This is a genomic window from Hymenobacter sp. BT18, assembly GCF_012273015.1.
In the GTDB taxonomy this organism is placed as follows: Bacteria; Bacteroidota; Bacteroidia; order Cytophagales; family Hymenobacteraceae; genus Hymenobacter; species Hymenobacter lutimineralis.
On the sequence record NZ_CP050954.1, the window covers coordinates 460072 to 575414 of the forward strand.

Here is a 115343-nt window from a genome sequence, read left to right on the forward strand (position 1 = left end):
ACCCCGTTGGCACGCCTACCAGCACGGCCCGAAAGGCGGCCGACTCGGGCAAGTGGGGCAGCGCCGACGCTATGAAAGGCCCCCTGAAACCCGCCCTGGAGGCCGTAGCCGGCGAGCTAACCGAGGTATTTCAGGAGCTGGAGCAGCGCCGCGACCAGTACCTGAGCCAATACCTGCTGATTGAGGGCATGCTGCCGCAGCTGTTCCACGTGTCCTTGCTAAGTGAGCTGAGCAAGGCCGTGCAGCAGGTAAGCCAGGATCGCAACGTGGTGCTGATTGGCGAGTTCAACCGACGGCTGGCCCAGATTGTGCTGCGGGAGCCGGTGCCGTTTCTGTACGAGCGGCTGGGCGAGAAATACCAGCACCTGCTCATCGACGAGTTTCAGGACACCTCGGAGCTGCAGTGGAACAACCTGCTGCCGCTGGTGGAAAATGCCGTGGCGGGCGGCAACCTAAGCCTGGCCGTGGGCGACGCCAAGCAAGCCATTTACCGCTGGCGCGGGGGCGAGATGGAGCAAATCCTGCGCCTTTACCAGGGCCATACGCTGCCGCTCATCAACCGCGCCCAGGACGAGGAAACCCGCGACATTCTGGAAGCGCGCTATATCGGGCTGGAAGGTGCGCTGGAACCCGCCTCTCTGCAAACCAACTACCGCTCGGGTCCGCAGATCATCCAGTTCAACAACGACTTTTTCACGCACGTTTCGCAGAGCCACCCGCAGCTGGAGCTGGTGCAACAGATCTACGACGCGGAGTTTGTGCAGAATGCACCGAAGGCCTCACCCCCCAGCCCCCTCTCCCGTGGAGAGGGGGAGCCTGACGATTCCGGTCAACTTCCCGGGGCTGCTTCGCCTGCGCTCAGCAGCCCCGACTCAGACGAATACTCGTCAGCAACCAGCACCGTAGGCCAGTTTGTGCTGACAGCTGATGCGCGCGCCTGGGAGAAGACATCGGATTTCGCCAAGGAAATGCGGCGGCACCCTACTCCGGCGGAGGAAGTACTCTGGCAGGAGCTTCGGGACGGCAAGCTGGGCTCGAAGTTTCGGCGCCAGCACGTCATCGGCACGTTTATCGTGGATTTCGTGTGCATTCCGGGCCTGCTGGTCGTAGAAATTGACGGCGAAGTCCACGGCGACCATGAACAGGCTGAATATGACGCAGGCCGCACCCACGAACTAGAAGGACTCGGCTACCGGATCGTCCGCTTTACCAACCACCAAGTACTGCACCAACTTCCGAACGTACTTGACACCCTTCACCAGGCGCTAAACCAACCAAACCCAACAGAATCTGACGTGCACGGCGGGGCTGCGCAGCGCGAGCGAAGCAGCTCCGCCCCGTCAGCACGACCGTCGTCAGACTCCCCCCTCTCCGCGGGAGAGGGGGGCCGGGGGGGTGAGGCCCACGTCGAAATCCTGCTTACTCAGCCCGATGCGCCCGCCCGCCGGTACCTCCCCGCCGAAGGCCGCTACACCGACGAGCCCCTGCCCGGTCACACCGGCGCGGAATCCCTCGACTACGACGAAAGCACGCTCTACCTCACCCTGGCCCTGGTAGAGCAGGCCTTGGCCGACGGCTTTCGGCTGGAAGACGTGGCCGTGCTGTGCCGCCGCCGCGACCAAAGCCGGCGGGTGGCCAAGTTTTTGAAAGAGCGCGGCTACGATATTATCTCGGCGGATTCGCTGTCGTTGGAGTTTGCCGAGGTGGTAAATTTGCTGGTCGCTATTCTGCGGGTGCTGCACCAGCCTGCCAACTCCCTGGCCCGGGTGGAAGCCCTGCTGCTAGTCGACAAAGTGGTGCGTGGGGTGCCGCCCACTCCTACCCGCGCCCGGCGCATCGGCGAAATTGCCAAGGAGGAGCGCAGCAAGCCGTTTTTTGACGAGTTGCGCCGCCTGGGATACGACGTGCAGGAAAAGCAAACCGGCAACCTGGACCTCTACGAGCTCAGTGAGAAGCTGATGGGGTTGTTTGGCCTGCTGCACCGCCGCGAGGAAAGCGAGTACCTGTTCCGCTTTCTGGATCTGACCCTGGAGTACTCCCTACGCTTCGGCAACAACCTGGGTAACTTCCTGGCTTACTGGGACCAGCGCAAAAGCAACCTGAGCATCAATGCCCCGGCCGGACGCGGCGGGGCCGTTACCATCACCACGGTGCACAAGGCCAAGGGCTTGGCCTACGGCGTGGTCATTGTGCCCTGGGCCGACTGGAGCCTAGAGCCCAGCTCGGCTTTCGGGGGCTCCTACCTCTGGGGCCGGCTGGAGGCTGACGACAAGCCCGTGGCCGAAATGCCGCCGGTGGCCGTGGTCAAGCAGCGCAAGGAACTGGCCCAGACCGTGCTGGCAGACCAGTACGCCGAGGAGCGCGAAAAAACCTTCGTGGAGGCCTTGAACCTGCTCTACGTAGCCTTCACCCGTCCCCGTCACCGCCTCTACATCATCACCCGCCGCCCCGACGCGGGTAAATCCGGGAAGGACGAAACCGCTCCGGCCACCAACATTGCCCAACTGCTGCAACGCTACCTCTTAAACCTGGGCCAGTGGAACGAGGAACAGCTTACGTACGTGCTCAGCCAGGGTGCCTCAGCCGCCGCTCAAACCAACCCGCCGCAGCCAGCAGCCAGCAACCAATTCGCCCTCACCAACCTGAACACGGCCGACTGGGAGCAGCGCCTGCGGCTGCGGCGGCACGCCAGCACCGTGTTCGACTTCTCGGAACAGCAGCAGCAGCGCGAGTGGAGCCGCAAGCTGCACTTTGCCCTGCGCCGCGTTATTATGACCCCGGATGTGGAGCGCGTGGCGGGGCAGCTCACGGCTGAGGGGCTGGTAAGCCGCCGCGAGCAGCCCGAGCTGCTCCAGCGTCTGCGCCAAGTGGTGCAGCACCCGCAGCTGACTCCCTACTTTCAGCCCGGCGTTATTGCCGAGACGGAGCGGGAAATTCTGGTGGGTGGCGCCCCCCGCGAAGATTACAAGCCCGACCGGGTAGTATTTGAACCCAGGCTGGGTGAGGGCCGGGGCCGCGTCACGCTTCTTGATTTCCGGGTACCGCCGCCCGAAGACCGGCACCAACAGCTGGTCCGCCAGTACGGGCAGCTGTTCAAGCGCCTGGGCTTTGCCGACGTGCGCGGGCTGCTGTACTACTTCGAGACGGAGGAAGTAGTGGAGTTTAGCTGCTGAGTTGGTAGCGGATGCGGCCCGTGCGGGTGTCCACATACAATAGGTGAGCCTGGCCGGAGCTGCCGTATAGCTTGATAGCCCGCTCCAAAGGCCGGCGGGGCGCTTGGAACTTCTCCAGCTGGCTCAGCTTGAGTTCCTGGGGATTTTCGGGATGTTGCTGGCTGATAAGATGCACGCTATTCCGGGCTTCATCCAGCAAGTAATAGGTGCTCGTCTGCCATACATACCGGCGCGGCACAAGATATCCCAGCTCGTTGGAGAAACCGTCGTAGCGGAATGCAGCCAGGGGCTTGCCGGTGAGGTCAAGTACCTGGGCATTAGCAGTGCGCTGCAGACGCGGTTCGCGCACCTCCTCTATTCCTTGACCTCCTTCCTCCAGCTTAACCAACTGGTGCGTTACGTAGTCGTAGGCCACGAACAGGGTACTGTCGCTCAGAAAAAAAGCCGCAACGAGCTCCGCGTTCTTCTTTTGCAAGTTCATACGGCGCCCGTTCGGCAGAATCAACTCCTGGCAAGTTAGGATAGTGGCCCCGTTGACGGCCTGGGCCACGCCGCAGTCGGCCTCATTCCCACCCGCCCAGTTTCCTTCGGTCAGCTTTTGAATCCGCCCATCCAGGCCCAACATCAGGAAGCACTGCGTGCCGACGTCAGTGCCGTCAGGTACAAAGCTTTGGCTGAACAGCAAGGCCTTACGGGGGCATTATACCCCACAAAGTCAGGTCCGATAAGCACGCTGTTGATGGTCAGGTCGTGGCCGGCCGCTTTGTAGAAATTAGGCTTGCGCAATACACGTTGAAACAGACGTTTGCCCTGGCCGTCGTACAGCTCATAGGTAAAGCTGGCGTCGACGCCGCGGATGGTATCTATCATCTGTCGGGATTCTCCGGCCACAGGCTTCTGGATATGCTGAAGCTGCGTACTGCTGTCGGATCGGGCACGCATTCGCAGGCGGTACGATTTCCCATCTATGCGCAAAAGAGTATCTAGCTGTTCGGCGTGGGCACCCATTACCCAACTACTTTCCTCACTATAATCGGTGGTATCCTGCCTGGGCTGAACGGCGGGCTGCACTACTGTGGACTGCTTTACAGTAGCCGGAGGTGTCACCCGAGCTTCGGTGGTAGCTGTTTGGCGGGTCTCACAACCCACCAGGCCCAACAATAACAAGCCGTAGAATGTGTTACGCATAGAAAACCCCGGCCTGCCAGGTAACAGTAGCGCCGGGGCCACAAGATGCGCAAAACCTTACACCTGCGCTAGCCGGTTGGGGCCGCTACCAAAGGCCTGTTTAGCGGCGCGCACTACTTCGGGCACGGCCAGGGCCAGCGAGGCTACCGACAGCACGTTGGCCATCTGGCAGTAGAAGCACAGGGCCTTGTTTTCCTGCCATTCTTCGCGGGCCAGCGTCAGGTTCGTGAGGACGTCGCTCAGGATTTTGCCGCCCATAGCCAGGGGCACCCAGGGCTTGAGCAGGGCGCGGTCTTTGCCGCCGGCTGAGGCCAGGGCCGTAGTGAAGGCGTAGGTGATGAGCATGCCGGCCGCATCGGGCGTGTCAAGGCGCTTGTAACCGTAGTCGGAGGCGTCCACCTTATCGGAATCGAACGGGCCGATGGGCGGGTCGGGCAGGTGGCGGATGATGCCGGTCTGGTACAAGGTCACGATCTGGCCCATGGCGGCCCCCAGCAGGGAAAGGCCGATAATCCAGCGGCGGCGCTTGAGGTCAGGAGTTTGGGCGGTGCGCAGTTCGCGGCTGAGTCGCGTCGGGTTCATGGCAGCGGACGTTTCGAATGAAAATGGGTACGTCTTCGGTACGGCGCACCGGCTGAGAAGGGAGGTATAGGATTTGGCTATGCCCCCGTCAGCTGCACAGTCAGCTCGTCGCCGTTGATTCGAAAACCCTTCACCTGATCTGGCAGCGGCGGTTGGGCTTCGCGCAGCGCGTACAGGCCTATTTCCCGCAGCTTCTGCCAAGTAAGTGTATGGCCATCCACGTAAATCAGCCAGGACGTTACGCCCGCTTCGGCGCCGGGCGCGGCTTCCAGCAGCTGGAGCAACACTCCATCGGCCCAGGGATGCACAAACTCCGATACGGCCACCTCATGCAGACCGGCTATAGGCGGCTGGGTAAAGAGCTGCCGGGTAAAATTCTCTTCGTATGATATCTCGTATAACCAACCATCCAGCAAGGTTTCGTGCTGCTGATAAAAGCCATCATCTAAGTCTATTTCCTGCATCAGAACAGTTAGCTGCTCGTTCTGCCAGACGACTGCCGGTTCGCTAGGCAACTCTGGTTGTAGAACAGGCTTCGGCGCGGTGCCGCGCAGCTTATCCCACAGGTGTTGAAAGCCGAAAACCAGCACAAGGCCCAGCAGATACAGCAGCCACATAGGTAGCAGTAACATTACTCCTGCCTTCCATACCCCTAGCTTAAGCTGATTTTCGGGCTCGGCGGGCTGCTCCTGAAGTGTAACATGGATAGGCATAAACAATTAATAACAAAGCCTCTACAAATCAAACCGTTTAATGCATACACCCTATATACAGCTGGGTTTTGATCAGAAATGCCTTGGGCACGACGCTGTGCAGTGCCACCAAGGCGCTGTCGGCTCGGGCGGGGTCTTCGTAGATGCCTGTTACCAGCGCCATGCTTTTTGCGCTTGCGCTCCGATAAAGCGTGGTGTATTCGATGCTTAAGCTGGCGGAAGGGTCTCGGCGCGGGTAATATTCCCCCGCGTACATTTCATCTTCGTCGTCTTCCGGCACCTTTATCAGGTTCTTACGGGCATCGTATATTCTCCCCAACGTATCAATAGGCAGGCGGGTCGCTTTTTGAATGGCGGTCATGCTGGCCCGGAGCGGGTAATAGTGCAGGCTGGTATCCGCCACTACCACATACCGGGTAGCATATTCACTTGTCGAGTCAGGCGCAGGCACGTCGGCTATTTCCTCGACGGCTGCCGTCGTCGGAGTCGGCTCCGTCGGTTCAGCCTTTGGAGGAGCGTCCTCCAGCGTCGTGGGGGCCGACGGCTGCGGCGGGTTCAAGGCTTTGGTTGGCTCATTCGGTGACGACGAGCACGCCGCCAGAAAACTAGCGGCCAGTAGCGAAGCAATGACAAAGGTATGCATAGCGAAAGGTAAGACGCCGCGTGCTAAAAGCCGTGAATTGCTGGTTGCACTGTAACGGCCGCCGTATCTTTACTCAGTATGACGCCCCGCCCCGCCCCCGCTGCCCTACCCGCTGACCCTACCGCTGCCCTGCAACCCTTTCTGCGCCAGGCCGCCCAGGATTTGCTGAGCCGCTTTTCGGGCGCAGAGCTGTCGGATCTGGTGGTGGTGGTGCCTACGCGCCGGGCCGTGGTGTACCTGAAAAACGAGCTGGCCCTGGCCGCACCCAAGGGCGAGGCGCTGTGGAGCCCGCGCGTGGCGGCCATGGAAGACTACATGGTGGAGCTGGCCGGCGTGCAGGTGGAAGAGCCCATTGCCCTGCAGCTGCTGCTGTTCGACATTCTGCGGGAAATTGACCCCAAGCTGGATTTTGACCTGTTTACGGGCTGGTCGCGCCTGCTCCTCGACGACTTCTCAGCCCTTGACCAGAACCTGGCCGACGCCAGCAACCTGTTTGAGTACCTGTCCGAAGCCAAAGCCCTGGAACGCTGGGACCTCAGCGACTCGCCGGCCCCGGCCTCGGCTACGGCCGCCTGGTTTCGCTTCTGGGACGACCTGGAGAAAGTGTACCGCCGCCTGCGCCGCCGCTTGAAAGAGCAGCATCTCGCCTACCCCGGCCTGGCCTACCGCCTGGCCGTGGATGCCCTGCAGAAGCTCCTGCAGGCCACCCCCGAGCAGGTGCCCCAGCACGTCTTCCTGGGTTTGGGCGTGCTGTCGAAGGCGGAGCGCCGCCTGCTCAAGCTGTTGCTAAAGGAGCGCAAGGCCGAAGTACGCTTCGACACCGACCGGTTTTACCTCGACGGCGACTCGCCCAACCGCGCCGGGCAGCCCTTCCGCCAGCTGGCCGACTCCCTCGACTTGCCGCCCACGGCGTTTGGGTTCGGGGATATGGGCGCCGAGGAGCTGCTGCGCACTCTGCCCCGCCGCGTGCGGTTTATTGGGGTAGCCAACAACTCCATGCAGGGCAAAGTAGCCGGGCAGCTGGTGATGGAAGGCCTGCAAACTGCGCCCCGGGCCTCGGTGGCCGTGGTGCTGCCCGACGAAACCCTGCTCTTGCCGGTGCTGCACGGCCTGCCGCCCGAGCAGGTGCCCCAGTTCAACGTGACGATGGGTTTGAGCTTCCGCAGCACGCCCTTGTTCAACCTGATTGATTTGCTGTTTGAGGTGCACCTGACCGGCATCCGGGAGGGCGAAACCAGCTCCGACTACGGCATCCGGCGCTACCACCACCTCACCGTCACGAAGCTGCTGGCTCACCCCTTCCTGCGCCGCTACGAAAACTGGCTCGACACCCAGCCCGAGCAGGCAGCTTTTCACGGCGTGCTCGACGACATCTGCCGGCAAATTGTGAAGCGCAACGCCGTACTGCTCACCGAAGCCGAGCTGCGCGAGCTGGGCCGCCACCACCCGCTGGTAGAAGCCCTGTTCCGCCCCTGGCGCAACTGCGACGACGTGGTGCAAGCCTGCTACGAGGTAATTGAGCTGCTGCGCGACGTGTACCAGCAGGAGCACACGGCCATCGAAGCCGAGTACCTCTACCTGTTCTACACCCTGGTGCGCCAGCTCGATTCGGCCTTCGACTGCCGCACCCAACGCCCTTCAGTGCGCTCCTTCCGGCGGTTCTTGTACGAGCAGATGACGCGCACCCGCCTGCCTTTCGCCGGGGAGCCGATTGCCCAGGTGCAGGTGATGGGCCTGCTCGAAACCCGCGCCCTCGACTTTGACCACATCATCATCCTGAGCTGCAACGAGCAGATTTTGCCCGCACCCAAGCGCAACACCTCCCTGTTTCCTTACGACGTGCTCACCAAGTACGGCATGCCCACCTACGCCGAGCACGAGGCCGCTACCAGTCACCAGTTCTGGCGCCTGCTCCAGCGGGCCCAGCGGGTTGATTTGGTGTACATTCTGCCCGGAGCCGAGGGCGTGCAAGCCGGGGAAAGAAGCCGTTTTCTGCTCCAGATTGAGCACGACTTAGCTGCTCAGAATCCCGGCCTGGAGTTGCTTGATCTGACAGCTTCCGCCACGGTGCTACCCAGCGGGCAGCAGGTGGGCGGCGAAATTGCGCGGGGCTCGGAAGGCAACCAGAAGTACGAGGGCGACCTGGTGCTGGAAAAGGACTACGAGATGCGCGGGGCCATCCGCGGGCTGCTGGAGCGGGGCTTATCGGCCTCTGCCCTCAATGAGTTTCTGACCTGCTCGTTGCGGTTTTACTTCTCGCGCATTGCCAAGTTTCAGGAGCAGGAAGGCGTAGCCGAGGACCTGGGCGCCGACGTGTTTGGTACGGCCGTGCACTTCGTGCTGGAGCACCTGATGACGCCTTTCGTGGCGGAAAGCAAGCCGATAACGGCGGAAGACATTGCCAGCTGGAAGCCCCAGGTTGCCGAGCTGCTGGAGCGTGGGCTGGCCCTAGAAGATGGAGAGGAAGCCGCGGCCCCGCGCCAGCAGCTGCCCGACGAAGGCCTCAACCACGTGCTGCGCGGCGTGGGCGTGCACCTAGTAGACCGCTACCTCGACTCCCTGGCCCAGCAGATTGCCGAGGAAGGCCCCCTGCGGGTGGTGGGCCTGGAGCAGCAGCTTTTCGGGACAGTGTTCGTCGAAACCAGTGCCGGGGAGCAGGTAGCCGTGCGCCTGGTAGGGTACGCCGACCGGGTAGACGAGCTGCCCAACGGCCAGCGCCGCATCATCGACTACAAAACCGGGGCAGTGCACGGCGGAGGCCTCAACCTGCTGGGCAGCGCCCGCAAAAAGTACACGCCCCAGGAAGCCCTGGAGCGGCTGGTAACCGAGGCCGGGGGCGGCGCCGAGAAAGTGCGGCAGCTCTGGCTTTACCGCCTCATGCTGGCCCAGCTGGGCTACCCCGCCGCCCAGGCCGCCATTGTGCCCCTGCGCAGCCCCGACCCCACCCCACTGGAAGCCGACCTTTCCTTTCTCACCACTGATGAGCTATCCTTCGAACAGTCCAGCAACGAGGCCATGCGCCGCCTGGTAGACCGCATGCTGGACCCCAAGGAGCATATCCGCAAGACCGACGACCTGGACGTGTGCCAGTGGTGCCCCTACAAGGGAATTTGCGCCCGGTAACCTGCTGCTATGTTTGCCGGAATCACCATTCCTTTAGCTGTACTGTTTTTCGACAGCGTTTTTCTGCTATTGTTTAAGGGTATCTACCTGCTGCTCATTCGTTCTGCCCAGCGGTCTGAGCCTTTTAGCATCCAGCATTATCTGTTCATAACTGCTGGGGTGCAGCTAGGGCTGCTACTTTTGCTCTTAGCCCTCGAAATCGTGCTGAACCCACACGGCAAAGGCTGGGAGGATTTCGTGTTGGGCCTTGCCTTCACCAGCACCTTTGCCGTGCCGCTTTTCCTTTTAATTCGTCATCATTGGCGAACTTCTGTCTAACCTTCAAATTCCCTTTTCTCATGGACGAATTCATGCAAGCTGCCATCGACGAAGCCCGGCTGGGCCGGTCCCAGGGCGGCATCCCTATTGGCTCGGTGCTGGTGCGCGACGGTAAACTGGTGGCCCGGGGCCACAACAAGCGCGTGCAGGAGCTGAACCCCATTCTGCACGGCGAAATGGACTGCCTAAACAACGCTGGCCGCCAGGCCGAGGGCTACCGCAACACCGTCATCTACAGCACCCTGATGCCTTGCTTTATGTGCGCCGGCACCATCGTGCAGTTCAAGATTCCGAAAGTAGTGGTGGGCGAGTCGCGCACCTTCGACGGCGCCCGCGAGTTCATGGAAAGCCACGGCGTGGAAGTAGTAGACCTGGATTTGCCCGAGTGCGTGCAGATGATGGAGGAATTCATTGCCGCCGAGCCCGCCCTCTGGAACGAGGACATCATGGAAGAATAACTGCCTAGGCAGCGGCGGCTCACATCATTATGTAAGACGATAAGCCCGGGGAGCCGGTAATTGCGGCGTACTTTTGAGCCATGGATACCTCCTTGCTTTCTTCCTCCAAAAAATGCCCGCACTGTAGTCACTGGTCGGCTTGGCAACAGCAAAGCGACGACCGGTGTGAGCGGTGCGGGCAGCTGCTGGACCCGCAACTGCGGCGCAACGAGCAGCAGCGGGAAGAGCTGGTTAATGCGAAAATGTCCTCGGTGATGCTCATTGAGATAAAACCCGAAGACAGCGCCTTCGTTCGGTTCTTTAAATACATCATCCGGGGCGGCCAATTAGCATTTGCCGGCCTGCTTGCTTTCATCATATGGGTGGTAACGGCATTGGCTGGTTAAGACTTCCGCAGGAACTACGGCACCCGCTGTTTCTGGTGGGTGCCGTGCTTTACCTCTTTTCCAGCGTCAACCGCTACTGGGCGCCGTGGCCGCCGCTGCCCGCCTTTATCAACTCCCACCTGGGCGACCTGTTAACGCTGCCCCTGGAGCTTACCCTTCTGCTGTGGGTGATGCGGCGCTACTACTTTCGCTGCCCAAGCTTCGTGCTGCCCGGAGCCTGGATTATCAGCACTTGGGTAGTCATTGCCGTTTGGTTTGAACTGCTGCTGCCCCATTTCAATCCCAAAGTTATTGCCGACCCCCTCGACGTAGTCGCCTACACCGTGGGTGGGCTTATTTTCTGGCGCTGGATGAACCAACCCGCCCAGGAATGAGCCTGGCTCCTCGCTGAACCTAGAACAAAGCTCCTGCCGTACAACGGCTCGTCTGCCTCGGCGCCAATGGGTGGCCGGGGCATCTAAGCTTTATCTCCTTTGTACTTCTGCTATGCTGCTTCACGACCTCTACGAGGTGCTCACGACCTACTGGGCCCACTTTCTGTTTTTGCTGCCCAAGCTGGCCGTAGCCCTGGTGTTGCTGGTTATTGCTGTGTTTGTGGCCGGGCGGCTGAGCCGCCTGCTGGGCGGGCGCCTGCAGGCCCGCTCCCACGACCCGCTCCTGGCCGAGTTTCTGACCCGGCTGAGCAAGTGGGCGTTTATTGGCCTGGGGCTGCTGCTGGCCATGCAGGTGATAGGCGCAGCCGGCGTGGTGACGGGCGTGCTGGGCGCAGCGGGGCTTACGGCGTTTGTGGTGGGCTTTGCCCTCAAGGACATTGCTGAGAACTTCCTGGCCGGCGTGGTGCTGGCCTTCAACCGTCCCTTCCGCATCCACGACACCATTCAGATTCGCGACAACCAAGCCCTGATGGGCCGCGTGGAGGCCCTCAACCTGCGCACCACCCTCATCAAGACCTTCGACGGCAAGCACATCTACCTGCCCAATGCCCTGGTGCTGCGCGAGCCGCTCATCAACTACACCCGCGACGGGCATATTCGGCAGGATTTTCTGGTAGCCATTGACATTGAGCAGGATAAAGGACCGGGCCGGGTGCAGCAGCTTGTGCTGGACTTTGTGCGCCAGTACCGGGATGTGGAAAATGAAGAACCCCACACCCCCTACCTGATTCTGGAAAAAACCGAGGGCAACGTTGCCACCCTGCACGTGTACTTCTGGACGTACTCCGAAGATTACCGACGCGGCACCCAGCGCCTGAAAAGTGAGCTGATGCAGGGAATCCGGGAATTGCTGGCCGAGCAGGGCTACCCCCACCCGGCAACAGTGCAGTAATTCCACTTTTTTCTGTGGAAAGCAGCCCAACTTTCCCATCTTACCCGTTAGTGCAGATGCGCGGCCAGCTCCGAGGCAGAGTGTGGACTTTTCCGCGGCCCTGTTTCCGTGGCTGTGCCGCCTGAGTACCCGTTCCTACCTTGCTGCCGGCAGCGCCCACCCACTGCTGGCTTTTCCCGTTACTATGCCCAAAAACGTTATCCACCGGCTGCTGGGCCCCTTGTTGCTGTGGCGGCTGCGCCACGTCAACGACCGGGTGTACCTGATTGTGCTCAGCATTGTGGTGGGGCTGCTGGCGGGCTTGGCGGCCGTACTGCTCAAGAACTCCGTGCACATCAGCCAGGAGCTGATTTTTGCCTGGGTGCCCGAGCAGTACCGGGTGTTTGCCCTGTCGCTCTACCCCATCATTGGCATTTCCCTGTCGGTGCTGTTTACGCGCTACGTGCTGGGGGGCAAGCTCAGCCGCGGCGTCGGGCCTATTGTGTACAACATTGCCCGCCAGGGCAGTATTGTGCCACGCAGCAAGCTGTACTCGCAGATGGTTACCTCATTTCTGACCGTCACTTTTGGGGGGTCAGCAGGTCTGGAGGCCCCTATTTCCGTGACGGGCTCGGCCATTGGCTCCAACGTGGGCCGCATCCTGCGGGTGGGGCGGCGGGAGCGGCGCCTGCTGGTGGGCTGCGGGGCGGCGGCGGGCGTGGCGGCCATCTTCAACTCGCCCATTGCAGGCGTGCTGTTCGCGGTAGAGGCCATTCTTTCCGAGCTGTCGGCCCCGTTTTTCATTCCCCTGCTTATTTCTTCGGCCACGGCTACGGTGGTATCCAAGCTGCTGTACGCCGGGCAGCCCTTCGTGCTCATCACCACGGCCTGGCCCGTAGAAGCTATACCGTTCTACCTCATGCTGGCCTTGTTCACGGCCCTGCTGTCGGTATACATGATTCGCGTATACTTCCTGGCGGAGCGCCTGTATGAGCGGTGGCCTAACCCCTTTCGCAAGATTGTGGTGGGCGGCGTAGCGCTGGGGCTGCTGGTGTTCATCTTTCCACCCCTCTACGGTGAAGGGTACAACATCGTGCAGCTGCTGCTCAGCGGGCAGTCGGAGCGGCTGGTGGATGGCTCTTTGTTTGCCGTGTACCGCGACGACAGCGTGCTGCTGGTGCTGCTGGTAGCCATTGGCAGTATGCTGCTGAAAGTGGTGGCTACCACCATCACCGTGGGCTCGGGCGGCAACGGGGGCATGTTCGGCTCGTCCTTGTTTGTGGGGGCGCTGGCGGGGTTTGTGTATGCGCGCGTCATCAACCTAAGTGGCATGGCCCCGGTACCGGAAGTGCACTTCATTGTGCTGGGCATGGCCGGCATGCTGGCCGGCGTGGTGCACGCCCCGCTCACGGCCATCTTCCTGATTGCCGAAATTACGGGCGGCTATGCCCTGTTTGTGCCGCTGATGGCCGTTACGTCCTGCTCCTACCTGGTGACCAAATACTTCGAGCCGTATTCGGTGTACACCCGCAAGCTGGCCAAGCAAGGCATCTACATGCACCAGGACCGCGACCGGGGCCTGCTCTCCCAGCTGGATTTGCACCACCTGATTCAGAACGACTTTGTGCCGGTGCGGCCCGAAAACACCCTGGGTGAGCTGGTCGACATTTTCCGCCACGCTACCCGCAACCTGTTTCCGGTGGTGAATGAGCAGGGGGAGCTGCTGGGCATCGTGAGCCTGGACACCGTGCGCGACGCCCTCTTCGACGACGACCACTACACCACCACCCTTGTGGCTGACCTGATGACCCAGCCCCCCGCCATCGTCAACCCCGACGACATGATGCTGGATACGCTGCGCTGCATGGAGCAGGTAGGCGCCTGGGCCCTGCCCGTGGTCGAAAACGGCCGCTATGCCGGCTTCCTGCTCAAGTCCGCCATCCTGGCGGCCTACCGCCGCCAGCTCCTCAAGGAATCAGACTAGCGGTGGATGACGCACGAATTGAGCATTCACCTATTAACCCATTGCTAATACTCGCCTAGCTGGGGTTGTTTCGGGGCCAGCATCAGGCCAACCATCATCATGATGCCGGTGAGCAGGATGACGACGAACAGGATGTTTTCGCTGATTTCGCCGATGAGGTGCTCCCGCGGGATGCTGTAGAACAGCAGCACGCTGATCAGGCCTTTGGGCGCAATAAACAGCTCGGGCACCAGGTCGGTGCGGGCCACGTAGCGCAGATAGAAAAACCGGATGAGCGTAAGGACCGCCACAATCAGCAGGCCTTGCAGCAGCAGGCCGCCGTTGAGCACGTTGCCGATGGTGATAGAAAAGCCGAACAGCAAAAAGAAAAACGTGCGAATCAGGAAGGCCGACTCGGCGGTGATGCTCTTGAGCTGGTGCAGCTCCTCACTAAGGCGCTCGGGCCGGAACCAGCGCGCCAGCGGCCCCTGTAGAAACAGCTTGGCGTTGTTGACCACCAGCCCAAACACCAGCACCACAATCAGCGAGGACAGGTGCAGCTTCTTGGACAGCGAATACACGAGCACCAGAAAGGCGATAATCAGGAAGAACTTGACGTGCAGCCGGATCCGGTCGAGCAGGAACGCCAGCGCGGCGGTGCTGAGTACGGCCACCACCAGCACGGCCACCACGTCGCGCGCAAAGGTGACCACCGATACACCTTGGGCAAAGTTGTCCTGCACTGCGAAGTTGAAGAGCATAATGCCCAGGATGTCGGAAAACGTGCTTTCGTACACGATAAACTCCTGCTTTTCGCCGCCCAGATTGGCCACGCTGGGAATGGCAATGGCCGAGCTGATGACGGCCAGCGGCACGGCATTGATCAGGCAGCTTTGAAACGAAGCCCCCACGTACAGGTGCAGCAGCCAGGCAATGGCCCCCGCCTGCACCACCAGAATCAGCAGGGCCGCCACGAAGGAGCGCCGGATGAGCGGAGCCTTTTCGCGGCGCAGCTCCAGGTCCAGGGCCCCTTCCAGCACAATCATGATCAGCCCGATGATGCCGAACAGCTCCAGCATGAGTTGGGGTACGCGTACGGCCACGTCGAAGTAATCGGCCGTTTGGCGCAGGGCAATACCCGTGGCCAGCAGCATCAGTACGGAGGGAATGCGGGTGGCACGGGCCGCCAAATCAAACAGATATGAGAGAATAATGGCCAGGCTCAGCCCGATCAGGATAGAGTAAGGACCCATACGCAAGTCAGCAAAGAGGAGCTTCGGATACGCAGGAAAACGGCGCATGGTCGATTTTTTGCGGCTCCCTCCTGCGGCCATCTGCTTGTTCACTTATCCGCAACTGCCGCGCGGCTGCGTACTTTTGCCGAGTGCAGCCTGCGTTTTCATTTCCCGAAATAGCCATTATTGGCGGTGGCCCGGCGGCGTTGCTGGCGGCTCAGCGCCTGGCCGAGGCGGGCCGGCGCGTGGCCGTTGTTGAGGCGCAGAATACCGTGGGCCGCAAGTTTCTGGTTGCCGGGCACGGGGGCTTCAACCTGACCAATGCCGAACCAGCTGAAGCATTTGCGGACCGCTACGGGCCTCACGCAGCCGAATTCCGCCGGTTTCTGGCGCACTTCTCCCCCACCGACCTGCGTGCCTGGGCCCTGGACCTGGGCATCGACACCTTCGTAGGTACCAGTGGGCGGGTGTTTCCGCGGCCCGAGCACAAACCCGCCGACCTGCTGCGCGCTTGGCTGCGGCGCCTGCACGAGCTGGGCGTGCAGCTCCACACGCGTCACCGCTGGCTGGGCTTTGCCGGCGCAACCGGGCTACGCCTGCTGAACGAAGTGACCGGCGAGGAAACCGAGTGGCACCCCACCGCTACCCTGCTGGCTTTGGGCGGCGCGAGCTGGTCTAAAACTGGCTCCGACGGCCGCTGGGTGCCCCTGCTGGAGCAGTTGGGCGTGCAATGCGTACCGTTTGCCCCCAGCAACTGCGGGGCTGAGGTGGCCTGGTCGGCCTTCTTCCGGGAAAAAGTAGGCAGGACTCCGCTCAAGAACGTGGCCCTGAGCTGCCAGGGCCGCCTTGTGCGCGGGGAAATCCTGCTCACCGATTACGGCCTGGAGGGTACGCCCGTGTACGCCCTGACCCCGCAGCTGCGCGCGGCCCTAGCTGCCGGCACCCCGGCGTACCTACACCTCAACCTCAAACCCGATGTGCCGCTGCCCCAGCTGGCGGAGAAGCTGCGGCAGCGGCGGGCAAGTCAGTCGTGGCCGAAGTTTCTGGCCGAGGTCCTGCGCCTGAAGCCGCCGGTGTCCACGCTGCTGAGGGAGCTGGTGCCCGAGCTGCCGGTCGCCCCTGACACTCTGGCCCGGCTGCTGACCCAGCTGCCCATCCCCGTAGCCGGACTCCGCCCACTCGAAGAGGCCATCAGCTCGGCGGGGGGCGTGGCGTGGTCGGAGGTAACGGAAGGGCTGATGCTGCGCCAGCGGCCCGGCACCTTCGTAGCGGGCGAAATGCTGGACTGGGAAGCGCCTACCGGCGGGTATCTGCTGCAGGGCTGCTTTAGCACCGGCGCCTGGGCGGCCCAAGCCATACGGAGGTACCTGGAAATGAAGAATGAGAAGGCGGGGTGGTGAGTGGAGCCGAATATTCCGGGCAGTCCTTAGGGTACTGCAACGTAAAAGCCCCTGCGGGCCGTGGTGGCGTCAGGGGCTTTCTGGTAGAAGAGCGTCTGGCTTTGTTCAGGACGAATGGCTTCGCGCCACTACCCAAATCCTTTTTCACTCCTCATTCTTCATTAACTCCTTCTCCACCGCTTCGGCCAGAATGGCCCTGGCTTCTTCTACCAGGCGCTGGCCCGGGTCGGCGTGCTGGCGGTAAACCAAAGCACACAGCACGAAAAACGAGACAATCGGGAGAAAGCAGCCCAGGAAAAACCACAGCCAGAAAGACCGCCCGTGGCTATAGGCGCAATAGCCCGTCGTCAGCGGTAGAATTACCACCGAAAACAGCATAGCTAGCAGTAGATCGACGAACATAAGGCAAGGGGGGCTGGCTCGTATTCTAAGATACGGGAGTACGCTGAGAAAACCGCAAGGCGAGCAATGACTACTTTGCAGACTGCAAACCGGCAGGGGCCCTACTTGTTAAGGCAAATACGCAGCGGGGGCCACCTTTTGCCCCCATTTCTGCGTACACGACCCACCTGCCCCCTAAGTGCCGCCCGGCGGCTGCTCCTTGTTGCCCATGTGGGATTCCCAGAAAAGCCTCTTCCGCGTCTCCGCCCAACTCTTTGCCGAAGGAATTTTTAACCTGCTCGACCGCAACCTGCGCCCGGAGGTATTCCTGCTAGGCTTGGCCTCCGCCAAGGAACCCAACGAGCCCGCCGCGGTAGTCATCGAGCCGCCTACTCACCGCTACCGGCCTTCCCAGTTTCAGGAAGTGAAAAACCGGGCATCCCAGCTGGAGCCCGAAGGTCCGCGCGAAGTGGTGTACCACCTGCACCCTACCGACCACGACCGGTTTGAAAAGATGCGCTGGTACAACCTGCTGCGGCGGGCCACCGAAGCCACCATTGCCGACTTGGAGGCGGCTTCCCCAACCGAGGCACGGGTATCGTTCTGCTCGCAGCCGGTGAGCGTGAGCAACTACCAGATTCTGGTGGTGCTGCAAATGAGTGCCGAGGCTTACCACAGCCACTACGCCCTGCCGGCCGCCCCCAATGGCCGCGCCGGCTCCCTGCTGCAGGCCACGGTGCAGGAGTTTCTGCACGACTGCCTGCGGGCCCTGCGCGAATCGGACCTGGATGAGGACCGCCCCATTCTCGACCGCGACTACAACGAGCTGCTGCGCGCCGCCGGCCGCCGCTTTATGCTGGCCGTTGGCAACGGCAACCACGGCCTTTACGACGCCTGTAACGGCATTGCGGCCCTGCGCCACGAGGGCGACGAGGGCGTGGGCCTGATGGCTCTTTCGCGCCGCCACCACCCGGCCGTGCGCCCCGTGCTACTGCTGGAAACGCCCATTGCCCTGCGCGACCATCGGTCGATGCGCAAGCTCCTGGAGCTCAGCGAGGAAAACGTGGCCCTGATGAGCGACGCGGCCAATCTGTTTGGCCTGGGCGAGGTCGTAGCACTCGACGACCCTAACTATGAGCCCCTGTTTATGGTGCATTTCACCAAGCACTACAGCTGGGACCTCAGCCACGCCGGGGAAGTGATGATGCGCGTCGTGTCGAACACGCCGCGCCTGCCCCGCTCCCGGGTAGATGAGCGCAACTTTGAGCGGGCCATCCGCCGCAACTGGCCCGACATGGATGCAGCAGGCGTGGAGTACCTGTGGTCGTTGGCGCTCAGTGCTACTTCCCAGCCGACGGGCACCATCCTGCTTATTTCGGATGGGGCCGCCCAAGAGGCTCGCCGCCTGGCTACGCAGTGCTACCGCGTCACGCCCACGCGCATTACCCCGGCCATGGTGCGCCTGGTCACCAACATCGACGGGGCCGTGCTCATCGACCCGCAGGGTACCTGCTTCGGCATTGGCGCCATCCTCGACGGGCTGGCTACGGCCAAAGGTGACTCCTCGCGCGGGTCGCGCTTCAACTCCGCCGTGCGTTACGTGGAAACCAGCCGCTACCCCTGCCTGGCCATCGTGGTAAGCGAAGATGGGTGGATTGATCTGCTCCCGCCCCTGGGGAAATAAGGCGCCGGTTTCCGGCAATACGTCATGCTGAGCTTGTCGAAGCATCTCTATCGAACGGTCCAAGGAAGCGGTAGAGATGCTTCGACAAGCTCAGCATGACGTTGATTTTCCTGCCGTAATCCGGAATAGTTACCCGTTCACCGATTTCATCATTTCGGCGGGGTAGCGCAAGCCGGCTGCCTGAGGCGCGAGTTCGTCGAGCCGCTGCAGCTCTTCGGCGGTGAGTGACACGCCCAGGGCACCTACGTTTTCTTCCAGATACTTCACGCGCTTGGTCCCGGGGATGGGCGCTAAATCGGTGCCTTGGGCCAGTACCCAGGCCAGTGCCAGCTGCCCGGGCGTGCAGCTCTTGTGCTCGGCCATTTCACGGATGTGGGCTACCAGGTCCAGGTTTTTCTGAAAATTCTCTCCCTGGAAGCGCGGCGTGAAGCGGCGGTAGTCGTCGGCGGCCAGATCTTCGAACCGCTGAATGTGCCCTGTGAGGAAGCCCCGGCCCAGGGGCGAGTAGGGCACAAACCCAATACCCAGCTCGCGGCAGGTTTGCAGCACGCCGTCTTCGGGGTCGCGGCTCCAGAGGGAGTATTCGCTTTGCAGGGCCGTGATGGGGTGCACGGCGTGGGCCCGCCGGATGGTTTCGGCCGAGGCTTCGGAAAGACCCAGGTAGCGCACTTTGCCCGCCTGCACCAGCTCGGCCATGGCGCCCACGGTTTCTTCAATGGGCGTATTGGGGTCAACGCGGTGCTGGTAGTACAGGTCGATGTAGTCGGTACCAAGGCGGCGCAGGCTGCCTTCGCAGGCTTCGCGCACGTATTCCGGCCGCCCGCTGATACCGCGCCGGGTAGGATCATTAGGGTCGCGCTGAATGCCAAATTTGGTAGCCAGCACCACCTGCTGGCGCTGCTCGCGCAGGGCGCGGCCTACCAGCTCCTCATTGGTAAAGGGCCCATACATGTCGGCCGTGTCGAAAAACGTGATGCCCAGCTCCAGGGCGCGGTGCAGGGTGCGCGTGCTTTCGGCATCGTCGCGGCCGGCGTAGAAGTCCGACATGCCCATGCAGCCCAGGCCCAGGGCCGATACCGTGAGGCCCTGCCGGCCCAGCGTGCGTTGTTCCATCGTAGTAAGTTGGTAAGTGAGTAGAATGCGTAGGCTATTAAGCTATAACTGCCGCTCGGCGCAATAGGTTGGTTTATCATTTTCCGCGGAGTTGCGTTAGAAGGCGCATAACCTCTCCCTGTATGGCCTCCTCTTCTGTTTCTCCGGCTTCTCCCACTTCCTTCGACCAGGATGAGCGCCTGCGCTGGGTGTCGCACATTTCCCGGCTCATGGACAGTCAGTTCCGCGTGCCCGGCACCACCTGGCGCTTTGGCCTCGACCCCATCATGGGCCTGCTTCCGGTAGTGGGTAACCTGCCGTCGATGGCCATTTCCGGGGTGCTCATCATGACCATGTTCCGCCACGGAGCCAGCGGCAGCCTCATTATGCGCATGGTTATCAACGTGGTCCTGGATTCGCTCATTGGCTCCATTCCCATCCTGGGCAATATTTTTGATTTTGCCTATAAAGCCAACGACCGGAACGTGCAGCTGCTGCGCCGCCACTACCAGGAAGGCCGCTACCAGGGCAGCGGCAAAGGGCTGATGGTTGTGGTAGCCATTGTATTGCTGCTGGGCTTTGGGCTCCTGCTCTGGGGCACCTGGACGCTGGCTTCCTGGCTCTGGCACTACGCCGAGCTGCATGCCAGCTGGTAACCCGGCCAATGGTTGAGCATGGTTGCCAATCGTGCTGTACCTTTGCCGCGTGCGTACTTTTTCGATTGTTGTTGCCCTCCTGATTGGCCTGAGCGGTCTGCTCCCCGCCTGCACTTCCTCGCCCAACCCTGCCGAGCAGGTAGCGGCCGCCGAGCAGCGCGTGCTGGCCTCCCACGACTCCCTGATGGCGCGGATGGACCAGCTCTACTCCCGCCGCCAGCAGCTCCAGGCCCTACCCGCCGCCGACTCCGCGGGCGCGGCTGCCCGTAGGCGCGCCCTGCTGGCCGCCGAAAGCGCCATGATGGGCTGGATGCACCAGTACCGCAAGCCCGCCGACACGGTAGCGCCGGCCCGGCAGCTGGCTTACTTTGCCCGGCAGCAGCAGCGCATCGATTCCGTGGGCCTTCTCATGAACAGCAGCCTCGACTCCGCGCAGGCGCTATTGCCCGCGGCCCCGGCGGCCGCTACTCCTTCTTCTCTATGATGCGTTTTCTCCTCCGCCAGGCTTTGCGCAGCAGCGCACTGGCCTGGTCGGCCGGCCTGCTGCTGGCTTCCTGCTCGCTCGATTCTAACCCCGATAAAGCGGCTACCCTACCTTACATTGGGGAGCGGGAAGTGAAGCCCCGCGCCGATGGTGGCCCGGCCGATACGGTGTTTGCCGTGGTGCCGACGTTCCACCTGACCAACCAGCAAGGTCAGCCGGTTACCAAGGCTACGTTTGCCGGCAAGGTGTATGTCACGGATTTCTTTTTTGCCACCTGCCCCAGCATCTGCCCCAAAATGCAGAGTGAGCTGCTGCGGGTGTATGAGCAGTACAAAGGCAACCCGCGCGTGGCCTTTCTCTCCCACACCATCGACCCGGACCACGACTCTATTCCGGTGCTGCGCGACTACGCCGAGCGGCTGGGTGTGAAAGACGCCAGCCAGTGGCACTTCGCCACGGCCCCGCGCGACACCATTTTTGGATTGGCACATGCCTACTTCACCGCGGCCCAGCCCGACAAGGAAGCCCCGGGCGGCGTAGCCCACAACGGCACCTTTGCGTTGGTTGACAGCAAAGGCCATGTGCGCGGCCTTTACGATGGCATGGTGAAAGCCGAGGTAGACCGCCTCATCCGCGAGCTGCCCGTGCTACTGAAAGAGGAAGAACAAACCGCGGCCACCGCAGCCAACTGATGCGCTGGCTGCGCACTTGCCTGCAGGCGGCCGCGGTACTGGCGGCAGCTCTGAGCATAGGCGGCTGTTTTTCCAACCGCCAGAACGAAGGCGCCAAGCTCTACCAGACGCACTGCGCCAGCTGCCACGGCGAGCAGGGCGAAGGCCTGCGCCGCCTGATTCCGCCCGTAGCCGCCTCCGACTACGTAACGCGCAACCGGGCTAGTCTGCCCTGCCTGGTGCGCAAGGGCCAGCGCGGGCCGGTGGTCGTCAATGGCGTGGAGTACAACCAAGTGATGCCCGGCCATACTGACCTGACTGACTCGCAGATTGCCAACCTGCTGAACTTCGTGCAGCAGAACTGGGGCAATAAGAACGAGCCCTATACCATCCGGGAAGTGTCGGAATTGCTGGGCCGCTGCAATGGCTCTGACGGTCAATGAAAAGTGAGAGCTGTGAAGTAGGGGTTGTATGACACCTACTTCACAGCTCTCACTTCCTCTATTTTAGCTACTTGCCGCTTGTGTGAGTTTTTAACCAGGACCCTACGGCCTCCAAGGCTGCCGGGGCAAAGGTTTCTTCCAAGCCTACGTATTCCTGCGGGGCGCCTGTATTGGCTGTTTGGAAGAGGTGGTTGAGGCCCGGTAAGATCCGAAATGTAACGTCGCGGTTGTGGGCCGCTTTTAGCCCCTGCTCAATGGCTTGCAGATTCTCTGCGGCGGCCACCTGGGTATCTTTGGCGCCGTTGAGCGCCAGCACGGGCACTTTTACTTTCTGCAGATAAGTGGCCACGTCCGTGGTGAGGAAATAGCGCATCCACGGTCCCGTGAGCGGGGCTACTCCCTTCAGGGCTTCCTCCGCGCTTACCTGCGGCTGCAGCTGCTGTACGCGTGACGCCAATAGCTTAGTTAGCGCCTCGGTGCTGGTGCTGGCCGGCTGGCGGCGTAGCTCCGCGAACAATGCCCCATTTACGCGCCGCATCTCGCCCAGCGAGGCCGTATCCATACCTTGGGCCCGCCCAATGTCTTGCTGCTGACGTAGCAGCACGGCGTCGCCGGCCAGGCCGGGGCCGGCTAGGGTCACCACCAGGTTGGGCCCGCCGGGTTGGGCGGCCGTTTGCCAGGCTATCAGGCCGCCTTCGCTGTGCCCAATCAGGGCTACCTGGTCGGGCTTGATGTCGGGGCGGGTACGCAGGTAAGCCAGGGCCGCCTGCGCATCGGTGGTGAAGTCAGCAGTGGTGGCACCGGCAAACGTACCCCCGGACTGAGCCGTGCCCCGGTCGTCGTAGCGCAGCACGGCAAAGCCCTGGCGGGTAAGGTAGTCGGCCAGCACGAGGAAGGGCTGGTGGCCGAGAATGGACTCGTTGCGGTCCTGGGGGCCGGAGCCGCTCACCAGCACCACCGCCGGGAAGCGGCCTTTGCCCTTGGGCAGGGTGAGCGTACCCGCCAGGTTTAGCTTCGCCTTTGCATTCGTGAAGCTGACATCCTGGCTTTGGTAAGGAAACGGTGCCTGGGGTGTTTGCGGGCGGCGCAGGGCTGCCTTGGCCGGGGCCGCGCCGTGCGTCAGGGTCAGGGGCATTTCGGCGCCGCCCTGCTGCCACAAGCCTGACACCTGCTGTTGATCGGGCGAGAACCGACCGATAAACCGGGCTTCCAGGGGCGTGAGCGTCAGGTACAAACTATCGGCGCGCAGCTGGACGCGCGTGATGTTCATGTCTTTCAGCCCTTGCTGAGGTACCGATAGGGTTCCGCTGAGCGCGGCCGGGGTGCCGGCCAGGGTGAACACGGTTTGCAGGTCTCCGGAAGGCAGCTTTAAGCTACCCTGCCAGGTGCCGGCCGGGCCGCTGGGCGTTTGCGCCAGCGCGGCAGTAGCCGTGAGCAGACCACCGAAAGTGAGGGCAAGTAGAGAGGTAGTTTTCATAGGGTAAGGTTGGAAAAGTAAGACACGTTGCACGAAGTCCGCGAAAAGCCGCGCCCTTTCGATGCCCAAAACTGCCGGGCCGATGGCTGGAATAAAAACCGGCCGGACCAACCCGCCCAAAAAAGGGACCAACACCTTACCGGTCCGGATAACCCGCGTTCATCATGCGCAGTTGGTGGCCGCAGCCCTATCGCCTACTTTCGTTCTGAGCCTGGCCGGGTTGGTAAGGACTCGACTACGTATGGCTACTTCTGCTTTTCCGACTCCTCGCGTGGGGCTGCCTTCCTGGCTTCGGCTGACGCTCCGCGACGCGCTGGTGTGGTCGTCCATGCTCGCGCTGTCGGTGGTGGCCGACCGCCGCTTTCTGACGGGTGATTTTCCCTGGGCGGTCTTTCGCGAGTTTCTGGTGTACCTGCTGCTGCCTACTGTGGGCGCCGTGTACGTGAACCACCTGGTGCTGGTGCCCCGCCTGCTGGACCAGGGCCGCTACTTTCAGTACCTGGCTGCGCTGCTGGCCTGGTCGCTGCTGCTGGGCGGGGTACTCAAGCTCGTATTTACCCGCTTCTACGCCCAGGATTCGTGGGGGCATAGCAGCTTCAACGTGCTGTTTGTGCAGCTGCTGGCCATGGGCGTGCTCATGGTGTGGCGCTCCATCACGCAGCGTCGCACCCGCCTGCGCACCCAGCTGCTGGAGCGCGACCAGCAACTGCGCCTTTTGGAAGCCCAGGTAAACCCCCACTTTCTCTTTAATACCCTCAACAGCCTCTACGCCCTCAGCCTCACCCAGAGCCCCCAAACGCCTGACATGCTCCTGGCGCTTTCCGGGCTGATGCGCTACCAGCTGGACAGCACCCAGCGCCCCCGCGTGCCCTTACAGGAAGAGCTGGATTACCTGCGCAGCTACACGGCCCTGCAGGCCCTGCGCCTGGGTGCGCGCTGCCCGCTGGTGGTAGAGCTGCCCGAGCCCGAACAGGCGGCGGGCTTCACGGTGCCGCCCCTGCTGTTTCTGGCCCTCATCGAAAATGCCTTCACTTACGGTACGCGCCGCGCCCAGGGCTCTTTTGTGACGATAAAACTGACGCTGGAAGCCGGAAAACTGCACCTGAGCTTGCGCAACGCCCTGCCCCCGGCCACCGATGCCGGCGGTGGAGCAGGCACTGGCCTCGCCAATACCCGCCAGCGCCTGGCCCTTCTATACCCCGACCGGCATACCTTGCACGCCGAAGCCTCGGCCACCGAGTTCTGCACCGACCTCTACCTTGCCCTATGAACCCTGCTCCCCTGCGCGTGCTGATTGTGGACGATGAGCCCCTGGCCCACGAGGTGTTGCGCACCTACATTGGGCGGGTGGCTCACCTCACCGTGGCCGGCCACTGCTACACCGCCGCCGAGGCCCTGGCGTTTCTGCACCAGCACCCGGTAGATGCCGTGCTGCTGGATATTCAGATGCCCGAAATGAGCGGACTGGAGCTGCTGCAGGCCCTGCCTCAGCGCCCCCCCGTCATCCTCACCACGGCCCACAGCGAGTTTGCCCTCGAAAGCTACGAGCACGGCGTGATTGACTACCTGATGAAGCCCGTGCCTTTTCCCCGGTTTCTGAAAGCCATAGGTCGCCTGGGTGCCGGAACGATGGCCCCGTCAGCTCCCACGCCGGCTTCCGCTGCCGAGCCCCCGGCCGCCCTGCTCCTGCGCGATGGGGCCACCACCCACCGAGTAGCGCTGGCCGATATTCAGCTGCTGGAAGCCTACGGCAACTACGTGAAGGTGCACACCGTGGCCGGCCGCCTAGTAGTGACGGATACATTGCGCCGCCTGCTCACGGAGCTGCCGGAAGCGGAGTTTGTGCGGGTGCATAAGTCCTACGTGGTGCCGCTGCGGCGGGTGGAGCGGCTGGAAAGCCAGCAGCTGACGGTGGCCGGCCAGATACTGCCCCTGGGCGCCGCCTTCCGCCAGGATTTCTTGCGGCGCTGGCAGCAAACGGCCCAGTAGGCGCGCGGTTTTAGCGGCGGCAACGGGGTGCATCTTCCCCAAAACCTCCTTAGCTTGCAGCTTCACCCCGAATCTGACTCTGCAATGGGACTATTTGACTTCCTGAAAAAGAAAAACGACGAAGCTACCCCCGCGCCGACTACCCCGCCGGCCGCACCCGGTAAGCCTGAAGCTGGTACGCCTGAGACACCGGCAGCGGCTGAGCGCAAAGGCCCGCGCTACTCGCGCCCGCAATACACTTCGCCTACCGCTACGCCCGCCCCGGTAATGCCGCCCATGCCGGTTTCGCCCGTGCCGCCCATGCCACCGCAGCCTGCCTTCGAGCCGCAGAATGCCCTGGAAGAAGCCCTGATGCGCGCGGCCAACGAGCCGCAGTTCCGGCCTATCTTCTACCAGGAGCTGCTGGGCCACGAGCTGATTATCCTGCCTTTGCCCTCCGAAGGCCGCGACTCCGGCGAAATCACCATTGAGCCCGGCTCGGAAGTGAAGCTGCAAATGCTCAACGACAACAAGCTGCCCGTGTTCAGCTCCCTGGAGCGGGTGTTTGAGGGCGGCATCGTGCCCGAGGGCGTGCCCTACCTGCGCATGCGTGGGTTCGACTTCTTCAACATGGTGCGCGGGGCCGAGTGTGTGCTCAACCCCTTCTCCCCGGTGGGCAAGCTGCTCACCAACCAGGAGCTGGAAGATCTGCTGTCGGGCACCCTGAACGAGGAAGGCCCGCAGGGTCTGGCTCCCGATACGCGCGTGCAGCTCAGCCAGCCTGCCGAATACCCCACGGCCCTGGCCGAGTCGATCCGGAAGTTCAGTATGGCCCAGCCCCTGGTGCAGGCCGTTTATCTGGCGCAAATGCAGGTAGAAGGCACCCCAGAGCCTTCGCGCCTGCTGCTGGGCTTTCAGATTGAGGGCGAAGATGCCAGCTTCCTCCAGGAAATGGGCCCCTTCGTGCAGCCCTACCTGCAGGAAGGCCAGCTGGTAGACATGATGGTCCTCAACCCCGACCCCAACGACCCGCTGGCAGGCTACTTCCGCCAGACCGAGCCGGTTTATCAGAAGGCCTAAGCCACCGACCTTTCTTATGTTGATGGCTCCCGCGGCGCGCCGCGGGAGCCATCTTTTTTATTCTGGCCTAATTTCTTCTTCTGCCTGCTGCGCGTTGCTTACGGCCGCCGGCTGCCGGGCAGCCAGGCGCTTGAACACCGGCTGCAGCCCCAGGTAGAGCAAGAGGCCCAGAGGTACCGAAAGCCCGGCCCACAGCAGCAGTGCCCCCAGCTCGGCCCGCCAAAGCAGCTGCAGCCCGCCGGCCCAGTCGTGGGCGAAGTAGTACTGCAGTCGGCTCAGCGTGAGTTGGGGGGCATGGCCTCCGCTGAGCAGGCGCCCACCCCATTGCAGCAGCGGAATCATCACCAGCAGCTGCAGGGGGCTCATTAAGTGGCTGACGAGCAGCATGGCCGCCACGTTCAGGCGCAGGCGCAGGGCCACGAAGGAAGCCAGTAGGGTAGTCACGCCCAGCAGGGGCACCAGCCCAAAGGATACGCCCAGCGCCACGGTGAGGGCCAGCTGCTTGGGTGAAAGTCCCTGCCGCAGGATGGCCAGAGCGGGCTGAATTACTTTACGCCGCAGCCAGCCATCCGGCGGGGCGGGAGGCCCGGAGGCATCGGGAGGGGGAAGCGGCTGTAACACAAAATCGGGCGAAAGTAGCGGGAGAAGATGCAGGGGCGCTGCGTATCTTCGCGCAATGCACCCGCGGCCATTCGCCCACAGGATGGGTGAGTAACCAATGGCAAAAGTACGAGCCCCCGGCCAGCCCCGGCCTAAAGTCTGGACGGATTTCTTTTGGCTGCTGCGCAAGGCCGCCCAGGAGCTGGCAGCCAACGACCCGTTGCGCCTGGGCGCGGCTACCGCGTTTTTTACGTCATTTGCCCTGCCCCCTATTCTGATCATTCTGGTGCAGCTGCTGGGCTCCTTGTACTCCACTAGCTTGGTGCGGGGGCTGCTGCTCACCAAGCTGGCCAACCTGCTGGGCTCCTCGGCGGCGGAGCTGGTGCAGCAGATTCTGAAGAACGTGACCAACGTGGAGCGCAGCCGGCTGGTGTCGTGGCTGGGGTTTGGGTTTCTGCTTTTCATTGCCACCACGCTGTTCGTGGTCATCCAGAACTCGCTCAATCAGCTCTGGAACATGCGGCCCCGGCGTACCACGAAGCAGCTGGCGAAGATGCTGAAGGAGCGGGCCCGCTCCCTGGGCGCCCTGCTGGCCACGGCGTTGCTTTCGGTGCTGGCCTTCACCTCCGATACTATTCTGGCTTTGTTCGCCGACTATATCAAGGACTTTGATGCCACCTTCGGCTATTATCTGGTGCAGATACTCAACCAGGTAATTTCTCTGCTGATACTGGCGGCCTGGTTTGCGGCCACGTTTCGCAACCTGAGTTTGGCCAAAGTACCCTGGCGGGCTGTGCTGCGCGGGGCCGTGCTCACCGCCGTGTTCATCGATATCGGCGAGTTTATTCTGGGGCACTTGCTGGTGCAGCGCAACCTGGGGCCCATTTACGGGCCGGCGTCCAGCCTGGTGCTGGTGCTGCTGTTCGTGTTTTACTCCGCCATGATTTTCTACTTCGGGGCCTGCTTCACCAAGGTCTACGCCCATTACATTGGCATTGATATCCGCCCCAAGAAGTCGGCCGTGCGCTACCGCCTGGTGGATGTGACGGAGGAGTAACGGGCTGAATGGCCAGCTGACCACCCAGGCAGTCAACAATAGTTACCTTTGCCCCATGAGTACCCTTACCTTCGCCGACCTCGGCCTCGCGCCCACCTTGCTGCAAGCTCTCGAAGAGCTGACTTTCGCGGCCCCTACCCCCGTCCAAGAACAAGTTATTCCGATGGCGCTGGCCGGGCAGGACGTGGTAGGGCAGGCGCCTACCGGCTCCGGCAAAACCGCCGCCTACGGCCTGTCGGTGCTGCAGCAGCTGGATGTGCAGGTAGATGCCGTGCAGGTGATTGTGCTGGTGCCGGCCCGGGAGCTGGCCCTGCAGGTGCGCGACGCCCTCAAAAAGCTCGGCAAGTACTTGCCCAACCTGCGCGTAGCGGCCTTCTACGGAGGGCACGCGTTCCGCGAGGAAACAGCCTCACTCAAGCAGGCGCCGCACGTGGTAGTGGCCACGCCCGGCCGTCTGCTCGACCACTTCGAGCGGCGCAGCATCATTCCCAATCAGCTGAAGGTGCTGGTGCTGGATGAAGCCGATAAGCTGCTGGAGCTGGGCTTCCAGGACGAGCTGGTGGAGATAATCAAGCGCCTGCCGCGCCGCCGCCAGACCCTGCTGTTCTCGGCTACCATGTCGGACAAAGTACTGGATCTGATTCGCAAGAATCTGACGCGGCCCCGCGTGGTAAATGCCGGCGAAGACACCGACGAGCTACCCGAAAACCTTACGCTGCTGGGCCACGTGGGTACCCTGGAGCAAAAGCCCGCCGCCCTGCTGCACCTGCTCAACCAGCCCGAAACCGGCCGCGCCCTCATTTTCTGCAACACCCGGGAGCGGTGCGCCGAGCTGGCCCGCTTCCTGCACGGGCGCGGGGTGGCGGCCGAAATGCTGCACGGTAAAATGCCCCAGCCCGAGCGGGACAAAGCCCTGATGAAGCTGCGCAACAACTCGGCCCAGGTGCTGGTAGCCACCGACGTAGCCGCCCGCGGCCTCGACGTGACCCTGCTCGACACCGTGGTGCAGTACGACGCCCCCGACAAAGCCGACGGTTTCCAGCACCGTGCCGGCCGCACCGCCCGCGCCGGCGCTGCGGGCACGGCCCACCTGCTGGCCACGCCCAAAGAGCAAGCCCACGTGCAGAAGTGGCCCATTGCCGAAGGCATCAAGTGGAAGCCCATGCATGCGCCCAAGCTACCACCCGCTGCGCCCAAAGCGCCCCGCCCCGAAAACGTAACCCTGCACGTTTCGGCCGGCAAGAAGGATAAGGTAAGTGCCCACGACCTGGTAGGTGCCTTCGTAAACGTGGGCGGCGTGGGCCGCGACCAGGTGGGTCATATCGAAGTCTTCGATTACTACAGCTACGTGGCCGTGCCCCGCCAGATGGCCCCGGAAGTGGCCGAGCGCCTGATGGGAGCTAAGGTGAAAGGCAAGAAAGTGCGCGTGTCGGTAGTGGAGTAAACGCTCCGGCTGCTTGGAATAGCTGCTAAAGCTAGCTTGCGGCAGTTGGTTTTTTAGGGGTTGGTGCGTAAGGCTGGTACCTGCAGCCGCTTGCCTTTCTCGTCGAGCGGATACATGTGGGTGGAATCCGCCAATAGGTCTACTTTCAGCCGGAGCATTGGCCTGCCAGAGCCATGGGGGCCCCGCCGCAGTGCCTCCAGTAATGCGTTTTGCACCTTAGTTGGTATCGGCTTATGTAGTGGCTTCGTAGCCAAGGGCAGAGCCAGCGCCAGAGTCCGTACGCCGCCGGCCGGTACTGGCAGCCCCCGGCCTTGGTCGTGGTCTGATTCCGGCCAGGCGTAGCCCCGGAAGTACAGGCTCCCGTACGCCCGGCGCAGCGTAAAGGCCCGGTCATTGTCGTTATGAATTTCCACCACTAGATGCAGCATAGGTGGTGTAGTGGGGGTTGCCGCCGATAGGCTGTCGGCCGACACCACCCGGGCCGCATAGTGGGGCACTTGGAACAACGCCCCCACCAACGAGGCGCATTGGCCCCAGAGCAACAGCGCCAATAGACCCACCAGGGCCAGTACAGCAGACGACGGGCGCCGAACCAGAGCAGCTTTTCCCATGGAGCCCAACTTACCGAAAATGCCGTAATTGAGCCCAAGCTGCCTTCGCCGGTTTTGAGGGGCAGTGCTTACCCCGATTTTTCTGCCCCTGTTCTTGACGTATCCCGTCCAACTTATCTTCGGTCCGCTGGTGCTGCCGGTACACCTCTTGTTCGAGGTGCTGGCCTACTCTCTGGGCTACCGGTTCTACCAAAAGCTGCGCGCCCGCACCCTCGACCCGATTTCCGACGAGCACCGCCTCTGGATTTTTGTGGGCTGCGCGGCCGGGGCGCTGCTGGGCTCCCGGGCGCTGGGGCTGCTGGAGCACCCGGAGCTGCTAGCCCACCCACCCGGCGGCTGGCTGTACTACTTCACTAACAAAACCATTGTGGGTGGCCTGCTCGGCGGACTTATCGGCGTGGAGCTGACCAAGAAGCGCCTCGGCGTAACGGCCTCCAGCGGCGACCTGATGGTGTACCCCATTCTGCTAGGCATGTGTTTGGGCCGCCTGGGCTGCCACTTCGCCGGCCTCACCGATGGCACCTTCGGCACCGCCACCACCCTGCCCTGGGGAATCGACTTCGGCGACGGAACCTCGCGTCACCCCACCAACCTCTACGAAATCGGCTGGCTGGCCTTGCTGGGCGCGGGCCTCTGGCTGGCGGAGCGCCGCCGGCCGCTGCCCGCGGGCTGGCGGTTCCGGTTTTTTATGGTAGGTTACCTGCTGTTCCGCCTGCTGGTCGAGTTCCTCAAGCCCACGCCCACCCCGAGCGGCTGGGGCCTCACCGCCATTCAGTGGGCCTGCGTGGCTGGGCTGGGGTATTATGGGTGGCTATACGCTACTTGTAATACAATTATAGCGGACTCAAAAAATGGTAAAGCATACAAATAGATATTATGAGAAATAGTTCTAAGCGCTGGCTGATGAGTATGCTAAAAACATCAGGCAGTCAGAGGAGATATGTGCAGAATGGAAACGCTGCTGATGAGAGGCATGTAAAGGGTAAAACGTGCTTTGACAATCTACCAAAACACGAAAGTGTAAAATCGACGCTTAAGTTTTATAATGGCAAAATTAATACTGGGCCATTGGTAAAGTTTCTTCGAAATAATATTGGAGCAGACTGGGATGAGGTGTATTCAGAAGTCATTGCTCGAATTCCATCCAAACTATTGGATTACAAGGAAATGATTTTCTGGTTTGTAGCAGACAAAGTAGATGTGGTTGATGGAAAGCTTTGGAATAGAAAAACGCAGAAATTTATCTGGACTGATGGACCATATATCTTAAGGCATCACACCGAAATGAATCTTAATCCAGAGTTCAGGGAGTTTTATGTCGATTCAGACACCAATATCCTAAAACATATTCCACAAAAATCTTTCAAGAAAATTAGTGTTCGTCAGTAGAAATGATTTTTGTCATTTAGTTTTTTATCCCTCTCATGCCCGAACGTCCCTATACCTACTACGACTTCACCCTGAGCTTGTGCCCGCACTGCTTGCGCCGGGTGGAGGCCAAAATTGTCTTCGAGGACGGGCAGGTGTTCATGCTCAAGCGCTGCCCCACCCACGGCCGGCAAAAAGTGCGCATCGCCACCGACGTGGAGTACTACAAGAGCATCCGCAACTACGTGAAGCCCAGCGAAACCCCACGCCGCTTCAACACCGCCACCCACTACGGCTGCCCCTACGACTGTGGCCTGTGCACCGACCACGAGCAGCACAGCTGCCTGACCGTCATTGAAATAACGGACCGCTGCAACCTGACCTGCCCCACCTGCTACGCCGAAAGCAGCCCCCACCACGGTCGGCACCGCACCCTGGAGGAAGTGGAGGCCATGATTGACGTGCTTGTTCTCAACGAAGGGGAGCCCGACGTAGTGCAGATTTCGGGCGGGGAGCCCACCCTGCACCCGCAGTTCTGGGAAATACTGGACATGTGCAAGCGCAAGCCCATCAAGCACCTGATGGTGAACACCAACGGCGTGCGTCTGGCCAAGGATGAGGAGTTTGTGGCCCGGCTGGCTACCTACGCCGGGGCTTTCGAGGTGTACCTGCAGTTCGACTCCTTCCGCGAAAACGTGCTGCTCACCATGCGCGGCCGCGACCTGCGCGAAGTCAGGATGAAAGCCCTGGAGCACCTGAACAAGTATAACCTGAGCACCACCCTCGTCGTGACCCTGCAAAAGGGCCTCAACGACGACGAAATGGGCGAAATTATCGACTTTGCGCTAAAGCAGCGGTGCGTGCGCGGGGTCACGTTTCAGCCCACCCAGGCGGCCGGCCGCCTCGACAACTTCAACCCCGAAACTGACTCATTTTCGCTCACCGAAGTGCGTCAGGGCATCATCAACCAGAGCCCGGTCTTCACGGCCCAGGACCTGCTGCCCGTGCCCTGCAACCCCGATGCGCTGGCCATGGCCTACGCCCTCAAGCTGGAAGGCGAGGTCTACCCGCTCACCCGCTACATCGACCCGGCCGAGCTGCTCACCAACAGCAGCAACACCATCGTGTACGAACGGGACCCGCGCCTGCGCCAGCACATGCTGCGCCTGTTCAGCACCGCCAACACCGTGGATACCGTGGTGCCCGAGCTCAACCAGCTGCTTTGCTGCCTGCCCCAGGTGTCGGCGCCCAACCTGGGCTACGAAAACCTGTTCCGGGTCATCATCCTGCAGTTCATGGACGCCTGGAACTTCGACGTGCGGGCCGTGAAAAAGTCCTGCGTCCACATCGTGAGCAAGGACCTGAAAATCATTCCCTTCGAAACCATGAATATCTTCTACCGCGACCCGGAAAAGCTGGCCCGCCTGGCCGAGCTGCGCGAAGCCTCCGTTTTATAGTATGGAAACGCCGTCCCCTGAGAAAGGCCGTGTGGGCCTAGTCCTGCTCATCAATCTGGGCATTATTGTGGTTTTGCACGTGGGGCGGCAACTGCTCGACAGCAACGAGAGTATCTTCTTGATTCTGTTTGGTATGTCCTTTCTCAACGGCATGCTGTTTTTGCTGATGCTCGTGACGGGGAAGCGGAAAACCAGCCTGGGTTTCTTCCTGGCGGCCCTGCTGGTTTTCATCATTGGCTTCGGCGACTGCGCCACCCACCTTAATCTTGGCAACATGCACTAACCTCAACCGCTATGGAACCAACCCCAACACCCCGCCCTAACCATGTGTTGCGCAACAACCTGCTGCTCGTGCTGGTAGCGGCCGTAGTGCTGGGCTTGCTGGGGCGGTTTGTAGCGGTGGGCGCCGCTTTCCTGTTTGCGGGCGGCTACCTGGTACAAGTGCTGGTGAATGTGGTGCTGGGTGTGGTGCGGCTGGTGAAGGCCGAGCCGGGTCGAAGCGCCGCGCCTTACTTTCTAAGTGCCCTGCTGGTGCTCATCATCGGCTTCGGGGCCTGCAGCGCCATGGTGCTGGCCGGCCTGGACACCATGAATTGATAGCCCAAAGCCAGCACTTTCTGATGCAGACTCTAAGCTGACTTCTTGGTTGAACTTAACGAGAATCTACCCCTTAGCCTAGGGAAGGGTAAAGGAAAGGTCGGCGCTGATTAGGTTGGCCGTGAGGCCGGTGCTCTGCCGATAATGCGCGTAGCGCAAATCCAGGGCTTTGAACTTGGCCACCTGGCCTCCAAAGGGCGTTTTGAAGCGTCCAATGCCATACACCGGAGAGTAGCGCAGCCCCAGCCCCAGCTTGTTAGCGGAGAAGTTAGCCAGATCGTAATCGGAGGTATAGTATTCATCCGTGACGCTGTGCTCCAGATAGGGCGCGAAGTACGTGGCGGCGGTTTGAGTGTGGTAGCGGTAGAAAGGGTACAGCACAAAAAAGGGCGTCACCTTTAGCGGCGTTTCCAGCTCCAGGGTGTGCGCCCTGATGCCAAAGTTGTCGTTGTAGAACCGGTAGTAGCCGCGCAGCTGCACTAGGTCGGTGGCGTAGTAGTTCAGGCGCAAACCCACCGGGTACTTCAGCCGTTGCCGGGGCAGCAGTTCGGTTTTAGCCGTGCCCAGCGCCCCACCGGTTTCCCGGAAGTATACGCGGTGAAAAGGCGTGCTCAGCAGTCCGTTCTGGGCTACCAGCTCGGTGCTCACGGCCGCCTGCAAGCGCTGGGTGAGTACCTGCGAGTACACCAGGTTCAGGTTGTAGCTCTGGCGCGTATCGAAGCCGGAGCCATGGTCGCCGCCCCGCCCCTGGCGCAGTTCCGCGGGCAGGATCAGCGTAGCCCGGTCAAAGAACACCTGCGCGGCTGCGCTCAGCTCGCGGTTGCCATCGGCGGAGGCACGCGCCCAGGAGGCGGTGATATTCCCCGAGAGGTAGTCGTATTCCTTGGAAAAGCCCCCACCCACGCCCACAATCGTGCGCTTATCGGCCAGCTGCCGCGAGTAGCCCAGGTCCAGGTGGTAGCGCGTATCCGATGACGAAGGCGTGGACAGCACCTGGTCAATCCGGTCGGTGGAAGCGGAGGCGTAATAATCCACCCCCAGGTTGGCTGATACCCGCGTGGCGGAGTCCAGCGGCACGTTCAGGATAATGGTCGGGGTGAAGTCGGTTAGCTGCTGGGTGCCGCGGCCGCCTTCTACCGCCCCGTGGTCCCCCTCCTGGGCATAGTAGCTGGACAGAATGTTGATTTCCGTTTCGCCGTGGTTGCTGGGGTTGGGCGGACTCGGCGCCATGGTAGCCGGGGCCCCGTAGCCGTCTACCCGGTTGGGGGTGGGCGTGGCCTGGGCGCAGGCCAGCGTAGGCGCGGCCAGCAACGCCAGAACCTGAAAAACTGTGGTAAGTGCAGAGCGGAGCATGGCAGAAGAAAAGCGCGGATGTGTCATCGGTTAGTTGCAGCCGCAGCCCCCGCCTACTTTGCCGCCGTTGGCGCCGCCGGCGCCTTCCCGGTAACTTTCGAAGTTGGTTTCGTATACTTCGATGCGCTTGTTGGCCAGTTTCATATCCTCATCGTTGAGGTACATTTTCTGGTAGGCGGCTACCGATACACAGCTGGTGAAGCCGCTGCCAACCAGCAGCAGCAACCCTCCCAGCAAGAGCCGAAGCGTGGAAAAATAAGTCATGGTGTAACAGGGGTGGAGGTGGCCGCTGGTAGCGTGGCCGCGCTGTGATAGTAGTTTACCTGCATGCCTTTGGAGGCCAGGGTACGCCCGTCGTTGGTGATGAGGGTGCAGTCCACGCCCTTCAGCTGGTTGATGAACGCCAGCCCTTCTTCCGGGCCTTTCACGAACACCACTTCGTCGAGGCCGTCGGCCAGCTCCACATCGGGGCAGATAATAGTGACGGAGCGAAGTCCCGTGGCCGGGTAGCCCGTGTGCGGATTAATGATGTGCCCGTAGTACTGCCCGCCCACCGTAAAATATTGCTCGTAATTGCCGGCCGTCACCACGGCCACATCCGTTACCGTCAGCCACGACGACACCGACTGCGGGTAGGCCGGGTCGCCGATGGCAATGCGCCAAAGGGAGCCATCGGCCTGCCGGCCCCAGCAAGAAACGTCGCCCGAGCCGTTGATTAAGCCCCCCTGAATACCCATCTGTTTCATTAGCGCCTGAGCGCGCCGGACTCCATAGCCTTGCAGAATACCCGCCAGGTTCAGGCGCATGCCTTTGTCTTGCAGCATCACGGAGTGTGCCACTGGGTCCAGTAAAACCTTGTGGTAGTCGATGCGGGCCACGGAGGCTTTCACCACCTCGGGGGCGGGCAAAGCGGCATGTGCCTGCCGGTCGAACTGGTAGATTTTCTCCCCCCCGGCGAAGGTGATGTCGAAGGCCCCGCCGCTCAGCTCCGACAGCTTGAGCGTCCGCTGAATCAGGTCGTACACTTCGCGGTCAACTTTCACTGGCCGGATGCCCGCCTGGCGGTTCACCTGCGTTATCTGGGAAGTTGAGTCCCAATAGGAGAACAGCCGGTCGATGCGCCGGGCTTCGCGGATGCCGGCCCGAATGGCGCGCCACGCCAGCGTATCATCAGCTGCAACGGCCGTGAACGTGAAATGGGAGCCCATCAGGTGGGCCGAGCGGGTGAAGTTCCGGGGCTTGGCCGCTGGAGTTTGGGCCCACGCAGTGCTCATGCTCAGCAGCAGGCCCAGCAGCAGGCCCAGCGGTTGACGAATTGTGCGGAGCATCATCCTTAGCGCTTGGCCAGCAGCTGATTCAGGTAGGCATCGTAGGCAGCGGGGCCGCCGGGCCGGTAGCCCGTTTTGGCCAGCACCTTTCCCTCGGGCGAAAGCAAGACTACCAGCGGGAAGGAGCCTTCCTTATTGAGTTGGGCCGCGGCCTGCTCGTTTATCTTGGTTTGGGCGGCCGGCAGCTTGTTTTTCTTGCTGCGCGGAAAGTCGAAGCGGGCTAATACCAACTTGTCTTTGGCAAACTGCTGAAACTCGGGTTGGTCGAACACCTCCTGCTTCAGCATAATGCAGGGCTTGCACCAGTCGGAGCCCGAGAAAACAACCAACACAGGCTTATTACTGGCCTTAGCCTGTTGCAGGGCCTGCGCGAGGTCGGTATTCCAGCCCTCGGCTGGTGCCTGGGCTTGCACGCCCACACAGGGCAGCAGCAACAGCAGGAGAATGTTCAGAAAACGCATAAGAAGAAACCCTGGGCTAGATTAAAAACAGATTAAAACATAAACCGTGCTACTCTACGTAGCGGCTGCCAGGAAGGTCTATTCGCGAACTGCTTTTGACAGCAGGTCCCATGCTTGCCCCTCTCCTTCTGATGGCCTTCTCCTTCCGGAAAGCGCTGTGTGCTTGTTAGGTGGGTATTGCAACCGCGTCATGCTGGTACTCAACTCAACCAGAAAACCCCAATAAAAGATTAAAATAAAATTAAAATATCAGCTGATTTCCGCAATCCTAACGGACCTAGCTTCGTATCGGAGGGAGAAATACGCCCTTTTCAGTTCACTTACCTGCCCTGCTTATGTCGGAAACCCGCAATGCTATTCAGGATATTTGGGGGCCCCGCACGCCGTATCACGGAACGTGGCCCCTGCGCGAAAATGAACGGGTAACCGCAACGCCCGACCACTGGGTGCAGTCGGCCTGCGTGCTGTGCTCCAACGGCTGCGGCCTCGATATTGGCGTGAAAGATGGCCGCATCGTGGGCGTGCGGGGCCGGGCCGAAGACCGGATAAACCACGGCCGGCTGGGGCCCAAAGGGCTGCACGGCTGGGAGGCCAACCACAGTTCCGACCGCCTCACTAAACCCCTGATCCGGCGCAACGGGCAGCTGGAAGAAGTTAGCTGGGAGGAGGCCATGCGCCTGATTGTGGAACGCTCCCAAGAGCTGATCCGTCAGCACACGGCCAGCGCCATTGGCTTCTACACCTCCGGGCAGCTTTTTATCGAGGAGTATTACACCCTGGGCGTGCTGGGCAAAGCCGGCCTGGGCACCCCGCACATGGACGGCAACACCCGCCTGTGCACCGCCACGGCCGGCGCGGCCCTGAAGATTTCCTTTGGCACCGACGGGCAGCCCGGTTCCTACAACGACCTCAACACCACCGAGGCCGTGCTGCTGGTGGGCCACAACATGGCTTCCCAACAAACGGTGCTCTGGACGCGCATTCTCGACCGGCTGGCTGGGCCCAACCCACCGCAGCTAGTCGTTATTGACCCACGCCGCACCTACACCGCCGAAAAAGCCACCGTGCACTTGGCCCCACGCGCAGGTACCAACCTGGCCGTGCTCAATGGCCTGATTAACCTGCTCATCGAAGCCGACCAGATAGACCATGAATTCATTAAGGCGCACACGGTAGGGTTTGCGGAGCTGCGCCAGACGGTGGAGAAATGGACGCCGGAGCGGGTAGAGCACCTCACGGGCGTACCGGCCGACAAGCTGCTGGCGGCGGCGCGCATCCTTGGCAATAGCAAAACCCTGGTTTCTACGGCCCTGCAGGGCGTGTATCAGTCGATGCAGGCCACGGCCGCCGCAGTCCAGATCAACAATATTCACCTTATTCGCGGGCTTATTGGCACGCCCGGTAACGCCATTCTGCAAATGAACGGGCAGCCCACCTCCCAGAACACCCGCGAGTGCGGAGCCGACGGCGACCTGCCGGGCTTCCGCAACTGGGACAATCCTGACCACATGGAGGAGCTGGCCCGGCTCTGGAACGTGCACCCCGACAAGATTCCGCACTGGGCGCCGCCCACGCACGCCATGCAAATCTGGCGCTACTGCGAAACGGGCTCCATCAAGCTGCTCTGGATTCAGGCTACCAACCCGGCCGTGAGCATGCCGGAGCTGGCCCGTATCCGGCGCATTCTGCAGCAAAAAGACTTGCTGGTGGTCGTGCAGGACGCCTTTCTGACGGAAACCGCGAAGCTGGCCGACGTGGTGCTGCCTACGGCTATCTGGGGCGAGAAAACCGGCACTTTTACCAACACCGACCGCACCGTCCATATTTCCTACCAGGCCATCAATCCGCCCGGGGAGGCCCGGGCCGACTTCGACATTTTCCTGGATTATGCCCGGCGCATGGACTTCCGGGATAAAGACGGGCAGCCGCTCATCAAGTGGAGCACGCCGGAAGAGGCCTTTGAAGCCTGGAAAGCCTGCAGCAAAGGCCGCCCCTGCGACTACTCAGGCCTGAGCTACGAGAAGCTCACCGGGGGCTCCGGCATCCAGTGGCCCTGCAACGAGCAGCACCCCGACGGGGCCGAGCACCTCTACACCGACCACCAGTTCAACACCCACGCCGACTACTGCGAAACCTACGGCTACGACCTAGTAACGGGCGCCGAAAAGCAGCCCGAAGAATACAAGGCCAATGACCCCAAGGGCAAGGCCATCATCCTGGCCGCCGACTACGAGCCGCCCCACGAAGAACCCGATGCGGAGTATCCGCTCTGGTTTACAACGGGCCGCGTTGTTTACCACTTTCATACCCGCACCAAAACCGGCCGGGCCCGCGCCCTGCAGGAAGCGGCACCGGAAGGCTTTGTGCAGCTCTCGGCCGAGGATGCGGCCCGCCACGGCATAGCGGACGGCGACCTGGTAACCGTAGAGTCCCGGCGGGGTAAAGTAACTGAGCCAGCCCGCATCGGCGATATTGAGCCGGGGCTGGTGTTCATACCCTTCCACTACGGCTACTGGGACCACGATGAACACGACAAGCGCGCCGCCAACGAATTAACCCTCACGGAATGGGACCCGATCAGCAAGCAGCCCCACTTCAAGTATGCGGCCGTGCGCATCCGCAAAGCGTAGCTGCCCCACGCCCATCCTGTTTCCTTACTTAACGGCTCCTTCTACTATGCACCTCGGCAACTACCTCGGCCTGCTCGACAACAGCGAAAAGCAAATCACAAAAGCTTTTGCGCAAGTAAGCCGGCACCACAAAGACGAGCCCGACATCGAGCAGATGTGCCAGAAGCTGTCGGCCTGGTCGCGGGAGCACCGCGGCAAGCTGGTGCCTTATCTGCAGCGCTACTCCACGCAGCAGAGCACCGAGCCGGCCCGGCTAAAGCACGAACTGTTCAGCGCCGCGCGGAGCGGCAGCCTCGGCCTCATCCGCGACCTGCACGACTTGTGGCTCCTAACCCAGGAAGTGCAGCTTAGCTGGGCCGTCATTCAGCAAGCAGCCCTGGCCCTGCGCGACGAGGAGCTAAAAGCTACCTGTGCATTTTGCAGTGCGCGCACCAAGCGCCAAACCGACTGGTTACTGGGCCGCATCAAGCAGGCGGCTCCCCAGGCTCTGGTAGTTGCAGACTAATGTCCTGCCTCAGTTGCTGCTCACTTCTCCTGTTTTTCTTTGTTACCCGGGTAAGCAGCTTGCTGCCTAGTCATCTTCACTCGCACTGAATGAAACATTCGTCCCCTGTTCACGCCGGCATTCCTATCTCCCCATCGCTGGAGCCCACCCTCGCCAACGAAGGGGCGCCACCCCGCGTGGCGCCGGATAAGCGCCGTCTGATTCGGATTTCGCTGCTGGCCGTGCTTGTGGCCGTGACCATTAGCGGAGTAGCCCGTCTGCTGGTATCGTTGATCAACTTGGTGACCAACCTGGTTTTCTTCGGCAACGTGTCCGTCGACTACCACTCTCCCGCCGACAACCACATGGGTTTATGGGTAATCCTTATGCCAGCCCTGGGTGGCCTGGTGGTCAGCCTGATGGCTATTTATGGGTCCAAAGCCATTCGAGGGCACGGCATTCCGGAGGCCATGGAGCAGATTCTCACCAACCAGAGCCGCATCAAGCCCTCAATCATGTACCTGAAGCCGGTTTCGGCGGCTATTTCCATTGGCACGGGCGGGCCATTCGGGGCTGAGGGACCGATTATTGCTACCGGCGGGGCCCTGGGCTCCACGCTGGGCCAGCTTATTCACATCACCCACCACGAGCGGAAAGTGCTATTGGCGGCGGGGGCCACGGCGGGTATGTCGGCCATCTTTGGCACCCCCATTGCGGCGGTGTTTCTGGCTATTGAGCTGCTGCTGTTTGAGTTTTCGCCCCGCTCCCTGGTGCCCGTAGCCTTGGCCTGCATTACCGGGGCAGCGGGCCACCACTTGCTGTTTGAGCAGGGGCCCGTGTTCGAAATGCCAGAGTTGGCAGCTCCGAGCAATGTGGCGCTGGCCACGTACAGTGCCATTGGCTTGGTGGTGGGCCTGGCTTCGGTGGGCATCACCAAGCTGGTGTACTGGATTGAGGATGCCTTCGAGAAGCTGCCCATTCACTGGGCCTGGTGGCCGGCCTTGGGCGGGCTGGCCGTAGGCGGCATTGGCTATTTCGCGCCGCGCACCCTGGGCGTGGGCTACGAAAACATTTCGGCAGTGCTATCGGGCACCGCTCCGCTGGCGCTGCTGCTGACGCTTTGCTTCCTTAAGTTTGCCTCCTGGGCTATTTCCCTGGGGAGCGGTACCTCGGGGGGCACACTGGCCCCGTTGCTTACCATTGGCGGCGCTATGGGGGCGTTGCTTGGGGTGGCCATTCAACATTTCTTACCGGCTTCGGACATTGCCTTGCCCTTGGCGGCGCTAGTGGGCATGGCGGCTATGTTTGCCGGGGCCTCACGGGCGCTGCTCACGTCCATCGTGTTTGCGGTGGAATCTACCGGGCAGGCCCAGGCCCTTCTGCCTCTGCTGGGCGCCTGCACCGGGGCCTATTTGGTGTCGTTCTTGCTGATGGGCAACACCATCATGACCGAGAAAATAGCCCGCCGCGGCGTCAAAACTCCCGTCGACTATGAGCCGGATTTGCTGGACAAGGTGCCGGTAAGCCAGATTTTGCAGAACGAACTGGTCACCATCAGCACCAACAACAGCATCGGGGATGTGCGTGCCTGGACTGGCCGGGAGCCCGCGCGCGTAGGCTCGCACCTGATTGTAGTGGACGTGGAAGGCACCTTTGCCGGCCTGCTCAGCACCGTGGCCCTCACCAGCTGGCAGGCCGATGAGCATGTGCCCATCAGCACCTTGCTGCAGCCCCAATCGGCTAGGGCAACGGTACTAACTACCGACACCCTGCGCACGGTGGTGGAACGCATGGCCCGCGAAAATGTGGACGTACTACCGGTGCTCCTACCCGGTAAGGATGCCCGGGTTACGGGCGTGGTTTCCTACCGCGACATCCTGGCGGCCTATAACACCCGCCTGCAGGACCACGGCAACACAGCCCCAAACATCCTGCTCAAGCGCAAAGGCTTACGCGTGCTGCTCCGGGGTAAAACACTGTTTCAATCGTCTGGCCAGGCTAACTCTTAGCCTCGTTGCCCTCCTGAGCAGCGCGCAGGATGGTAGGCGAAATTAGATAGACCCGTTACTTTCCAGCGGCTGGCTCCTTGGGCCACAACTGGTACTGGTTGAGCAACCTTAGCAGCACGCCGTTGGTCCAGCCGAAGCCGTCCTGGGTGGGGTACTCCCCGCCCCCGGCCGTGAGCTGGGTGTTCTCAACGTTGTATTTCTCCAGCAGCTTCCCGGTCTGCTGAAACACGCGCACATTCAGCCCCACCCAGCGGGTGGCAATGGTGCGGGCCAGTTCCTGCTGCTTGTAGTGGTTCAGGCCTTCGATGGCCACGTACTGCAGGGGTGCCCAGCCATTGGGCGCGTCCCACTGCTGGCCGCTGTGGTTGAGCGTGGTTACCAGGCCGCCATCTTTCAGGAAGTCGCGCTGCAAACCAGCGGCCACCTGGCGGGCTTCGCCGGTCGATGCTACTTGAAAGAACAGCGGGAATGCGCCGGCCAGGGTACGCAGGCGCATTGGTTGCCGGGCCACGAAATCATAATCGACAAACCAGCCCGCCGAATTATCCCAGCAGTAGCGGCGGATGGCGTTGCGTCGGGCCCGGGCTTTCTGCTCGAAGGCACGGGCTAAGGTAGCTTGGCCCTGCTGGCGGTAGCCGCTGGCAATAGTTTGCTCCAGCCCGTAGAGCAGGCAGTTCAGATCCACGGGCACCAGCTCCAGGGTGCGGATGGAAGCCAGGGTCTTCTCGTCGCGAAACCAGCGGGTGCTGAAGTCCCAGCCCGAAGCCGCGGCGGCGCGCACGTGCCGGTAGAACTCAGGCTGGGGCTGGGTGGTTTGGCGGGCGGTGGCGACGTCCTCGGCGTAGGATTCCTCGCGGGCATAATCACCGGCGTCGTAGTAGCGGTTGAGGATTTCGCCCGCGGGCAGGCGCACGGCGCGGCGGGTGGCGGTACCGGGCTGAAGGGAGTCGGCGCCGGCCATCCAGTACTGGTACTCGCGTAGCAGCTGGGGCTGGTAGCGTGGGCGCACGGTGTCGCTCTGGGTCTGGGCCAGCAATTCTACCATCAAAGCAAAAAACGGGGGCTGGGAGCGGGTGAGGTAGTAGGTGCGGTTGCCGTTGGGGATGAAGCCCTGGCGGTTTATCAGGCTGGCGAAATTATCCACCATGCCGCGCAGCAAAGCCGTGCGCCCACTTTCGCGCAAGCCCAGCATGGTGAAGTAGGAGTCCCAGTAGTACACTTCCCGGAAACGCCCACCCGGCACTACGTAAGGCTTGGGCAGCGGCAGCAGAGAACCGTAGCGCCCCACCGAGTCTTGGGGCTGGCGCTGCAGCACCGTCCAGAGGGTATCGAGGTGGTGGCGTAGGCCGGCGGCTACGCGGCTTTGGTAGGCGTCCGTGGGCACGGCGGGCAGCTCGAAGTATTGCCTCACAAACTGCTTCAGCGAAAAGCCGGGGTGATTTTTCTGCTGCTGATAGGCCGCCTCAATAACTGCTGGGGCGGCTTTGGGGCGGGCATCCACGAAGGTTTTGCTGTCGGGAAACACGCCGCCGAGCTGCACGGCTTCGAAGACGACAGGAAACAGCTGGCGGGGTGAAGGCTGGGCCCACCCCGCAGGCACTAGCATCAACCACAGGCAAATACTCAGAACAACGCGTCTTAAAGAGAAAATCGTCATGCCCCAAAGTACGTAAGTCAAGGCGCAAGGACTACCTCACAGGCCTCCGGCCACAGCGGGTGCACCGGCAGCCAGCACAAGCCCACGCCGCCGGTACCGGGGCTATGCCAACGGAAGCAGCCGGGCTTACTCCCGGCCTTCGGCGGAAATGGGCTGACCGTCCTCCGCGAAATACTGAAGGTGTGTGGTGCTTTTGCCGGCCTCGTCGCTGAGGCATTCCACCCGGTATTCCACCCGATTTGCTTCCTGATGGTAGACAGTTTTCGTTACGCGGCCAAGGCGGGCAGCCCCGAGGCGCTGGGGCGCAAGGGCGGCCTGCAGCGCCTCGGGCAAGGTTTCTACCGCCACCTCCGTGGCAGACTCTGTCAGTTCGCCCCGCTCGTTGAAGTTGGCTTCCAGGACGCGGTTTACTCGGTGGGTAAAAAAGCTGTAGGACTCCTCGCCCTTGTCGGCGTTGCCGAACACGTAACACGAATCGACGGGCGCCCCCGGAAAGGCCTGGCTGAACTTTTTCACCACGTAAGGCGGAATCTTCACTTTGCGGGCGGGGTCGGCATTCTGGGCGTAGTAGGTTTGAGCAAGCGCCGAACCGGGGCCCCCAACGGCCAGGAGAAGGATGAGTAACGCTTTATGCATAGTCGGCAACGAAGGAAGGGCATGTGGATAGCTTTCCCTTCCAAGATACAATCTAGCGGAATGTTACGCCCCTACGCAATTATGCCCGAAACCAGCCGCAAACGGGCAGTTTCGGGCATGGCAGATGGCGTGACCTACCTGGGAAGCCAGCTTACTTCAGCAGCTCAAACTTGCTATCCAGCCGAATGTCGTCGGAGGCGCTGCCAAGCATGAGGCGGAACTCGCCGGGCTCGGTGGTCCACTGCATGTCCTGGTTGTAGAAGGAAAGCTTGTCGGAGGTGATGGTGAAGGTGAGGGTCTTGGTTTCGCCGGGCTTGAGTTGCACTTTCTGGAAGTCCTTGAGCTCCATGATGGGGCGCGTCACGCTGGCCACCAGGTCGCGCAGGTAGAGCTGCACCACTTCCTCCCCGGCCGTTTTGCCCGCGTTGGTAAGCGTGCAGGAAACCGTGAGCGACTGGCCCGCGCCCAGCTGCGTAGTGCTGAGCTTAAGGTTGCCGTAGGTGAACTTGGTGTAGCTCAGGCCGTGCCCGAAGGCGTACTGCGGCCGGTTGGTCTGGTCGATGTAGGCCGATTTGTAGAGCACGTCCTTATCCCCGCTGGAGGGGCGGCCGGTGTTTTTGGCGGCGTAGAAAATGGGTACCTGGCCCAGGCTGCGCGGAAACGTCATGGGCAGCTTGCCGGCGGGGTTATAGTCTCCGGTCAGCACGTCGGCAATGGCGTTGCCGGCCTCGGAGCCCAGCCACCAGGTGTAGAGAATGGCCGGGGCGTGCTCGGCCGTCCAGTTGAAGGTGAGCGGGCGGCCGGCCATCATCAGCACCACTACGGGCTTGCCGGTGGCTACCACGGCTTTGATGAGGGCTTCCTGCTGACCGGGCAGACCGATATCCGTGCGCGACTTGGCCTCGCCGCTCATGTCGTAGGCCTCACCCACGGCCATTACTACCACGTCGGCATCCTGGGCGGTTTTCACGGCTTCGGCAAAGCCCGCCTGCGACTCGCCCTTAATGCCGCATCCGCGAGCGTACTGGATATTGGCTTGCTTGCCGAACTTGTTCTGCAGGCCCTCCAGCACGCTCACGTAGCCGGTGGAGTCGTAGTTCACGGCCCAGAAGCCGGCGTGGTTGAGCTTGCTGGTGCCCAGCGGCCCAATGAGGGCAATGCGCTTGGTTTTCTTATCGAGCGGCAGCACGTTGCCTTCGTTCTTGAGCAGCACAATGGATTTGCGGGCCACGTCGCGGGCAATCTGCCGGTGCTCGGGCGCGCCCACCAGCTTTTTCTCCCGGGCCACGTCGCTGAAGCGGTTGGGGTTCTGGAACAGGCCCAGCTCAAACTTCTTGCGCAGGATGCGGCGCACGGCGTCGTTTACCAGCTCCTCGGGCACCTGGCCGCTCTTCACCAAGGCAGGCAGGCTGTTCACGTAGGAGCGGCTTTCCATATCCATATCGGAGCCGGCCAGCAGGGCCAGGCGGCCGGCGTCGGCGTTGTCTTTGGCGAAGCCGTGGTTTACCATCTCCCCTATCGAGCCCCAGTCGCTCACCACAAAGCCCTGGAACTTCCACTGGCCTTTGAGGATATCGCGCTGCAGATAGCGGTTGCCGGTGGAAGGAATGCCGTCCAGCTCATTAAAGGCATTCATGAAGGTAGCCGCGCCGGCATCAAGGGCCGCTTTGAACGGGGGCAGATACACTTCCCAGAGCAGGCGCCGGCTCATGTCCACGGTGTGGTAGTCGCGGCCGGCCTGGGCGGCGCCGTAGCCCGCAAAGTGCTTGGCGCAGGCCAGCACGGCATCAGTGGCACCTATTTTTTCACCCTGGAAACCCAGCACGCGGGCCCGCGCAATCTGGGAGCCCAGGTAGGGGTCTTCGCCAGCCCCTTCCATCACCCGGCCCCAGCGCGGGTCGCGGGCAATATCGACCATGGGCGCAAACGTCCAGTGCTGACCGGCAGCAGCCGCCTCCACGGCCGCAATGTGCGCTGACTGCCGGATGGCCGTCATGTCCCAGCTGGCGGCCTCGCCCAAGGGAATAGGAAAGGTAGTCTGGTAGCCGTGGATGACGTCGAGGCCGAAAAGCAGCGGAATTTTCAGGCGCGACTTGAGGGCTTCGGCCTGCAGCTCGCGGGTGCGCTGGGCCCCGCGGATGTTGAGCATGGAGCCCACCCGGCCCGAACGAATCTGCTCCAGCTTGGTGGGGTCGTTGACGGCGGGGCCCGTGACGGCGTCGCCGGTGTACTGGTTGAGCTGGCCGGCTTTTTCCTCCAGCGTCATGAGCTGGAGCACGGAATCAACCTTTTGTTCGAGGGTTTTGCGCTGGGCAAGCAGCGGCGTGGTGCTGCCCACTACAAGGCAGGCTCCCACCGTGGCAGTGGCCACGGCTTTGCAAAATGGACGGCGCATGATACGGCGTGTAGGAAATGGTGCAGGGGAGCAACACGAACTTACGGCATCTTTGCGAGACTTATGCCGACTTCCCCTCCTGCCGCCGCCAATTCCGCTGACTTTCAGCCCCAAAAATTGCTGTTCATCTGCAGTCAGAACCGCTGGCGCAGCCTCACCGCCGAGCGTCTCTTCGACCAGCACCCCCACTACGAGGCCCGCTCGGCCGGCACCGAGCCCGGCGCCCGGGTGCGCGTGACGGCCGGCCACCTGAGTTGGGCCGACGTGGTGCTGGTGATGGAGCGCAAGCACGCCGACATCCTCCGCCAGAAATTCGCCGAGGCGCTAACCGGCAAGCGCATCGTTACCCTCCGCATTCCCGACAAGTTCCAATTTATGGACCACATCCTGCAGGACTTACTGCGCGAGCGGCTGCGCGAGCATCTGGGCGAGGAGGTGCCTTAAGAGGATGCTTCCTCTATAACCGGAAATAGACCGTCATGCTGAGCGGAGTCGAAGCATCTCTACCGCTTCGTTGGATTACTACTGCAACGAAGCGGTAGAGATGCTTCGACTCCGCTCAGCATGACGGTTAGTTTGGCGACGTCAGTCGCGAGATTCCTCGGCTTCGCTCGGAAGGACATTCGATTACACTAACTGATAGCCCTCCCCGAAAAATATTTTCTCATTCGGCAGTAACCTTCCCGAAAAGGCGCAGTTTCCACGTCCGAATTCGCCACCAACCTATCAGCCAACGCCTTGAACTCGCTTACCGACAACTCGCTCATGCTCCAGGTGAAGGCTGGTCAGGTGGAGAAGATGGGCCTGTTGTTTGAACGCTACCACCGGCCGTTGCTGGCGTTCTTCTACCATTCCAACGGCAATGCCACGGCCAGTGAAGACCTGGTGCAGAACGTGTTTTACCGCATGCTCAAGTACCGGCACACCTTCACCGGGGAGGGCGAGTTCCGGACCTGGATGTACCACCTGGCGCGCAACGTGCTGGCCGATGCCGCCAGGAAAAACAAGCCCTCGGCCCACCACCAGGACATTGCCGACTGGGCCGAGAAAATTGCGGGAGGCACGACGGCCGACGCCCACCTGCAGCGCACCCAGGAAGAAGCGCAGCTCCACCGGGCCCTGGCCCGCCTCTCCCCCGACCAGCGCGAGGTGCTGGTGCTGAGCCGCTTTCAGGAGCTGAAATACGAGCAGATAGCGCAGCTGCTCAACATCACGGAGGGGGCCGTGAAGGTGCGCGCGCACCGGGCCCTCTGCCAATTGAAGGACATCTATTTGCAAATGGATAATGGAAGCAAGGTTCAGAAACTGTGAGGAAGTGCAGCAGGAGCTGATGAGCTGGCTGGCGGGCGAATTGCCCGAAACGGACAAGCAAATCCTGGCCGCTCACCTGGCTCAGTGCCCCGACTGCCAGCACGAGCTGGAAGGCGTGCAGCAGCTCTGGACGGCTATGGGCAACCTGCCCGTGCCCGCACCCAGCGAAGAGCTGCGGCCCAACTTCTACGCCATGCTGGCCGAGTTTAAGGCCGAGGAGCAGCAACGGCAGCGCTGGTCGGTGGCAGGGCTGCTGGAGCGGCTGCGCCAGTGGTGGCAGCCGGCCTTTGCCCAACGCCTGGCCTATAGCTTGGTGCTGGTGCTGGCGGGCCTGGGCATCGGCTACGGGCTAAGAGGCCACGAAACCAGCGCAGGAGTTGAAGAGCCCCTGGCACAGACTTCTACCGAAAGCTCGGCCACCACGGCCCGGCAGGTAGGGCTGATTTCGCGCCTCAACAACCCCTCGGCCGTGCAGCGCCTGCAGGCCGTGAGTGAGGCCGAGCAAGTTGCCCCTACCAACGAGCGGGTGCTGGCCGCCCTGCTCAGCACCCTCAACCAGGACCCCAACGTGAACGTGCGCCTGGCTACCCTGGACGCGCTGGGCAGCATGGCCGATGACCCCACCGTGCGCCAGGGGCTGGTTCGCTCCCTCACCTACCAGGAGTCTCCCCTGGTACAGTCGGCGCTGGCCGATCTGATGGTGCAGTTGCAGGAGCGCCGCTCGGTGCGTCCCCTGCGCAAGCTGCTCCAGCAAGACAACCTCAACGAGCAAGTGAAAACCAAAATCGAGCAAAGCATTCAGTCTTTGTCCCACGACCGCGCCCCCGCGGCCCCCTCAACCCCCTCGAACTCCGATGAAACCAAACATTATAACTCTGCTACTCTGGACACTTCTGTGGCTGCCTAGCTGCTCGCTGCAAGCCCAGGACCGTGAAGCCACGGAAAAAGTAAGCCGCGAATTCACCCTTTCCGGTGACGCCGGCCGCAGCACCCTGGCCCTGTACAACATCTTCGGCTCGGTGCGGGTGGAAGGCACCAGCGGCAACCAGGTGGTAGTGGAAGTCACCAAAACCCTAAAAGCCGACGACGCCACGGCTCTGGCCGAAGCCAAAAAAGATGTACAGATAGGCTTTCTGCAGCGCAACGACAGTGTAGTGGTGTACCAACAAGGCCCCTTCGACTCGCGCCCCCGCCGTAACCAGCACTGGAGCAGCGACGAGCGGCACTACCAGTTCAGCCTCGACTTCACCGTGAAAGTGCCCCGCGACATGAAAGTAACCGTGTCGACGGTGAACGGCGGCGAGGTGCGGGTGGAAAACGTGAACGGCCTGCTGCAAGCCAGTAATGTAAATGGCGGCATTACCATTAAGAATGCCCGCGAGGTGTCGAAAGCCCACACCGTGAACGGTCCGGTGGAAGTGGGCCTCACGGCAGCGCCCACGGCCGCGGCTTCCTACAAAACCATCAACGGTGACATTACGGTGAGCTACCCGCCCACGGCCTCGGCTGACCTCTACTTCAAGAGCATGCACGGGGAAATGTACACCGACTTCCCGCAGACGGAAAACCTGCCCGCCACCATCACCCAGAACACCGAGCGCGAAGGCACCGGCACCAAGTACAAGCTCCGCAAGGAAACGGCCGTGCGCCTCGGCAAGGGCGGCCCCAACATCCGCCTGGAAACCCTGAACGGCGACGTGACCATCAAACAGCAAACCCGATGAACCAGCTAGTATTTCGCACTCTTTTCGCTCTTACTGCCCTCTTTTGGCTAAGTCCGGCCCAAGCTCAGCAGACCAGCAAGGAGCAGATGACGGTGGCCCTCAGCTCCCCTGGTAAGCCGGGCACCCTACACCTCAAGCTCGTGGGCGGCGGCATCAAAGTAGTGGGCTACGCCGGTAAGGAAGTAATCATTGAAGTAGCCACGCGGGGCGGCCGGCGCGAGTCGGCCGCCAACGAAAATGCCTCGGGCATGCGCCGCATCTCGCAGGCCAGCGGCCTTGACGTAACGGCCCAGGAGCGCGACAACCAGGTGTACGTGAAAACCCAGTCCTGGCAAAACCCGGTGGATTTCGTTATTAAAGTGCCGCGCCAGTTTTCCCTGAAGCTGGCCACCGTACAGAACGGCGACATTGTGGTGGATAATGTGGAAGGCGAGCTGGAAATATCCAACGTAAACGGCTCCATCCGCCTGAATGACGTGGCTGGCTCGGCGGTGCTGAACACGGTGAACGGCGAGGTCATTGCCGACTTCAAGCAGATAACGGCGGGCGCGCCCATGGCATTCTCCACCATCAATGGCAAGGTAGACGTGACGCTGCCGGCGCGGGCCAACGTGTCGGTGAAGCTCAAATCCGACCACGGCGACATCTACAGCGACTTCGACCTGAGCGTGGACAGCAGCCCCTCGAAGGTGACGCGCACGGCCAAGGACGGCACCTACCGCGTAGCCCAGGACACCTGGACCTACGGCAAGATCAACAGCGGTGGCCCCGAGTTCATGATGAAAACCCTGAACGGCGACATCTACATCCGCCGGGCCAAGTAGCCTTGTCTTTCTCTGCGCTCAGCCCCGGCCGTGCCCTTGGTGGTTTGCTGTGGTGAGTGACTCCTGCCGGCCGGGCTGGGCGCAGCAGAAGGGCGCTTGATGATAGCACCCAAACAAGCCAGCGGTTTTCCTTCCCGGGAGAGCCGCTGGCTTTTCTCGTTTTCGGCGCGGCATCGGCCTGTCTGAAAATTCCAGAACGTCATGCTGAGCGGAGTCGAAGCATCTCTCCCGCTTCGTTGAATGATGCAGGCGAAGCGGTAGAGATGCTTCGGCTTCGCTCAGCATGACACTGCTTTTGCTGGTCATCGAAAAAATATTTCACTACCGCTGTAACGAATACAACTTCGGCCGGTACTCCTTGCACAACCCTCCTACACCCTTTCTCCGTGACTACCGCCCGCCCGAGCGACGAAGACCTGATGGCTGCTGTAAAGGCCGACGACCTCGACCAGCTCGTGCCCTTGTTTGAGCGCTACCACGGGCCCTTGTTCAACTACCTCTACCGCCTCTGCAACGACCGGGAAACCAGCGAAGACCTGGCCCAAAGCGTGTTTGAGCGGGTGCTGAAATACCGGGCCAGCTACCAACCCGGCCAGCCTTTCAAAGCCTGGGTGTTTCAGATGGCCCGCAACGCCTACGCCGACCACTGGCACCGCCAGGAAAAGCTGCGTACCGCCGATGTGGAAGAAGTGGAGCGCCACGGCGGCCTACGCGGCGCAGCTTTTTCCCAGATGCGCGTCAACCACCACCACGACGACCTCCACGAAGCCCTGGCCCAATTGCCTACCAACCAGCGTGAAATCCTCTTGCTCAACCGCTTCCAGGGCTTTGGCTACGACGAAATAGGCCAGCTCCTGGGCTGCACCGCCGAAGCTGCCCGCGTGAAAGCCCACCGCGCCCTGCAGGCCCTGCGCAAAGTGTATTTCTCCGACTAGTAACTCTCCACCACCCATGCATACCTTCACTTCCTGCGACGACTACGAAGCCCTGCTGCCGGCCTACGCTGATGGTAGCCTGCCGACCGCTGAGACCGAGCAAGTAGCCGCTCATATTACCGCTTGTCCTACCTGTCAGCTTCACCTTCGCCAGCTCCGGACGCTGAGCAACGAGCTGGACGCGGCTCTGCCCGAAGTGCCCCGCACGGCCATGCGCACCAACTTTCTGGCCATGCTGGAAGAACAAAAGGCCCTGCTGACCCCAGCGGCAGCGGCAGCCCCAACTCCTGCCCGGGTAGTACCAATTTGGGCCGCAGCAGTAGCTAGCCAGTGGCTGCGCGTGGCCGCAGCCGTGTTGCTGGTAGCCGGCGGAGTACTGCTAGGCCGCTTCCTGCCTGGTCCCTCCGGGCAAAATGCCGACCTAGCCGCTACCGCTACTGACAGCCCGGCCCCAGCCCAGCAACTGGCCGCCAACCTGGCTGGCACGGCTTCCCAGCCCGCCTCCGCCAGCGACCGGATTCAGTTGGTAACGGCTTCAGGGCAGAATTTAGCTCCCGGCGACCCAACTGTGCAGGTGCTCATCAATACCCTCAACTTCGACCCCAACCCCAACGTGCGCGTGGCCGCCTGCGAGGCCCTGTTCCACCTCCGCGCCGACCCCCGCGTAGCCGAAGCCTTTGTGCACTCCCTGCCCATCCAGACGGATCCGAACGTGCAGATTACGCTCATCGAATATATGGTAGCCCTGCGCGACCCGCGGGCTGTGCCGCCGCTGCAGCGCCTGGCCCGCCGCAAGGACGCCTTGCCGGTGGTGCGCGACCAGGCTCAGGCCGGCCTTGGCAAACTGATTTGACCAAGCAGGCGGGGCGGTTCAGTTGACTTCTCCCTTGCTGCTTCCTTTTCCTTCTTTTCTCACTGCTTAGGCAGCCCCTGGCTATCGGAACGTGCGAGTCCGGCGGGCTGCTCCTTGCCCTCATTTTCCAACAAGCTCTTATGAAAAAGCCCCTTATTCTCACCTTCTGCGGCCTGCTGGCTGCCACTATTTCCCTGCACGCCCAGGAGTACAAAACCAAGCTCAGCAAAGATCGCAAGGTCATCATCGACATGCAGGGCTCCGACGTAACCGTGGAAGGCTACGACGGCAACGAGCTGGTGATTCGCGGCAACGGCTTCGAGCCGGCACCCAAGCGGGCCGAGGGCCTGAAGCCCGTATACAATACGGCCGTCGACAATACCAACCTCGGCCTTGCGGTGACCGAGCAAGACAACACCGTGCGCATTGCCCGAGCGTCCCGCAAAGAAGCTACCTACGTCATTCGGGTGCCGCGCGCTACGGCCGTGGAGTACAATCAAACCAACTGGAACGGTGGCGACCTGCAAATCCGGGACGTGAACGGCGACCTGGAAGTGAACATGAAAACCGGGGACGTGAAGCTGCTGAACGTAGCCGGCCCGGTGGTAGCCAACAGCGTGAGCGGTGACATTACGGTGCGCTACGCCACGATGCGGTCCGGGCCCAGCTCGATTTCGGCCGTGAGCGGCGACGTGGACGTGACCATGCCCGCCGCCAGCAAAGCTACTCTGCAGCTGCGCTCCATCTCGGGCGAAATCTATACCGACTTCGACATTGCCCTGCCCAAAACCTCCGGCGACCTGAACCACGTGGGCGGCCAGGTGGTGAACGGCACCGTGAACGGCGGTGGCACCCCGGTTTCGCTCAAGTCGGTGAGCGGCAACATCTACGTGCGCAAGGCCAAGTAAGCCCGACCCTACCTCTCAAACAGCTTCCAACCTCAACTCCTAAACCTCATGTCCCGGTTTCTATTTCTGCTCCTGCTTTGCCTGACTGCCGGCCTTTACCAGCCCGCTCAGGCCCAGAAAATCATAGAAAAATCCGTCGCCCTTAGCTCGGGCCAGCGGGTGTACCTCAACCTAAAGCACGCCACCAACATCCGTATTCGGGCGGGCGCGGCCGGCAAAATGGCCCTGAAAGCGGCCGTCGATATCAACCAGAACCGCCTGAACGATGCCCTGCAGCTCACCCAGGACCAATCGGCGGAAGAAGTGCGCTTCAACTCCGAACTGGACATGACCATGCTGCGCAACGCCCCAGCCGGAGACTGCCCGGATGGGGGCACGCAGTGGGGCGACAACTACGTGGGCCGCAAGAAAGGCACGACCACTACCGCCGAGGAAAACGTTTCTTACCGGGTTTGCCTGAACGTGGAATATGACATTACCGTGCCGCCCGGCGTGACGCTGTGCGTGAAGACCATCAGCGGCAACATAGATATTCAGGGCCTATCCGGCGCTATCGAGGCCAAGTCTATCAGTGGCTTCGTGGACGTGACCTGGGCCGCTTCCTCGGCGGAGCTGGCGCTGAAAACCATTACCGGCGAAGTGTACACCGACCACGATGTAGCCTTCAGCAACCGCAAAGACAATCCCTTGGTTGGCTACCAGTTACGCGGCAACCTGGGCAACAATGGCCCGCTCGTTCAGCTCGAATCCATCAGCAGCGACATTTATTTTCGCCGGCGTAAGTAACCATTTCCACGAACGAGAGTTTCCACGCCCGATCAGACTTACTACCTGATTGGCTGGCTGGCCAAGGCCTGCAGCCTCCGTCCGCTTTCTTCGTCAATACCCGCTGCTCTCACAACCTTTCTGCGCTATGAAAACCTGTACTATTCTTCTCCTCGCCCTGGCGCTGCTGGGGCTTGGGGCACCCCGGGCTGGGGCCCAAACTGCCCCCGCTGCGGCCGCCCCGACCGCTACTGCCCCCAAGCGCCAGCTGCAGGCCGTGCGCATCAGCGAAGCCATTAAGCTGGATGGGGTACTCGATGAAGCCATGTGGCAGCAGGCCCCGGTGGCTACCGACTTCATCCAGAACCGACCCAAACCCGGCCCCCACGAGCAGCACCCCACCGAGGTGCGCATTCTCTACGACGACGCGGCTATCTACGTGGGTGCCATTATGCACGACGTGGCCCCCGACTCCATCAAGCGGGAGCTGTCGGCCCGCGACAACCTGCCCAACACCGACTTCTTCGGCATCTTCCTCGATACCTACCACGACAAGCTCAACGGCTACGGCTTTATTGTGACGGCGGGCGGGGTGCAGGCCGATGCGCGCTACTCCCCGGCCAGTGGGGAGGACTTTGCCTGGAACGCCGTGTGGGACGCCCGCACCGCCCAGCGCGGCACCGACTGGGTGGCCGAAATGCGGATTCCTTACTCGGCCATTCGCTTCAGCACGGCCGAGGTGCAGCAGTGGGGCCTGCAGTTTATGCGCCAGCGCCAGGCCCTGCGCCAAGGCTTTTTCTGGAGTGAGGTGAAGCCGGAAGTGGATGGTTTCGTAAACCAGTGGGGTGAGCTGACCGGGCTGAAGGGCCTGAAGCCCCCGCTGCGCCTATCCCTCACGCCCTATATATCGGGCTACGTGAACCACAACCCGCTGAACGCCGAGGGCACCCGCCGCACGACGACTTCCTTCAACGGAGGCGCGGATGTAAAGTGGGGTATCAACGAAAGCTTCACGCTGGATGCCACGCTGGTGCCGGACTTCGGGCAAGTGCAGAGCGACAACCAGGTGCTCAACCTCTCCCCCTTCGAGGTGCAGTTTCAGGAAAACCGCCAATTCTTCACGGAAGGAACTGAGCTCTTCAACAAGGGCAACCTGTTTTACTCCCGCCGCGTGGGCGCTACGCCCATAGGGTTCTACGGCGTGGGGCTGGCCGACAACGAGAAGCTCGTGCGCAACCCGGCCGAAACCCGCCTGCTGAACGCCACCAAGATTTCGGGGCGCACCAGCAAGGGCCTGGGCATCGGGCTGTTCAATGCCCTCAGCAACGACGTGTACGCCACGGTGCGCAACACCGAAAGCGGCGAAGAGCGGGAAGTCCTGACCCAGCCGTTCAGCAACTACAACATTGCAGTGCTGGACCAGAGCCTGAAAAACAACTCCTACGTGTCGCTGATCAACACCAACGTAACGCGCTGGGGCAGCACCTACGACGCCAACGTGACGGGCGGCCTGTTCCGCTTCGCCAACAAAAAGAACTCCTACGCCGTGGATGGCAGCCTCGTGTACTCGCGCCGGCGCGGCACCCAGTTCGGCTCTGATAAGCCCATTGACGACCAGAACGGTTTTAAATATACCGTAGGCGTGGGCAAAATCAGCGGAAACTTCACCTGGGGCTTCAACCACCGCATCGAGTCGGACCACTACAACCCCAACGACCTGGGCATCCTGTTCGGCAACAATAACATTACGCAGAGTGCCTATGCCAACTACCGCATCTTCAAGCCTTTCTGGAAGGTAAACAACATGAACTTCTACTCGGAAGTAGGCCACCAGCTGCTCTATCGGCCCACCCGCTACCAGAACATGTACTTCTACAACGGCTTCAACACCACGTTCACGAAGAACTTCCTGCAGGTAGGCTACGATTTTATGCACGTGCCCGTGTCGCACGACTTCTTCGAGCCGCGCACGTTCCCGCTGGGCGACTACTACGTGCGGGTGCCGGCCAACACCGACTGGATTGGCTTCCTGAACTCCGACACGCGCAAGCGCCTCTCGGTGGGTGTGAATGCCGGAGCTACCTACTACAGCCAGGATGAGCGGCTGCCCGGTCCGCGCCCCCGCCGCCTGCGCTACCGCGCCGGGTTCTACCCGCGCTTCCGCGTCAACGACCACCTCACCTTCCGCTACAGCCTCGACTGGAGTTTACAGCGCAACCAGATTGGCTACGTGAACGGGGGGCTCAGCGCCGATGAACCGCTGGATCTGCCCTTCCGGGGCCAGATTCTGCTGGGCCGCCGTAACGTAGCCACCGTTACGAACGTGGCCCAGGTGGCCTATACCTTCACCAACCGCATGTCGTTTACGCTGCGCGTGCGTCACTACACCAGCAACGTGCGCTACCAGGATTTCACCGTGCTCAAGGAAGATGGGCAGGAGTTCCTGGCCGACTACCGCCGCAACCGCGACAACACCTACAATGCCTTCAACGTGGACGCGGTGTACAGCTGGTGGTTTGCCCCTGGTTCGCAGGTGAATATTGTCTGGAAAAATGCCGGCAACACCTACCTGCTGGCCGAACAGGCCACGCCCCAGTACTTCGACAACTTCAATAACACCATCAACACCCCGCACAACAACTCCCTTTCGGTGAAGGTGCTCTACTACCTCGATTACCTGGCCCTGCGCCGGCGGCGGTAAGAGAAAACAGCATCATCGCGTTTTCACCTGTCATCCTGAGCGCAGCGAAGGACCTTAGCACGCTCGAACAGCAGGCGTGCTAAGGTCTTTCGCTATGCTCAGGATGACAGTGTTTATTCAGTAGAAAATCTTTCACCAACCTTCATTCCTTCCCTACGTTAAGGCGGCCCATGCAATACCTTGTTTTCGCGGCCTTCGTGGCATTGGTTGTTTTTCTCTTTTACCGGTACGCCACGCGGGATGCCCGTGCGAGAGAGGCTGCCCTAGCCAAGGAGTTCCCGGAGGCTTGGCGCCAGATTCTGCTGGAGCGGGTAGCTTTCTACCTTTCGCTGTCTGAGCAAGACAAGCCCCGCTTTGAGCAGCGCATCCAAGTATTTCTGGCCCAGACACGTGTAACGGGCATTCAAACCGACATCGATGACGTGACGCGGCTGTTGGTGGCGGCCTCGGCCATTATTCCGGTGTTTGGCTTCCCCGACTGGGAGTACGGCAACCTGAGCGAGGTGCTGGTGGTGCCCGATGCCTGGCAGGAAAAGCAAGATCCTAACAAGGAACACGCCCCTCTGGCGGGAACCCTGCTGGGCTCGGTGCGCAATTTCCAAACATCCCACTACATGCACCTCTCCAAGTCCTCCTTGGAGCAGGGGTTCAAAGACTCGTTGGACCGCCAGAACGTGGGCATTCACGAGTTTGCCCACTTGCTGGATGAAGCCGACGGGGTGATTGACGGGGTGCCGGCCCTCACCTTTCCGGCCGCCCTGCGCCCCGAGTGGGAAGCCGTCATGGCGCGCGAAATTGCCGCTATTCGGGCCGGAAACTCCGAAATCAACGACTACGCGGGCACCAACGAGGCCGAGTTCTTTGCCGTGGTCACGGAATACTTCTTCGAGAAGCCCGAGAAGTTGCAGCAGGAACATCCTGAGTTATACGGCCTGCTGCTGCTGGCTTTCCGCCAGAACCCGCGCAGCCGCTTCCGCCAGTGGGCCACCGACCCGCGCGAGTGGCTCAAGCGCCTCCGCTCCCGCAAGAAGTTTGGCCGCAACGACCCCTGCCCCTGCGGCAGCGGCAAAAAGTACAAGGAGTGCCACTTACTAGAGCAGCAAGCTGCCTAAGTAACTTCGTTTCTCTTGAAAATCCCTGGTTCTTCGGTGAGCCAGGGGTTTTCTTTGCCGATGCGGGCCACTGCTATACCCCAGTTCCTTGGTGAGCGAAGCGACTGGAACCCAAAACCAGGCAACATCTGGCGGATACGTATCTTAGCGGTCCACCCGATTTACGATTCATTTCTTATTCCTGAATGAACAAGAACCTCCTTCCCATCCTCACGGCTACGCTGCTGGCGGCCTGCGCCCCTACGGCCAAAGCCCCCGTAGCCACCACTCCTGCCCCACCCGCCGAAACCGTAGCCGCCCCGGCCGCGCCCAACTGGAGCCAGCAGGCGGATGAATTCCTGAAAGCCTACTCGGCCGAGTACCAACGCCTCTACACCCAGTCGGCGGAGGCGGAGTGGCGCTCCAATACGCACATTGTGGCCGGCGACACCGCTAACTCCGGAGCCACGGCCCGCGCCAACGAGCGGATGGCCGCCTTCACGGGCTCGGTGCAGAACATTCAGCGCCTGCGCGAGCTGTTGGAGCATAAAGCCGAGCTGAGCGACCTGCATGTAAAGCAGCTGCAAACGGCCCTCTACAACGCCGCCAACTCGCCCCAGACCATTGCCGATGTAGTAAAGGCGCGCATCAAGGCCGAAACCCAGCAAACCGAAAAGCTCTACGGCTTCGACTACAAGTACCAGGGTAAGTCCGTCACGACGAACGACCTGGACGAGCTGCTGCGCAAGGAAACCAACCCGCTCAAGCGCCAGCAGATCTGGGAAGCCAGCAAGGCCATCGGCCCTACGCTCAAAGGTGGCTTGCTGAACCTGCGCGACCTGCGCAACCAAACCGTGCAGGCCCTGGGCTACCCCGACTACTTCAGCTACCAGGCCTCTGACTACGGCATGAGCCGGGAGGAGATGATGACGCTGGTGCGCCGCATCAACGAGGAGCTGCGCCCCCTTTACCGCGAGCTGCACACCTATGCCCGCTACGAGCTAGCCAAGAAATACAAGCAAAAGCAGGTGCCGGACTACCTGCCTGCCTCCTGGCTGCCCAACCGCTGGGGTCAGGACTGGAGTGCCATGGTCGATGTGAAAGGCCTAAACCTGGACCCCGTGCTGGCGAAGAAGGGCGCTTAGTGGCAGGTGCAGCAGGCCGAGCGGTTCTACCAGAGCCTGGGCTTCCCGGCACTGCCACCGGTGTTCTACGAGAAGTCGAGTTTGTACCCGCTGCCTAAGGGCGCCACGTACAAGAAGAACAACCACGCCTCGGCCTGGCATATGGACCTGCAAAACGACGTGCGCAGCCTTATGAGCGTAGAGGGTAACACCGAGTGGTACGAAACCACTCACCACGAGCTGGGCCACATCTACTACTACCTCACCTACACCAACCCCGATGTGCCCGTGCTCCTGCGCGGCGGCGCCAACCGCGCCTATCACGAGGCCATGGGCAGCCTGATGGGCCTCGCGGCCACCCAGAAGCCCTTCCTGGCCGGCCTGGGTCTGGTAGACCCCAACGCCAAAACCGACCAGACCCAGACGTTGCTGAAGGAAGCCCTCAACTACGCCGTGTTCATCCCGTTTGCCTCGGGCGTGATGAGTGAGTGGGAAAACTCCTTCTACGCCGACAAGCTGCCCGCCGACAAGCTCAACGCCCGCTGGTGGGAGCTGGCCAAGCAGTACCAGGGCATTGTACCGCCGGCGGGCCGCGGCGAGCAGTACCTCGACCCCGCCACCAAAACCCACATCAACGACGACCCCGCCCAGTACTACGACTACGCCCTGAGCTACGTCATCCTGTTCCAGCTCCACGACCATATCAGCAAGAAAATCCTCAAGCAGGACCCGCACGCCACCAACTACTACGGCAGCAAGGAAGTAGGCGCTTTCCTGGCCGATATTATGCGCCCCGGCGCCAGCAAGGACTGGCGCACCGTGCTCAAGGAGAAAACCGGCGAAGACCTCTCGGCCCGCGCCATGGTCGAATACTTCCAGCCCCTGATGGCCTACCTGAAACAGCAGAACAAAGGCCGCAAGTACACGATGTAATCCGGCGGCCAGTGCAGTACTACAACAAAGCCTCTCCAGTTACGGGGAGGCTTTGTTGTAGTACTGCACTGGCTTAATGGGCGCAGCCGAGGTTGCTACATCGCTTGCGGCACGTCGCGCAGGCGGCGGGTCAGCACTTTCTCCATACCGTTGAGGCGGCGCACTACCAGGTCCAGCACTTCGTCGTCATCGAGGTTGATGCCGTGGTTGCGGGAGCTGAGGTAGCGTGTGAGGGCGGCGTTATCGTCGAGGGTTTCAGACAGCTCGTCTTGCGCGGCTTCCCACTCGGCGGGCAGCTGGGCCTGCAGGTATTGAAAGCGCAGCTCCACGGTGCGGCTCACTAGGTCGGCCAAGCGTACCAGCACGCTTTCTTCATCGGCGGAAAGGGTGCGGAACTCCCGGCCAATTACGGCCATCATGCCAATGCGGGCTCCGTCGGGCATACGCAGGGCTGAGCCCGCGTAAAAGTTCAGTCCCATAGCTTGCGCCACGTCAGGCTTGATGAGTTGGCAGCTTTCGGCTTTGTAGTCGGTCGTGACGACGGGTACGTCGGGCAGAATGGCGGCCGAGCACATGCTTTCCGTGCGGGGCAAGCCGGGCACTCCCTCGGCCCCCGCCACGGCCTTGAACGACACGTAGTCGTCGTCCACAAACGAGATGAGTGAAATTGGCGTGTTAAACAGCTGCGCGGCCCAGGCCACATAGTCATCAAAAATCTTTTCCGGGGCGGTGTTTACTATTTGGTACAGATGCAGGGTGCGCAGGCGCGCTGCCTCATCTTGGGGCACTAGTTGATTGGGGAATGCAGTAAGCATATGGGAAAAGAAACGGCGGGCTAACAGTAGAAATGCTTACTGTCAGCCCGCCGAAAGGTTGAGCTTATGCAGCTTAGTAGTTGGCTTCGCTGGCCGGCAAGTCGATGAGGATGAACTGAGCATCCTTGGAAGCGCGGATTTCCAGTACGTTTTCATCGGTGGAGCGGATCTGGTCGTTGGTGCCCATATCCACTCCGTTGATGTACAGGGTGCCTTCTTTCACGTAGACAAACGTGTTGCGAATGGGAAACGTCTTGAACGTGACGGTCTTTTCGGCCGCCAGATTACACCAGTACACCGTACTGTTGGAGTTCATGTATACCACGTCTTCCAGTACCTTCTGCCCCGATACCAGCGGCACCAGCTCGTTTTTGGAGTCGAGGAAGTCCACATCCTTTTGCTCGTAGCTGGGCGCCAAGCCCTTCTGGTTGGGCAGAAACCACAGCTGGTAGATGTGGGCTGCGTCGTCCTTATCGTTCTGCTCAGAATGCGCCAGCCCCGTGCCGGCCGTCATCCGCTGCACCTCCCCTTTTTTGATGGTCGACTTGTTGCCCATCGTGTCGGCGTGGCAAAGCTCCCCTTCCAGCACCAGCGTTACAATCTCCATTTCGGAGTGTGGGTGCTGCGGAAAGCCCGATTTGCCCTGAATCACGTCGTCGTTGAACACGCGCAGGGGCCCAAAGTGAATATTTTGGGGGTCGTAGTAGTCGGCGAAGCTAAACAGAAAGTGGCTGCTGAGCCAGTGCACGGGCGCGGCGTGGTGGCGGTCGGTTGCGGGAATAAGCTTAAGCATCGAAGTCAGGAGTTGATAGTGATGCATAGGCTTACGCGGGTAAGCAGCGGGAGGTTAAGCATGACCTCGTATGCCCCGCCCTTGCAGCAGCATGAAGCAAGCCGGCTCGTTCTGTATCAAGCAAATTTATGGAAACAGCAAGCCCTTACCCGTTGCGCAACGGGTAAGGGCTTTTTAGCATTTCAGCGGAGGTGCGCCATCCGCAATTTTATCATCACCTTACGCCTTGCCGCGCCGCTTAGGCTTTCTTCATGGTGCTTACCTGCTGCTGCAGATCGAGCACGATGCTGGCCAGGCGGGTGAGCGAAAGGTCGGCAATGGGGAAAGTGCTGCTGATGTAAGCCTTGGCTTCCCAGATTTCCACCACGTCCTCCACGTCGATTTCGTAGGGCGAGTATAGGGGGTTGTCGGAGTGCAGGGAAAGCATGGCGCCATCCTTAAGACGGTTGAACACGCGCTTAAACACAATACCCTCCTTGGAGCTGACCACGATGCAGGGCGTGCCATCCTTCAGACTCAGCCAGTCGTCCACGTAGCGGCCCACAATGACGGTACCACTGGCAATGGGCAACATAGAGTCGCCGGCAATTTCAAAGGCGCGGTAGGTACCGGTATTGCCCAGCATGGGCAGGCGGAACTTGGGCAGCTCCTCCAGGTACTCGGGGTCGGCGTAGCCATTGAGGTAGCCAGCAGCAGCCTTCTGAGGCACCAGCTCAATGTTCTCGTTCTGCTCCTTGTCAACGGTGAGGGCCAGGATGCGCAGGTTGCCATTGGGCCGGCCAGAGGCCGCTGTTTCGGCCAGCGTAGTCGCCTGGGCTTGCTGCAGTTGCTGCGCGGCCTTGGCGTTCTTGCGCTTGCTAAAATCGGTGGTGACCAGCTGATCGAGGGAAATGCCAAACAGCCGGGCCATGTTCACCAGGGTGGTGAGCTTGGGCTCGGCGCGGCCTTCTTCGTAGGCGCCCACCAGGGAGCGTTTGATACCCAGTTTTTCGGCCATTTGAGCCTGGGTCAGGCTCAGTTCACGCCGCCAGAATTTTAGATTGGTATTAATCATTGCGCAGAAAGGAGCCGGGAAAACGCTGCAAAGACAAGCAAGTACCGGCTCACGAAGATACGAACCCCACTACGCGAATACTAATTCAATTAGCTGAAATTTTTGCTAAAAATTTTATGGCAGCTACAGACTATCGGTGCTGGCCAGTTCTGTTGCCTGTACACCTGCTTCTGCTGAGTCCTCCGCTTTTAGTGCGCCGGGCTCGGCCCACCACTCGTCGTTCTGCCAGTACGTGTCCCAGCCCAGCTTGGCATACTTCGGGTTAAAATCCGGGTCCCGCTCCCCTATCGTGAATTCGGCGAAGACGTCCTGTCGGAAGCTCATAATGTTGCTAACCCACACTACTGCTTTTTGCTGCTGGGTGTCGGGGTTCGTCCACTTCCCGTCAAACAATATTTCGCCGCCGCGAGAATTAAATTGCCGATTTCGGCAGAAGGCACTTAGCTCTCCTTCCTCCGATACTAAGAACTCAACTATCACGTCGCCGGAGAAAGTACCAGCCCCTTTGTGGCCGGCAGCCTCCGTGAAAGTAAACTTCCCAAGCGCCACGTAGGCATTCAGCTGATTCTGTTCATCTACGTATTTGCGCCAGCCCTTTCCCTTCTCGCCTTTGGGCACCGTCATCTTCGGCTGGTTGGTTAGCTGCGTGAGCATAATTTCACCCGAAAACGGCGTAACAACCTTTTTGTACCGGTTCTTGCCCTGCACAAAGTAATGGGCTGGATTAACTGAATCCTGCCGCACCTTTAACATGGCAAACTCTATGCGGTAGTGGTCAGGGCCGTAGAAACCATTCATAATTTCATGGTCATCAGGTTCCTTAGCAATCAGGCTGGCAACGTTATACTCCTTCAAAAACTTCAGCTCATTGATAGATAGGCCTGAAGTCGCGCTGTTACTAACGGCTGACGGAGCCGCTGGCGCGGTCTGTACAGTTTCGGTGGTAGCCGAGGCAGTAGCAGCGGCTGGCGTACTGGCAGGTTGCTGCTGGCAGGCAAGCAGGCCCAGCAGCGCGAAAGGCAGGATGCGCTTTGGCATAAGTCGATTAGATAAAACGTACGTAGAGCAATTATAAAACGGGTTCTTCGGCCTCGGCCCACCATTCCTCGTTTTCCCAATAGCGGTTCCAGCCTACCCGGGCGTATTTGGGGTTGATGTGCATGCCCCGGTCGCCAATGTAAAACCGGTCCATGACGGTATGGGCAATATCCATAAAGTTGCTGGCCCACACAATCTTTACGGGCTGCGGGTGCGCGGCACTGGCCCACTGGCTGGTGAACGTGGCTCCCTCACCAGGCGTCATAAAGCCGAATTCTTCGCCCCGAGCCGGCATGTACGTCAGCCCCACCGCAGTGTGCGAAAAGGTCATAGCCAGCGTGCCAGTAAATACGCCCGCGCCTTCTTCGGCCGGGCTTTCTGTTAGCCGAAACCGGCCCGTAACCTTGTAGTGCGCCAGCGCTTTGAAGTCCGAAGCCCTGACCTCCGGCTTGACTTTGCGAATGGATGTGAGGGTGATGGTGCCGCGAAAGGGCATAATCCGCTCCCGCTCCCGGCTTTTGCCTTCTACGTGGTAGACGGTTGGGTTCTTGCCGTCGCGGCGCAATTGTTTATACACGATGTCCAGGCGGCGGTATTGCGGGCCCATGCAGCCCAGCATTGTTTGGGCCTCAGCTTTTTTCGCGTGCAGGTGCCACAAGGGTGCCAGGTTGAATTGGCGGAACAGACTCTGGGAGCTGGCGGCCGTTTTGGTGCGGACCGGAGCGGCTTTCGGGGATTTAGCAGGCGGGGCAGCCGCCGTGGCAGCTACCAGGGCCACCAGCATCAGAAGCAGTTTCATGGTATAACTTGAAAAAGTGGATGCTAACCTGATGCGCTGCTTTTTACCCTGGTCAGCAACCAGTATGCACCAAAAGCAGCCGACGGCGGGCTACACCGCTACGGCCTCGGCCCGCGGGCCTACGAGAGTCGTAAACCGCGCCTTTCGCAGCAGCCGGCGGGCCAGCCCAGCCTGCACCAGCACTTCGGCCAGCACCAGGTTGCCCGTCCAGGAAAGCCACGTAACGGTGAGGTAGGTTTCGATGGGCTTGGTGCCAAACAGGTAAAAGAGGCCGTAGCTTTCCAGGCGCAAACTCATGGCGGCCAAGGTCACGGCGAAGGAGCGAATCATCCACTCCGTGTGGGCTTCCCAGCGGCGCTGCCGGGCCAGACGGTAGGCCTGCCAGGTACTTAGCCACCACACCACGCACTGCAGCGTGAAGCCCACTTTGGCTACCAGCCCGCCATTGGCAAAGGCGGCGAGTATTAGCCCCGATGGCGCTGCCAGGGCCAGAATGGTTATTACGTATAGCTTGCCCAACCTGCGGTGCCAGGTGGCCCGCCCCCGAAACCACTGCGGAAAGAACTGCAGCAGCCCGGCCGCCAGCACCCACAGGCTGCTGGTGATGTGCACGTAAAAACCTACCCGAAACAGGATGCTTTCGTTGGTGGCGTCGGACTTAGTGGTGAGAAAGTGAATGCCCGGCTCCAAGGATAAATAGGGCCACACTTTGGTCGCCATCAGCACCGTGAAGGCCACCACGCCCGCGCCCGCCAGGAGCTGCATAACTCGCGCAACGGAAACGGGTGACAACATAGATATAGGTGGCTAAGCCGGTATGCTGGTGCATAACGCAGCACGTATATTCTTATGATAGGATATAGCAAATATTTTTTGAGCATCGGGGCGGGCTGTTTACGCCCCGCGCCGATGCTCATTCTGCTGGTAGACTACCGCCTTTTGGTGGTGAGGCCCGCGCCTAGCTTCGCTGCTTGTGCCTACTCCCCGCGCAGCTTCTTAAAATACATCAAAGCCAAACGCAGGCGGAAATAGTCGTACTTCTCACGCAGGTGGTCGAACAGGTCGCGGAGCATGGGGCTGTTGCCGAGCTGAGCCTGGGCCGTCTGAATTTCGACCAGCTCCTGGGGCTTCAGGAAGTCCTCGATGCGCAGCTCGTAGCCCCGCCCAAATAGTGTAGACAGGTGGGTTTGGATGGTGCCCACGGCCAGGCCGCGCCGCTCGGCAATGGCCTCCACGCTCAGGCCCATGCGGTGCAGCTGGAAAGTGGTTTCCATCGTGCCGTTCACGTCGGCGGAGGCGGCCGCTGTGGCAGCAACCGTTTCCTTTGGGCGGCGGGTGCGCGGGGCTTTAGGCTGCTCGGGCTCAAACTCTTCGGCATCCTCGTCCAGCTCGGCCAGGGCAGCGGGGTTACCCCCGTGGGCCAGCACTTCCCGGATAAAGGCTTCCCCGTAGGTTTCAAACTTCTTCATACCCACCCCCGAAATAGCGAGCATAGCTGTGCGGTTGACGGGGCGCTCCACGGCCATTTCCTGCAAAGTGGAATCGGTGAAGATAACGTAAGGCGGCACGCCCTGCTCGTCGGCGATGCGCTTGCGCAGGGCACGGAGAGCTTCAAACAGCTGGGCCTCGCGCGTGGCGGGAGCAGCTTTGGCCGCGGCAGCCGCAGCGCCTTTACGGCCTTTGGTGGGCTTTTCGGCTTTTTCGGTGGGTTGAAACTTCTTCATGGGCACGGGCCGCTGGGCTTGCAGCACTTCCCGGCCCAGGTCCGTAATTTTCAGCGCGTAGCCTTCCTCATACGCAATGTAGAGCAGGCCGTCGTTCAGCATCTGGTGGATGTAGCTGTACCAGTCCAGGTAAGGCAGGTCGCGGCCGGCGCCATAGGTCTTGATCTGGTCGTAGCCGCCGCTGAGCACGGCCTGGTTGCGCATGCCGCGCAGCACGTCGATGAGCAGGGTCAGGCTCATCCGCTCCCGGCCCCGCACCACGGCCGACAGCGCCTTCTGGGCCAGCTCGGTGCCATCGAAGGTAGTAGGCGGGTTGCGGCAAATGTCGCAGTTGCCGCAGTCCTGGGGCAGGGTTTCGCCGAAGTAGTTGAGCAGGATTTTGCGGCGGCAGCTGGCAGCCTCGGCAAACTGCTGCATACGCTCCAGCTTAGTGAGGTTGAGCTGGGTGAGCTTGGGGTCGTCCTTGGACAACATTTCCCGCAAGCTCATCACATCGGCAAAGGAGTAAAACAGCACAGCCGTGGCGGGGCTGCCGTCGCGCCCGGCCCGCCCGATTTCCTGGTAGTAGCCCTCAATGTTCTTGGGCAGGTTGTAGTGAATTACCCAGCGCACGTTGCTCTTGTCGATGCCCATGCCGAAGGCAATGGTGGCCACAATCACCTGCAAATCATCCTTCAAAAACGCCTCCTGCACAGCCCCGCGCTGGTTGGACGTCATGCCGGCGTGGTAGTAGCCGGCCTTCACGCCCTTGGCCTGGATTTTCTGGGCCAGGGTTTCGCACTGCTTGCGCGAGAGGCAATAGATGATGCCGGCCTCGCCGGGGTGGCGCTCCAGAAACTCCAGAATGCCGCCCACACGGTCCTGGCCCGGGCGCACAATCAGGTTGAGGTTGGGCCGGTCGAAGCTGGAAAGGAAAACGCGCGGCTCCTGCAGACGCAGCTGCGTCTGGATGTCGCGCTGGGTGAGGCGGTCGGCGGTGGCGGTAAGGGCAATGATGGGCACGCGCGGGAACTGCTCCCGCAACACCCGCAACTGGGTATACTCAGGCCGGAAATCGTGGCCCCAGCTGGAAATACAGTGCGCTTCATCGATGGCGAACATGCTGATGCGCAGGCGCTTCATAAACGTCAAGAACCCTTCCGACAAAAGCTTCTCGGGGCTCACGTACAGCAGCTTGAGGTAGCCGTTGAGGGCCTCGCCGGTAATGGCCTGCTGCTCACTCTGGCCCACGCTGCTGTTGATGTAGGCCGCCGCAATGCCGTTGGCTTTCAGGGCTTCCACCTGGTCTTTCATCAGGGCAATGAGCGGCGAAACCACCACGCAGAGGCCCTCTTGCACCACGGCCGGCACCTGGAAGCACACCGACTTGCCCCCGCCGGTGGGCATAAGCACCACCGTATCCTGCCCCGCCATGATGTGCCCGATGATATCCTCCTGCATAGGCCGGAACGTGTCGTAGCCGTAGTATTGCTTGAGGACGCGACGGGCAGATTCGAGGGTTGGAGCGAGGGGTTCGGCAGCAAATAACATGGGGTAAAGATACGGCTAATCGAGGCGGAGTGAAAGACGTAAGATAACCACGGGCGGGCGGGAATGGTGCACCTTGGCGCGCAAATCCTGCACGGCCGGTTGGCTCTCAGCCCCGTACAACGAAGGAGGTATTCATTTCCCGAATTTTCACCTACCTTATGACTACATCCCCTGCCTCCGCTACCCAAAACCAAACCGTACTCGATGCCCTAAGCCGCTGCGCGGCCGCCTGCGAGCAATGCGCCACTGCCTGCCTGCAAGAGGAGCACGTGCACATGATGGTGCCCTGTATCCGCCTCGACCGGGACTGCGCCGACATCTGCCGCCTCACCGCCGCTTTCATTGCCCGCGGCTCCGACCACGCCAAGCACGTGCTGAAAGAGTGCATCGAAATCTGCCAGAAGTGCGCCGACGAGTGCGGCCAGCACCAGCACGACCACTGCCAGCAATGCGCCGAAGCCTGCCGGGCCTGCGTGGCCGCCTGCCAGCAGTACGCGGGCTAAGACACGGATTGTCCCGGCGAGGACACAACTATCCATCCGGTAAGGCACCCAGCCGCCTGGAAGTAGAAAGCCCTTTTCCGTTGCTCACGGAAAAGGGCTTTCTGGTAAAAGAACACTGAGACGTCGATCAGGCCGGCCACCGCGCCATGACGGCGCAGTGATTTACTACTTCATCAACTCCAACACCACGGCCGTTTTGGCGGGCAGCTGCAGGGTTTTGATGTCGCTCAGGGTTTCGCCCGTCAGCACGTTGCGGGCCTTGGTGAAGCCTTTCATGCGCTCCGAGAAGCGGGCCGTGGGCAGGGTAGCGGGTTTGTCGGTGCTGTTGGTGGCAACCATCACCGTACCAGTAGCATCGTAGCGGAAGTAGGCGTAAAGGCCATTTTCGGGCAGGTACTGCATCAGCTTGCCCGAGCTAAGCGCAGGATGGGTTTTGCGATAGGTGGCCAACGTGCGCACAAAGTTGAAGGCGTCGTTTTCGGCGGCGTTGCGGCCGGCGGCGGTGAACTTGTTTTCCTTGTCCTCGGGCCAGCCGCCGGGGAAGTCGCGGCGTACCTCGGCATCACTGGGGTCTTTGTAGTTCTTCATCAGAATCTCCGTGCCGTAGTACATGCTCGGGATGCCGCGGGTGGTCAGCAGCCAGGTAAGGCCCATCTTGAACTTGCTGATGTCCTCGCCTACTTCGGAGAGGAAGCGGTTGTGGTCGTGGTTATCGAGGAAGGTGACCAGCTTTTCGGGGGCTACGTACAGGCCGTCCTGGGCCAGGGCCTGGTAGAGGCGCTGGGTGCCGTTGTCCCAGCCGGTGGCATCTTTGCCGCCTACTTCCCGCAGGCCGGCCAGCATGGCGTTTTCCACCACGAAATCAAGTCCGCCAGGCTGGTTGGACTTAAACGGGAAAGCCACCTTGTTGCGCACATAGTAGGCCTGGTCCACCACGTTATTCACGGCCGACTCCCCGAAGATGTGAATCTTGGGATATTCCTGCAGCAGCGCCGCGTTGCAGCGGTTCATGAAGGGCTGGTCGTTATACATGTAGGTATCGATGCGCCAGGCATCTACCCCAAACGTTTCCACTGACCACAGCGCGTGCTGAATCAGGAAGTTGGCCACGTAGGGGTTCTGCTGGTTGAGGTCGGGCAGGAAGGGCACAAACCACCCATCCAGGGTCACCTTCCGGTCGATGTAGGCGGAGTGCGGGTCGGTGATGGGCTGCTGGCGGTAGCTGGTGTTGGTGTAGGTGGGCCACTGGTGCAGCCAGCTTTTCATGGGCAAGTCGCGCACAAACCAGTGGTTGATGCCCACGTGGTTGTACACGGCATCCTGCACCACCTTCAGGCCGGCGGCGTGGGCCTGCTGCACGTAGGATTTGTAGGCCGCGTTGCCACCCAGGCGGCGGTCTATCTGGTAGTGGTCGGTGAAGCCATAGCCGTGGTAGGCCGAGCGCATGGCCCCGCCCTCGTTGGTGAGCGGCTGGTCGTTTTCGAGCACGGGCGTAAACCACACGGCCGTCACGCCCAGGTCTTTGAGGTAGCCGATGCGCTGGGCCGCCCCCTGCAGGTCGCCGCCGTGGCGGTAGAAAGGGTTGGTGCGGTCGGCGTTGGGGTCGGCCATGCTGGCCACCTTGTCGTTGTTGGGGTCGCCGTTGGCAAACCGGTCGGGCATGGCCAGGTAAATGAAATCGGCCTGCGTAACGCCCTGGCCCTTGGCGGCGGGGTTGCGCAGAAGCAGCTCCCAGGTGCGCGTCACGGTTTGCGCGCCTTTTTTGCCCACAATGCTCACCTTACCGGGCTTGGCCGTGGCGGCAATGGTGAGGTCCAGAAAGGCGTAGTTGGGGTTTTCGACGGTGCTGGCTTTCGTCAGCTTCACGCCGGGGTAGGTGATGGTATAGGTAAGCGTGCCCGCATTGGGCCCGTACACCAGCAGCTGGACGTTGGGGTTTTTCATGCCCACAAACCAGTTGGTTGGATTCACGCGCGTAATGGCCGGAGCCTGGGCTGCCGCCCAGAGCGGCAGCAGCAGGGCCGCCAGCAGGAGCCGGTAAAACAGGGTTTTGCTCATAATGGGTAAGGGGATGTTGACGGGAACGGGCAAGTTAGCGGATGGTTACCGGAAAACTGCCGTTCAGGAAACGACTTCCGGCCTAACGGCAAGCTTTCCGCGGCCGCAAATTCCTGGCGCGACAGGCAACGGCGGCTGCCCGGGCGGCATCTGAGGTCTATAAACCCTTCCTTTATGCATATGCCCCGTGTTCTGTCCGCTGGCGTTCTGCTGGCCCTGCTATTGTTCACCCCGGGCGTACGCGCCCAATCAGTTTCCTACGCCCAGCTGCTGGAAACGGCCGCCCAGCAGCTCAGTCAGAAAAACTACTGCGAGGCCACTGCCACCTTTGCCCAGGCCTTTGCCGACAGCACCCAGGCTGGCCCGTTCGACCTGTACGCCGGGGCCGGGGCCGCCGCCCAGTGCCCCGGCCGGCAACCCCAGGCTATGCGCTGGCTGCTGCTACTCTCGCGGCAGCCCCACCTTTCCATCAGCACCCGCGACGTGGACAACATGGCCCGGGAAGAAAGCCTGCGCAGCCTGCACACCCTGCCCGGTTGGCCCCGCTTCCTGACCAATATGCGGCAAGCCGCCGCGCGCCACACCACCGAAACACAGCGCGTAGCCACCGTGTGGCAAAGCACGGCCCGGGGCCAGGCGCTGCCCGTGCCCGCGCAGCAAGGTGTTTTTGTACCCGCCCGGCCCGGTTTTGCCTTGTACTATGCTCCCGTCGATACCGTGCAGGTACCCTACCTGGTCTACGTGCCCGCCACCTATCAGCCAGACCGCCCCACCGACCTCATTGTGTATCTGCACGGCGGCGTGGCCACTACCACCCAGTTTCAGGCTGCTGACCCGGGTGTGGCCCAGGAACCCATTTTTGCCATTGCTGCCACCCGAAACGCCCTGGTGCTGTACCCCTTCGGCCGCCAGTCCTTTGGCTGGCTGGAGCAGCGGGCAGCTCTGGACAACGTGCACCAGATGATAGCCCAGGTAAAGCAGCGTTACCACGTGGATAGCCGCCGCGTATACCTGGGCGGTATGTCCAACGGCGGCACGGCGGCCTTTTGGTTTGCCTGCCAGTCGCCCAAGGGCTTTGCCGGTTTCTTTGCCCTCTCGGCGCTGCCCGCTAGCGCCCTGGGGCCACTGAAATTCCGGCAGCTGCGGCGCGGCTCCCCCCTGTATTCCCTGCACGCCGAGGACGACCAATTGTACACCTACCCAAAGGTGGCTGCCATCTACGCGCAGCACAAGGCCCAGGCCCGGCAGTGGCATTTTCTGTCCCAGCCCACCGGCGGCCACAGCTTCCTCTACGCCCCCGAAGGCCCGGCCCTGCTGGACATGGTATTGGCCCAGATAATGCAGCGGCCAGCCCGCTAAGACGGGTTGGATTTCGGGCTACCTTCCCTTTGACACATTACTCCTGCTTTGCCTTTCGGGTGCCTTGGTAGAGCTCGTACTTGAGCAGACGGCAGTCGATTGGGCCATTGTAGAGGGGGATGCGGCGGCTGGTTTTCAGGCCGATGCGCTTGGCGGCCTCCAGGTTGCCGGTAAACACGTAGGCGTCGTAGCCCTGGAAGCCGGTTTTGAGCGTGTCGCCGATGGTTTTGTAGAGGGCTTCCATCTCCGCTTCCTCCCCAATCCGTTCCCCGTAGGGCGGATTCATCATTACAATGCCGGGGTCTTCCTTAGCAGGCGCTTTTGCCTCTTTCACGTCGCGCACGCCCAGCCGGATAAAGTCTTCCAGGTCGGCGGCGGCCACGTTTTCGCGGGCCAGCTCAATGTATTCCCGGCTCAGGTCGGAGCCAGCCAGGTAGGCCTGGGGGTCTTCCAGGCGCATTTGGCGCGCGTCCAGCTGCACCGATTCCCAGAGGGCCGCGTCGAAGTCCGGCCAGTTCTCGAAGCCAAACTTGCCCTGGTGGTAGAGGCCGGGCGCAATGCGCTGGGCAATGAGGGCCGCCTCGGTGAGCAGGGTGCCGGAGCCGCACATGGGGTCAATGAAGGGCTTGCGGCCGTCCCAGCCACTGAGCAGGATGAGGCCGGCGGCCAGGGCCTCGTTGAGCGGGGCCACATTGGTTTGCTGGCGGTAGCCGCGCTTGTGCAGGGATTCGCCGGAGGCATCGAGGCTGAGCACCACCTCGTTCTCAATCATGTGCAGGTGCAGGCGAATGTCGGGGTTTTTCACGTCCACGCTGGGGCGGTGCCCGAGGCGGTTGCGGAACTGGTCCACAATGGCATCCTTGGTAAGCTGGGCCACATACAGGGAGTGCTCAAACGACGACTTGTTCACCACGGCCGTGATGGCGAAGGTCTGATCGGGCCGGAGGTAGTCCTGCCAGTTCAGGCGGCTTACTTCCCGGTACAGGGCTTTTTCGTCGCGGGCATAGAAGTCGGCGAAGGGCCGCAGGATGCGCATGGCGGTGCGGCACCACAGGCAGGCTTCGTAGAGCAGCTGCTTGTTGCCGGTGAACTCCACGGCCCGCGTGCCTACTTTTTCAACTTTAGCGCCCAGGTCCCGCAGCTCCTGGGCCAGCACTTCTTCCAGCCCAAACTGGGTGGTGGCAGTCATATAGAACGGGGCGGAGCGGCGGTTGTCAGCCATTGATTGCGGAGGAAAAAGGGGAAACGATAAGGCAAAGGTCGGCATTGTTGCCCAGCAACCCAGCACCGAGGGCCGGGGCGGGGCAGCGCAAGAACCAGCGGCGGCAGTATCTTCCGGCCGCTGCCGAGCCGTTTCGCCGTTCCCGCGGCCCGGCGCTTCCTCTCCCTGCCTAGGTTAGCACTGCTTTACTTTTTCCTTTGCCGCATGAGTTTTCCGCAGAAATACGTTTCCGAGGCGCTGGGCACCTTTGCCATTATATTCTGCGGTACCGGCGCCATCGTCATCAACCAGGAAACGCACGGCGCCATCACCCACGTGGGTGTGGCTACTACCTTCGGGCTAATCGTCATGGCCATGATTTACGCGCTGGGCGGCATCTCAGGAGCACACTTCAACCCAGCCGTAACGGTAGCCTTTGCCGCAGCCCGCACTTTTGCGTGGGGGCAGGTGCTGCCCTACATCGGGAGCCAGCTGGCCGGAGCCACCCTGGCCAGTGCCCTACTGCGCTACTTATTTCCCGGTAATGCTCTGCTGGGCGCCACCCTGCCGGCCGGGCCCGTGGGGCAGTCGTTGGTGCTGGAGCTGGTGCTTACCTTTCTGCTGATGCTGGTGATTCTGAGCGTGGCCCAGGGCTCCCGGGAGCAGGGCCTGTTTGCCGGACTGGCCATTGGTTCGGTGGTGCTGCTGGAAGCCATGTTTGCGGGCCCCATCTGCGGGGCTTCCATGAATCCGGCCCGCTCCTTCGGCCCTGCCCTGGTGTCGGGCCACCTGGAGCACCTGTGGCTTTACGTAGTGGCTCCAACGGCCGGGGCACTGGGGGCGGTGCTTATCTGGCGGTTTCTGCGGCCGGCGGCTTTTTCTGCTGAGGCATAGTCCGTGCGGCCTGCTGTTCTTTTCCCAGTCATCATTTGCTTGCTGATGAGCAGCTGCGGACTGCGGCCCTCTACCCGGCCGGTGCTGGTTCTGCAGCCGTTCCGGGGCTTTCCCAGCCCACTCTTCGACTCCGTTCACCGCCAGATCCAACGCCTGTATCCACTGGTAGTGCAACGGCCGGCGGCGGCATTGCCCAGGTCGGCCTACTATGCCCCACGCCACCGCTACCGCGCCGACTCCCTGCTGCACTTTTTGGTTGGGCGGCACCAGCCCGATACCGTGGTCATTGGCCTGACCCAGCAGGATATCAGCACCACCAAGAATGGGGTGCGCGACTGGGGGGTGATGGGCCTGGGCTACTGCCCGGGCCGCGCCTGCGTAATTTCCAGCTTCCGGTTGAAGCGGCGCAACCTAAGCACGCAGTTCTACAAGGTCGTCCTGCACGAAATCGGTCACACTCAGGGGTTGCCGCACTGCACCACGCGCACCTGCTTTATGCGTGATGCCGAAGGAGGCAACCCCACGGACGAGGAAACCAGCTTCTGCCGGGCCTGTACCGGGCACTTGCAAAGCCGGGGCTGGAAACTGGCTAGTCAAAGCCTAGTTCTCCCAAAAACTCCGTAGCATTGCTTAGCCGGCCTGCAGGCCGGCTTTTCCTTTCAACTACGCCCTGCATGGCTGCTCCCATTCGTTCTTCTGCTTCCGCCTCCACCCTTACCGCGCCGGCTCGCTCCTACGCCCTGCCCATGCTGGCCATGACGAGCTTGTTCTTCTTGTTCGGAGCCGTCACCAACTTCAACGACGTGCTCATGCCCTACCTCAAGGACGTGTGCCAGCTCACCGATCTGCAGTCGTCGTTGGTGCAGTTCGCGTTTTTTGGGGCTTACTTCCTGATGTCGTTGCCGGCGGGCTACGTGCTGCGCAAGCTGGGCTACCAGCGCGGCATTGTGTTGGGGCTGCTGGTGATGGCCGCCGGGGCGCTGCTGTTTGTGCCGGCCGCTAACTCGCGCACGTTTGGCATGTTTCTGCTGGGTTTAAGCGTACTGGGCGCGGGCATTACCCTCCTGCAAGTAGCAGCCAACCCTTACGTATCCATTCTGGGGCCGGCCAGTCGGGCCGCCAGTCGGGTGAGCGTGGTGGGCGTGGCCAACAACTTCGGGGGCACCCTCTCGCCCCTGCTGGGCGGCATACTGCTGTTTGGCGGCTCGGTGGCCCTCAAAGCCAAGCTGGCCGCTATGCCCGCTGCCCAGCGCCTGGCCGAGGAAGCCACTCTGGTAAAAGGCCCGTACATCGGGCTGGCCGTGTTTCTGGCAGTGCTGGCCGGCACCTTTGCCCTGCTGAAGCTGCCCGAGCTGGAAACTTTTGCCGATGAAGAAGCCGACGTGCTGCCAGCTGCCGCCGGCCGCCGTTCGGCCCTGGCATATCCGCATCTGGTGCTGGGGGTAGTAGCTATTTTCCTGTACGTGGGCGTGGAAGTAGGGCTGGGGTCCTTTCTTATCCGCTACGGGGAGGCCCAGGGCATCAGCCAGCTGAGCGGCTTCACCCAGGCCCTGGTGCGGGGCCTCAACGTGGCCGTCAACTTCATTGCCGTGCTGCTCGGCCAGGCCCCCGCTCCCATCGATACCACGGCGGGCTTCACCAAGGCCGTAGGCGCCGTGCTGGTGGCTTCCTACTGGTTTGGCTCGTTGGTGGGCCGGGTGGTGGGCATCCCGCTGCTCAGCCGCTGGGATGCCCGCAAGCTGCTCGTGGCCGTATGCGCCGCCGGCGTGGGGCTGGTGCTGGCCTCCATTGCCACCCAGGGCGAGGCCGCCCTGTGGCTGATTGTGCTCTGCGGGTTGATGAACTCCATTATGTGGCCCGTCATCTTCCCGCTAGCCATCAAAGGGCTGGGGCCACTCACCAAGCAGGGCTCCTCTTACCTGATTATGGCCATTGTAGGCGGGGCTGTGGTCCCCCTGCTCATGGGCTGGGTAGCTACCCACGGGGGCGGCCTGCGGGTGGCTTTCGTGCTGCCGGCCCTGTGTTACGCCTATCTGCTATACTACGCCCTGCGGGGCTACCGGGTGCGGTAGCAAAACTAAGTAGCCGGCCCTACACAAAAGCGGGTCAGAACCAGGCAATGGCTGGTTCTGACCCGCTTTTGTGTAGGGCAAACTCCATCCGCCGAAGCCCGAAAATTACCGTGGCACCGGCTGCGGAGCTTATTTTATTTTTTTGTTGAATGTTTTACAGCAAAAGGTTAAACATTAAAACATACTACTTTCTTAATGTAGGGTAAATTCTTTCTCACCCTCAACCCTTTACCCCATGCAAACGGTATTACTCGACATCATGCGCATTCCCGTAGACGACCCAGTGGCGTTTACCTTTTTCACGGGGTACATGGCCATGGCCGCGGCCTCGGTATTCTTCCTGTTTGAGCGCAGCACTGTTACGGACAAGTGGAAAACGTCGCTGCTGGTTTCGGGCCTGATTACGGGCATCGCCGCCGTGCATTATTACTACATGCGCGACTACTACGTAACTACCCACGAAACGCCCGTTGCCCTACGCTACATCGACTGGACGCTGACCGTGCCGCTCATGGTGGTGGAATTCTACCTGCTGGTACGGGCGGCCGGGGCCAAAGCCTCCCTGCTCTGGAAACTGATTCTAGCGGCCGTCATCATGCTGGTGTTCGGCTACATCGGGGAAGCCTTTACCGATGGCTCCATGAGCCACTCCGTACTGTGGGGCACGCTTTCCACGGTGGGCTATGTGTACATTCTGTACTCGGCCTGGATGGGTGAGGTGGCCCAGCTGGCGGCAGCCTCCAACTCGGTAGCCGTGCAGAAGGGCGTACGGGCCCTGGCCTGGTTTATTCTGGTGGGCTGGGCTATTTACCCCATTGGCTACATGGCCATGCCCGGCGGCTGGCTCGGGCCCGATGGTGCCGGCCTGCTGCGCCCCCACGACCTGGACCTGCTGTACAACATTGCGGATGCCATCAATAAAATCGGCTTTGGCTTGGTGGTATACGGCATTGCCCGCAGCGAATCGGCGGTGAAAGTAGCCCCGGCCAGCGCCACCTCGGTGGTATAGCGGCCGCTCGCTCTTCCCCGCACTTTCTGGAATTCACCGGCTGGCAGGCTGCGTTGCCCAACCCCGGGTCGCGCAGCCTGTTTGCCTTTCCCTCCCTTCGTATGCAGCGGCAACCTTCTTCCGCGGCGGCGCCTCCCTGGCCCGCGCGCTATTACTCCTACGCGGCCGTAGGCCTGCTCATCGGGCTGGGGCGACTGGCGCCGGCCCACGCCGGACTGGTACTGGGCGTACCACTGGCCGTAGGCATGGTGGTGCTGGGCGTGGCCCACGGCGCCTGCGACCAGCTGATTGTGCCGGCGGCGGCCCCCGCCGCCCACCCGCTGCGCAACTGGCGCTATTGGGTGCGGTTTCTGGCGGGCTACCTCGGCTTGGCGGCGGTTGTGGGCCTGGGCTGGTGGCAGTGGCCGGGCGCTACCGTTGCCCTGTTCTTTCTGCTCACTATGTGGCACTGGGGCTCGGCCGATGCGCCGCCGCCTACGCTGGTGCCGGTAGCTGGTTGGCTCAGTCATAGCCTGCTGCGGGGCATGCTGCTGTTTGCGGTGCCCGCTGCCTGGTGGCCCGCCGAAACGGCCAGCATTGTAAACGACTTGTTGCACTTCACCGGGGCCACTCCCGTGCCAGCGCATACGTTTGGAACGGTGGCCGGGTGGATGGGAGCTGCCGTGGCGGCCGGGCATGTGGGCCTCTGGCTCTGGTATGCCCGAAACCGGCGCTGGGCGCTGCTGAGCCGGGAGCTGGTGGAGCTGCTGGTCCTGGCTGGCCTGCTGCTGCTGCTGCCGCCGCGCTGGTCGGTGGCGGTGTACTTTGTGTTCTGGCACAGCCTGCAGCACGCGCTGCGCCTGACGGGTTGGCTGGGCTATGGCCCCCAGGAGCTACCAATAGGCCGAACCCTGCTGCCGCAGCTAGGTTTTTTTCTGCGCCGGGCCGCGCCGCTGCTGCTGGTAAGCTGCGCCGCGCTGCTGGTGCTGGGCCGCCTGCTGGCTAGCCACCTCCCCGACGCTGCTGCCTGGTTTAGCCTGGCGCTGGTGGTTGCCTCCATCGTGACGCTGCCCCACGCCCTGCTGGTTACGCTGGTGATGGATGCGCCTCAGCGACGGCGCCCGGCCGCCTGAGCCGGCGTATCGGTATTACCACGCCGGAGCCGGCCGCAACCCCTTACCTTTGCCGGAAACCATTCTCTCCGCCCGATGCTGACGCCGGCCCCGACCCTTGACCACAACGTTTCTCTGCGCCCTTTCAACACCTTTGGCATTGAAGTGAAAGCCCGGCTGTTTGCCCGCTTTCGGTCGGTGGAGGAGCTGCAGGCGCTGCTGGCCCTTCCGGCGGTGCAGCAGGCGGAGAAGCTGGTGCTGGGTGGCGGCTCCAACCTGCTGTTTACCCGGGACTTTGAGGGCGTGGTGCTGAAAAACGAAATCAACGGGCTGGACATCATCAGTCAGGACGAGGACACGGCGCTGGTGCGGGCCGGAGCCGGGGAAAGCTGGCACGGCCTGGTCCAATACACCCTGGAGCAGGAACTCAGCGGCATCGAAAACCTGTCGTTGATTCCGGGCACGGTGGGGGCCGCGCCGCTGCAGAATATCGGCGCCTACGGGACCGAGCTGAAAGACACCTTCGAACACCTGGAAGCGCTGGAAATTGCCACTGGCCAGCTGCGCACCTTCTCGCACGCCGAGTGCGGGTTCGGCTACCGGGAGTCGGTATTCAAAGGGCCGCTGAAAAGCCGCTATATCGTGACGGGGGTGGTCCTGCGCCTGCGTCGCCGTCACCAGGCCAACGTCAGCTACGGGGCCATCCGCACTACCCTCGACGATATGGGCATCGGGCCCGAGCCCACGCCCCGGCAGGTGAGCGAGGCCGTGGTGAGCATCCGCCGCAGCAAGCTCCCCGACCCAACCGAAATTGGCAACGCCGGCTCGTTTTTCAAAAACCCCGAGCTTTCCCAGCAGAAATATGACGAGCTCAAAGCCCAGTACGCCGACCTGCCCGGCTACCCCGTGCCCGGCGGTGTGAAGGTGCCCGCCGCCTGGCTGATTGAGCAGTGTGGCTGGAAAGGCCGCCGCCTGGGTGCCCACGGCGTGCACGACCGGCAGGCGCTGGTGCTGGTGAACCACGGCGGGGCGCAGGGCGAGGATATCCGCAACCTGGCATTTGAAATCATTGCCTCCGTGCGCGAGAAGTTCGGCGTGGAACTGCATCCGGAGGTGAACATTCTGTAGGTGCTGCGGGCAGCAGAACAACCCTCACAACCCGACCGCAATTGTATTCACCCCCCCGAATATTCACCTTGTTCGGGCTCATTGCCGTGCCCGGCGCCTGGCGGGCTGAAATAGAATATAACAAAATCTTTACCGGGCAAAGCGTTCAGCCTGACGGGAGTTTACTGGAAAGTGTGGATATTTGAAGCCTGATTTTCTGTCCGGGTTCTTCTGCACTCATTTCCTCCTTTCATGAAAAAATTTACTCTTCTGGCGCTCTTGTGCGGCGGGCTGGCCTCGCAGCCCCTGCTGGCACAAAGCGTAAGTACCATTGCTGAAGCCCGCGCGGGCGGCGTCGGCAAAACCGTGACCGTACGCGGCATTGTGACCAACGGACCGGAGCTGGGCGTCATTCGCTACCTCCAGGACAAACAAGCCGGCCTGGCCGCGTATTCGGCCTCGGCCGCGGGCTTCAACACCCTGGTGCCCGGCGACAGTATTGAGATTACCGGTACGCTGAAGGACTACAACGGCCTGCTGGAAATGGACCCGGTAACCAAGGTTGAGAAGCTGGCTTCGGGCAAAACCGTAACGCCCGTTACGGTATCGGCCGCGCAGGCCGCCACCGTATTTGCCGAGGCCTACGAGTCGCGGCTGGTGCGCATTGATGGTAACAGCAGCGTGCAGACCCTGGCCGGAGCCACGTTTGCCACCTTCGGCGGCAACACCAACTACCGCCTCAACGGCCAGAGCAACCTGGCTTTCCGCGTTAACAACGCGTCTACTGGCACCACCGGCATTGTGGGCAAGCCCGCACCGGCCGGGCAGTTCGATGTCATCGGCATCATGAGCCAGTTTACGTCGTCGGGCTCGGGCGGCTACCAGCTGCTGCCCCGCCTCTACGCCGACTTCCGCCTGGGCGGCACGCCTAACCTCACGGCCCAGCCCATGGCTACGAGCCTCACCAAAACAGGCTTCACAGTGGTCTTCTCCACCGAAAACCCCGGCTCTACCAAGGTAGAATACGGTCTGACGCCTACCCTGGGCAAGCAAGTAGAAACCACCACGGCTACCACCACCCACAGCACCACGCTCACCGATCTGGAAGCCGGCCGTATCTACTACGTGCGCGTTTCTTCCACCAATGCCGTAGGTACTACCACGTCGAGCATCGTGCCCATGGCCACGGTTTCGAATTCTACCGGCGACATCAAGGTCTACTTCAACCGCTCCGTGGACGTAACCAAGGCTCTGCCGAACAATGCTGCTAAGCAGCTTCTCTTGGCCAACGACGATACGCTGATCAAGTACATTGAGCGGGCCCGCAAAACCATCGACGTGGCGGCCTATAGCTTCAATATGACCGGCATCAAGAACATTCCGGAGGCGCTGAACGCGGCGTTTGCCCGGGGTGTGCGGGTGCGCGTGGTGTACAACACGGAAAGCGGTGCCGCCCCCGAAGGTATTCTGGCGCTGAACGCGGGTATTGGCAAGCTGGGCCGCAATACGGCCCGCAACATCATGCACAACAAGTTTCTGATCTTCGACGCCGAGGACGAAAACCCCAACAAGGCTATTGTGTGGACGGGCTCGATGAACCTGACCGGCGGCCAGATGAACACCGACCCCAACTCCGCCGTGATTGTGCAGGACCAGACTCTGGCCCGTACCTACCAGATTGAGTTCGAGGAAATGTTCGGTTCCAGCACCGACAAGCCCGGCGCCGGCAAGTTCGGCCCCGATAAGCAGGACAATACGCCCCATCACTTCCTCATTGGCGGCCGCCAGGTTGAGCAGTACTTCAGCCCCTCCGATAACGTAAATACGCGCCTGCTCGAAACCATCGGCACCGCCGACCACGACCTGCACGTAGGCACCATGCTCATCACGCGCTCCGACCTAGTGAATGCCATCCGGGAGCGGGTGGAAGCCAACGGCATCAAGGACTGCACGGAAGTGCTGGTGGACAATAATACCGACGGCCCCGACCAGTTTGCCGCTCTTACGGCTCTGCTCGGCGACCGGGCTCAGGTATACTCCCAAACTCAGCAAGGCATCTTCCACCACAAGTACGTACTCGTGGACGCCGGTGCCCCCGACTCCGATCCGACTACCTGGGTAGGCTCGCACAACTGGAGTAACTCGGCCGCCAACGGCAACGACGAAAATACGCTCGTCATCCACGACAACCTCATTACGAACCAGTACTACCAGGAGTTTGCCGCTCGTATGGCCGGCCAGACCACCAAAGTTGCCTTGTGTGATTTTGTCGTAACGGGCACCCGCGCCGGCAAGCTTCAGCAGCAGGGCCTGCAGGTGTACCCCAACCCCGCCCGGGGCGCCTTCAGCCTGAAGCTGACGCAGTCGAAAGCCCGCACCGCCACCATCACTCTGCGCGACGCCACCGGCCGCGAAGTGCTGACCTTGACCAAGCCTCTGGCTGCCGGCCAGGACCTGACGGTGGACGCCACGGGCTTGCGCCCCGGCCTCTACCTGGTGCAGGTGGTAACGCCCGAGGCTACGCAGGTAAGCCGCGTGGTAGTGCAGTAAGGCATTTGTTAGCTGTTGGCTAATAGCTTCGGGCATAAGACAAGAGCGGCTTCCTTCCGGGAGCCGCTCTTGCTATTTTGGAGTGGTGCAGCCGCTAACAGCTAATAGCCATCAGCTAAAAGCAAATGCTACTTCAGCACTGCTACCGTCGCGCCGTCGCCGCCGCGGTCGGCGTGTTCGTCGGCTACGCTGGCTACGGTGCGCTGGCTGCGCAGGTAGTCGCGCACAATCTGACGCAGGACGCCGTTGCCGCGGCCGTGCAGGATCTTGATTTCGGAAATGCCCAGCATCACGGCGTCGTCTACGTAGGCCATGACCTTGGTGAGGGCATCCTCGGCCCGCTCCCCGCGCAAGTCCAGGGTGGTGTTGAAGCCCGACATGCGCCCCGTGATATCGAGGCCCAGGCCGGCATACTGGGCCGGAGCCTTGCGGCTGGCTTCCTTTTCCCGCTCCCGAATTTCGGAGCGGCTGAGCTTTTCAAGCTGGTTGACTTTCACCAGCGTCTTCATGCCCCCGAAGGACACCTCGGCGGTTTTGCCTTTTACGCTCATCAGCTCGCCGTGGCCTTCCTGCCCAATCAGGGCCACTTTGTCGCCGGGCTTAAGGGTACCAGCTTCGGCCAGCTCGCGGGTGGGGCGGGGCTTGGGCGGCTCTATCTGCAGCTTTTCGCGCACAAAGGTGTCGAGCTTCTCCCGGGCCTGCTTGGTTTCCTCCTTGCCCGCCTGGGAGCGGCGGATATCGGCAATGGTGCTTTCGATCTGCTGGTTGGTGTCCTTGAGCAGAAGCTTAGCCTTTTGCTTGGCCTCGCGCAGCACGTCCAGGGTCGTTTCGTCGAGGTAGCGCTTCAGGTCCTGGTATTCCTGGGCAGCTTTCTTCAGGCGGCGCTCGGCCTTGGCGGCTTCGGCAGTGCGCTGTTCCAGCTCCGTTTTCTCTTTCTCCAAGCCTTCCAGCAGCCGGTCATAGCGGATTTTATCCTTGCCTACCAACTGCGACGCACGCTCTACCAGCTGCTTGGGCAAGCCGATTTTGCGGGCAATTTCGATGGCAAACGAAGAACCCGGCTTCCCGATTTCGAGGCGGTAGAGCGGCTGCAGCTGCTCGGGGTCGTAGCGCATGCCCCCGTTCACGATGCCGGGCGTGCGCTCGGCATAGTTTTTCAGGTTGGTATAGTGCGTGGTGATGACGCCAAACGCCCGGGCGCGGTTGAGCTGCTCCAGCACGGCTTCGGCAATGGCCCCACCCAGCGCGGGCTCAGTGCCCGTGCCAAACTCGTCAATCAGCACCAGGCTGCGCTTGCCGGCCAAGGTTACGAACTGCTTCATGCTGAGCAGGTGCGAAGAGTACGTGCTCAGGTCGTTTTCCAGGCTTTGCTCGTCGCCGATATCCAGGAAAATATCATCGAACATCCCCGCTTCGGAGGTTTCACCGGCCGGAATCAGCAGGCCGCACTGCAGCATGTACTGCACCAGGCCCACCGTCTTCATAGCCACCGACTTACCGCCGGCATTCGGCCCGGAAATCAGCAAAATGCGCTGCTCGGGGTTTAGCTCGATGTCGAGGGGTACCACCACGCGGGGTGTTTCTTTCGGTTGCTCTTTGAAGGTCAGGAACAGTAACGGGTGGCGCACCTGCTTCCAGTGCGCCAGCGGCCGGGCGCTGAGTGCGGGAAGGGTGGCTTCCAGCTCGCGGGCCAGCCGGGCCTTGGCCCGAATGAAGTCGAGCAGGCCCAAGTACTGGTAGGCCTTGCGCAAATCCGGAATGTGGGGGCGCAGCTGGTCGGTGAGGGCCGTGAGAATGCGCACCAACTCGCGCTGGTAGGCATTTTCAAGGTCCTTGATGTCGTTGTTCAGCTCAAATACGGCTTCCGGCTCGATAAACACCGTCTGGCCCGAAGCCGATTCGTCGTGGATCAGGCCCTTTACGCGGCGCTTGTGCTCGGCAATGACGGGCAGCACCAAGCGGCCGCCCCGAATGGTGGGCTCGGAGCCCTCGGGCACCCAGCCTTCCTGGCGGGCGTGGCGCAGGATGCCGGCAATCTGCTTGCGCAGCATACCCTGACGGTTGATGAGTTCCTGACGGATCTGGCGCAGCAGCGGGGAGGCATCGTCGCGCACCTGCCCTTCATCATCCACCACTTTGTCCAAAGATGCTAGCAGGTTGCGGTCCACCTGCACGCCAATGCCCAGCAGGCGCAGCGTGGGGTAGAGACCTTCCTCGGCGTGGGTGAAGAAAACCAGCGCTTCCCGAATGGTGCGCAGGCTCATCTTCACGGCAAAAAAGGCCGGTACATCCAAATAAGCACCCGGCAAAGCGGCCCGCACCAGATGCGGGTTTACATCGTGGTAGTGGGCGCTAGGGAAGTCGGCCCCACTGTTGAGCAGCTGCCGAAAATCGTCGGTTTGCAGCAGCAGCTTCTGGAGCTGCTCGGCATTGGTCTGGAAGCTCATCTTGGCCACAAACTGGCGGCCCAGGGTGCTTAGGCAGAGGCCGTCCAGCATTTCACGCAGCTGCGTGAAGCCAATTTTTTGCTCGAAGTTGTTGGGAAGAATCAAATCAGAAAGTCGAAACGAAGTAAGCGGGAATCGGAAGAGGATGCGAAAGTAAACAGCATTCAGGCGGGGAAAGATTCACATTCTTTAATGTGCAGAATGTAGTTAATAGGTAAAATGTAAAAAATGCAGCAAAGGGAGGCCAAGGCACCCGGCAAAGTAGCTAACCGGAAGTCATTTCAATAGCGCATTCCGCACATCATCCGCGCTTTGGACAGGCTAACGCATATGCTACCGCTCCCCCGCCACGCCCAGCCCGAACAAGGCAAAGTCATACTTCACGGGGTCCTGGACATCAAACTGCCGGAGGTTGGCCGTTAGCTCTTCGGCCGCCTGCCAGTCAACCTGGGGGCGCTGGAGCAAGCCCAAACCACGGGCCACGCGCTCCACGTGCACGTCGATGGGGCAGATCAGGTCGGCGGGCTGCATCCGCGTCCAAAGGCCGAAGTCGACGCCGTTCTGATCCTGGCGGACCATCCAGCGCAGGTACATATTCACGCGCTTGCAGGCTGAGCCACGGGCCGGAGTAGCCACGTGCTTGCGGGTGCGCTGCGGAGCGTCATCCAGGGAGAAAAACAGCGAGTGAAAATTCTCGAGCCGCTCTTTCTGGGTATTACCTTGCAAAAAGGCGTCCTCAAGTGTGGCATGCTGCTGGTAGTACCAGCGCAGCCAGTGCACGAAGTACAGCAGGTCGGTGTCGCAGAACGTGCGGTGGCAGAAACCCAACAGCTTCCGGAGGTCGTCGTCGGAATGGTGTAGGACAAACTGGTGGGGGGCATCGTCCATGCGGCGCATCAGCTCCCGGCACTTGCTGATGATGGTGGGGCGCCGCCCCCAGGCCAGCAGGGCCGCAAACAGCCCGCTGATTTCAATATCGGCCCGCTCCCGGAAGCTATGCGGAATGCTGATGGGGTCGGGACCAATGAAGGCGGGCTGATCGTAACGCTGGTATTGCTCCTCCAGCAGCTCAAGCACCTGGTTGCGGTTCATGGATGGCGGTGTTCAGGTGAAGGAAGCCAAGGTTAACAGAGCAAGTGCCAGATAAAACTGCTTTTACCTGGCACTTGTCATGGTTTAGCTGCTGTACGCTCTTACGGTAGGTAGGAAGTTTCTACCCGGAAGCGCTGATCGGGTGTGGCCAGCATCTGCACAGCCCGGGGCGAGAGACGAATGAGAATGTTGCTGTTTTCGCCGGTATCGGGCAAGGGCCCGATTACCCGCACAAACACGGACACGTTGTTCATGATGTTGCGCACCTCCACAATGCTGCCCACTGGGGCTGTTTTGTGCAGGGCCAGATATTTCACGGTATTGGCATTGGGAATAACGGCGGCCAGGCCGCTTTCCGTCACACGCTTTACCACTTCGCTGGCCCGGGTCGGGCCGCGGTTTTCCTCTGGCTTGTCGTCGTCCGCATCGTCCTTAGCCGTTTCCTTGGGTGTTTCACGCGGGGCCACCGGTTTGGGCTCCTCCCGAGCTGGAGTCGGTGTTTCCCGCACAGGCTCAGGACGGGATGCCGAAGGTTTGGGCGTGGTAGCGGCCACGGCCTCTACAGGCTCGGGCGCCGGCACCGACGAAGGAGCCGCCTTGCGGGTCGGGGCTGCCGGCTTGCTGGCAACGGGTGCTTCGCCCCCGGCGGGTACAATAATGAGCTTCTGGCCCACCAGCACTTTGCCCCCGGCGCCTAGCCGATTTTGTTTCAGCAGAGTGTTGGAGCTGACACCGAAGCGCTGGGCAATGGCAAAAAGCGTTTGGCCGGGCTTCACCACGTAAATGTGGTTGCCGCGGGCGTCGCGGGGCAAAGCCAGGGCGGCGGCCGTGGCCCCGGCGGCTGTGGCGGGCCGCGGCGTTACCGTGCTTTTGCCAGCGGGGCTGGCGGCCGGGGTCAGCAGCACGCGGGTGCGGGGCACCAGCACAATCTGCCCCGAGAGCAGCGCACCTTTAATTTTCGGATTCGCCTCCACAATGTTATCTACCGGCACTTTGTACCGCCTTGCCAAGCCATAGAGGGTTTCGCCGGGTGCTACGCGGTGCCGGATCAGGGCGGTATTGTTGCGGTATTCTACTCCGATGGAATCGGGAGGAGCGACGGGGCCGGGCGCAGCCTCCGCCAGCACACCCGCACACAGCAAGGCAGCCAGGAAAAAACTAAAGCGAATCATGAAGCAATGGAAAGCAGAGGCGAGGAAAGCAGACACAAAACGATGTCGGGCGCCCCTTTGCATAATTAGTGCCGAAAGATAAAAAATTATCCTGCCCAAGTACCACTTTTTCCCCAGCAAAATGGCTTTTTGGCTGAATTCAAGCCTTCTTTTCCCTCGCTCGGCGGCCGTATTCTTCTAACTTTACCCGCTACACCGTTGTCCGCTCTTTCTATGCTTTCTGCTATTGGCATTATCCCCGCCCGCTACGCCTCTACCCGCCTGCCGGGTAAACCCCTTATTGACCTAGGAGGCCAGTCCATGATTCAGCGCGTGGTGGGCCAGGCCCGGCAGGCCCGCCTTAGCCGGGTGGTGGTGGCTACCGATGATGAACGAATTTTGGAGCACGTGCTTCGCTTCGGCGGCGAGGCGGTGCTCACTTCCCCCAGCCACCCCAGCGGCACCGACCGGGTGTGGGACGCCTACCAGCAGCTAGGCATTTCGGCCGACTGCGTGGTGAACATCCAGGGCGACGAGCCGTTCATTCAGCCCTCCCAGATTAATACGTTGCTGGATTTGTTCGACGACGCCAATACGCAGATTGCCACGCTGGTAAAGCCGGTCATTAGCGAAGAGGAGCTGTTTAGCCCACACCTGCCCAAAGTGGTGCTCAACGAGCAGCAGGAGGCCCTGTACTTTAGCCGCCACCCCCTGCCCTACCAGCGCCAGCATCCTACCTGGGAGTGGCTGGAGCATCACCGCTACCTGCGCCACATTGGCCTCTACGCTTACCGGCCGGCCGTACTGCAGGCGCTTACTCAATTGCAGCCCTCGGCCCTGGAGCTGGCCGAAAGCCTGGAGCAGCTGCGCTGGCTGGAGCACGGCTACCGCATCCGCACGGCCGAAACCGCGGAGGCCACGCTGGGCATCGATACGCCCGAGGATGTCGTCAGGGCCCGGGACTTTCTGTTGCAGGCTAAGCTGCTTTAGCCCTCTGCGCCTGGTGGCGGGCTGGCACCGGCTGCTTTGGCCGTTACGTGCTGCTCGGCGGAATCGAGCTTTTCCTCCTTCATCTCCCTGGACAGAAAGAAGTTGAGTGCCGTCCGAATGACGGCAATGGCCCCAAGCTTGCCAATTTGCTCCCAGCTGGGCGCTATGGCCGTGGAAAGAATATCGGCCCCCAGCTGAAACTCCAGGGCCAAGGCCAGATAGCGGGCCAGGGTAAGGCGGATGGCCGTAAAATCGGCCGTCTGCCGGCGCAGCAAGGCCTTCAGGAAGAGCCAGCCCGCGCCAAAAATACCCAGCGCGATAATAACCGCGCCAATGGTTTCCACGCTCAGCTTCAGCCATAGCACCGCTTCAATCACGCCGTGTTCGGCCAGGGCATGGAGGGTTGTGGGGGCGGAAGCGGGCATAGGAAAGAAGCAATGGTGAAGGACAAGGCCGAGGAAAGGTTACTCACATACGTACGGCTACCCGATGGGTACGCCGCCTCCGTGCGCGGCAACTGCCTTTCCCTTGTTCTTAGCTTAGCCCCCCGCTTTCTTGGCTTTGTAGCCGGCGGCTAGCAGCACGGCCAGCACTTTGTCGCGAAAGTCGCCCTGGATGATGATTTCGCCGTCTTTGGCATTGCCGCCCACGGCGCACTTGGTTTTGAGCAGCTTGCCCAGGATTTGCAGGTCGGCATCCTGGCCCACGAAGCCGGTAACGAGGGTTACCTGCTTGCCGCCCCGGGACTTCTTATCAAGCTGTACGCGCAAGTTTTGCTGTTGGGGCGGCAGCGTGGCCGTTTCCTCCGCCCCGTCGTGCTGGTACTCAAAATCGGGGTTGGTGGAGTACACGACCCCTTCGCGGTGCTTTTTATCGGCTTTCATACGGTAGTGCGTTGGTAGTTTAGCGCGTAGGCGCTCTTCAGCTAGCAAAGAAACAGCATTGCCGACTCTCTGAGCTACTCACTCATTCGCTAAATCAGTAACGTCCCACTATACGGCTACTTCCAGAGCAAGTGGATGGAGCTCCACGCTGAAGTGGGTACTGGTGCCCACGTAGTCGCCATCGACGTGGAAGCCCAGCGGCCTGGCGGCCTCTACCTGCACCTGCCGGGCCGTGTGAAACACCGCTGCCCCGGATTCGGGCAGGTCGCCAAGGGCCAGGGACAAAGCCACCCGCACCGCCCGCACCACCGACATGGAATCAATCAAACACAAATCCAGCAGACCATCCTGAATGTCGGCGCGGGGCGCAATGTAGGCGTTGTTGCCGTACTGGGCGGCGTTGGCAAAGGCCAGCACGTAGCAGTCCGTTTCCAGCGTGGTATCGGCCAGCGCTACGGTGATGGGCACGGGCCGGAAGCGGCGGTACTCGCGCAGGGCTACCTGGGCATAGGTGGCCAGCCCGCGCGTGCCGGCCTCAGCAAAGCATTTGCTCACGTGCGCGTCAAACCCCAGGCCCGCGGTGCAGAAAAATTCCCGGCCGTTGATGCTGCCTACGTCGATGCGCTGAAACGTAGGCTGGTTTAGGTGCTTGATGGCCGCAACTATTTCCATAGGCACCTTGAGGTGGCGGGCCAGCCCATTGCCGGAGCCGCGTGGCAAAATGCCCAGCGCAGCCTGTGTGCCTAGCAGCCCCCGCGCTACTTCATTTACGGTGCCGTCGCCGCCCACCGCTACCACCACCCGGCAGCCCCGGGCCGCGGCCGCGCGGGCCAGCTCTACGGCGTGGCCGGCATACTGCGTTTCCTCCACCTCGTAGCTTACTAGGTTCGCATCCAAGTGCTGGCTTAGCAGCGCGGGCAGATCCAGGCGCCGGTTGGTGCCCGACGTGGGGTTAAGTAAAAAGCAAATACGCAGGGCAGCGGGCATACTCCGGCAGAATTCAACAGGGAATGGCGGCGCAAGGTACGCGGCCGGGCACAGAAAAGCCCGACCGAAATCGGCCGGGCTTTTCCGTATACGGGCAGCCGAAGGGCTTAGCCGTTCATTTTCTCACCCAGCTGCTGAATCAGATCAGCGGTGCGGGTAGAGTAGCCGGTTTCGTTGTCGTACCAGCCAATCACCTTCGCCAGCGTGCCGCTGGCCGAGGTCAGCTCCGAGTCGAAGATGCAGCTGTGCTTGTTGCCGACGATGTCGATGCTCACGATGGGGTCGGTGGTGTATTCAATGATGCCTTTCATCGAGCCTTCAGCGGCCGACTTCAGCGCAGCGTTGATCTGGTCTTTGGTTACCTCCTGCTTCAGAATCACGGTCAGGTCGGTCATCGAGCCATCCGGAACGGGCACGCGCATGGCCAACCCATCGAGCTTGCCTTTCAGCGTGGGCAGCACCAAGCCTACGGCTTTGGCGGCCCCGGTGCTGGTGGGGATGATGCTGTAAGCAGCGGCGCGGGCGCGGCGCAGGTCTTTGTGGGGCGCGTCCTGCAGGTTCTGGTCAGAAGTATAGGCGTGCACCGTGGTGATGTAGCCTTTCTCGATGCCAAACGCCTCGTCCAGTACCTTAGCCATCGGGGCCAGGCAGTTGGTGGTGCAGCTCGCGTTGCTGATGATGGTTTCGTCGCCGGTGAGGATGTCTTCGTTCACGCCGAGTACTACCGTAGGAATGTTGCCGGTAGCGGGGGCCGAAATCACCACTTTCTTGGCGCCAGCGGTGATGTGCTGACCAGCACCAGCTTCATCTACAAAGCGGCCGGTCGATTCCAGTACCACGTCGATGCCCATGTCGCCCCAGGGCAACAGCTTGGGGTCACGCTCAGCCAGGGCATGAATGCGCTGGCCGTTTACGGTCAGGCTTTCCTCGTCGTAGGCCACGGTGCCATCGAAACGGCCGTGTACGGAATCGTACTTCAGCAGGTGCGCCAGCGTCTTGTTGTCGGTCAGGTCATTGATGGCCACCACTTCTACGTTGTCGCGGCCCAGCAACGACTTGAACGTCAGGCGGCCGATGCGGCCGAAGCCGTTGATGGCGACTTTGATTTTTGCCATGGTATAAAAGGAATGGGGTTAACGGCCCCCACGCGGGGCCTGGTGCAAACGCGGAGCGAAGGTACAGGGCCGGGGTAACATCGCCAAATCATTTCCTGCCGGAGCGCATTATCAACCGCGAAAATTCGCCGGCCTAGCCCAAGTACCTTCGTTTTCCGGGCGGCAAACTCCAGTCAGGTCGGCCTCAAGAAAAAATTCCAGGCTGAAAATCAGCTGTTTTTCCCTTATCCCAGCAATTTTCTCGGTGCGGGGTATTGCGCTCAATGTTTCGCCTCCTATCTTTGCACCATCAAAACGGAAAAGGCCACATTATCTGGTCCGTTCGTCTAGGGGTTAGGACAGTAGATTTTCATTCTACCAACAGGGGTTCGATTCCCCTACGGACTACTCGGCTTCCGCTTTGATAGTTGGTTTAAAAACCGCTCCGGCACCTACCAGGGCGGTTTTTTTATCCAGGCTGAGTTGGCAAACGCGCCTTCAGCACCCATAGTGCCCATATGGTCCGTTCGTCTAGGGGTTAGGACAGTAGATTTTCATTCTACCAACAGGGGTTCGATTCCCCTACGGACTACTCGCTAAAAGCCCGCCCCGGATAATCCGGGGCGGGCTTTTGATTTTCCGCAGCGGGCACTCCCTGCGGCAAACGGGGTACTCGTCGGGTCACGCGCAAGCTCCACCTTACGTGCCCGTTAGCAGAAGGTCAGGAAGAAAATATTGGCTATTTGGCATTTTCTCGCGTACGTCTAGGGGTTCACCATCCTAGTTACGGCGTATGTCCCGAACGATTATTGTTTCTAACCGACTCCCCACGAAAGTCCTGCGCACGGAGGAAAGCCTCACCTTTCAACCCAGCGAAGGCGGCCTGGCTACCGGCCTGGGCTCCATTTACCGCCAGGAAGGCAATGTTTGGGTAGGCTGGCCGGGACTGTTCGTGGAGGATGCGAATGAAGAAGCGTACGTGCGCGAGCAGCTGCGCGACGACAGCATGGTCCCCGTGTTCCTGACGGAGCCCGAAATCCGGGACTTCTACGAGGGATTCAGCAACTCCACACTCTGGCCCACCTTTCACTACTTTTCGCAGTACGCTACCTACGAGCAAAGCCACTGGGAAGCGTATGTGGCCGTGAATGAGAAATTCTGTCAGGCGGTGCTGGCATTGGCCGGGCCGGAAGACACCATCTGGGTGCACGACTACCAGCTGCTGCTGCTGCCCGCCCTACTGCGGCAGGCGCGGCCCGAGGCCACCATTGGTTTCTTTCTGCATATTCCCTTCCCCTCCTATGAGCTGATTCGGGTGCTGCCCTGGCGTAAGGAGCTGCTGGAAGGCATGCTCGGGGCCGATTTACTTGGTTTCCATACGTTTGGCTACATGCGGCATTTTTTGAGCGCCGTGTCGCAGCTGCTGGGGTTTTCCTCGCAGAACGGGCAGATTGAAACCGGGGCCCGCACGGTGCTGGTCGATGCTTTCCCGATGGGCATCGACTATGAGCGGTACGTGCAGGCCGCGGCTTCCGAGGCGGCAGTGCAGCACGAGGCTGTTTACCGAGAGGCGCTGCGCGAGGTGCGGGTTATTCTGAGCATTGACCGGCTCGACTACTCTAAGGGCATTGCGCAGCGGCTGCGGGCCTTTGAGCTGCTGATTCAGCGCTACCCGGAGTGGCGCGAGCAGGTGAGCTTGATTATGGTGGTGGTGCCCTCCCGCGACCAGGTGGCGCAGTACGCGGCCCTGAAGGAGGAAATTGATGAGCTGGTGGGCCGCATTAACGCCCAGTACCGCACCATCACCTGGACGCCCATTCATTACTTCTACCGCTCCTTTCCGCTGGAAGAATTGGCCTCTCTCTACCGCCTGGCGGAGGTGGCGCTGGTGACGCCCATGCGCGACGGTATGAACCTGGTAGCTAAAGAATTTGTGGCCAGCAAGGCCGACGGGCACGGGGTGTTAATCCTGAGCGAACGGGCCGGGGCGGCCCGGGAGCTGTCGGATGCCCTCATCATCAACCCGACGGATACCGGGCAGCTGGCCGAGGCTATGCACGATGCCCTGGTGATGCCCGAAGACGAGCAGCAGCTGCGCATGGGGGCTATGCAGGCCCTGGTAAGCCAGTACAACGTGTTTGCCTGGGCCAAGCTGTTCATGGATCGGCTGGCGTACACCAAAATCAAACAGCACACGCTAGCCACCGAAATGCTGACCCCAGCCGTGCTGCAACAATTGCGGGCCCACTACCAGGATGCCCAGCAGCGCCTCTTGCTGCTCGACTACGACGGGACGCTGGCCCCCTTCAACACGAACCCTCAGCGCGCCCAACCCGACCAGGAGCTGCGCCTGCTGCTACAGGCCCTGGCCGATATTCCGCAGAACCGAGTGGTGATTATCAGTGGGCGCGACCGGCACACCTTGGAGGCTTGGCTGGGGCATCTGCCCATCGACTTTATTGCCGAGCATGGCGTGTGGCTGCGGCCAGCCGGCGAGGAGTGGCAGCTGTTTCAGACCCTGAATAACGAGTGGATGCGCGATATACGGCCCATTCTGGAGCTATACGTGGCGCGTACGGCCGGTTCCTTCATTGAGGACAAGGAATACTCGCTGGTGTGGCACTACCGCCGCGCCGACGCTGAGTTGGGAGCCATGCGCGCCCGCGACCTGCTCAACCACCTCACTTTCATGACCTCCAACAGCGACCTGCAGGTGATGGAGGGCAACAAGGTGATTGAAATCAAAACGGCGGGCATCAACAAGGGCTCGGCGGCGGCCCGGTGGCTGGCTACTTACCAGCCCGGCTTCACCCTGGCCATCGGCGACGACCGGACGGATGAAGACACGTTCCGGGCCATGCCCCCGGAGGCGTACACGGTGAAGGTGGGCAGCACACCCCGCTCCCTGGCGCGCTTCAGCGTGGCCTCCACGACGGATGTGCGCAAGCTGCTGCGGAGCCTGCTGTAGCGGCGGCCTCACTGCTTAGCTACGTCATCACCTAAAATAGGCTCAGAATAAAGCATTCCGGGCCTGTTTTATGGGCTGCTGTGCTTGTTATACGCTTTGTCGAGGGTGCAATAGCCGCTGTCAGCTGCGCACTAGGCATTGTCAATGCCGCAATGCCTTGTGTCAGTCGCGCGGAAGCCTGTGTCAATACCGCGGAGGCCTGTGTCAAGGGCGCAGAAGACTTTGTCGATGCCGCGGAAGCTTCTGTCAACTGCGCGGAAGACATTGTCAGAGGCGCGGAAGGCTTTGTCAAGAGCGCAGGAGGTTCTGTCAGGGGCGCGGAAGGCTTTGTCAGAGGCGCACTAGCAACTGTCAAGAGCGCGGAAGCACTTGACAGTTGTGCTGGTGATTTGTTCGGTTAAAGCTTTTGACTGTATGTGGTAAAACGTTAAGCGGCATCTGTCATCCTGAACGCTGGGAAGGACCTTATTACGTCTGCTGTTCTGACGTGATAAGGTCCTTCCCTGCGTTTCAGGATGACAGATGCCTTGGGTCCAGCTGACTTTGCCCTTTACAGGAAGTTGGGTTTGTTGAGCTTTTGGGCAATGCGGTAGGCGGCGTTTACGAGGCCGACGTGGCTGTAGGCCTGGGGGAAGTTGCCCCATTGGGAGCCGGTTTTGGCGTCTACGTCCTCGGAAAGCAGGCCCAGGTGGTTGGTGTACGTGGTGAGCTTTTCAAACTCCTGGATGGCTTCTTCTACACGCCCTACGCAGGCTAGGGCCTCCACGTACCAGAAAGAGCAGATGAGGAAGGTAGTTTCGGGGGTGCCAAAGTCGTCGGCGTGGCGGTAGCGGTAGAACAGGCCTTCGGGGGTTTTCAGCTCCTTTTCCAGCTCTACGAGGTGGTGGGCGGCTTTTTCGGAGGCCGGATCGAGGTAGCCCATCAGGATGAGCTGCATGGTGCTGGCATCGAGGTGGGGCGAGCCGATGGCGTTGGTATACACGCCGCGCTCCGCGTTGAAACACTGCTCAATCCGGTCGGTGGCCGCCTGGATGAGCCGCTCGGCGCGGGCTTCCATGTCGCGGTTGCCGAGGGAGCGGGCCACTTTGCGGGCGGCGTGGCTGCCGGCCCAGTGAAACAGGTAGGTGTAGCAGTGGTATTGGGCCAGGTTGCGGAATTCCCAGAGGCCAGCATCGGGCTGGTCCATGGTGGCCTCGATGAGGTTGAGGGCTTCGAGCACCAGCTTTTCGGGGTTGGGCCGCTCGGGGTCGAGGAAGCGGCAATCCACGTAGAGCGGCAGCAGGGCTACCAGCACCTGCCCGTACACGTCGTTCTGAATGTGGGTGTAGGCGTCGTTGCCAATGCGCACGGGCTGGTTGCCGAGGTAGCCGGCCAGGGGCAGCTCTTCCTCAATCAGGTCGGAGGCCCCGCTGATGCCGTAGAGCGGCTGGTACTTGTCTTTGACCTTGGTGGAGATGTTGGCGATGTAGTGGAAGTACCGCTCCATCTCTTCGAAGTGGCCGATGTTGTTGAAGGCCGTGAGGATGTAGTAGGTGTCGCGCATCCAGCAGTAGCGGTAGTCCCAGTTGCGGGTGCTGCCGGGCGCTTCGGGCAGGGAGGTGGTGCTGGCCGCAATGATGGCGCCGGTGTCTTCGTACTGGTGAATTTTGAGGGCCAGGGCCGAGCGAATCACCTGATCCTGGTGGAAGGCGCTGATGCTGGTGCTTTTCACCCAGCGCCGCCAGTAGTCGAGGGTGCTGAGCAGAAACCGCTCGGCGGTACTTTCCAGGGGGGCTTCCAGGGGCGCGCCGTAGGTGAGCACAAGGTACTTGGTGTCGTTGAGGGCAAAGTCTTCCTCGTCGAGCACGTAGGTGAGCGGGATGTTGGTGGTGAGGCGGATTTCCTCTTCCAGCCCCAGGAAAGCAATGTGATTGGAGCTGCGGCGACGGTTGAGCGCCAGCTGTCCGTACTGGCCCACTGGCCGGCAGGCTACCCGCACGCGGGGCGCGCCTTCCAGGGGCTCCACCTTCCTGATAAACATGAGGGGCTTGTAGTACCGCTCGTACTGGGAAAAGCGCGGGGCAAAGTCCGTGACGCGGTAGCGCCCGTCGGCAGTGGTAATTTCGGTGCAGAGCACGTTGGTGTTGGTGCGGTAGTACTGCCTTGACTCCCAGGTGCCAGTGGCGGGCTTGATGCTGAACTCGCCGCCCTTGTCGTCGTCGAGCAGGGAGCCGAAAACGAAGGAACTGTCGAAGCGGGGCCAGCAGAGCCAGCGCACGGCGGTATCGGTGTCTATCAAGCCCAGGAAAGCACAGTTGCCAATCAGGCCCAGGTTATAGGTGTGTTTCTGCATGTGGTAGCACGTTTGGTGGCGGCTGGCCCATGGGGCGCAGGCGGTTCTACTACCGGGTGTACTACGGGAGGGCCGCTGGGGTTCCCCGTGAGGTGACAGAACCGGGGGTAAAAGCCGGTATCCTGGGTGTCATGCTGAGCGCAGCAGAGCTTGTCGAAGCGCAGCGAAGCATCTCTACCGCTTCGTTGCCAAGGTAACTGTCATGCTGGGCGCAGCCGAAGCATCTCTACCGCTTCGTTGCGTTTACCACACTAGCAAGATGCTTCGGCTGCGCTCAGCATGACGTTCTACCGAAGCGGTAGAGATGCTTCGCTGCGCTCAGCATGACGCTCTAGTATTGAAATCCTGACGCTTTGGCCATTACCTTGCCGGGCCCGAAAACTATTCGGCGGGCTCCCGGTATCTAACCAGGCCCGTCCCGGCCCCTACCCTTCCCGCATGAAATTACTGTACTCCTACCTCCGCAACTACTGGGGGCTTCTGGCGCTGGCCTTGCTGCTGGCCGCCATCAACCAGATTTTCTCCCTGCTCGACCCCTACATCTTCCGGCAGATCATCGACCGGCACGTGGTGAAAGCCGGCTCTACGGCCTTTCACGATGGGTTCTGGTCGTTTCTGCAGAGTGGGGCGGGCCTGCTGATTCTGCAGGCCATGGGCGTGGCTATGGTGTCGCGCATTGCCAAGAACTTCCAGGATTACTACGTCAACGTCATCACCCAGCGCCTGGGCGCGCAGCTGTACTCCGACGGGCTGCGGCACTCCCTGGATTTGCCTTATCAGGTGTTTGAGGACCAACGCTCCGGCGAAACCCTGGGCAAGCTCCAGAAAGTGCGCACCGACGTGGAGAAGCTGATTCAGAGCTTCGTGAACGTGCTGTTTATTTCCGTGGTGGGCATTGTGTTTGTGACGTGGTACGCCATCAGCGTGTACTGGCCCATTGCGGTGGTGTACTTCCTCACGATTCCGCTGCTGGGCTCGTTGAGCTTGTTTCTGAGCAAGCGCATCAAGGTGATTCAGAAGACCATTGTGGCCGAAACCACTGCCCTGGCCGGCTCCACCACCGAGAGCTTGCGCAACATCGAGCTGATCAAAAGCCTGGGCCTGGCCCAGCAGGAAACCGAGCGGCTGAACTCCACCACCGATAAGATCCTGAAACTGGAGTTGAAGAAAGTGCGCTACCTCCGCTCCTTGTCGTTTGTACAGGGCACGTTCGTGAATTTGATGCGCAACGTGATTCTGCTGATGCTGCTGTTTCTGGTGGTGCAGCAGGTTATTACCGTAGGGGAGTTTTTCTCGTTCTTCATCTACTCCTTCGCCATCTTCGGGCCGCTACAGGAAATGGGTACCATCATCAACGTGTACCGCGAAACCGAGGCGTCGTTGGCCAACTACCAGCAGATTCTGAACACGCCCCGGGAGGTGAAGCCCCAGCACCCGAAAGTCATTCAGAAGCTGGAAACCCTGGCCTTCGACGAGGTACATTTTCAGCACCTTTCGGCCAGCGCCCCGGCCCTGGATGGCATTTCCTTCCAGACCAAGCTGGGCGAAACCATAGCTTTCGTGGGACCCTCGGGCTCGGGCAAAACCACGCTGGTAAAGCTGCTGGTGGGCCTGTACCCGCCCGCCCAGGGCCAGATTCTCTACAACAATATTCCCGGCCCGGAGCTGGACCTCGACGCGCTGCGGGAGCAAATCGGCTTCGTGACCCAGGATACCCAGCTGTTTGCCGGCACCATCCGGGAGAACCTGCGCTTTGTGGCTCCGCAAGCCACCGACGAGCAGTGCCTGCAGGCCCTGCACCAAGCGGCTGCTGACTCCCTGCTGGCCCGTGCCCCCCAAGGCCTGGATACCGTGATTGGGGAAGGCGGCGTGAAAGTATCGGGCGGAGAAAAGCAGCGCCTGAGCATTGCCCGGGCCCTGTTGCGCCACCCTACCCTGCTGGTATTCGACGAAGCCACCTCCGCTCTGGACTCGCTCACGGAGGAGGAAATCAGCCAGACGGTGCGCGAGCTGTCGGGCTCCCGCCAGCACATCACCATTCTCATTGCCCACCGCCTCAGCACCATTCTGCACGCCGACCGCATCTTCGTGCTGGAGCGCGGCCACGTGGCCGAGGCCGGCCGGCACGAGGAGCTGCTGGAGCGCAAAGGGCTGTATTACGCCATGTGGCGCCAGCAGATTGGCGAGCGGCCCGCGCCCAAAGCGGCGCTGCAGCGGCCGGTAGCCATATAGAAATCTTCGGCGGAAACGCGCACGAAAACGGGCGGAATATCGTTGAGATACTGTGAACGGGTGCTGGTAAAAGCTGGCCGCGTTGGCAGGATTCTTGACATTGCCTTCATCCAACTACCGGATATTTTCATGACTCACCTCCGCATTTTTCGCCGCATTGCTGGCTTGTGTCTGGCAGGCGGGCTTCTGATTTCTTCGGCCGCTTCGGCCCAAACCGCTGCGCCCGCCAACCGCGACGTTATCCAGGAAATTACCGACGTGGTGGGCCTGAAGCCGCGCTTTGAGCTGCGGGCCACTTCCCAGGTGGAAAACGCCGCTGCCGTGGTGTACAACGGCCACCGCTACCTGCTCTACAACCCGCAGTTTTTAGCAGCCGTGAACCGCGCTGGCCACACCGACTGGGCGGGCATCAGCATTCTGGCCCACGAAATGGGCCACCACCTCAACGGCCACACCTTGCGCCCCGGGGGCTCCCAACCTGCCGATGAGCTGGAGGCTGATGAGTTTTCGGGCTTTGTGCTGCGCAAGATGGGCGCCAGCCTGGCCGAAGCTCAGGCCGCTATGGCCGTAGCCGGCGACGATGCCGGCTCGGCTACTCACCCCGGCCGCCGCAACCGGCTCAGCTCTATTGGGGCAGGCTGGCAGCGGGCCGATGGACAAATTGCCAGCAGCGCCCGCGCCACGGCTCCTTCGGCCAAACCCGTTGCCCTGAATACCCAGTCACAAGCCATGCCCGTGCGCACGGTAGCCGCCGCTACGCCGGTGAGCGTGGTGGGCCGCATCACCTTCCGTAGCAACCCCGATGAGCCCTACTACCTCACCAGCCGCCTGAACGTGGTACGCCTCGGCGACGACCACACCGCGCAGGTAGTGGGCCGCCTCACCCGCTCCGACAGCCAGCATTTTCCCTACGTGCTGGTAGATGGCCAGGAGCGGCGCCTTTACGTGAGTGCCCAGGGGGGGGTATACAACGCCCGCGGTCAGCAAGTAGGTCTGGTTTCCGACCCCTCGTAAGTATTGACCTTCTTAGTCCTCAGACGCCCGCTGCCTTCCTGTAGCGGGCGTTTTGCGTGTGGGGTCGGTCGACTTTCCGTAAACGAGCGTAGTTTTCGGTTCCCGTTCGCTTTGACACTATGCCCACTCTTCCTTTCCTCTTGATTGATGCCTTCACCCCGACCGCGCTGGGGGGCAACCCCTGTGCCGTGGTGCTGGATGCCGCTGGGCTGACAGACGCGCAGATGCAGGCTCTGGCCCGGGAATTCAATCAGTCGGAAACGGCGTTTGTATCTGGGTCGGCGGAGGCCGGATTCGGGGTGCGCTTCTTCACGCCGGCCGAGGAACTTCCCTTGGCGGGTCACCCCACCATTGCCTCCATCACGGCGCTGTTGCACACGGGGCGGTTGCCCCTGCCCGCTACTGGCACCAGCCTTTCCCTGGCATTGCTTGAGGGCCCTATTCAGATTGACGTGGTGGCCCCCTCGGCCGACAATCCGCAGGCGCAGGTACTCATGACGCAGCGGCCGCCGGTGTTTGGGCAGGTGCATGACCCGGCGGTTGTGGCCCCGCTCTTTGGCCTTACGCCGGAAGACCTGGTGCCCAGCGCGGTTGTGCAAACCGTGAGTACGGGCACCCCGCAGCTGATGCTGTTCGTGCGCAGCCACGAAGCGCTACGGCGGGCAGCGCCGCCGGAACCGGCCGCCTACAACCGGTACCGCGCCGGGTCTGACTTCTTCAGTCCGCACGTGTTTTGCCTGGGTGGGGCCACCCCTACGGGCCAAACGTTTGCACGCCATTTCGGCACCCCGCCTGATATTCTGGAAGACCCGGTTACGGGCTCGGCTACCGGGGGCATGGCCGCTTACCTCTGGCACTACGGGTACTTGGAGCAGCCGCGGTTTGTGGCCGAGCAGGGCCACTGGCTGGGCCGGCCCGGGCAGGTAAACGTACAGATCAGCGGCCCGCGCCACGCTATTGAAGTCGTCCAGATTGGAGGCAGTGGCGTGGTAGTAGTGGAAGGCGGGCTTACCATTTGATACAGGATGGCAGGTAGGCAACAGGCCCGTTAAAACCACCAGGCCGGGCAACTTCTTCGGGTAGTCGGGTGTTGGTTATAGCTGAGTTAGGCTGGAAGGTTATTCCTTGCCTTGGCCCCTCCGTCAACTTTCCCACTGATATCTTTCTAGTCCGTGCCCGAATTACCCGAAGTAGAAACTTACCGTCGCTTACTCGACGAATTACTGGTGCAGCAGCAGTTAGTGACCCTGGAGGTGCTGGACGCCCACGTGCTGGCCGTACCGGAAGACGAGTTGCGCCAGGCCGTGGTAGGTGCTACCGTCACGGCTACCCACCGGCTAGGCAAAAACTGCTTTCTGGAACTCTCCACTGGTCAGGTGCTGGCCCTGCACTTTGGCATGACCGGCGACGTGGGCGCCTACCGCCACGACCATGACCGGCCCCGCTTCACCCGCGTAGCCTTTCACCTGGCCGATGGTCTGCGCGTGGCCTTCATCGACCCGCGTAAATTTGGGCGCATCCGCCTGGCCGGCAGTATAGCCGAGTTTCAGCGCGCCAAGAAGATAGGGCCGGATGCGTTGGCTATTACCGCCGAAGAGATGCAGCAAGGCTTAGGCAAGAAGAAAACCCTGATCAAACCTGCCCTGCTTGACCAGCGCCTTACCGCCGGCCTGGGCAACTGGATTGTGGACGAGGTATTGTTTCAGGCGCAAATCCACCCGGAGCGGCTGGCCAATACACTTACCGCTGAGGAGTTTCAGGCCCTGCACGCGGCCATCCAACTAGTGCTGCGCACGGCCATCGAGCATGAGGCGGTATACCGCCACTTTCCGGCCTCCTTCCTTATTCACGCCCGTGAGTGGGACGACTCGGCCACCCCGGGCACGGAGGCGCACCGCTTTTGCCCCCGCCACCCGAAAGTTGAAATCGGCAAGCATTACGTGGGCGGACGGGCCACTTACCATTGCCCAAGCTGTCAGCTTCTGGCAACCTGATAGTTTCCAGCATGATGTAGAGACGCGGCACTTCGCGTCTCGTCGTTGCTGATGGTGTGTGTACGGCGCGTTTCGGTCGTTCAACGAGGAGACGCTAACAGGTATTTGGCAGAACACAGAAGGCCCGTCATGCTTCGCTCCGCTCTGCATGACGGGCTTTTCTACAGCGCTGGCCTGGAGCCGGTTTCGTTGTTGCGGCGGGCGGCTTGTTGGGTGAGCGTTGTGAGCCAGGAGCGCGTAAGGGAGGTTTCTGCCTCGGCCCCGCGGCGCCGCTCGTCACCAAGCTGATCGGTGGGGCCGGGCAGGGTGCGGTTTACCCAGCTGAGCACATCGGCAGTTGTGCCGGGCAGCAGGCCGTGGAGGGCAGAAAGCAGCTTGGCCGGCAGGCTGAGAATCACTTCGGCGTCGCCGCGGCGGCAGGCATTCCAGATTTCACGGCCGGCGCGGTCGGCATCCATGGAAAGAGCGGGCATCGCATCAGCAAGGCTAAACCAGGCGTATTCCCGCTCGTGCTGGCCCTTAACTATGGCATGCCCCTGGCTGCCTGTGCGCAGCAAACCGGGGCACACGGTTGTGACTTTCACGCCATACTGCAGCAGCTCGGCGCGGAAGCTTTCCGACAGGCCTACCAGCGCAAATTTGCTGGCGCAGTAGGGCGCCAGATGCGGCACCGCCACCTTACCGCCCACCGAGGCTATGTTCACAATCCGCCCCTCGCCACGGCGGCGCATAGTGGGCAGCACGGCCTGCATGGTATGGAATGGTGCCCAGAAATGTACCTGCATCGACTCTTCGTAGTCCCGCTCGTCCATGTGCTCCAGCGGCCCGGCCGTAATAATGCCGGCGTTGTTAATCAGCACATCGATGGGACCCAGCTGGTTTTGCACTTCAGCTACCAGGGTGCGTACCTCCTCGGGGCTGGTCAGGTCGCGCACCAGCGTTAGTACTTCGTTACCGGCGGCGGACAGCTCCTGGCGGGCGCGCTCCAGCTCGTCGGCATCGCGGGCGCAAATGGCTACGTTGGCGCCCTCGGCCACGGCCTGCCGGGCCAGAATAAGGCCGAGCCCGCGGGAGCCGCCCGTGATGAGCACCACGCGACCCTGCAAATCATACGAGCCGCGACGATTGCTCCAGAGAGTGGCGGCCGTTACCAGAGCGCCCACGCCCAGGGCGGTGAGCCAGTTATTTCGGTTTTCTCGCTTCATAGGAGGTTGTATGCAATGGCCCGGGAAAGGTTACACGCTCTTTGCTTAACGAGGAATGAAGGATGCGGGATTGAGGCTGCTAAGGCAGTCCGGTCATGCAGAGCGGAGCGAAGCATTTCGCTTGCGGACATAGCCGTGGTAGTCTGACTATAACGCTAGCGAGATGCTTCGCTACGCTCTGCATGACGTTCTTTTAATTTTCTGGACAGCGGACACGCGCCGCCGATTTGTAGCCCCATAGGCACGTTTCCGGCCGCTAGCGGCGTTATAGCGCCGGCACTTTCCGTAATTGGCATCATATTTACAGGCCCAGCCGCGGCCGATTCTTTTCCTCTGCCTTTCCCCTGCTATGAATAAATCCTGTCTTTTTGCCCTGGCTTTTCTGGCGTTGCCCGCCCTGAGCATGGCCCAAAGCACTACCGTCAAAGCCAAAACTAAAACTGCCGCCGGCACCACCAAAGCCAAAACCACGGTGGCCCCGGCTCCTGCCCCGCGCCCAGTGCCCACGCCCCCGGCCGAGAAAGTAGAGGCCCGCGCCAACGCCCTCACCGACAACATGCAAAAGGCCCTGGGCCTGAATCCGCAGCAGGTGGAGAAGGTGCGCCAAATCAACCTGAACAGCGTGCGAGCCGTGGAAACTGCCCGCCTGCAGTACCGACAGGACGTGCGCAAAATGGCCTCCGTTATCGACGACGTGGGCCAGTCGCGCCTGGCGTCCCTCAAAGACGTGCTGTCGCCCCAGCAGTTCGACCGGTACCAGCGCAAGCGGGAGGAGAAAATGGGCGTACCCAACTCCCAAGGCATCCAGGGCAACCCCGCCCCCGGTTTGCCGGGTGGGGAGTAGATACATAGGGTTAGCCTTGGCCTCAACTGGCGCGAGCTTGTAGCTCGCGCCTTATTTTTGTTTAGTTGTGCCTCCGGCGCCAAGCAGCAAATGTTGTTTCCGACGTTTGGTTGGCGCCAGCTACTACCCGCCAAACACCTGCATACTCAGCTTGATGATGAAGGCGCTGACCACCACCAGAAACAGCCCGCGCACGAAGCCGGTGCCGTGGCGCAAGGCCAGGTGCGCCCCCAGGGTAGAGCCCAGGATATTGCTGACGGCCATGGGCAGAGCTACAGACCAGAGAATCTGGCCGGTGTAGGCAAAGTAGCCTAGGGCCGCCAGGTTGGTGGCCACGTTCACCAGCTTAGCCGAAGCTGAAGAGGTGATGAAGTCGTAGCCAAACAGCCCCACGAAGGCAAACAGCAGGAAAGAGCCCGTGCCTGGCCCAAAGAACCCGTCGTAGAAACCGATAAGGCTGCCAATAAGCACGCCGTAGAGCATTTCCCGGCTGGGCGTCAGGCGCGGGGCGTGCAGGGAGCCGAAATCCTTGCGCCAGAAGGTGTAGAGGGCAATAACGACCAGCAGGCCCAGCACCAGCGGGGGCAGCAGTTCCTGGGGCAGCATGCTCACCACCCGCGCCCCCAGAAACGAAAATAGCCCCGCCACCGCGGCGGCCGTGCCCACGGCCCGCCACTGTAAAGGCACCTGCCCCGCGTAGCGCCGTAGCGCCGCGGCCGTACCCATCAACGAAGAGACTTTGCCCGTGCCGAGAATAGTCGGGACGGGGGTGCCTTTCAGCAAAAGCAGCATAGCCGGCAGCTGAATAAGACCGCCCCCACCCACAATGGCATCGACCAGCCCGGCCAGAAAAGCGGCTCCGCACAAGAGGGCAATGGTAAGCGTTGATATCATGCGGCGGCGAAGGTAAGTTTGAGGCGGCTTTTCGCAAGGAAAGTGGCCGATAAAGAACGTTCTATAGCGAGTAGCGAGGCATCTCGCGTACTGTTGTTGTGGAAGTGCCCGTCAGGCTGAGCTTGACGAAGCATCTCTACCGCTGGCTAATCCGATAGCCTTGTAACGAAGCGGGAGAGAGGCTTCGACTTCGCGGACGCCAGATCAAGCATGACGTCCTTTGATGTAAAGTGCGTTAAAGCGTTTCTCCTTCTCTCAACTACTTCCCTATGCACGGCCCCGACCCCAACACGCTGCATCCGCTGCCCCACCACCGGCGTTTGGTGTTTCTGAAAAACCTCATCACCCGCCCCAACATCGAGGTAGGCGAGTACACGTATTATGACGACTTCGAGGACCCGGCCAACTTCGAGCGCAACGTGCTCTACCACTTCGACTTCATCGGCGACCGGCTCATTATCGGCAAGTTCTGCGCCCTGGCCTCGGGGGTGAAGTTCATTATGAACGGCGGCAACCACGAAACGGCCCCGGTTTCCACCTACCCGTTTGCCATTTTTGGGGGTGGCTGGGAGCAGCTCATGGCCGGGCAAACCATCCAGGAGAAGTACCCCTCCAAGGGCGACACCGTAGTGGGCCACGACGTCTGGATCGGACACGAGGCGACGATTATGCCCGGAGTGCATATCGGCAACGGCGCCATTGTAGCAACCATGGCCGTGGTTACGCGCCACGTGCCGCCCTACGCCATAGTGGCCGGCAACCCCGCCGAGGTGGTGCGGTTTCGGTTTGATGAGCCAACCATTGCCCGCCTCCAGCAGCTAGCCTGGTGGCATTGGCCGGCCGAGAAAATCACCCGCCACCTGGCCCTGCTTAATGCCACCGACGTAGCGGCCCTGGAACAGGCCGAGTAGCTTGCCAACGTTAGCTGCCCCAGTAAACTTCCTGGCCGCTGCCGTGGTTATAGCCGCTATGAATCCTGACTTTTCGACTTCCCCTGCCCCCCTACGCCTGAGCGTGCTCGACCAGTCGCCGGTGCCGCTGGGGCGTACTCCGCGCGAAGCCCTTCTCCATACCATCGAGCTGGCCCGGCTGGCCGACAACCTGGGCTACACCCGTTTCTGGGTATCGGAGCACCACAACACCAACACCCTGGCGGGCTCGGCCCCGGAGGTACTACTGGCCCGCCTGGGCGCCGAAACCCGGCGCATCCGCCTGGGCTCGGGTGGGGTGATGCTGCCTCACTACGCCGCCCTGAAGGTGGCGGAGAACTTCCGTCTGCTCGAAACCCTTTACCCTGGTCGCATTGATCTGGGCATTGGGCGCGCCCCCGGCACCGACCGCATCACGGCCCATGCCCTCAACCCCCACAACCAGTTCCGCGACGAGGACTTCGCCGAGCAGCTCATGGATCTGCGGGCCTTCCTGCGCGACGACGTAGTAGCCGATACCATTCACGCCAAGGTGAAAGCGGCGCCCTTCGCCGACACCGTGCCCGAAATGTGGCTGCTGAGCTCCAGTGGGCAAAGCGGCCTGTTTGCGGCTCACGTGGGCGCGGCGTTTTCCTTTGCACACTTCATCAACCCCAATGGCGGCCCCAAGATGGTGCAGCTGTACAAGGAACGGTTTCGGCCTTCACCGGAGCTGGCGGCGCCCCAGGCCAACGTGGCCATCTTCGTGGCCTGCGCCGATACCGAAAGCCACGCCCGCGCCCTGGCCGACAACCTGGCTCTGCAAATGCTGAAGCTGGAGACCGGCCAGTTTACGCCTATGGAGCCTCTCTCCCAGGTGAATGTGGGTGCCCTTTCGCCCGACCTTCAGACCCGTTTAGCCTATCACCACACCCGCATTGTGAGCGGCACGCCGGACAAAGTAAAAGCGGAGCTAATTGCCCTGGCTGACAGCTACGGCGTAGACGAAGTAGTGGCCGTGTCCATCATGCACGACTACGACGACCGGCTCCGCTCCTACCAGCTGCTGGCCGAGGCCTTTGCCCTGAACCCGGTGCAGCAAATGCTGGCGTAAACGTTCTGTTCCGTTAGCCCTTCTTCCCCATAACCGAAGCCGCCTCCCCGCGCGGCTTCGGTTTTTTTATGCCTGCCGCCGCACAAGTCAGCTTCAGCTGAGCATGCAACCTGTCTGGGCAAAACACCAGCGGGTTACTTACCCGGCGGACCAAGGCTGTTAGAAGTCAGGGAATTGTCAGCTACCAGCGTTGGCAGAAGCTTCCGCGCAAAGATTCTTATTTAAAATTGTTCTAAATATTATTTTGAATCTTTCTAAATAGACCACAGCTTTGCAGCGTATTATTCATCATCAACCTCTCTGAAACGCGCTGAGCTATGATCCGACCTTTCCGCTTGCTCCTGCTTGCCTCTTTCCCATTTGCCTTGTGCCCGGCTGCCGTGGCTGCCAACCGAACTGCTGAGCTTGTACCAGCCCGCCCACGCTTGAAGCACGAAGGAGACGACACCGCCCAGCGCGGCCGGGTAACCGGCCAGGTACGCTCGGCCGCCGGCCAGGCGCTGGAAGGCGTGACGGTAGCATTGAAAGGTACCACCTACGGTGCCACGACCGATGCCCAGGGCAGCTTCCGCTTTACCGCCCCCGCTGGCTCTTATCAACTGGTAGTCAGCAACATTGGCTATGGCACCCAGGAGCAGGCGGTGCAGGTAACTGCCGGCGAAACCGTGCTGGTGCCGGCCATAGCGCTGGCAGTAACCGACCAGCAGCTGGCCGGCGTGCTGGTCACCAGCAGCCGTACCTTGAACGAGCAGCCTACTACCGTTGGTAAGATGCCCATCCGGCCGATGGATCTGCCCCAGGCGGTGGTAACGGTGAGCCAGCAGACGCTGGAGCAGCAGCAGGTGCTGCGTCTGAGCGACGCCATTGTGAACGTAAGCGGTATTTACGTGACCAGCACAACCGGCGGCACCCAGGAAGAGCTGGGCAGCCGGGGGTTTGCCTACGGCTCCAACAACACCTTTAAGAACGGGGTGCGCTTTAACAACGGCATCATGCCCGAGGCCAGCTCCCTGGAAAGCCTGGAAGTGCTGAAAGGCAGCGCGGCCATCCTGTATGGCAACGTGGCGGCCGGCGGCGTGCTGAACCTGGTCACGAAAAAGCCGAAGTTTGAGCGCGGCGGCTCCCTGGGGTTGCGCGTGGGCTCGTTTGGGTTCTGGAAGCCAATGGTGGATGTGTACGGAGCCGTGGGCCAGAGCAACAAAGTAGCGTACCGCCTGAATACCACCTATGAGCGCGGCAACAGCTACCGCAACGAGGTGCAGTCGGAGCGGGTGTACTTCAACCCTTCCCTGCTGTTCAAACTCACGCCCAAAACCACGCTGGTGCTGGAAGGTGACTACCTCAACGACAGCCGTACGCCGGATTACGGCATCGGGGCCATCAACTACGAGATTCAGGAGTCACGCACGCGCTTTTTGAACGTGGCCGGCGCCAACAATGCCACCAACCAAACCAGCGCCACCGCCACGCTCAGCAGCCAGCTCACGGAGGTGTGGCAGGTGCGGGCCGTGGCCGGGTTTCAGCGCTACGATAACGAGCTACGCTCAGCGTCCCGGCCGGTAGGTAATGGTACGCCCGGAGACACTTACGGCAACATTACCCGCGGCCTGCAACGCACGCAAACAAACGAAAACTATTTCCTGGCGCAACTGGATCTGACGGGCAATTTCCGCACTGGCTTCCTGGGCCACACCCTGCTCGTCGGCGCCGATGCCGATCAGTACCAGACCGAAACGCTAGCCTACGGCAATCCTACCTCGCCGTTGAATGCCAAAAGGGCTATTTCGGCGTACGACATCATCAACATCCTGGACCCCAACAAAGAAATTGCGCAACCAGCTGAACGCCTCACCGGCTTCCATGATTTGGTGCGCAGCCAACTGACGCAGGGCAATACCCGTCGGGCTGGTTTCTACGCGCAGGACCTGATCAGTATTTCGGCAAAGCTGAAGGTGCTGGCTGGCCTGCGCTGGAGCTACCAGGAAACGCCCAGCGACATTTACTACTATTCAACCGTAGCCAACATCGAGGCTAAAAACGCCGGCCTACTCAAGCAGAACCGGCGCTATGACAACGCCTTCTCGCCCCGCCTGGGGCTTGTCTACCAGCCCTTGAAGGCAACGTCGGTTTTTGCTTCCTACTCGAACTCCTTCACGCCGCAGAGCAACACGGCCACGGACCTCAACGGCCAGCCGTTGCCTCCGTCTCTTATTGATCAGTATGAGGTAGGCCTCAAAAATGACCTGTTCCAGGGTGCCCTCTCAGCTAACGTAACGGCTTACCGCATCGTCAACAGCAACCAAGTGCAGAGTGTGCTCCTGAATGACCCGCGCATCGAAACGGCTGTCAACAAAATCAACCCGCAGGAACTGGCTGGGGAAGTAACGAGCAAGGGAGTAGAGGTAGATGTGCAGAGCAAGCCTTACCTGGGCTGGTCTGTGGTAGCCGGCTACAGCTACAACAACACGGCTTATACCAACAGCAATATCTACACAAACGGCAGCCGCCTACGCTATAACCCCGCCCATACGGCCAATCTCAGCCTGTTTTATACGCTGCACAGCAGCGCCCTGAAAGGACTGACTGCCGGCATAACGGCCTACTACGTGGGTGATAAGCTGGCGGGCCGCAACCCCCGCGAGGTACAGCCCAACGGCCAGCCCTGGCCCAACGGGTCGGACGCCAACAAGTTCATTGCCATTCCCAACTACACGCTCTTCGATGCTTCGCTGGGCTACACCTACGAGCGGTTTGCGCTGCGCCTGAAAATGGCCAACCTCCTCAACGAGCTGAGCTACAACCTGCACGACGACAACAGCGTGAATCCCATAGCGCCCCGCAACTTCTCGGCCACGCTGCACTACAAACTGTAATTCGTTATCAACGCCAGGTGAGTGAGGTGAAAGCCCGGAAGGATATCGGCTGCAACCGACTGACTTCCGGGTTTTCTGCCGCCCTTCGCCTACCTCCTTTCTCGGTTTCGATGAACATCTTCTTTCGTAATATTCACCTCTACCTCAGCCTGGTTTCGGGGCTGGTTATTGCCGTGGTATGTTTCACGGGCGCCGTACTGGTTTTTGAGAAAGAACTGGAGCAGGCCTGGCACCCGGAGCGCTACTACGTGGCGGCCCCAGCACCGGCCGCTACGCCTTTGCCCCTGGCCCGGCTGATGGACGCCGTGCGCGCCTACAAGCCCGACGCCAAAATCACGGGGGTGAAAGTATACACCGACCCCGCCCGCACGGTGGAGTTTAGCCTAGCTGGTGCACCTAGCGGGCCAAATGGTGACCGAAAAAGGGAGGGCGCCCGCCCGGCAGAGGGCGCGCACGGGGAAAGTGCCGGTCCAGCCAGCCAATCGAAAGAAGGCCAGGTCGGTAAAAAGGAACGGGGCGGCAAAGGCGGGGAAAAAGGCGGCGGCGAAGGAGGCCGCGGCCCCGTGGTGTTCGTGAACCCCTACACAGCCGCCGTGACTGGGGAGTTGAATTACCGCGAAACCATTTTCTTTACCATGATGGCCCTGCACCGCGGCATGGTCGGCGGCGAAATCGGCAAGCTCATCGTGGGCATCAGCACCGTGATGTTCCTATTCATTATCGGGACGGGGCTGGTGCTGTGGTGGCCGGCTACGCGCAAGGCCCTTAAGCAGCGGCTGCGCGTGAAATGGGGCAGCGGCTGGAAGCGCCTCAACCACGATTTACACATCGTGCTGGGCTTTTACGCAGCCCTGTTTTTGTTCGTGTTTGCCTTTACGGGGCTGGCGTGGTCGTTTGAGTGGTTCAACAAGGGTATCTACGCCGTCACGAACTCGCCCATGCAGCGCCCCGAGCCACCGGTTTCAGTAGCAACACCCGCTACCCCAGCCGCCCCAGGGGCACCCGTCGCGCTATCAGTTGAGGCGGCTATGGTCCGCGCCCGGCAGCTGGCCCCCAATGTGGTGTACTACGCTCTGCAGCTGCCCAAAGACGCCGCCGGCAGCATTCGGGTGGCCACCCTGCGGCCGGACGCCACCTACGAAAACGCCACCGATGAAGTGTACCTCGACCAGTACAGTGGCCAGGTGCTACGCCAGCAGACCTACGAGCAGCGCAATCTGGGACAGCGGGTGCGGGGTATGTTTAAGCCGGTGCACACGGGCGCTATTTTCGGCTGGCCTTCCAAGATCATCAGCCTGGTGGTGTGCGTGCTGGGCTTCACGTTCCCGATTACGGGTACTATTCTGTGGCTGAACCGCCTGCGCAAGCAGCGCCGCAAGGAGCAGCAGCTTGTGGCGGCCTAAAGCCCGGCTACTGGGGCCGGCAGCAACCGCTACCCGGCCGCGCATCGTACTTTTGAAAGCGCCGGGCGGCCCTGCCCGGCGCTTTTCTGTTGCTTTCTGCCATGCCCGAACCCGCTGCTCCCATTGCCACCCCGCCCGCTTCCGCCGAAAACTACCTGGTGGCCCTTTTGCGCCGCGCTGGCCTGCTCGACTGGTTTCTGCTGGGGCTGCTGGGGGCCGTAGGGCTGGCCTATCTTATCCCCGAAGCCGGCAGCAAAGCCAGCCCCATTCCCTGGTTTATCATCACCAAGGGCGGCGTGGCGTTGATCTTTTTTTTCTATGGCCTGCGGCTTAGCCTCGACAAGCTGAAAGCAGGCCTGCGCAACTGGCGGCTGCACGTGGTGGTGCAGGCCATTACCTTTCTGGTGTTTCCGCTGTTGGCGCTGGCCGTGCAGCCACTTTTCGGGGGAGAGAAAGGCGCACAGCTCTGGCAAAGCATCTTTTTCCTGTGTACCCTGCCCAGCACGGTTTCTACTTCGGTGGTGATGGTGAGCATAGCGCGGGGTAACCTGCCGGCCGCCATTTTCAACGCCAGCATCAGCAGCTTGCTGGGCATCGTACTCACCCCGCTCTGGACCAGCTTTGTTTTGCACACCTCCGCCGATGGCGGCCACCTCTGGGGCTTGGCGCTCAGCCTCACCTGGCAGGTAATCCTGCCGGTCGTAGCCGGGGTGCTGCTTAACCGCCGCTGGGGGGCTTTTGCCGAAAAGCACAAAGGCGCCCTGCGCCTCTCTGATCAGGTGGTGATTCTGCTCATCGTTTTCACGGCCTTTTGCGAGTCGTTTGCGGAAGGTATTTTCCGCAGCTATGCGGCCCGCGACATTGGGCTGCTCGGCTTGGGCATGGTGGCGCTGTACCTACTCATTTTTGGGGCCGTGTGGGGCCTGAGCCAGCTGCTGGGCTTCTCGCGCGAAGACCGGATTACGGCCTTATTCTGCGGTTCCAAAAAGTCGTTGGTGCACGGCAGCGTCATGGCCAGCCTGCTGTTTCCGGCGGCGGCGGGCACGGGCCTGCTGCTGTTGCCCCTAATGCTCTACCACGCGCTGCAAATCATTCTGGCCAGCATGATGGCCCAGCGCATGGGCCGCCCGGAAGCCACCCCGAGTTAGGCGGGGGCCGGATGGTTGCACGGCCCGGGTTCACATGTACATGTGTTTTCTACTGATTAGCTGATGGCTAGGTTTGTGCTTCCTTCTGCATTCCTGCCTTGCTATGAACCCCCTTCTTGCCGCTTATCGATGCACGCTCGTGGTACTGGCACTGCTGCTTGGCGGCTCCGTCCAGGCTCAGCGCTTCTGGCTTACCACCCGCGACTTTCCCCTCGGCCCCAAAACGGGTTTAATAGCAACCAACGATTCCACCCTGTTCACAGCCGTTGCAGCAGGTGTATTGCGCACCACCAACCAGGGCCGCAGCTGGGCCCTGGCGCTGCGCACTGCCCGCCCCGTTTACTGCCTGCATACGACCCGCGCCGGAGTGGTACTGGCCGGCGGCCTGGGCAAAGTCTACCGTAGCTTCGATGCCGGCACTTCCTGGGATTCAGTAGCTCTGGCTACGCCTTACCCCATTAGCACCCTGCTAGAGCCGGCCCCGGGCGAGCTACTGGCGGGCACGGGCATGCTGGACTTTGACCAAGGCTACCTGGGTAGCGGAGTTTTTCACTCCACGAACAATGGGCAGACCTGGGAAGCGCGCAACGTGGGCCTGGGGACGGGCCGGTACGTGAACCGCCTAGCGGCCGATGGCGCGGACCGCTGGTACCTGAGCATTACGGACGAAACCTCTGCCCGGCAGCCGGGCTTGTACGTTTCCACCAGCCACGGCCAGCAGTGGCAGTTTGTGCCCTTGCGTGTCAAGGGCTTCGAGGGCACCCTGACCCCTTACCAGATTACCGCCCTGGCCGTGAGCCCCCAGGACTCATTGCTGGTGAGCTTTGAGGGCTCCGGCGGCAACTTTGCCGTTAGCCTCAACCTGAGCAAACGCCTGTCGGACCTAACGGATGCGACCGTGTCCTGGACGGTGCACCGGGCCATTGGTAGCTCCCACTGGTGGGAAAGCGCCTTGCTCACCAATATGCACTTTGCCCGCAACGGCGACTGGTACAGCTCCTGCAAAGGCAGCCTAAATACGGGTGCCACGTTGGTTTCCAAGGACCGGGGCCAGACCTGGACGAAGGTAGCGGCGGGCCTGGGCCTAACCCAATACAATAACCGACTGCCCCAGTCCTTCGTGGAGGCTTCCGATGGTAAAATTCTGATGGTGCAGGATATGGATGAGCGGGTGTACTGGACCGATGCGAGTGTAGTAACGGCTACGGCCCGACCTCAGCGCGGTCAGCTTTCGTTTTATCCCAATCCGGCCACCAGCGTTATTCGGCTGGATAACCGCACCGGACAATCGGTGCAGCAGGTGGTGCTCTTCGATACCCAGGGGCACCAGGCAAGAACCTACGGGGCCGCTGCCCTTCAAGCAGCGCAGGCGCTGAGTCTTGCCGGCTTGTCGCCGGGCCTGTATCTGGTTTCTGTTCTATTTTCCAATGGAAAGTCTTCCCAGCAGCGTATCCTGAAACAGTACTAAAACCCTGAGGTAGCAGGTCATATTTTTACAGCCTGGAATGCAGCCCAAAACAGGCTTCTGTGTATTTTTGAAGCTTGTTTCACTTCTATACTTCATTTTCCCGGCATGAGAAAAGTCTTTCTTCTTTTCGCCTTATTTTTTGGCTTTATCACCTTCGCGCAGGCTCAGTCGCACTCCAAGGAATTGTTCACGGCCGTTATTAAGAACAAGCCCGCCGACGCCGACGCCTTGCTGACCGCCGGGGCCGATGCCAATGCACCCGTGGAGATGATGCCCGGCTTCCCGACCACCTTCCTGATCATGGCGGCCGGCAGTGGCCATTTAGAAGTCGTAAAAGCCCTGGTAAAGCACAAAGCCCAGGTAGACAAGCCCGACTCCTTTCAGGCCACGGCTCTGATGGCCGCCGCAGCCAATGGCAGCTTAGAGGTCGTTGCCTTCCTATTGGCCAATGGTGCCAACCCCCGAGCCAAAGACAAAGACGGCAAAGATGTGCTGGCCAGTGCCAAAGAGGGCGGCAACGCCCAGGTAATTGCCTTAATCGAGCAAAAGTTGAAAGCCAGCTAGCTGTTTGCTGCTGCGTACGCCTACCACCGCCCGGGCCGGACTAGGTAGTCCGGCCCGGGCGTTTTTTTGGCGGGTGGCGCCTGCGTTTCTACGCGAAAAACCGTTATTTCAGCTTTGCTTGCGCCCTTGGCAAGGCAACTGGCGTAGCGACTAACGCCTGATTCTCCGTTTCCTTACGCCCATGTGTGATGCTGGACTTAGTGATTGATGCGCGCCCCGCGGCCCTCAGTGCCGGCTTTGAAGTTCGGCGCATCCTCCCCTACCGGCTGCGCCGGATGCTAGGCCCGTTCATTTTCATGGACCATGCCGGCCCGGTACACCTCGCGCCGGAGCAATTGCCCAACCTGGATGTGCTGCCCCACCCGCACATTGGCCTGAGCACCGTGAGCTACCTTTTCGGGGGGCAGGTAACGCACCGCGACAGTCTGGGCGTGGAGCAGGTCATCCGGCCGGGTGAGGTAAACTGGATGACGGCGGGCAGCGGCATTGCCCACTCCGAGCGGTTTGAAGACCCGGCGACCCTGGCCGGCGGCGCCCTCGAAATGATTCAGACCTGGGTAGCTTTGCCCGAGGCCGATGAGGAAAGTGCCCCGTCGTTTACCAACTACCAGCCCCAGGAGCTGCCCATCTTCACGGATAGCGGGGTTTGGATGCGGCTGATTGCCGGCGACGCCTTCGGTCTGCATAACCAAGTACGCACCCATTCTCCGCTGTTTTATCTGCACGTGGTGCTGCAGCCGGGTGCCCGGTTTGGCCTGCCCCGCGGCTACCCCGAGCGGGGAGCCTACGTTGCCAAAGGCAGCCTGGAGGTGAATGGCCGCACGTACACCGCCGGACAGCTGCTGGTTTTCACGCCGGGCATCGACCCTGTATTGGTGGCTCCCATGGCCTGCACACTTATGCTGCTGGGTGGTGAGCCCCTGGGGGAACGGTTTATCTGGTGGAACTTCGTTTCTTCCCGGCGTGAGCGTATTGAGCAAGCCAAAGCCGACTGGCAAGCCGGCCGCATTGCCCTGCCGCCTAACGACAACGCCGCGTTTGTACCCTTGCCCCAGGACCGCACCCGACCGGCCGGCTCCACCCCACCCCCGCAGCCGCTTTCCTAAAGCGGCCATCGCCATGGCACCGGGAAGCAGCGCCGGTTAGCTGGGTGGTCAGCTAGTGCCCCAGGTAGCTTCCCAAATCCGACAACGACTCAATTTCCAGCTCCTGCGCTTGGCGGCGGCGCATCAGCAAGGCGTAGGTATTGTTGAAACCCAGAGGCGGCAGCCACTCCAGCCCGTAGCGCCGCCGAAACTCCCGCTGCACGTAGGCAAATACTGCCGCGGGCTTGCCCCCCAGCGAGTCGATAGTTGCCGGGGCGGGTTGCAGCAGCACCTGCAGGCCCGTGCCGGTGTACTCGGGGTACATATCGATGGCGCCACTGCGTAGGGCTTCGAAACAGATGGTTGTACCGCCCAGGCCGGTCTTGGTTTCCACGGCTAGATTGGTGCCTCCCCGAATGAGAGCCGCGTACATTTCTACCAGAATATATTGCTCCGCAAAAATCTTAGAGCCCAGTCGCACCACGGCCGCGCCCGGTACGGCAGGCCTTGGGGCCCGCCAGAGGCCGCGCTGCCGCAGAAAGGCTTCGGCCACCGTGCGGGGTTCCTGATGGAGGTAGTCTACGCGGTAGTTGAGCTCCGTCATGGCCGAATCGGTGAGTTGGCCCGTAAGGCGGTCAAAAATGGCACCCAGTTCCGGGTGGGCCCGCAGCAGGGCCGGGCGCACCACCGGAGCCGCGTAGTAAGGCGGGAACACGCGTTTGTTGTCGCGCAGCACCTGCAAGCCGTAGGCCCGGATGCGGCCATCGGTCGAGTAGCCATCAATCACGTCTACGTCGGCGTGGCGCGCGGCCTCGTAGACCAACGCCGGGGCCAGCACCACGCTCGCCAGGTGGCGCAGCCCGTAGGCGCGCTGCAGGCCCGGCAGGCCATCGGCCCGCCCCACAAACTCGGGGCTGAAGCCTGCCTGCAGCCGGCTTGTGGCCCGGGGCAGCAGGTAGAGGGCGCCCAGCAGCGGCAGCAATACCAGCAGCCCCGCGCCCACCTTCGCCAAACGCTGAGTGGTGAGTTTTTGCAGACTGGCCAGCGCGGCATCAAACGCCAACGCCAGCGCGGCCGCCGGCAAGGCGCCCGCCAAAATCATAACCGGGTTGTTCAGAGCAATGCCGCCGAAGATGAACTCACCCAGCCCACCGGCCGCTACGTAGGCCGCCAGCGTGGCCACCCCCACCCCAATCACTGTGGCCGTGCGGATGCCGGCAAACAGCACCGGCAAGGCCAGCGGCAGCTCTACCCGGCGCAGCACCTGCCAATCCGTAAAGCCTAGGCCCCGGGCCGCTTCAACCACGGCCGGGCTTACACCCTGAATGCCGGTCACCGTATTGCGAATGATGGGCAGCAGGGAATACAGCAGCAAG

The 115343-nt window shown here is 61.4% G+C and carries 100 protein-coding genes, 2 tRNA genes and 1 pseudogene (2 of these 103 only partly in view); 65 read left to right on the forward strand and 38 right to left on the reverse strand.

What is annotated here, in order from left to right; translation table 11 throughout:
* Positions 1–3173, forward strand: the 3' portion of a protein-coding gene (locus tag HER32_RS01970; RefSeq protein WP_168680123.1) for a UvrD-helicase domain-containing protein. 865 nt of this gene lie to the left of the window's left edge; the window shows 3173 of its 4038 coding nt (coding positions 866–4038); its start codon lies beyond the left edge, outside the window; the stop codon is at positions 3171–3173.
* Here HER32_RS01970 and HER32_RS01975 read toward each other — a convergent pair.
* The 5 genes from HER32_RS01975 to HER32_RS01995 form a co-directional block, all read right to left on the reverse strand.
* Positions 3163–3798, reverse strand: a complete 636-nt coding sequence (locus HER32_RS01975) for a hypothetical protein (protein WP_168680126.1) — start codon at positions 3796–3798, stop codon at positions 3163–3165. The two genes, HER32_RS01970 and HER32_RS01975, sit on opposite strands and share 11 nt — an antisense overlap.
* Positions 3798–4361: a hypothetical protein gene (locus HER32_RS01980; RefSeq protein ID WP_168680128.1), complete on the reverse strand. Its 564-nt coding sequence runs from the start codon at positions 4359–4361 to the stop codon at positions 3798–3800. The genes HER32_RS01975 and HER32_RS01980 overlap by 1 nt, the downstream gene beginning before the upstream one ends.
* A gap of 57 nt (positions 4362–4418) precedes the next feature.
* Positions 4419–4943: a vitamin K epoxide reductase family protein gene (locus tag HER32_RS01985; RefSeq protein WP_168680129.1), complete on the reverse strand. Its 525-nt coding sequence runs from the start codon at positions 4941–4943 to the stop codon at positions 4419–4421.
* Positions 4944–5020: 77 nt separating this feature from the next.
* Positions 5021–5560, reverse strand: a complete 540-nt coding sequence (locus HER32_RS01990; protein ID WP_168680130.1) for a hypothetical protein — start codon at positions 5558–5560, stop codon at positions 5021–5023.
* A 133-nt stretch (positions 5561–5693) separates the two neighbouring features.
* Complete coding sequence (locus HER32_RS01995; protein WP_168680131.1) at positions 5694–6299, reverse strand: hypothetical protein; 606 nt, start codon at positions 6297–6299, stop codon at positions 5694–5696.
* Positions 6300–6377: 78 nt separating this feature from the next.
* Between HER32_RS01995 and HER32_RS02000 the strand changes: the two genes are divergently transcribed.
* From HER32_RS02000 to HER32_RS02030, 7 genes are all read left to right on the forward strand, one after another.
* The gene (locus tag HER32_RS02000) at positions 6378–9422 is read left to right on the forward strand and encodes a PD-(D/E)XK nuclease family protein (RefSeq protein ID WP_168680132.1); all 3045 of its coding nucleotides are present in this window, start codon (positions 6378–6380) and stop codon (positions 9420–9422) included.
* 9 nt (positions 9423–9431) lie between these two features.
* Positions 9432–9740: a hypothetical protein gene (locus HER32_RS02005; protein ID WP_168680134.1), complete on the forward strand. Its 309-nt coding sequence runs from the start codon at positions 9432–9434 to the stop codon at positions 9738–9740.
* Positions 9741–9760: 20 nt separating this feature from the next.
* Positions 9761–10198 carry a nucleoside deaminase gene (locus tag HER32_RS02010; RefSeq protein ID WP_149069321.1) on the forward strand — a complete coding sequence of 146 codons (438 nt, stop codon included), beginning with the start codon at positions 9761–9763 and terminating at the stop codon, positions 10196–10198.
* Positions 10199–10278: 80 nt separating this feature from the next.
* Positions 10279–10584 (forward strand): hypothetical protein, encoded by a 306-nt coding sequence (locus HER32_RS02015; RefSeq protein WP_149069320.1) that lies wholly within the window; start codon positions 10279–10281, stop codon positions 10582–10584.
* Positions 10557–10958 carry a hypothetical protein gene (locus HER32_RS02020; RefSeq protein WP_168680136.1) on the forward strand — a complete coding sequence of 134 codons (402 nt, stop codon included), beginning with the start codon at positions 10557–10559 and terminating at the stop codon, positions 10956–10958. The genes HER32_RS02015 and HER32_RS02020 overlap by 28 nt, the downstream gene beginning before the upstream one ends.
* 112 nt (positions 10959–11070) lie before the next feature.
* Positions 11071–11910: a mechanosensitive ion channel family protein gene (locus HER32_RS02025; RefSeq protein ID WP_232066338.1), complete on the forward strand. Its 840-nt coding sequence runs from the start codon at positions 11071–11073 to the stop codon at positions 11908–11910.
* 184 nt (positions 11911–12094) lie between these two features.
* Positions 12095–13873 (forward strand): chloride channel protein, encoded by a 1779-nt coding sequence (locus tag HER32_RS02030; RefSeq protein ID WP_168680138.1) that lies wholly within the window; start codon positions 12095–12097, stop codon positions 13871–13873.
* Between the two features lie 44 nt (positions 13874–13917).
* On the opposite strand, the gene HER32_RS02035 is transcribed toward HER32_RS02030, so the two are convergent.
* Positions 13918–15105 carry a cation:proton antiporter gene (locus tag HER32_RS02035; protein ID WP_168680140.1) on the reverse strand — a complete coding sequence of 396 codons (1188 nt, stop codon included), beginning with the start codon at positions 15103–15105 and terminating at the stop codon, positions 13918–13920.
* Positions 15106–15236: 131 nt separating this feature from the next.
* On the opposite strand from HER32_RS02035, the gene HER32_RS02040 reads away from it, so the two are divergent.
* Positions 15237–16487 carry an NAD(P)/FAD-dependent oxidoreductase gene (locus HER32_RS02040; protein WP_197748859.1) on the forward strand — a complete coding sequence of 417 codons (1251 nt, stop codon included), beginning with the start codon at positions 15237–15239 and terminating at the stop codon, positions 16485–16487.
* 144 nt (positions 16488–16631) lie between these two features.
* Here the strand turns inward: HER32_RS02040 and HER32_RS02045 are convergent, their stop codons facing one another.
* Positions 16632–16889 carry a hypothetical protein gene (locus tag HER32_RS02045; protein WP_149069316.1) on the reverse strand — a complete coding sequence of 86 codons (258 nt, stop codon included), beginning with the start codon at positions 16887–16889 and terminating at the stop codon, positions 16632–16634.
* 208 nt (positions 16890–17097) lie between these two features.
* Here HER32_RS02045 and HER32_RS02050 point away from each other — a divergent pair, with 208 nt between their 5' ends.
* Entirely contained in the window at positions 17098–18552 is a 1455-nt protein-coding gene (locus HER32_RS02050; protein WP_149069315.1) for a diadenylate cyclase, read from the forward strand.
* Positions 18553–18681: 129 nt separating this feature from the next.
* On the opposite strand, the gene HER32_RS02055 is transcribed toward HER32_RS02050, so the two are convergent.
* Positions 18682–19665, reverse strand: a complete 984-nt coding sequence (locus HER32_RS02055; RefSeq protein WP_168680142.1) for an aldo/keto reductase — start codon at positions 19663–19665, stop codon at positions 18682–18684.
* 122 nt (positions 19666–19787) lie between these two features.
* Here HER32_RS02055 and HER32_RS02060 point away from each other — a divergent pair, with 122 nt between their 5' ends.
* Genes HER32_RS02060 through HER32_RS02075 form a run of 4 tightly spaced genes read left to right on the forward strand, consistent with a single transcriptional unit; the run spans position 19788 to position 21898 of the window.
* Positions 19788–20300 carry a DUF4112 domain-containing protein gene (locus tag HER32_RS02060; RefSeq protein ID WP_168680144.1) on the forward strand — a complete coding sequence of 171 codons (513 nt, stop codon included), beginning with the start codon at positions 19788–19790 and terminating at the stop codon, positions 20298–20300.
* A 49-nt stretch (positions 20301–20349) separates the two neighbouring features.
* Positions 20350–20784, forward strand: a complete 435-nt coding sequence (locus tag HER32_RS02065; protein ID WP_149069312.1) for a hypothetical protein — start codon at positions 20350–20352, stop codon at positions 20782–20784.
* Entirely contained in the window at positions 20781–21476 is a 696-nt protein-coding gene (locus HER32_RS02070) for an SCO family protein (RefSeq protein ID WP_232066339.1), read from the forward strand. The genes HER32_RS02065 and HER32_RS02070 overlap by 4 nt, the downstream gene beginning before the upstream one ends.
* Positions 21476–21898, forward strand: a complete 423-nt coding sequence (locus HER32_RS02075; RefSeq protein ID WP_168680146.1) for a c-type cytochrome — start codon at positions 21476–21478, stop codon at positions 21896–21898. Before HER32_RS02070 ends, HER32_RS02075 begins: the two co-directional genes overlap by 1 nt.
* A 67-nt stretch (positions 21899–21965) precedes the next feature.
* Here the strand turns inward: HER32_RS02075 and HER32_RS02080 are convergent, their stop codons facing one another.
* Positions 21966–23375 (reverse strand): alpha/beta hydrolase family protein, encoded by a 1410-nt coding sequence (locus HER32_RS02080; RefSeq protein ID WP_168680148.1) that lies wholly within the window; start codon positions 23373–23375, stop codon positions 21966–21968.
* Between the two features lie 241 nt (positions 23376–23616).
* On the opposite strand from HER32_RS02080, the gene HER32_RS02085 reads away from it, so the two are divergent.
* From HER32_RS02085 to HER32_RS02095, 3 genes are all read left to right on the forward strand, one after another.
* Positions 23617–24645, forward strand: coding sequence for a sensor histidine kinase (locus HER32_RS02085; RefSeq protein WP_168680151.1), 1029 nt, complete (start codon positions 23617–23619; stop codon positions 24643–24645).
* The gene (locus HER32_RS02090) at positions 24642–25364 is read left to right on the forward strand and encodes a LytR/AlgR family response regulator transcription factor (RefSeq protein WP_168680153.1); all 723 of its coding nucleotides are present in this window, start codon (positions 24642–24644) and stop codon (positions 25362–25364) included. Before HER32_RS02085 ends, HER32_RS02090 begins: the two co-directional genes overlap by 4 nt.
* 84 nt (positions 25365–25448) lie before the next feature.
* A complete protein-coding gene (locus HER32_RS02095) occupies positions 25449–26423 on the forward strand; it encodes an enhanced serine sensitivity protein SseB C-terminal domain-containing protein (RefSeq protein ID WP_168680155.1) in 975 nt (324 codons plus the stop codon).
* 57 nt (positions 26424–26480) lie between these two features.
* Here the strand turns inward: HER32_RS02095 and HER32_RS02100 are convergent, their stop codons facing one another.
* Positions 26481–27044, reverse strand: coding sequence for a DUF2062 domain-containing protein (locus HER32_RS02100; RefSeq protein ID WP_168680157.1), 564 nt, complete (start codon positions 27042–27044; stop codon positions 26481–26483).
* A 97-nt stretch (positions 27045–27141) separates the two neighbouring features.
* Between HER32_RS02100 and HER32_RS02105 the strand changes: the two genes are divergently transcribed.
* Entirely contained in the window at positions 27142–28080 is a 939-nt protein-coding gene (locus tag HER32_RS02105) for a YihY/virulence factor BrkB family protein (protein ID WP_168680159.1), read from the forward strand.
* A 55-nt stretch (positions 28081–28135) separates the two neighbouring features.
* Complete coding sequence (locus HER32_RS02110; protein ID WP_168680161.1) at positions 28136–29524, forward strand: DEAD/DEAH box helicase; 1389 nt, start codon at positions 28136–28138, stop codon at positions 29522–29524.
* Between the two features lie 53 nt (positions 29525–29577).
* Here the strand turns inward: HER32_RS02110 and HER32_RS02115 are convergent, their stop codons facing one another.
* On the reverse strand, positions 29578–30135 hold the full coding sequence (locus HER32_RS02115) for a hypothetical protein (protein ID WP_168680163.1): 558 nt from the start codon (positions 30133–30135) through the stop codon (positions 29578–29580).
* A 94-nt stretch (positions 30136–30229) separates the two neighbouring features.
* Between HER32_RS02115 and HER32_RS02120 the strand changes: the two genes are divergently transcribed.
* From HER32_RS02120 to HER32_RS02140, 5 genes are read left to right on the forward strand one after another with little or no spacing between them, the layout of a single operon-like run.
* A complete protein-coding gene (locus tag HER32_RS02120) occupies positions 30230–31006 on the forward strand; it encodes a prolipoprotein diacylglyceryl transferase (RefSeq protein WP_168680165.1) in 777 nt (258 codons plus the stop codon).
* A 5-nt stretch (positions 31007–31011) separates the two neighbouring features.
* On the forward strand, positions 31012–31524 hold the full coding sequence (locus HER32_RS02125; protein ID WP_168680167.1) for a hypothetical protein: 513 nt from the start codon (positions 31012–31014) through the stop codon (positions 31522–31524).
* A 35-nt stretch (positions 31525–31559) separates the two neighbouring features.
* Positions 31560–32960 carry a radical SAM protein gene (locus tag HER32_RS02130; protein ID WP_168680169.1) on the forward strand — a complete coding sequence of 467 codons (1401 nt, stop codon included), beginning with the start codon at positions 31560–31562 and terminating at the stop codon, positions 32958–32960.
* A gap of 1 nt (position 32961) precedes the next feature.
* Positions 32962–33243 (forward strand): hypothetical protein, encoded by a 282-nt coding sequence (locus HER32_RS02135; protein WP_168680171.1) that lies wholly within the window; start codon positions 32962–32964, stop codon positions 33241–33243.
* Positions 33244–33254: 11 nt separating this feature from the next.
* Complete coding sequence (locus HER32_RS02140; protein ID WP_168680173.1) at positions 33255–33557, forward strand: hypothetical protein; 303 nt, start codon at positions 33255–33257, stop codon at positions 33555–33557.
* Between the two features lie 78 nt (positions 33558–33635).
* Here the strand turns inward: HER32_RS02140 and HER32_RS02145 are convergent, their stop codons facing one another.
* From HER32_RS02145 to HER32_RS02160, 4 genes are read right to left on the reverse strand one after another with little or no spacing between them, the layout of a single operon-like run.
* Entirely contained in the window at positions 33636–34910 is a 1275-nt protein-coding gene (locus tag HER32_RS02145) for a DUF3570 domain-containing protein (RefSeq protein ID WP_168680175.1), read from the reverse strand.
* Between the two features lie 30 nt (positions 34911–34940).
* Positions 34941–35174, reverse strand: a complete 234-nt coding sequence (locus HER32_RS02150; RefSeq protein ID WP_149069296.1) for a DUF4266 domain-containing protein — start codon at positions 35172–35174, stop codon at positions 34941–34943.
* Positions 35171–36241, reverse strand: coding sequence for an FAD:protein FMN transferase (locus HER32_RS02155; protein ID WP_168680177.1), 1071 nt, complete (start codon positions 36239–36241; stop codon positions 35171–35173). Before HER32_RS02155 ends, HER32_RS02150 begins: the two co-directional genes overlap by 4 nt.
* Before the next feature lie 2 nt (positions 36242–36243).
* Positions 36244–36699 (reverse strand): thioredoxin family protein, encoded by a 456-nt coding sequence (locus tag HER32_RS02160; protein WP_149069294.1) that lies wholly within the window; start codon positions 36697–36699, stop codon positions 36244–36246.
* 335 nt (positions 36700–37034) lie between these two features.
* Between HER32_RS02160 and HER32_RS02165 the strand changes: the two genes are divergently transcribed.
* The 3 genes from HER32_RS02165 (at position 37035) to HER32_RS02175 (ending at position 41822) form a co-directional block, all read left to right on the forward strand.
* Positions 37035–39329 carry a molybdopterin oxidoreductase family protein gene (locus tag HER32_RS02165; RefSeq protein WP_168680179.1) on the forward strand — a complete coding sequence of 765 codons (2295 nt, stop codon included), beginning with the start codon at positions 37035–37037 and terminating at the stop codon, positions 39327–39329.
* A 46-nt stretch (positions 39330–39375) separates the two neighbouring features.
* The gene (locus HER32_RS02170) at positions 39376–39834 is read left to right on the forward strand and encodes a molybdopterin oxidoreductase (protein ID WP_168680181.1); all 459 of its coding nucleotides are present in this window, start codon (positions 39376–39378) and stop codon (positions 39832–39834) included.
* Between the two features lie 89 nt (positions 39835–39923).
* Positions 39924–41822 (forward strand): chloride channel protein, encoded by a 1899-nt coding sequence (locus HER32_RS02175; RefSeq protein WP_168680183.1) that lies wholly within the window; start codon positions 39924–39926, stop codon positions 41820–41822.
* 55 nt (positions 41823–41877) lie between these two features.
* On the opposite strand, the gene treF is transcribed toward HER32_RS02175, so the two are convergent.
* The 3 genes from treF to HER32_RS02190 all read right to left on the reverse strand — a co-directional run bounded on the left by treF (position 41878) and on the right by HER32_RS02190 (position 46510).
* Positions 41878–43428 carry an alpha,alpha-trehalase TreF gene (gene treF / locus HER32_RS02180; protein WP_197748860.1) on the reverse strand — a complete coding sequence of 517 codons (1551 nt, stop codon included), beginning with the start codon at positions 43426–43428 and terminating at the stop codon, positions 41878–41880.
* A 177-nt stretch (positions 43429–43605) separates the two neighbouring features.
* Positions 43606–44115: a hypothetical protein gene (locus HER32_RS02185; protein WP_149069289.1), complete on the reverse strand. Its 510-nt coding sequence runs from the start codon at positions 44113–44115 to the stop codon at positions 43606–43608.
* Between the two features lie 151 nt (positions 44116–44266).
* Positions 44267–46510: a glycoside hydrolase family 3 N-terminal domain-containing protein gene (locus tag HER32_RS02190; protein ID WP_168680186.1), complete on the reverse strand. Its 2244-nt coding sequence runs from the start codon at positions 46508–46510 to the stop codon at positions 44267–44269.
* A 63-nt stretch (positions 46511–46573) separates the two neighbouring features.
* Here HER32_RS02190 and HER32_RS02195 point away from each other — a divergent pair, with 63 nt between their 5' ends.
* From HER32_RS02195 to HER32_RS02250, 12 genes and pseudogenes are all read left to right on the forward strand, one after another.
* Positions 46574–46954 (forward strand): low molecular weight protein tyrosine phosphatase family protein, encoded by a 381-nt coding sequence (locus tag HER32_RS02195; protein WP_168680188.1) that lies wholly within the window; start codon positions 46574–46576, stop codon positions 46952–46954.
* A gap of 294 nt (positions 46955–47248) precedes the next feature.
* A complete protein-coding gene (locus tag HER32_RS02200; protein WP_317169651.1) occupies positions 47249–47821 on the forward strand; it encodes an RNA polymerase sigma factor in 573 nt (190 codons plus the stop codon).
* Entirely contained in the window at positions 47796–48728 is a 933-nt protein-coding gene (locus tag HER32_RS02205; RefSeq protein WP_168680190.1) for a HEAT repeat domain-containing protein, read from the forward strand. The genes HER32_RS02200 and HER32_RS02205 overlap by 26 nt, the downstream gene beginning before the upstream one ends.
* The gene (locus HER32_RS02210) at positions 48676–49545 is read left to right on the forward strand and encodes a DUF4097 family beta strand repeat-containing protein (RefSeq protein WP_168680192.1); all 870 of its coding nucleotides are present in this window, start codon (positions 48676–48678) and stop codon (positions 49543–49545) included. The genes HER32_RS02205 and HER32_RS02210 overlap by 53 nt, the downstream gene beginning before the upstream one ends.
* Positions 49542–50369, forward strand: coding sequence for a DUF4097 family beta strand repeat-containing protein (locus HER32_RS02215; protein ID WP_168680194.1), 828 nt, complete (start codon positions 49542–49544; stop codon positions 50367–50369). The genes HER32_RS02210 and HER32_RS02215 overlap by 4 nt, the downstream gene beginning before the upstream one ends.
* Positions 50370–50755: 386 nt before the next feature.
* Positions 50756–51304, forward strand: a complete 549-nt coding sequence (locus HER32_RS02220; protein ID WP_149069283.1) for an RNA polymerase sigma factor — start codon at positions 50756–50758, stop codon at positions 51302–51304.
* Positions 51305–51320: 16 nt separating this feature from the next.
* On the forward strand, positions 51321–52157 hold the full coding sequence (locus HER32_RS02225; RefSeq protein WP_149069282.1) for a HEAT repeat domain-containing protein: 837 nt from the start codon (positions 51321–51323) through the stop codon (positions 52155–52157).
* 140 nt (positions 52158–52297) lie between these two features.
* Positions 52298–53065 carry a DUF4097 family beta strand repeat-containing protein gene (locus HER32_RS02230; protein ID WP_168680196.1) on the forward strand — a complete coding sequence of 256 codons (768 nt, stop codon included), beginning with the start codon at positions 52298–52300 and terminating at the stop codon, positions 53063–53065.
* A gap of 48 nt (positions 53066–53113) precedes the next feature.
* Positions 53114–53851: a hypothetical protein gene (locus tag HER32_RS02235; protein WP_168680198.1), complete on the forward strand. Its 738-nt coding sequence runs from the start codon at positions 53114–53116 to the stop codon at positions 53849–53851.
* Between the two features lie 127 nt (positions 53852–53978).
* Positions 53979–56531: a DUF5916 domain-containing protein gene (locus HER32_RS02240; protein WP_168680200.1), complete on the forward strand. Its 2553-nt coding sequence runs from the start codon at positions 53979–53981 to the stop codon at positions 56529–56531.
* 170 nt (positions 56532–56701) lie between these two features.
* A complete protein-coding gene (locus HER32_RS02245) occupies positions 56702–57643 on the forward strand; it encodes a M90 family metallopeptidase (protein ID WP_168680203.1) in 942 nt (313 codons plus the stop codon).
* Positions 57644–57828: 185 nt separating this feature from the next.
* Positions 57829–59679: pseudogene (locus HER32_RS02250) on the forward strand (M2 family metallopeptidase).
* Between the two features lie 95 nt (positions 59680–59774).
* On the opposite strand, the gene HER32_RS02255 reads toward HER32_RS02250, so the two are convergent.
* The 7 genes from HER32_RS02255 to recQ all read right to left on the reverse strand — a co-directional run bounded on the left by HER32_RS02255 (position 59775) and on the right by recQ (position 67432).
* Positions 59775–60494, reverse strand: coding sequence for a GAF domain-containing protein (locus HER32_RS02255; RefSeq protein ID WP_168680205.1), 720 nt, complete (start codon positions 60492–60494; stop codon positions 59775–59777).
* Positions 60495–60567: 73 nt separating this feature from the next.
* Positions 60568–61314 carry a pirin family protein gene (locus HER32_RS02260; RefSeq protein ID WP_232066340.1) on the reverse strand — a complete coding sequence of 249 codons (747 nt, stop codon included), beginning with the start codon at positions 61312–61314 and terminating at the stop codon, positions 60568–60570.
* A 211-nt stretch (positions 61315–61525) separates the two neighbouring features.
* Entirely contained in the window at positions 61526–62341 is an 816-nt protein-coding gene (locus HER32_RS02265; protein WP_149069274.1) for a helix-turn-helix domain-containing protein, read from the reverse strand.
* A 123-nt stretch (positions 62342–62464) separates the two neighbouring features.
* Entirely contained in the window at positions 62465–63379 is a 915-nt protein-coding gene (locus HER32_RS02270) for a hypothetical protein (protein ID WP_168680207.1), read from the reverse strand.
* Between the two features lie 31 nt (positions 63380–63410).
* Entirely contained in the window at positions 63411–64178 is a 768-nt protein-coding gene (locus HER32_RS02275; protein WP_168680209.1) for a hypothetical protein, read from the reverse strand.
* A 90-nt stretch (positions 64179–64268) separates the two neighbouring features.
* On the reverse strand, positions 64269–64973 hold the full coding sequence (locus tag HER32_RS02280; RefSeq protein WP_168680211.1) for a DUF2306 domain-containing protein: 705 nt from the start codon (positions 64971–64973) through the stop codon (positions 64269–64271).
* 182 nt (positions 64974–65155) lie between these two features.
* A complete protein-coding gene (gene recQ, locus HER32_RS02285; protein ID WP_168680213.1) occupies positions 65156–67432 on the reverse strand; it encodes a DNA helicase RecQ in 2277 nt (758 codons plus the stop codon).
* 158 nt (positions 67433–67590) lie between these two features.
* Between recQ and HER32_RS02290 the strand changes: the two genes are divergently transcribed.
* Positions 67591–67935, forward strand: a complete 345-nt coding sequence (locus HER32_RS02290) for a four-helix bundle copper-binding protein (protein WP_168680215.1) — start codon at positions 67591–67593, stop codon at positions 67933–67935.
* Positions 67936–68100: 165 nt separating this feature from the next.
* Here HER32_RS02290 and HER32_RS02295 read toward each other — a convergent pair whose 3' ends face one another.
* Complete coding sequence (locus HER32_RS02295; RefSeq protein WP_168683192.1) at positions 68101–69993, reverse strand: alpha-amylase family glycosyl hydrolase; 1893 nt, start codon at positions 69991–69993, stop codon at positions 68101–68103.
* 180 nt (positions 69994–70173) lie between these two features.
* Here HER32_RS02295 and HER32_RS02300 point away from each other — a divergent pair, with 180 nt between their 5' ends.
* The gene (locus tag HER32_RS02300; RefSeq protein WP_168680217.1) at positions 70174–71352 is read left to right on the forward strand and encodes a dienelactone hydrolase family protein; all 1179 of its coding nucleotides are present in this window, start codon (positions 70174–70176) and stop codon (positions 71350–71352) included.
* A 37-nt stretch (positions 71353–71389) separates the two neighbouring features.
* Here the strand turns inward: HER32_RS02300 and HER32_RS02305 are convergent, their stop codons facing one another.
* Positions 71390–72574 (reverse strand): class I SAM-dependent RNA methyltransferase, encoded by a 1185-nt coding sequence (locus HER32_RS02305; RefSeq protein ID WP_168680219.1) that lies wholly within the window; start codon positions 72572–72574, stop codon positions 71390–71392.
* A 204-nt stretch (positions 72575–72778) separates the two neighbouring features.
* On the opposite strand from HER32_RS02305, the gene HER32_RS02310 reads away from it, so the two are divergent.
* From HER32_RS02310 to HER32_RS02340, 7 genes are all read left to right on the forward strand, one after another.
* The gene (locus tag HER32_RS02310) at positions 72779–73447 is read left to right on the forward strand and encodes an aquaporin (RefSeq protein WP_168680221.1); all 669 of its coding nucleotides are present in this window, start codon (positions 72779–72781) and stop codon (positions 73445–73447) included.
* 45 nt (positions 73448–73492) lie between these two features.
* The gene (locus HER32_RS02315; RefSeq protein WP_168680223.1) at positions 73493–74071 is read left to right on the forward strand and encodes a Zn-dependent protease; all 579 of its coding nucleotides are present in this window, start codon (positions 73493–73495) and stop codon (positions 74069–74071) included.
* A gap of 50 nt (positions 74072–74121) precedes the next feature.
* Positions 74122–75519, forward strand: coding sequence for a sugar MFS transporter (locus HER32_RS02320; protein WP_197748861.1), 1398 nt, complete (start codon positions 74122–74124; stop codon positions 75517–75519).
* 235 nt (positions 75520–75754) lie between these two features.
* The gene (locus tag HER32_RS02325; protein ID WP_168680233.1) at positions 75755–76528 is read left to right on the forward strand and encodes a bacteriorhodopsin-like; all 774 of its coding nucleotides are present in this window, start codon (positions 75755–75757) and stop codon (positions 76526–76528) included.
* Between the two features lie 101 nt (positions 76529–76629).
* Entirely contained in the window at positions 76630–77640 is a 1011-nt protein-coding gene (locus tag HER32_RS02330) for a Brp/Blh family beta-carotene 15,15'-dioxygenase (protein WP_168680235.1), read from the forward strand.
* A 75-nt stretch (positions 77641–77715) separates the two neighbouring features.
* Positions 77716–78747, forward strand: a complete 1032-nt coding sequence (murB, locus tag HER32_RS02335) for a UDP-N-acetylmuramate dehydrogenase (RefSeq protein ID WP_168680244.1) — start codon at positions 77716–77718, stop codon at positions 78745–78747.
* A gap of 231 nt (positions 78748–78978) precedes the next feature.
* Positions 78979–81276, forward strand: coding sequence for a phospholipase D-like domain-containing protein (locus HER32_RS02340; RefSeq protein ID WP_149069261.1), 2298 nt, complete (start codon positions 78979–78981; stop codon positions 81274–81276).
* 128 nt (positions 81277–81404) lie between these two features.
* On the opposite strand, the gene HER32_RS02345 is transcribed toward HER32_RS02340, so the two are convergent.
* The 3 genes from HER32_RS02345 to HER32_RS02355 all read right to left on the reverse strand — a co-directional run bounded on the left by HER32_RS02345 (position 81405) and on the right by HER32_RS02355 (position 85987).
* Positions 81405–83828: an endonuclease MutS2 gene (locus HER32_RS02345; protein ID WP_168680246.1), complete on the reverse strand. Its 2424-nt coding sequence runs from the start codon at positions 83826–83828 to the stop codon at positions 81405–81407.
* Between the two features lie 228 nt (positions 83829–84056).
* The gene (locus HER32_RS02350) at positions 84057–84815 is read right to left on the reverse strand and encodes a TIGR02757 family protein (protein WP_168680248.1); all 759 of its coding nucleotides are present in this window, start codon (positions 84813–84815) and stop codon (positions 84057–84059) included.
* A gap of 101 nt (positions 84816–84916) precedes the next feature.
* The gene (locus tag HER32_RS02355; RefSeq protein ID WP_168680250.1) at positions 84917–85987 is read right to left on the reverse strand and encodes a LysM peptidoglycan-binding domain-containing protein; all 1071 of its coding nucleotides are present in this window, start codon (positions 85985–85987) and stop codon (positions 84917–84919) included.
* A gap of 213 nt (positions 85988–86200) precedes the next feature.
* On the opposite strand from HER32_RS02355, the gene kdsB reads away from it, so the two are divergent.
* On the forward strand, positions 86201–86956 hold the full coding sequence (kdsB, locus tag HER32_RS02360; RefSeq protein ID WP_168680252.1) for a 3-deoxy-manno-octulosonate cytidylyltransferase: 756 nt from the start codon (positions 86201–86203) through the stop codon (positions 86954–86956).
* Here kdsB and HER32_RS02365 read toward each other — a convergent pair.
* From HER32_RS02365 to gap, 4 genes are all read right to left on the reverse strand, one after another.
* Positions 86953–87381, reverse strand: a complete 429-nt coding sequence (locus HER32_RS02365; protein ID WP_149069256.1) for a DUF1622 domain-containing protein — start codon at positions 87379–87381, stop codon at positions 86953–86955. The genes kdsB and HER32_RS02365 overlap by 4 nt on opposite strands.
* Positions 87382–87495: 114 nt before the next feature.
* Positions 87496–87840, reverse strand: coding sequence for a translation initiation factor (locus tag HER32_RS02370; RefSeq protein ID WP_149069255.1), 345 nt, complete (start codon positions 87838–87840; stop codon positions 87496–87498).
* A gap of 108 nt (positions 87841–87948) precedes the next feature.
* A complete protein-coding gene (locus tag HER32_RS02375) occupies positions 87949–88827 on the reverse strand; it encodes a diacylglycerol/lipid kinase family protein (protein WP_149069254.1) in 879 nt (292 codons plus the stop codon).
* 107 nt (positions 88828–88934) lie between these two features.
* A complete protein-coding gene (gene gap, locus HER32_RS02380; protein WP_149069253.1) occupies positions 88935–89942 on the reverse strand; it encodes a type I glyceraldehyde-3-phosphate dehydrogenase in 1008 nt (335 codons plus the stop codon).
* Positions 89943–90257: 315 nt separating this feature from the next.
* On the opposite strand from gap, the gene HER32_RS02385 reads away from it, so the two are divergent.
* The 3 genes from HER32_RS02385 (at position 90258) to HER32_RS02395 (ending at position 92889) form a co-directional block, all read left to right on the forward strand.
* A tRNA-Glu gene (locus tag HER32_RS02385) sits at positions 90258–90329 on the forward strand.
* A gap of 112 nt (positions 90330–90441) precedes the next feature.
* Positions 90442–90513, forward strand: a tRNA-Glu gene (locus tag HER32_RS02390).
* A 201-nt stretch (positions 90514–90714) separates the two neighbouring features.
* Positions 90715–92889 carry a bifunctional alpha,alpha-trehalose-phosphate synthase (UDP-forming)/trehalose-phosphatase gene (locus tag HER32_RS02395; RefSeq protein WP_168680254.1) on the forward strand — a complete coding sequence of 725 codons (2175 nt, stop codon included), beginning with the start codon at positions 90715–90717 and terminating at the stop codon, positions 92887–92889.
* 550 nt (positions 92890–93439) lie between these two features.
* On the opposite strand, the gene HER32_RS02400 is transcribed toward HER32_RS02395, so the two are convergent.
* Entirely contained in the window at positions 93440–95221 is a 1782-nt protein-coding gene (locus tag HER32_RS02400; protein WP_168680256.1) for a glycoside hydrolase family 15 protein, read from the reverse strand.
* Between the two features lie 438 nt (positions 95222–95659).
* On the opposite strand from HER32_RS02400, the gene HER32_RS02405 reads away from it, so the two are divergent.
* The 4 genes from HER32_RS02405 (at position 95660) to mutM (ending at position 100461) form a co-directional block, all read left to right on the forward strand.
* Positions 95660–97453, forward strand: coding sequence for an ABC transporter ATP-binding protein (locus HER32_RS02405; RefSeq protein ID WP_168680259.1), 1794 nt, complete (start codon positions 95660–95662; stop codon positions 97451–97453).
* A 129-nt stretch (positions 97454–97582) separates the two neighbouring features.
* The gene (locus tag HER32_RS02410; RefSeq protein ID WP_149069249.1) at positions 97583–98467 is read left to right on the forward strand and encodes a membrane-binding protein; all 885 of its coding nucleotides are present in this window, start codon (positions 97583–97585) and stop codon (positions 98465–98467) included.
* Positions 98468–98586: 119 nt separating this feature from the next.
* The gene (locus HER32_RS02415; RefSeq protein WP_168680261.1) at positions 98587–99486 is read left to right on the forward strand and encodes a PhzF family phenazine biosynthesis protein; all 900 of its coding nucleotides are present in this window, start codon (positions 98587–98589) and stop codon (positions 99484–99486) included.
* 153 nt (positions 99487–99639) lie between these two features.
* A complete protein-coding gene (gene mutM / locus HER32_RS02420) occupies positions 99640–100461 on the forward strand; it encodes a DNA-formamidopyrimidine glycosylase (RefSeq protein WP_149069247.1) in 822 nt (273 codons plus the stop codon).
* Positions 100462–100622: 161 nt separating this feature from the next.
* On the opposite strand, the gene HER32_RS02425 is transcribed toward mutM, so the two are convergent.
* Complete coding sequence (locus HER32_RS02425) at positions 100623–101666, reverse strand: SDR family NAD(P)-dependent oxidoreductase (RefSeq protein WP_168680263.1); 1044 nt, start codon at positions 101664–101666, stop codon at positions 100623–100625.
* Between the two features lie 349 nt (positions 101667–102015).
* Between HER32_RS02425 and HER32_RS02430 the strand changes: the two genes are divergently transcribed.
* Positions 102016–102510 (forward strand): hypothetical protein, encoded by a 495-nt coding sequence (locus tag HER32_RS02430; protein WP_149069245.1) that lies wholly within the window; start codon positions 102016–102018, stop codon positions 102508–102510.
* A gap of 123 nt (positions 102511–102633) precedes the next feature.
* Here HER32_RS02430 and HER32_RS02435 read toward each other — a convergent pair whose 3' ends face one another.
* Positions 102634–103404: a sulfite exporter TauE/SafE family protein gene (locus tag HER32_RS02435; protein ID WP_149069244.1), complete on the reverse strand. Its 771-nt coding sequence runs from the start codon at positions 103402–103404 to the stop codon at positions 102634–102636.
* Between the two features lie 269 nt (positions 103405–103673).
* Between HER32_RS02435 and HER32_RS02440 the strand changes: the two genes are divergently transcribed.
* From HER32_RS02440 to HER32_RS02475, 8 genes are all read left to right on the forward strand, one after another.
* On the forward strand, positions 103674–104315 hold the full coding sequence (locus HER32_RS02440; protein WP_149069243.1) for a CatB-related O-acetyltransferase: 642 nt from the start codon (positions 103674–103676) through the stop codon (positions 104313–104315).
* A 58-nt stretch (positions 104316–104373) separates the two neighbouring features.
* Positions 104374–105426 (forward strand): LLM class flavin-dependent oxidoreductase, encoded by a 1053-nt coding sequence (locus HER32_RS02445; RefSeq protein ID WP_149069242.1) that lies wholly within the window; start codon positions 104374–104376, stop codon positions 105424–105426.
* A 425-nt stretch (positions 105427–105851) separates the two neighbouring features.
* Positions 105852–108299 carry a TonB-dependent receptor gene (locus HER32_RS02450; protein ID WP_232066341.1) on the forward strand — a complete coding sequence of 816 codons (2448 nt, stop codon included), beginning with the start codon at positions 105852–105854 and terminating at the stop codon, positions 108297–108299.
* Between the two features lie 110 nt (positions 108300–108409).
* Complete coding sequence (locus HER32_RS02455) at positions 108410–109702, forward strand: PepSY-associated TM helix domain-containing protein (protein ID WP_168680266.1); 1293 nt, start codon at positions 108410–108412, stop codon at positions 109700–109702.
* Between the two features lie 101 nt (positions 109703–109803).
* Positions 109804–110850 carry a bile acid:sodium symporter family protein gene (locus tag HER32_RS02460; protein WP_168680267.1) on the forward strand — a complete coding sequence of 349 codons (1047 nt, stop codon included), beginning with the start codon at positions 109804–109806 and terminating at the stop codon, positions 110848–110850.
* Positions 110851–110953: 103 nt separating this feature from the next.
* Complete coding sequence (locus HER32_RS02465) at positions 110954–112318, forward strand: T9SS type A sorting domain-containing protein (protein ID WP_168680268.1); 1365 nt, start codon at positions 110954–110956, stop codon at positions 112316–112318.
* Between the two features lie 105 nt (positions 112319–112423).
* Positions 112424–112882 carry an ankyrin repeat domain-containing protein gene (locus HER32_RS02470; protein ID WP_149069237.1) on the forward strand — a complete coding sequence of 153 codons (459 nt, stop codon included), beginning with the start codon at positions 112424–112426 and terminating at the stop codon, positions 112880–112882.
* A gap of 188 nt (positions 112883–113070) precedes the next feature.
* Positions 113071–113988 carry a pirin family protein gene (locus tag HER32_RS02475; protein WP_168683193.1) on the forward strand — a complete coding sequence of 306 codons (918 nt, stop codon included), beginning with the start codon at positions 113071–113073 and terminating at the stop codon, positions 113986–113988.
* Between the two features lie 52 nt (positions 113989–114040).
* Here the strand turns inward: HER32_RS02475 and HER32_RS02480 are convergent, their stop codons facing one another.
* Positions 114041–115343 carry the 3' portion of an ABC transporter permease/substrate-binding protein gene (locus HER32_RS02480; RefSeq protein ID WP_168680269.1) on the reverse strand. The gene runs 269 nt beyond the window's last position, so only the last 1303 of its 1572 coding nucleotides appear in the window; its start codon lies off the right edge, out of view; its stop codon occupies positions 114041–114043.

Bases quoted from the DNA above. Each gene is read 5' to 3' on its own strand.
- HER32_RS02070 (WP_232066339.1), top strand. From the start codon at position 20,781: ATGATGCGTTTTCTCCTCCGCCAGGCTTTGCGCAGCAGCGCACTGGCC.
- HER32_RS01995 (WP_168680131.1), bottom strand. From the start codon at position 6,299: ATGCATACCTTTGTCATTGCTTCGCTACTGGCCGCTAGTTTTCTGGCG.
- HER32_RS01975 (WP_168680126.1), bottom strand. From the start codon at position 3,798: ATGTTGGGCCTGGATGGGCGGATTCAAAAGCTGACCGAAGGAAACTGG.
- HER32_RS02085 (WP_168680151.1), top strand. From the start codon at position 23,617: ATGGCTACTTCTGCTTTTCCGACTCCTCGCGTGGGGCTGCCTTCCTGG.
- HER32_RS02470 (WP_149069237.1), top strand. From the start codon at position 112,424: ATGAGAAAAGTCTTTCTTCTTTTCGCCTTATTTTTTGGCTTTATCACC.
- HER32_RS02215 (WP_168680194.1), top strand. From the start codon at position 49,542: ATGAACCAGCTAGTATTTCGCACTCTTTTCGCTCTTACTGCCCTCTTT.
- HER32_RS02330 (WP_168680235.1), top strand. From the start codon at position 76,630: ATGCAGCGGCAACCTTCTTCCGCGGCGGCGCCTCCCTGGCCCGCGCGC.
- HER32_RS02365 (WP_149069256.1), bottom strand. From the start codon at position 87,381: ATGCCCGCTTCCGCCCCCACAACCCTCCATGCCCTGGCCGAACACGGC.
- HER32_RS02475 (WP_168683193.1), top strand. From the start codon at position 113,071: ATGCTGGACTTAGTGATTGATGCGCGCCCCGCGGCCCTCAGTGCCGGC.
- HER32_RS02340 (WP_149069261.1), top strand. From the start codon at position 78,979: ATGAAAAAATTTACTCTTCTGGCGCTCTTGTGCGGCGGGCTGGCCTCG.
- HER32_RS02375 (WP_149069254.1), bottom strand. From the start codon at position 88,827: ATGCCCGCTGCCCTGCGTATTTGCTTTTTACTTAACCCCACGTCGGGC.
- HER32_RS02240 (WP_168680200.1), top strand. From the start codon at position 53,979: ATGAAAACCTGTACTATTCTTCTCCTCGCCCTGGCGCTGCTGGGGCTT.
- HER32_RS02415 (WP_168680261.1), top strand. From the start codon at position 98,587: ATGCCCACTCTTCCTTTCCTCTTGATTGATGCCTTCACCCCGACCGCG.
- HER32_RS02140 (WP_168680173.1), top strand. From the start codon at position 33,255: ATGGAACCAACCCCAACACCCCGCCCTAACCATGTGTTGCGCAACAAC.
- HER32_RS02080 (WP_168680148.1), bottom strand. From the start codon at position 23,375: ATGAAAACTACCTCTCTACTTGCCCTCACTTTCGGTGGTCTGCTCACG.
- HER32_RS02205 (WP_168680190.1), top strand. From the start codon at position 47,796: ATGGAAGCAAGGTTCAGAAACTGTGAGGAAGTGCAGCAGGAGCTGATG.
- HER32_RS02050 (WP_149069315.1), top strand. From the start codon at position 17,098: ATGTGGGATTCCCAGAAAAGCCTCTTCCGCGTCTCCGCCCAACTCTTT.
- HER32_RS02060 (WP_168680144.1), top strand. From the start codon at position 19,788: ATGGCCTCCTCTTCTGTTTCTCCGGCTTCTCCCACTTCCTTCGACCAG.
- HER32_RS02425 (WP_168680263.1), bottom strand. From the start codon at position 101,666: ATGAAGCGAGAAAACCGAAATAACTGGCTCACCGCCCTGGGCGTGGGC.
- HER32_RS02105 (WP_168680159.1), top strand. From the start codon at position 27,142: ATGGCAAAAGTACGAGCCCCCGGCCAGCCCCGGCCTAAAGTCTGGACG.
- HER32_RS01985 (WP_168680129.1), bottom strand. From the start codon at position 4,943: ATGAACCCGACGCGACTCAGCCGCGAACTGCGCACCGCCCAAACTCCT.
- HER32_RS02445 (WP_149069242.1), top strand. From the start codon at position 104,374: ATGAATCCTGACTTTTCGACTTCCCCTGCCCCCCTACGCCTGAGCGTG.
- HER32_RS02310 (WP_168680221.1), top strand. From the start codon at position 72,779: ATGAGTTTTCCGCAGAAATACGTTTCCGAGGCGCTGGGCACCTTTGCC.
- HER32_RS02290 (WP_168680215.1), top strand. From the start codon at position 67,591: ATGACTACATCCCCTGCCTCCGCTACCCAAAACCAAACCGTACTCGAT.
- HER32_RS02440 (WP_149069243.1), top strand. From the start codon at position 103,674: ATGCACGGCCCCGACCCCAACACGCTGCATCCGCTGCCCCACCACCGG.
- HER32_RS02275 (WP_168680209.1), bottom strand. From the start codon at position 64,178: ATGAAACTGCTTCTGATGCTGGTGGCCCTGGTAGCTGCCACGGCGGCT.
- HER32_RS02235 (WP_168680198.1), top strand. From the start codon at position 53,114: ATGTCCCGGTTTCTATTTCTGCTCCTGCTTTGCCTGACTGCCGGCCTT.
- HER32_RS02125 (WP_168680167.1), top strand. From the start codon at position 31,012: ATGAGAAATAGTTCTAAGCGCTGGCTGATGAGTATGCTAAAAACATCA.
- HER32_RS02400 (WP_168680256.1), bottom strand. From the start codon at position 95,221: ATGCAGAAACACACCTATAACCTGGGCCTGATTGGCAACTGTGCTTTC.
- HER32_RS02280 (WP_168680211.1), bottom strand. From the start codon at position 64,973: ATGTTGTCACCCGTTTCCGTTGCGCGAGTTATGCAGCTCCTGGCGGGC.
- kdsB (WP_168680252.1), top strand. From the start codon at position 86,201: ATGCTTTCTGCTATTGGCATTATCCCCGCCCGCTACGCCTCTACCCGC.
- HER32_RS02090 (WP_168680153.1), top strand. From the start codon at position 24,642: ATGAACCCTGCTCCCCTGCGCGTGCTGATTGTGGACGATGAGCCCCTG.
- HER32_RS01990 (WP_168680130.1), bottom strand. From the start codon at position 5,560: ATGTGGCTGCTGTATCTGCTGGGCCTTGTGCTGGTTTTCGGCTTTCAA.
- HER32_RS02305 (WP_168680219.1), bottom strand. From the start codon at position 72,574: ATGGCTGACAACCGCCGCTCCGCCCCGTTCTATATGACTGCCACCACC.
- HER32_RS02000 (WP_168680132.1), top strand. From the start codon at position 6,378: ATGACGCCCCGCCCCGCCCCCGCTGCCCTACCCGCTGACCCTACCGCT.
- HER32_RS02045 (WP_149069316.1), bottom strand. From the start codon at position 16,889: ATGTTCGTCGATCTACTGCTAGCTATGCTGTTTTCGGTGGTAATTCTA.
- HER32_RS02195 (WP_168680188.1), top strand. From the start codon at position 46,574: ATGCCGACTTCCCCTCCTGCCGCCGCCAATTCCGCTGACTTTCAGCCC.
- HER32_RS02225 (WP_149069282.1), top strand. From the start codon at position 51,321: ATGCATACCTTCACTTCCTGCGACGACTACGAAGCCCTGCTGCCGGCC.
- HER32_RS02410 (WP_149069249.1), top strand. From the start codon at position 97,583: ATGACTCACCTCCGCATTTTTCGCCGCATTGCTGGCTTGTGTCTGGCA.
- HER32_RS02190 (WP_168680186.1), bottom strand. From the start codon at position 46,510: ATGCGCCGTCCATTTTGCAAAGCCGTGGCCACTGCCACGGTGGGAGCC.
- HER32_RS02350 (WP_168680248.1), bottom strand. From the start codon at position 84,815: ATGAACCGCAACCAGGTGCTTGAGCTGCTGGAGGAGCAATACCAGCGT.
- HER32_RS02185 (WP_149069289.1), bottom strand. From the start codon at position 44,115: ATGCATAAAGCGTTACTCATCCTTCTCCTGGCCGTTGGGGGCCCCGGT.
- treF (WP_197748860.1), bottom strand. From the start codon at position 43,428: ATGCTAGTGCCTGCGGGGTGGGCCCAGCCTTCACCCCGCCAGCTGTTT.
- recQ (WP_168680213.1), bottom strand. From the start codon at position 67,432: ATGTTATTTGCTGCCGAACCCCTCGCTCCAACCCTCGAATCTGCCCGT.
- HER32_RS02435 (WP_149069244.1), bottom strand. From the start codon at position 103,404: ATGATATCAACGCTTACCATTGCCCTCTTGTGCGGAGCCGCTTTTCTG.
- HER32_RS02025 (WP_232066338.1), top strand. From the start codon at position 11,071: ATGCTGCTTCACGACCTCTACGAGGTGCTCACGACCTACTGGGCCCAC.
- HER32_RS02265 (WP_149069274.1), bottom strand. From the start codon at position 62,341: ATGATTAATACCAATCTAAAATTCTGGCGGCGTGAACTGAGCCTGACC.
- HER32_RS02020 (WP_168680136.1), top strand. From the start codon at position 10,557: ATGGGTGGTAACGGCATTGGCTGGTTAAGACTTCCGCAGGAACTACGG.
- HER32_RS02155 (WP_168680177.1), bottom strand. From the start codon at position 36,241: ATGATGCTCCGCACAATTCGTCAACCGCTGGGCCTGCTGCTGGGCCTG.
- HER32_RS02160 (WP_149069294.1), bottom strand. From the start codon at position 36,699: ATGCGTTTTCTGAACATTCTCCTGCTGTTGCTGCTGCCCTGTGTGGGC.
- HER32_RS01980 (WP_168680128.1), bottom strand. From the start codon at position 4,361: ATGCGTAACACATTCTACGGCTTGTTATTGTTGGGCCTGGTGGGTTGT.
- HER32_RS02005 (WP_168680134.1), top strand. From the start codon at position 9,432: ATGTTTGCCGGAATCACCATTCCTTTAGCTGTACTGTTTTTCGACAGC.
- HER32_RS02075 (WP_168680146.1), top strand. From the start codon at position 21,476: ATGCGCTGGCTGCGCACTTGCCTGCAGGCGGCCGCGGTACTGGCGGCA.
- HER32_RS02260 (WP_232066340.1), bottom strand. From the start codon at position 61,314: ATGCATCACTATCAACTCCTGACTTCGATGCTTAAGCTTATTCCCGCA.
- HER32_RS02300 (WP_168680217.1), top strand. From the start codon at position 70,174: ATGCCCCGTGTTCTGTCCGCTGGCGTTCTGCTGGCCCTGCTATTGTTC.
- HER32_RS02015 (WP_149069320.1), top strand. From the start codon at position 10,279: ATGGATACCTCCTTGCTTTCTTCCTCCAAAAAATGCCCGCACTGTAGT.
- HER32_RS02325 (WP_168680233.1), top strand. From the start codon at position 75,755: ATGCAAACGGTATTACTCGACATCATGCGCATTCCCGTAGACGACCCA.
- murB (WP_168680244.1), top strand. From the start codon at position 77,716: ATGCTGACGCCGGCCCCGACCCTTGACCACAACGTTTCTCTGCGCCCT.
- HER32_RS02135 (WP_168680171.1), top strand. From the start codon at position 32,962: ATGGAAACGCCGTCCCCTGAGAAAGGCCGTGTGGGCCTAGTCCTGCTC.
- HER32_RS02460 (WP_168680267.1), top strand. From the start codon at position 109,804: ATGCCCGAACCCGCTGCTCCCATTGCCACCCCGCCCGCTTCCGCCGAA.
- HER32_RS02095 (WP_168680155.1), top strand. From the start codon at position 25,449: ATGGGACTATTTGACTTCCTGAAAAAGAAAAACGACGAAGCTACCCCC.
- HER32_RS02010 (WP_149069321.1), top strand. From the start codon at position 9,761: ATGGACGAATTCATGCAAGCTGCCATCGACGAAGCCCGGCTGGGCCGG.
- HER32_RS02295 (WP_168683192.1), bottom strand. From the start codon at position 69,993: ATGAGCAAAACCCTGTTTTACCGGCTCCTGCTGGCGGCCCTGCTGCTG.
- HER32_RS02270 (WP_168680207.1), bottom strand. From the start codon at position 63,379: ATGCCAAAGCGCATCCTGCCTTTCGCGCTGCTGGGCCTGCTTGCCTGC.
- HER32_RS02165 (WP_168680179.1), top strand. From the start codon at position 37,035: ATGTCGGAAACCCGCAATGCTATTCAGGATATTTGGGGGCCCCGCACG.
- HER32_RS02175 (WP_168680183.1), top strand. From the start codon at position 39,924: ATGAAACATTCGTCCCCTGTTCACGCCGGCATTCCTATCTCCCCATCG.
- HER32_RS02255 (WP_168680205.1), bottom strand. From the start codon at position 60,494: ATGCTTACTGCATTCCCCAATCAACTAGTGCCCCAAGATGAGGCAGCG.
- HER32_RS02230 (WP_168680196.1), top strand. From the start codon at position 52,298: ATGAAAAAGCCCCTTATTCTCACCTTCTGCGGCCTGCTGGCTGCCACT.
- HER32_RS02145 (WP_168680175.1), bottom strand. From the start codon at position 34,910: ATGCTCCGCTCTGCACTTACCACAGTTTTTCAGGTTCTGGCGTTGCTG.
- HER32_RS02405 (WP_168680259.1), top strand. From the start codon at position 95,660: ATGAAATTACTGTACTCCTACCTCCGCAACTACTGGGGGCTTCTGGCG.
- HER32_RS02055 (WP_168680142.1), bottom strand. From the start codon at position 19,665: ATGGAACAACGCACGCTGGGCCGGCAGGGCCTCACGGTATCGGCCCTG.
- gap (WP_149069253.1), bottom strand. From the start codon at position 89,942: ATGGCAAAAATCAAAGTCGCCATCAACGGCTTCGGCCGCATCGGCCGC.
- HER32_RS02210 (WP_168680192.1), top strand. From the start codon at position 48,676: ATGAAACCAAACATTATAACTCTGCTACTCTGGACACTTCTGTGGCTG.
- HER32_RS02110 (WP_168680161.1), top strand. From the start codon at position 28,136: ATGAGTACCCTTACCTTCGCCGACCTCGGCCTCGCGCCCACCTTGCTG.
- HER32_RS02455 (WP_168680266.1), top strand. From the start codon at position 108,410: ATGAACATCTTCTTTCGTAATATTCACCTCTACCTCAGCCTGGTTTCG.
- HER32_RS02150 (WP_149069296.1), bottom strand. From the start codon at position 35,174: ATGACTTATTTTTCCACGCTTCGGCTCTTGCTGGGAGGGTTGCTGCTG.
- HER32_RS02355 (WP_168680250.1), bottom strand. From the start codon at position 85,987: ATGATTCGCTTTAGTTTTTTCCTGGCTGCCTTGCTGTGTGCGGGTGTG.
- HER32_RS02430 (WP_149069245.1), top strand. From the start codon at position 102,016: ATGAATAAATCCTGTCTTTTTGCCCTGGCTTTTCTGGCGTTGCCCGCC.
- HER32_RS02130 (WP_168680169.1), top strand. From the start codon at position 31,560: ATGCCCGAACGTCCCTATACCTACTACGACTTCACCCTGAGCTTGTGC.
- HER32_RS02245 (WP_168680203.1), top strand. From the start codon at position 56,702: ATGCAATACCTTGTTTTCGCGGCCTTCGTGGCATTGGTTGTTTTTCTC.
- HER32_RS02320 (WP_197748861.1), top strand. From the start codon at position 74,122: ATGGCTGCTCCCATTCGTTCTTCTGCTTCCGCCTCCACCCTTACCGCG.
- HER32_RS02170 (WP_168680181.1), top strand. From the start codon at position 39,376: ATGCACCTCGGCAACTACCTCGGCCTGCTCGACAACAGCGAAAAGCAA.
- HER32_RS02035 (WP_168680140.1), bottom strand. From the start codon at position 15,105: ATGGGTCCTTACTCTATCCTGATCGGGCTGAGCCTGGCCATTATTCTC.
- HER32_RS02115 (WP_168680163.1), bottom strand. From the start codon at position 30,135: ATGGGAAAAGCTGCTCTGGTTCGGCGCCCGTCGTCTGCTGTACTGGCC.
- HER32_RS02395 (WP_168680254.1), top strand. From the start codon at position 90,715: ATGTCCCGAACGATTATTGTTTCTAACCGACTCCCCACGAAAGTCCTG.
- HER32_RS02030 (WP_168680138.1), top strand. From the start codon at position 12,095: ATGCCCAAAAACGTTATCCACCGGCTGCTGGGCCCCTTGTTGCTGTGG.
- HER32_RS02465 (WP_168680268.1), top strand. From the start codon at position 110,954: ATGAACCCCCTTCTTGCCGCTTATCGATGCACGCTCGTGGTACTGGCA.
- HER32_RS02315 (WP_168680223.1), top strand. From the start codon at position 73,493: ATGAGCAGCTGCGGACTGCGGCCCTCTACCCGGCCGGTGCTGGTTCTG.
- HER32_RS02370 (WP_149069255.1), bottom strand. From the start codon at position 87,840: ATGAAAGCCGATAAAAAGCACCGCGAAGGGGTCGTGTACTCCACCAAC.